Below are 113,925 nucleotides of genomic sequence, written 5' to 3' on the forward strand. Positions count from 1 at the left end.
CGGTCGGCGACGCGGCGGCCGCCCGGCAGGCGCAGGTCCGCGCGGCCGCGGCCGCGTCCGGTCAGGTCATCCGGGCCGCCGCCCGGACCGAGCAGGAGTCCGTGCTGGGCACGCTCGACTCCGCGCTGGATCGCGTCCGCACCGGGTTCGCCAGTGCCCGGGACGGGATCAACGCCCAGCGCCGGACCAAGCTCGCCGAGGTGGGGGACGCCGCCCGCGAGAAGAACATCGCCCTCGACACCGCCGTGGACGGGCACAAGGCCGCCTTGCTGAAGGCGGCAGGCACCCGGGCGCAGGCGGCCCGGAAGTTCGGCGAGGACGAGGCCGCCCGCGCGGTCCGGGAGTGCGGGACGCGCGCGGGCCGGGCTCGGGCCGTCGGCGAGCAGAAAGCCCAGCAGTACCAGGCGGGCGAACGGGGCCCCCGGATCGCGGCCGAAGCCCGCGAAATGGCCGGGGACGCGGCCGGGAAGATCGAGGCGGCCGGGCGGGAGGTCGCCGCCGCGGTCCGCAAGGACGGGAACGACCTCGCGGAGAAGTTCCTCCGCGAGGGCCGGGACAACGCCGAGAAGTTCGAGGAAGCCCGCCGGGCCGGGCACAAGAAGATCGAGGCGGAGCGGCGGACCGCGGCCGACGGCATCGGCAAGTCCGCGGACGACGCCATCGACGGCCTGCGCCGGTCCGCCGACCGGCTGACCGAGACCCTCACCCGGCAACGGGCCGAGCTCGGTCCGGCGCTGCGGCAGCTCGGCGAAGCCGGGGCCGCCGGGATGCGGACGCAGGGCGAGAACGCCGCTGGGCAGATCGGCGCGCAGACCGCCGAGGCGAACGCCACGATCGACACCTTCTCGACGCAGGTGGCGGGCGCGCTCCGCGGGGCGCCGCCGAGCGCGGCCGCGCAGGTCGTCGCCGAGGCCGACACCCAGCTGGCGAGCGGGCTCGGCGAGTTCGACAGCGCGCAGGAAGCTCAGGTTTCGCAGGCGGGGCAGGCGTTCGTCACCGGCGCGGCGGACACCACGAGCCGCATCTCGGCCGGGACCGCGCAGGTCGCCCAGCCGGTCGAGCAGGCGGCGGCCGGCTTCGAAACCCGGGCCGCGGACACGATGAGCCAGACCGACGACACCATTGCCAAGGCCGCCAAGGACGCGACGGACGGGATCGCCGCCGCCGTCACCGACACCGACCGGGAACTGGGCAAGGCCGTCACCGATGCCGACGCGGGCTGGGGCAGGCAGCTCGACGAAGGCCGCGCCCAGGCGGCGAAGAAGGTCGACGACACCGTGGCCGCGCAGGAGAAGGTGGTCACCGGGCTGGGTGCGCAGATCGACAAGCGGGCGCACGAGATCCAGGAGGAGGGCTGGCTCAGCCGGGCGGCCCACTTCCTGGGTGGCGTCCTGGTCGGCTTCCTGCAGGAGCTGTGGGACTTCGTCAAGGTGCTCGCGTGGATCGCGCTGATCGTGGTCGCGGTGATCGTCGTGGCGGCCCTGATCATCCTGGCGATCGGCGGGATCGCGCTGCTGCTCGAAGCGATCGCCGCGGTGGCCGCGTTCCTCGCCGCGGCGGCCGGGGTGATCAAGGTGATCCTCATCGTGCTCGCCGTCGTCGGCGTGATCGTCCTGGTCGCCATGGCCGCCTGGCGGATCTACCAGGCGTGGGTGCGGGACGACCTATCCGACTACGAGCGCGGCAAGCTGGTCGGCCGCTCGGTGTTCGACATCCTGTCGATCCTCATCCCCGGCCGGGTGCTGAAGTTCCTCGGCGAGGCCCGGTGGCTGCGCGCCCTGATCGAGTCGGCCGGCGGCGGCACCCGGTTCGTGATGCTGCTGATCTGGGCGCGCGGCGACCTCGTCGCGGTGCGGGCGATCGTCGCGGAGATCCGCACGATCGAGGAGATCATGCTGGTCGTCCGCCGGACCGCGAACATCACCGAGTTCCTCGAGCTGCGCACGCTGGTCGGCGAGACACCCCGGCTGATCCGCCTGCTGCGCCAGGCGCCGAACGTGGCGGAGCTGCGCGCCGTGGTCGTCGCGCTCGGCCGGGACTCCGCGTTGCTGGACGACCTCCTCGGCACCGCGAGCTGGGCCGAGGTCGCGCAGCTGGTCCGGAACGTCACCGCGGCCGGCGGCGACGCCGCGCTGATCCGCACCATGGTCGGCAAGGCGGGCTCGGTCGCCGAGGTCAACCGGCTCCTCGGCATCGTCACCGCCGCCGGCGGCGACGCGCCGATGCTCGGCAGGCTGCTGGCCGGCACCGCGAACCCGGCCGAGCTGACCGGGCTGCTCACCCGCCTGCGCAACGACGCGCCGCTGCTGGACGAGCTGATCAAGGCGACCGACGACATCGCGCAGCTGGACAAGATGCTCACCGCGCTGGCCAACGACGGCGGCCTGCTCCGCACGCTGCTGACCAACGCCGGCGGGAAGCCGGGTGCGGCGATGCTCGCGGAGCTGATGGACCTCGCGGTCGCCCGGGGAAAGGCCGCTTCGGAGGTCGCGGACCTGGCCGGACAGGCGGCCGGCAACGCGACCGAGTTCCAGCGGCTCGGCAACCTGACCAAGCTCTTCCACGCCCGCACGCCGGCACCGACCACGCCGGGACCGGCGATGGGGCCCTACTCCGGCTCGAACATGACGCACTTCCTCGACGAGCACACCATCGCGCACTACGACTTCGCCAAGACCGGCGCGAACGGCCAGAGCTTCTGGCCCGCCGGGCACACCGCGGCGGACGTCCAGGCCGAACTGCAGAGCGCGGTCAACCTGCTCGACAACCCGGGCGGGGTGATCGATTCGATCTCCCAGGGCCCGACCGGGCTCGGCCGGGCCACCCCGCTGCGGGTGCTGAACGGCGCCCAGCCGAACTCGGCGATCACGGCCGGCACCATCAAGGGGCCCGTGCGGTTCACCCTGCCGAGCGGGATCCGGGTGCAGCTCGGCACCCAGCTGCCGAACACCAATCCCGGCATCGGGCAGTTCTTCCCGCTGCCGGGCAGCCCCGGCGTCGAGCACCTGTCCAAGACGTTGCTCGACGCCATCGCGAAGATCGTGGGATAGGGTCAGCCATGCCTGTGACCGCGCAGTTCGGGGTCCGGACCGCACCGGACGTGTTCGCGACCGAGCCGGCCCCCGGCTCGGATCCACCCGGTGGGCAGGATTACTGGTACGGGCGCGTGCTGCTGGCCGGCCCGGACGCAGCGGGGGTCTTCGTCGAGGACGAACTCCTCCCGCTGGTCGCGAGCCTGTGCTTGCAGGCCCCGGCGCAGCTCGCGGCGGGCGAGCCGTTCGGGGCCTACCTCAACCGCTCTCCCGGCGAGTACTTCCTCGAACCGGCCGGGGCCGGCATCCGCCTGCACGGCAGCGCGGTGCTGAGCGCGAACGGTGCGGCCCCCGCGGAATGGGCCGCCCCGGCGGCCGAGCTGCTCCCCGCGTTGCACGACTGCGGCCGCCGGGCGCTGGCGTTCTTCCGCGCCCGGACCGGCGAGGACCCCGCACGATCCGAAGCACTGAGCGCCCTCGAAGCACTCGAAGCCGAGACGGCGGCGGCCCTGCACCGCTGAGCCTCAAAAGGCGTACCGCCGCACGGTTTCCGGGTGCAGGACGAGCCGGACCTGCTCCGTGTCCCGGATCGCCTTCGCGTCGGCCGCGCGGTCCGGGTCGCCCAGGTCCCAGTACCGCGCCGCCAGGCGCTGCGCCAGCTCCTGTGCGCCGTCGGGTTCCACCGACATGCGGCCCTCGACCGACACCCAGCGCTCGCGCTCCCCCACCGGGGCCGCCACCACGATCGACGCGCGCGGGTCCCGGCGCACGCGCCGCACCTTGGGTGCGTCCGGTTCCGAGAACAGCTGGAGCGTGCCGTCGGCGGCCGCCTCGAACCACACCGGGCGGGGTTGGCCGCCCGCCACGGTGAGGAACCCGTGCAGGGGACGGCTGAGGAACTCGAGGTCGTCGGGAGTCAGAGCGTTCATGCCGTCCAGTCAACCGCGGCGCCTCGGACGATCCCATGGGTGAAACCCCGGAATCCCTGCCCATTCGTCTAACCTCGCCACGGTGGACGACTTCTTCCGCGGTGTGCGGGCGCACGGCTCGCTGTTCGGCAGTTCGGCCGTCGCCCCACCGTTTCCCTGCACTTCGTCGACGGCGCACCGCTGACGCTGTGCACCGTGCTCTCCGGCGGCGGCTGGATCATCCCCGAGCACGGCGCACCCGAACCGCTGAACGCCTACGACACCGTCGTCGTGCGCGGGCCGGGGACCTTCACCTTCGCCGACGAGATCGGCACCCGCGCCGAACCGGTCGCGTGCGGCGAATACTGCGCGGCTCCCGAACTGGGCGGGACGCGGCACCGGCGTGGCTGGCGCGACGACGGCGAGGGCCCGACCACCCTGATCGTCGGTGCCTACCCCGTGCGCGGCGAGATCAGCCGCCCGCTGCTGGAGGCCCTGCCCACCGTGCTGCGCGTCGAGGGCGGCGGCACCGGGGACGCCGTCCTGGACCACCTCGCCGCCGAAGTCGCCGTGGACGCCCCCGGCCAGCAGGTGGTGCTCGACCGGCTGCTGGACTGGATGCTCGTCTGCACCCTGCGCGCCTGGTTCGACCGGCCCGGCGGCGAACCACCGGCGTGGTGGACCGCGCGGCGCGACCCGGTGGCCGGCCCGGCGCTGCGGCTGATGCACGACGAACCGGCGGCGCCCTGGACCGTCGCGGCGCTGGCCGTCCGCGTCGGCGTGTCGCGCTCCACGCTGGCCAAGCGGTTCACCGAGCTGGTCGGCGAACCGCCGCTGACCCACCTCACCCGCCACCGCATGGCGCTCGCCGCGGACCTGCTGGCCGAGCGGCCGAGCGCGACCGTCGCGGAGGTGGCGCGCGCCGTGGGGTACGCCGACCCGTTCGGCTTCAGCGCGGCGTTCAAACGGGTCCGCGGCGCCACCCCGAGCGAGGTCCGGCGCAGACCACCCGAAAGGACGGCCGCCGAGGTGTTGTCAGACCGTCAACAAGAGGGCATCGTGGAGGGATAGCCGATCTCGCCGGGGAGATGGTCACTTTGCCGGGCACCGTGAGCCGAGCCGCCGAAGCACTGCGCGAACGCGTGCCGCCGCTGACCGCACTCCCCCTGCCGCCGAAGGTCGACGAACGCTGGCTGCGGTCGCGCTGGCCCGTCAAGGAACTCGCGACACCGCCCGCGGGCAGCGGGCTGAAGCCGGTGCTCGGCGACGAAGGACCGCCGGTGGTCGGGCACATGCTCGAGATGATGCGGTTCGGCCCCGCCTTCGGCCTGCGCCGCCACGAGCTCTACGGCCCGGTGTCGTGGACCGGCGGGTTCGGCCGCCGCATCGTCGCGCTGTCCGGGCCCGAGGCCACGCAGATCGCCCTCGTCAACAAGGACAAGGCGTTTTCCCAGGAGGGCTGGAAGTTCTTCATCGAGAAGTTCTTCGAGCGCGGCCTGATGCTGATGGACTTCGGCGAGCACCACCTGCACCGCCGGATCATGCAGGAGGCCTTCACGCGCCCGCGGCTGGCCGGCTACGTCGGCGAGATGGGGCCCGCGCTGCGCGAAGGCGTCGCGAGCTGGGGCTCGGCCGAGCGGCCGCGGCTGTACTGGGCGCTCAAGCAGCTGACCCTCGACGTCGCGACGCGCGTGTTCATGGGCATGCGCAGCGGTGCCGACGCGGCCCGGATCAACCGCGCGTTCGTGAGCTCGGTGCGGGCCGGCACCGCCTTCGTGCGCTTCCCGGTGCCGGGCGGGCGCTGGTCGGCCGGGCTGCACGGGCGCCGGGTCCTCGAGCGCTACTTCGGCGAAACCCTGCCCGCCAAACGGCGTTCGGGCGGCGACGACCTGTTCGCCGCGCTCTGCCAGGCCACCACCGAGGACGGCGACCGGTTCTCCGACACCGACATCGTCAACCACATGATCTTCCTGATGATGGCCGCGCACGACACGACGACCATCACCAGCAGCGCGATGGCCTACTACCTGGCGAAGCACCCGGAGTGGCAGGAACGCGCCCGCGCGGAGTCGCTGGCCCTCGGCGACGACATCCCCGGCATCGAGGCCGTCGAGAAGCTCGAAACGCTCGACCTCGTGATGAAGGAGGCGTTGCGGCTCGTTGCGCCGGTGCCCTCGCTGACCCGCCAGACCGTCAAGGACACCGAGGTGCTCGGTCACTACATCCCGGCGGGCACGCTCGTGGGTGTCTCGCCGACCGTCAACCACTTCACGCCCGAGTGCTGGACCAACCCCTTCGCCTTCGACCCGGAGCGCTTCGCCGAACCGCGGCGCGAGGACAAGTCGCACCGGATGGCGTGGATGCCCTTCGGCGGCGGCGCGCACAAGTGCATCGGGTTGCACTTCGGCGGTCTCGAGGTGAAGTTGCTAATGCACGAACTGCTGCGCGCCTACCGCTGGTCGGTTCCGGAGAGTTACACCGCACGCTGGGACTACGTCTCCCTGCCGGTCCCCGCGGACGGTTTGCCGGTGCACCTGACCCCCCGCTGACCCGGTTCTCGTCCACCATCGCCTACACTAGGTAATGAAAAGTTACCGTTTGTGGAGATTCGTTCACTCGTTCAGCCGGTAGACACCCTGTCACGCGCATGATGGCGTGGCATCGATCGTGGGCGAAGGCTGCCTGGTGTGGCTTCATGATCCCCGACACCGTGTCCGACCTGGCCATACCTGTGCGTGAAGAGGTGGAGTGTGCCTGAACCCGGTGCCGCGTCAGGGCTACTGGACGTGGCGCGGCGGTGGGCGGCGACGTTGGCCGACACCAAAGGAGTAACGCTTCCCCCGGAGGAGCTCGAAGCCCTCCTGCTGGAGGTCGCGCACGACGCGGTCGACCAAGCCGGCTCGCAGCACGACGGCGCCCTGCTGCGGTTCACCGCGCTCTACGCCGCGTCGCCGATGGGCATCGCGCTGGCCGACCCGGACGGCGACATCGTGGAGGCCAACCTCGCTCTCGGGCAGCTGCTCGGCTGCTCGCCGGATCGCCTGCGGGGCAGGCACCTCACCGACCTCGGCTCGACCGAGCACGACGTCTCCCGGCTCGCCGAGGGCCTGGAGCAGGTGCGCGCGGGGCGCGACCGCTACCAGGAGCGGATGCTGCTCGACCACACCGAGGACGGGCAGCTCTGGACCGACGTCACCCTCGCCCGGCTGCCCGGCGACCGGCCCGGCTCGATCTACCCGGTGCTGATGGTGTCGGACGCGAACGAGCTGCACCTGCTGCAGGAGCGGCTGCTGCACCAGAACGTGCACGACCCGCTGACCGGGCTGCCCAACGCGTCGTCGTTCACCACCAAGCTGGAGGCCGCGCTCGGCGCCGGCGCGCGCGACGACATCGCGCTCATCTACCTCGACGTCGACGGCTTCAAGGTGATCAACGACGGCCTCGGCGCCGGCGTCGGCGACCAGGTGCTGCGCGGGGTCGCGAACAAGCTGTCGGCGGTGTTCACCGGCCACCACGACGGGTTCGTCGCCCGCCTGTCCGGCGACGGTTTCGCGGTGCTGCTGCGGGGCGAGCTGGCGGCGACCGAGGTCGTCCGGCTGGTCGAGCGCGCCCTGGAGGACCTCAACGAGCCGATCTACCTGGGCGGCCACGGCATCGGCGTGAGCGCGAGCGCGGGCATCGTCGTGCGCGCGGCCGTCGAGGGCGGGGCCGCGGAACTGCTGCGGGCGGCGGAGATCGCGCTGCACCGGGCCAAGGAGGCCGGCAAGGCGCAGTGGATGCTGTTCGACCCGGAGCTCGACGCCCGCGACCGCGGCCGCTACCAGCTGGGCGCGGTGATCGCCGGCGCGCTGGAGAACGGCGAGTTCTCGCTGGTCTACCAGCCCACGGTGAAGCTGTCCCGGCCGGACGAGCTCGCCGCCGTCAACGCCGGGCTGCGGTGGAACCACCCGGAGAAGGGCGAGCTCGACTCCGACGAGTTCTACCCGCTGGCCCAGACCACGGGCATGACGGTGCCGCTCGGCCGCTGGCTGCTGGCGGAGTCCCTGGCCGCGACGGCCCGCTGGCGCGCGCACCTGGGCGACGCGGCCCCGGACGTCTGCGTCCGGCTGCCCACCCGGCTGGCGATCGACCCGGACCTGGTGCTGCTGGTCAAGGAGCAGCTGGACAAGCACGAGCTCCCGGCCCGGGCCCTCCGGCTGTGCACCGACCGCGAGTCGATGCTCGACCCGCGCGGCGAGGTCCTGGATTCGCTCTCGGTGCTGGCCGACCTGGGTGCGCAGCTGGTGCTGACGATCTCCGGCTCGGCGGACCTGGAGCTGATCCCCCAGCACCACCTTCCCGTGCGGCACGTGATCCTGTCCGGCCCGGTGGTCGACGCGCTGGACACCGACGAGCCGGCGGAATCCGACCTGCGGCACCTGACCCAGCTGATCACCCGGGCGCGCGAGCTGCACCTGCGGGTCGGGGCGGAGGGCGTCCGCACCCACGAGCAGGCGGCCCGCCTCCGCCAGCTCGGGGTGATCGCGGCCCGCGGCCCGTTCGTCGCGGATTCGGCGACGGGTGACGAGGTCGACGAGATGATCAACCGCCACCCGAGGAGCTGAGCCCCAGAGCCCGGAGAACCGGCTCCAGCACGCCCATTGGCCGTCACGCGCACCGGGCCCAGCGCGCCCACCACGCCCACGGGCCCCACCGGTACACGACCCAGCGCGCCCCACCACGCCACGGGCCCCACCGGTACACGACCCAGCGCGCCTCACCACGCCACGGGCCCGACCGGCACCCGACCCAGCGCGCCTCACCACGCCCACGGCCCACCGGCACCCGACCCAGCAGCACCCACCCAAGCCCATCCACGCCCACCGACCCCAACCCGGCACCCCGGCACCCGGCCCACAAACCCGGCCACCCGCCCTACACCTCCCCCGCCCCTCGTCCCCGCCGCAGTCAGCACCGGAGAGCCGGGGTCAAGGGGGAGCGAAGCGAATCGCGAAGCGACGCCGAAGGCGCCCTTGAGGCCGGCTCTCCGGTGTTGAACAATCGAAGACGAGGAGCGGGAAACAACACAGCAACCAAGCCACTGGCGAGGCAGCTCCGAAGACCCGGCAGGATGGGTGCTCCCCCGACGAGAAAGGACGTCCATGGACGCCGGAGACCTCGCCCCCGACTTCACGCTGCCCGACGACCGGGGCCAGGAGCGCACGCTCTCGGACTTCCTGGCCACCGGCCCCGTGGTGCTCTTCTTCTACCCGGCCGCCATGACCAGCGGCTGCACCGCCGAGAGCTGCCACTTCCGCGACCTCGCCGCCGAGTTCGCCGCGGTCGGCGCGCACCGCGTCGGGATCAGCCCGGACGCCATCACCAAGCAGCGCGCCTTCGCCGACGCCAACGGCTTCGACTACCCACTCCTGTCCGATGTGGAGGGTGAGGTCGCCAAGCAGTTCGGCGTGTGGCGGAAACTGCTGCCGCTGCACACCAAGCGGGCCACCTTCGTGATCGGCGAAGACCGGAGAATCATCGCGAAGATCAAGAGCGAACTGAACTTCACCGTCCACGCCGACGAGGCGCTCAAGATCCTGCGGGAGCGGAACAAGGTCTCCTGAGCAGGCGCCACACCCGGTTGATCCCCGTGCACGACGGCGCCAGCGGCTTGTCCGCCGGTTCCGTGCGCACCACGGTGAACCCGAGCCGCGCCGGCACCGCTCCACTTCGGACGTTCCGCTCGTCGTGCTTGATTTCGACGTACCCGGCGCCGAGGCGGAACGCCTCCTCGGTCAGCAGCGTCACGGCCCGGGTGACCAGGCCGCGGCCGACGAACTCGCGCGCGAGCCAGTAGCCGATCTCGACGCCGCCCTCGCGCGCCATGACGCCGACGGCCCCGGCGATCGAACCGTCGACGCGGATCGCGAAGTCGTGCGTTTCGCCGCTCGCCCAGTTCTGCCGGGTGGTGCGCAGGAATTCCGCGCCGTCCTCGGCGGTGTAGCCGCCGCTCGCCCAGATCATCCACGCGCCGAGGTGCTCGAGGGACCCGTTGACCGTCGCGACGAGCTCCGGTCCGTCGGCGAACTGCCAGCGGGCCAGGGTGAATCCGTCCTCGCGGTAGGTCTCGGCCGGGGTTTCCATGCCCTGCATGGTGCCCCGGCCGGGACGCCGGGCGCGAACTAATTCACGATGACGCCGTCGGGCACCTCGGTGTCGTTCTTCAGCGCGTCGAACAGCTGCTTCGACTTGGCCTTGTCCCAGTTCTCCGCGGACCCGCTGGTCACCGGCACCGTCGTGGTCACCACGCCACCGGAGGAGATCCCGCGCATGGCGAGCGCCAGGCCGGCGAGGTTGTGCACGTGGTCGCCGGAGTCCATGGTCAGCGCGTCCGGCGCCGACGACAGCAGCGGGAAGAAGTCGAACGGGTTCAGCAGCGTGCCGGGGCTGGCGATCTGGCTGACCAGCGCGCCGATGAACTTGCGCTGGTTGGCGACGCGGTCGAGGTCCGAACGCGGGGTCGCCGAGCTGTGGCGCATCCGGACGAAGCCCAGTGCCTGGCGGCCGTCGAGCGTCTGCGGGCAGCCCGCCTTGATGTCGATGCCGGTCATCGTGTCGTTCATGTCCTGGTCGATGCACATCTCGACGCCGCCGATCGCGTCGACGATCTTGGCGAAGCCGCCGAAGCCGATCTCCGCGTAGTGGTCGATGTGCAGGCCGGTGGCGCCTTCGACGGTCTGCGCCAGCAGCTTCGGGCCGCCGAGCGAGAACGCCGCGTTGATCTTGTTCTTGCCGTGCCCGGGAATCGACACCTGCGAGTCGCGCGGCAGCGACAGCAGGGTCGGCTTGGTGCTGTTGTCCGGCAGGTGCGCCACCATGATCGTGTCGGTGCGCTGCCCGCCGCCCGCCGCGGCGACGTCGCCGGTGGCGAGCCGCTCCTCGTCTTCGGCGGTCAGGCCTTCGCGGCTGTCCGAGCCGACGATCAGCCAGTTGGTGCCGGACGCGGCCACCGGGCGGCCGGAGTAGTCGGCCAGCGCGTCAACGCGCTTGATCGAGAACTCGAGGTACACCCAGATGCCGGCGAGGAACACGACGAACACGAGCACCAGGGCGCCCAGGACCTTGCCGATGCTCCAGCGGCGCCGGCGCGGCGGCCGGGACGGCGGGTAGCCGTCGTCCGCCGGGCGCCGCGGCGGGTCCTGCCGCGGGGGCGGTGGCGGGGCGTACTCGGGCTCGCGGGTGCCCATCGGGCGGGTGCGCTCGTCGTACGGGCTGCGGCCCCGTCCGGGCAGCGGCATCATCTGCGCGCGCTGGTGGTCCCGGGAGCGGCCGGCAGGCGGCCGGGGCGGCGGCATCCGGCGCCCGCCGTCGTCGCCACGGTACGTCATCACCATCACCCAATCCCGATCCGGACAAAATGTCGTCGTCAGTACACCGCACGTCCTCGGAAGGAGGACGCCCGGCACCGGGGTCGGGTTGCGGTTACCGGCCGGTCGCCTCGTAGCCGAACTGGTGGACCTTGAGGTACCCGGACCGGAACCCGGCCTCGGAGTAGGCCAGGTAGAACTCCCACATCCGGCGGAAGACGTCGTCGAACCCGAACCCGGCGATGTCGGCCCAGCGGTGCAGGAACCGTTCGCGCCACCACCGTAGCGTGCGCGCGTAGTCCTGGCCGAACTCGCGCATCCCGGCCAGCTTGAGCCGGGTGTTCGCCTTGACGCCCTCCTCGATCGAGCGCACCGACGGGATCAGGCCGCCCGGGAAGATGTACTTGTGGACCCAGCCGTAGGCCCGCGACGCCGCCATCATCCGGTCGTGGTCCATGGTGATGGCCTGCAGGCCGAACCGCCCGCCCGGGCGCAGCCGCTCGCCGATCACCCGGTAGAACTCCGGCCAGTAGGACGCGCCGACGGCCTCGATCATCTCGACGCTGACCACGGCGTCGTACGTGCCGCTCGACTCGCGGTAGTCGCACAGCTTCACTTCGACGCGGTCGGCGAACCCGGCCGCCGCGATGCGCTCGGTGGCCAGCGCGCGCTGCTCCTCCGAAATGGTCAGTGACGTCACGTGCGCGCCGCGGGCCGCGGCCCGGATGGCGAGTTCACCCCATCCGGTACCGATTTCGAGGACCTGGCTGCCGTCGCGGACGCCGGCGTAGTCGAGCACGCTGTCGATCTTGCGGTGCTGCGCGGCGGTGAGGTCGTCGTCGCCCGGGGTGAACAGCGCCGAGGAGTACGTCATGGACTCGTCGAGGAAGGCGCCGAACAGGTCGTTGGACAGGTCGTAGTGCCGGTGGATGTTGGCCCGCGCGCCCTCGAGGGTGTTCTCCTCGGACGGCGGCTGCGTGCGCTCGGCGAGCCGGCGGAACTTCTGCAGCACCGGCGGGACGAGCGTGGCCATCCGCTCGCCGAACGGCGTCAGCACCTCGGCCAGGTCGGACGCGGTCCAGTCGCCGGCCATGTAGGACTCGCCGAAACCGATCTTGGCGTCGACGCCGAGGCGGTGGAAGAACGCCTCGGGCCGCAGGATCCGCATCTCGGGGGCGCCGGGGCCGCCGGCGCCCAGCACGGTGCCGTCCGGGAAGCTCACCCGGACGTCGAGCGGGCGGACCGCGTGGCGGAACAGCGCGGCGGCGATCCGCGCGCGCAGCGCGGAGTGCGGCGGGGTGGCCAGGCCCGGCCACCGGGTGTCGTCCGGGACGGCCGACGCCCGGTCAGCGCTCGAAGTGGTCACGGGTACTCCCTCCGGCCGGCCAGGTTCGCCGGTGATCGATCCTAGTCGCCGCACCCCCGCGGCGCGTGTCGCCGAATGCCCTGTCCGGGGCACGTTCACACGGGTATCCGCAGCCGGTCGGGCCCGGTGGCGGCCCACGCGCCGCGCAGCGTCCCGCCGTCGTCGCCGTCGAGCAGGTCCAGGGTGAACGCCACGGTCAGCCGGGTCCAGACCCGGGCGCGGCGCAGCATCGCGTGGCCCTCGTTCGCGATCTCGAAGCGGGCGACGCGGGCGGCGACGCCCGCGGCCCGTTCGGCGAAGGCGTGCGACTCGGCCGGGCTCGTCATCCGGTCGCGGGTGCCGTGCACGATGAGGACCGACCGCCCGGCGACGGCCTCGACCGGCTCGCCCCGCGGCGTCCACGGCGCCAGCGCGCAGACCCCGCGCACGGCCGGGTCGTCGGCCACGCGGAGCGCGACCCGTGCCCCCATCGAGTGACCGACCAGCACGACGGGCAGGCCCGGGTGGTCGGCGTGGATGCGATCCAAGGCCCAGCGGGCGTCCTCGATCGGGTCCTCGGCGGGGGCGTTCCAGCCGTACCGGCGGTTGCGCACCAGCCGGACCTCGACGCCGTCCTTGCGTCCGGCCCGGTGCAGGGCTCGGGCGATCGGGACCATCCTCAGGAAGGCCGGCTTCCAGGGCGGCACTGTGCCGGTCCCCCGCTCCGCGCCGCCGTGCAGCACGAGCACGACCGCCCGGGTCTTCCCGCGCGCCCGCCACACGGACACCACCGGATCCACTTCGCCCACCCCGCGTCCTCCTGTTCCCCGCATCCGGGTCAACCTCGGTCCCCCGTCCGGCTATTCCACCGTGCGAAGTGGTCCGCACGGTAGATTCGGCGCCCGATCCCCGACGGAAGGGTGGGTGTGGTGAGCGCCACGGACATCGCAGGCAGCGTCGCCGAGCAGCTGGCGGACGTCGAGCAGGCCAACGCCGAAGCGGTGCGGGCCGCGGCCGACCTGGTGCTGGGGGTGATCCGGGCCGACGCACTGGTCTACACCGCGGGCGCCGGGCACTCGCTGGCCGCGGTCGCCGAGACGTTCTACCGGGCCGGCGGGCTGGCCTGCGTCTACCCGCTTTACCACCCCGACCTGCTCCCGCTGCACGGCGCGGTGCCCAGCACGCAGACCGAGCGGCGCAGCGGCCTGGCCGCGGAGGTCCTTTCCGAGCGCGCGCCGGGGCCGGACGACGTGCTGGTGGTGTTCTCGACCTCCGGCGTCAACCCGTACCCGGTCGAGCTGTGCATCGAGGCGCGCAAGCGGGGGGCGGCGGTCATCGCGGTGACGTCGCGGGCGTGCGTGGCGGCGGCGCCGAAGCGGTCGTCGAGCACGCTGGTCGAGCAGGGGACGGTGGTGCTGGACTCGCTGGTCGTCCCCGGTGACGCGAGCTACCCGCCGGACGCGCCGCGCACCGCGCCGCTGTCCACTGTGGTCAACGCGTTCCTGTGGAACCTGGTGCTGGCCCAGGTCTACGACCGCGGAACGGCCGAGGGGCTCGACGTCCCGCTGTGGCGCAGCTCCAATGTGGAGGGTGGCGACGAGGCGAACGCCGCACTGCTGGCGAAGTACGGCGAAATCGTCCCGCGCCTGCGGTGAGTACGTCGGAAGGCACCGGCCCGGGACGTCTTGACGTCCCGGGCCGGTCGCTTTAGCGTCGACATACCGACTGGTCGGTGCGACCGGTCGCTCCCGGAGGAGGTCCGATGGACAGCGCCACGGCGACCGTGCAGGGCGAGTGCGCTCCCGGCTTCGAGCCGGTGCGCGAGGCCTTCGAGGAGAACTTCCGCTCCCGCGGCGAGCTCGGGGCCGCGTTCACCGCCTTCCGGCACGGCGAAGTCGTGGTGGACCTGTGGGGCGGCTGGACCGGTCCCGACCGCTCGCGGCCCTGGCAACCGGACACCTTGGCCAACGTCTGGTCGACGACCAAGGGCATGACCGCGCTCTGCGCGCACAAGCTGGCCGAGGCGGGCGAGCTCGACGTCGACGCGCCGGTCGCGAAGTACTGGCCCGAGTTCGCGGCGGCCGGGAAGTCGCAGATCCCGGTGCGGTGGCTGCTTTCGCACCGCTCCGGCGTGCCCGGGATCGGCCTGGACCGGCCGGTGGCGGTCGAGGACCTGTACGACTGGGACCTGATGACGTCGCTGTACGCGGCCCAGGAACCGTTGTGCGAGCCCGGGTCCGCGGGTGGCTACCACGCGCTGGCCTACGGCTGGCTCGTCGGCGAGGTCGTGCGGCGGGTCGCCGGGCAGGGCATCCGCGAGTTCTTCGCCGAGCAGGTCGCCGGGCCGCTGGGCGCGGACTTCTCGATCGGCCTCGCGTCTGCGGCCGACCTCGACCGCTGTGCGACGCTGGTCGACCCGGTGCTGACGGAAGAAATGGCGAAGGCGCTGGCCACGGCGTTCGCGGCGGCCGGCCCGGTCGCCCAGGCTGCCCTGATGAACCCGCGCCTGCAGGGGCACGACGCCAACGAACCGGCGTGGCGGCAGGCGGTCATGCCGGCGTTGAACGGCCACGGCACGGCCCGCGCGATCGCGACGATCTACTCCGGGCTGGCGACCGGCACCCTCCTGTCCGCCTCGGCGCTGGCGTTGGCGCGGGAAAGCCAGGGCCAGGAGATCGACGCGGTCCTCGGCCTCCCGAACGAGTGGGGCCTGGGCTTCTACCTCGGCAGCGACGCCCGCGGCTTCGGCCCCAACCCCACCGCCTTCGGCCACGACGGCCTCGGCGGCTCCACCGGCGGAGCCGACCCGGAAAACGGCATCGCCTTCGGCTACACCCTCAACCAGCTCGGCCCGTTGATCCGCGACGACCCCCGCAAAATGGCCCTGGTCCAGGCCCTCTACACGTGCGTCGAGGGGCATCACGCGTGATCAGAGGGGACACACCCGTGATTGGAGGGGACACTCGCGTGATTGGAGGGGCATCACGATGATGCCCCTCCAATCACGGGTGATGCCCCTCCAATCACGCGTGATGCCTCCCGGATCACGGGTGATGCCCGGCTGATCACGCGATGGCGGGTTCCTCGTCGGCGAACTGGGTGGCGTGGAGGGTGGCGTAGCGGCCGCCGGCGGCGAGGAGTTGTTCGTGGGTTCCGCGCTCGACGATTTCGCCGTGCTCCAGGACGAGGATCTGGTCGGCGGCGCGGACCGTCGACAACCGGTGGGCGATGACCAGGGCCGTGCGGCCCGCGAGGGCGTGGGTCAGTGCCTCGCCGACCGCGGCCTCGGACTCCGAGTCCAGGTGCGCGGTCGCCTCGTCGAGGATGACGACCTTGGGCTGCGCCAGCAGGAGACGCGCGATCGTGAGCCGCTGACGCTCGCCGCCGGAAAGGCGGTAGCCGCGCTCACCCACCGTCGTGTCGAGGCCATCGGGCAGCGAATGCACCAGGTCGCCGAGCCGGGCGCGTTCGAGGGCTTCCCAGATCTCGTCGTCGGTGACGCCGGGACGCGCGTACGCCAGGTTGGCGCGGATCGTGTCGTGGAAGAGGTGCCCGTCCTGCGTCACGACGCCGACGGTTTCCCGCAGCGAAGCGAAAGTCAGATCCCGGACGTCCACATCGGACAGCCGCACCGAACCCGAGTCGACGTCGTAGAGCCGCGGCAGCAGCGACGCGATGGTCGACTTCCCCGCCCCCGACGACCCGACCAGCGCGACCATCTGCCCCGGCTCGGCCCGGAACGAGATCCCGTGCAGCACCTCTTCGCCGCCGCGGTGGTCCAACGTCGCGACGTCCTCCAGCGACGCCAGCGAGTACCGATCGGCCGCCGGGTACCCGAAGCGGACGTCGGAGAACTCGACCGAGACGCCACCCGAGGTCACCAGAGAACGCGCATCCGGCTTCTCCTTGATCATCGGCTCGAGGTCCAGCACCTCGAAGACCCGCTCGAACGACACGAGCGCCGTCATGACGTCGACGCGCACGTTGGCCAGCGCGGTCAGCGGCGCGTAGAGCCGGGTCAGCAGCAGGGCCAGCGCGACGACCGTGCCCGGCGCGAGCTTCCCGGTCAGCGCCAGGTAGCCACCGAGGCCGTAGACGAGCGCCTGCGCCAGCGCGGACACCAGGGTCAGGCTGGTCATGAACCAGCGGGTCAGCATCGCGGTCCGGACGCCGATGTCCCGCACGCGCCCGGCCCGCACCCCGAAGTCGTCCGCCTCCTGCACCGGACGGCCGAACAGCTTCACCAGCGTCGCCCCCGGCGCCGAGAAGCGCTCGGTCATCTGCGTGGTCATCCCGGCGTTGAGGTTCGCGGCCTCCCGCTGCAGCCCGGCCATCCGGCGGCCGAGCCGGCGCGCGGGGATCACGAAGATCGGCAGCAGGATCAGCGCGATCAGCGTGACCTGCCAGGACAGCGTGAGCATGACGGCCAGCGACAGCGCCAGCTGGATGACGTTGGTGACCAGCCCGGACAGCGTCGCGGTGAACGTCCGCTGCGCGCCGATCACATCGTTGTTGAGCCGCGACACGAGCGCGCCGGTGCGGGTGCGCGTGAAGAACGCGATCGGCATGCGCTGCACGTGCTCGAAGACCGCGCGCCGCAGGTCGTAGATGATGCCCTCGCCGATGCGCGCGGACTGCCAGCGCTCGATCAGGCCGAACCCGGCGTCGGCGACGGCCAGCGCGGCGATCACCACGGCGAGCCAGACCACCACCTCGACGTCGTGGCCGCCGACGATCGCGTCGACCACCTTGCCCGCCAGCACCGGGGTCGTCACCGCGAGCACAGCCGAGACGACGGTCAGCACGAGGAAGGCCAGCAGCCGCCGCCAGTGCGGCCGGGCGAAGCGGGCGACGCGTTTCAGCGTGCCGCGGGTGAGCGCCTTGGGTGCGTCACCGGCGCGCATCGCCGAGCTCCACAGCCCCCACATGTTGTCCACGGGAAACCCCCAGGATCAGAAACCTCTAGATAAGACGAGGTTTTCGCCGGATATGACCTGGACAACGCCCTCGCTGTCCGTTTGCTTCCCGATGCCGTTCACTCCGCGCGAACGACCTGGTGCAGGGCGGCGCGCAGCCGCTCGGCGTCCTCGGCGGACAGCGGTTCCAGCAGGAGCGCCTCGGCTTTCCGGGTGACTTCCGCCCCGGCCTCGCGGACACGCTCCCCCTCCGGCGTCAGCAGCACCAGGCGCTTGCGCCGGTCCCCCGGCGCGACCTCCCGCCGGACCAGTCCCTTGGCCTCCAGCTCGTCGACGAGCGCGACCATCGTCGTCCGGTCGACGCCGAGCCGGGCCGCGCCGTCCTGCTGCGACCGCGCCGGCCCGTCGCCGAAGAGCGTGAGCAGCGCGAGCTGCCGCCCGGTGACCCCCAGCGGCGCATACAGCGGCTCGGCCAGCTCGGCGAGCCGCAGCTGGGCGTGCTTGAGCAGGTAGCCGAGCCGCTGGGTGACGGCGAGGGGCGCACTGGACATGGAAGAATCCTACACCTACGCTGATCGTCAGTCTTACTGATGATTTGGTAAACTGACAATCAGGAGTTCCCATGACCACCATCGGGCTCAAACCACCCCAGCAGCACCTCGGCATCGCCGCCCTCCGCGAGATCTGGGCGATCGCCGACGACGCCGGCTTCGACGGCTGCTGGGTCTTCGACCACCTCGCCCCGATGGGCCCCGACCGCACCGGCGACGTCTTCGACGGCTGGAGCCTCCTGGCCGCGATGGCCGAAGCGACGAAGCGGGTGCGGATCGGCTGCCTGGTGTCCGGCAACACCAACCGGCACCCGGGCACGTTCGCCAAGATCGCCGCGACCGTCGACCACCTCTCCGGCGGCCGGCTCGACGTCGGCCTCGGCGCGGGCGGCGACACGATGACCGACGCGATGATGGGTACCCCCACGCCGTCGGCGGCGGAACGCGTCGCCAGACTGGCCGAAACCTGCGAAATCCTCCGTCTGCTGTGGACACAGGCGGAAACCACCTATTCCGGCCGTCACTACGACCTCACCCGCGCCGTCAGCGACCCGAAGCCGGTGCAACGCCCGAAACCCCCGCTGTGGCTGGGCAGCAGCGGCGAAAAGCGCGGTCTGCGGGTCGTCGCCGAGCACGCCGACGTCTGGCTGAACGCGGCCCTGCCGGGCACCGGAATCGCCGAGCTGCAACGGCTTTCGCGGTCCTCGACGCGCATTGCGCGGCCGCGGGCCGGGATCCCGCGACCGTCCGCCGGGCCGTGCAGTTCCGGCTGCCGCCCGACGCGGACAGCGCCCTGCGGCTCACGCAGAGCTACGTCGACGCCGGCTTCACCGAGCTGGTCCTGATGCCCGCCGGCCGCGACGACGTCGTCGAGGCGTCCGAAGCCGCCGCGAAGCTGCTCCCCCGCCTGCGCGACGTCGGCTGAACCGGGCGAGGACCCCTCGGTAGCCTGGCGACGTGGAAACGGAGGTGGGCCGAGCGCCCGCATGGCGGCGCGCGGCCCGGCTCTTCACGGCACCGTCGCGCACCACGGAGGCCGCGCCCCTGCGCTGGGACCTGGGGTTCTCCCTGGTCTGCCTGGCGTTCGCGCTGATCACCGCACTGGTGTCGGAGTTCTACGGCTACCGCGTCTGGGGCAACTTCGCGACCGCGGCGTACGGCTTCGGCGTGGTGCACAGCGGATACCTGCTGCTGTCCGCACGAAGCGGACGTACCCCGCGTGGCGTATTCGGTTCACGCTGGTGCGGCATCGCCGCGGTCGCACTGTTGGCGATGATCCTCCCGTTGGCACTTCTGGTGATTCGCCGCCTGACCGGGGTGGACTGGCTGATCACGCCGGTCTCGTGGGCCGCGCAGCCCGAGGTCTGGGTGATCGAGCGGTCCGCGGATCTGCTGCTGCACCACGGGACCCCGTACGTCGACGTCACCGCGCTCGGCCGGCCCCCGGTGGTAAACGATTACACCCCCTACGGGCCGGTGATGGCGGTCTTCGGCCTGCCGCGGGCGCTGTTGGGCGGCACCCCGGTGACCGACGCGCTGACCGACGCCCGCTGGATGTTCGCCCTGGCCGCCTGCGCGTGCGTGCTGGGCACGCTGAAGCTGCTGAAGTGGCCCCGGGTGCCGGTCGGCGCCGCGCAGCTCGCGCTGGCCTGCCCGCTCACCGCGCTCACCTGGGCCGTGGCCGGACCGGACCTGGCCATCGTCGGCCTGTTGGTGCTCAGCTGCGCGCTCGCGGCCACCGGGCGGGTCGCCTGGTCGGGCCTGGTGCTGGCGCTGGTCGTCAGCGCGAAGCTCATCGTCGCGCCCGCGGCCGCGGTCCTCGCCGTGCTCGTGCTGGTGCGCCGCGGGAACGGGGCCGACTGGGCGGCATTGGGGCGGTTCGCGGCGGCGCTGGTGGCGACGACGGCCGCCCTGCACCTGCCGGTGTACCTGGTGGATCCGGCGGCGTTCGTCGAGCACGTCTTCCGGTTCCCGCTCGGCATGGGCGTCGTGCGGTCGCCCGCGGCCAGCCCGCTGCCGGGCCACCTGATCGCCGAGACCGGCCCGATCGGGCAGGTGGCGGCGTTCGTGCTCGTCGGCGCCGCGGCCGTGGCGATGATCGGCTGGCTGGTGCGCCGGCCCCCCGCGAACGGCTCCGCCGCACTGCTGCGCATCGCCGTCGGACTCGGCGCGTTGATCCTGCTCACCCCGGCCACCCGGTACGGCTACCTCGTGTACCCGCTGGTCCTGCTCGGGGCCCACCTGGCGTTCCGCGTGGCCGAAGTTCCCGCTGCGCCCCCCGCGCAGCAGTCCGCGACTACTTCTTCTTGACCCTGGTGGCCCCGCCGCGCCCCCGCAGCTGGACGCCCGACTCCGACAGCACCCGGTGGACGAACCCGTAGGACCGCCCCGTCGACTCCGCGAGCGCCCGGATGCTCGAGCCCTTCTCGTATTTCTTCTTCAGGTCAGCGGCCAGCTTGTCGCGCGTGTTGCCGGTGATCCGCGCGCCTTTCTTGAGATCAGCCACGTCGATCGCCTTCCCGCCGAGAGTGTTCTGGGCCACATATCGGCCCCTGCCGGGGCAATGATCGAACACTGAGCGCCGGAATGCCAGACGACAGCCGGGAAACAGCCGAAATTGCGATCACATTGGGCCATTCCAGTGCTCTACGGCGAGTGATCTTGCACCCGAATGGACGCACCGTCACGCAAGCTGGACAAGTTCGAGGTAGTCCGCCGACCAGTGGTCCTCGGTGCCGTCGGGCAGCAGGATGACCCGCTCGGGCTCCAGCGCCTCGACCGCGCCGGGGTCGTGCGTCACCAGGACGACGGCACCGGAGAAGCTGCGCAAGGCGTCCAGGACCTGCGCGCGGCTGGCCGGGTCGAGGTTGTTGGTGGGCTCGTCGAGCAGCAACACGTTGGCAGCGCTGGAGACCAGGCCCGCCAGCGCCAGCCGGGTCTTCTCGCCGCCGGAAAGCGTTCCGGCGGGCTGGTCGAGTTGTTCGCCGGTGAAGAGGAACGAGCCGAGCAGGTTCCGCAACTCCTGCGCGCCGGTGTCCGGAGCGAGATGTCGGATGTTTTCCCACACCGACGCATCATGATCAAGAGTTTCGTGTTCCTGTGCGTAATAGCCCAAACGCAATCCGTGACCCGGAACGACGGATCCGGTGTCCGGGGTTTCCATTCCGCCGAGCAGCCGGAGCAAAGTTGTCTTTCCCGCACCGTTCAGCCCGAGTACGACAACCTTCGAACCGCGGTCGATGGCGAGATCGACGCCGGTGAAGATTTCCAGTGAGCCGTACGACTTCGAGAGGCCCTCCGCGGTGAGCGGAGTACGGCCACAGGGCGCGGGCTCCGGGAACTTGATCCGGGCGACCTTGTCGGCCTGGCGGGTGTCCTCGAGCGACGACAGCATCTGCTCGGCGCGGCGCGCCATGTTCTTGGCCGCCACGGCTTTCGTGGCCTTCGCGCCGAGCTTCGCGGCCTGCTGCTGCAGCGCCGACGCCTTCTTTTCGGCGTTGGCACGCTCACGGCGGCGGCGCTTCTCGTCGGTCGCGCGGGCGTCGAGGTAGCGCTGCCAGCCCATGTTGTACAGGTCGAGCTCGCCGCGGGTGGCGTCGAGGAACCAGACCTTGTTGACCACGTCGGCCAGCAGCTCGACGTCGTGACTGATCACCACCAGGCCGCCGTCGTGCTGCTTGAGGAACCCGCGCAGCCAGTTGATGGAGTCGGCGTCGAGGTGGTTGGTCGGCTCGTCGAGCAGCAGGATCGTCTCGGACTTGCCACCGGCGCCGGCTTCCGCCGCGGCGAACAGGATCCGCGCCAGCTCGACGCGGCGGCGCTGACCACCGGAAAGCGTCTGCAGCGTCTGCGCCAGGACGCGGTCGGCGAGGCCGAGGTTGGAGCAGATCCGCGCGGCCTCGCTCTCCGCGGCGTACCCGCCGAGGGAAGCGAAGCGCTCTTCGAGCCGGGCGTAGCGGTTGATGGCCTTGTCGCGCGCGGCCTCGTCGACCAGCTCGGCCATCGAGGCCTGCGCCTTCTCCATGTCGCGCATCAGCTTGTCCAGACCACGCGCCGAAAGCACGCGGTCCTTCGCGGTGACCGACAGGTCGCCTTCGCGCGGGTCCTGCGGCAGGTAGCCGAGCTCGCCGGTGCGGCGGACGTCGCCGGCGTGCGGCTCGCCTTCGCCGGCGAGGACCTTCAGCGAGGTGGTCTTGCCCGCGCCGTTGCGGCCGACGAGACCGATGCGGTCGCCGGGCTGGATGCGGAGGGTGACGCCGTTGAGCAGGATGCGCGAACCCGCGCGCAGCTCAAGGCCGGTGGCCGTGATCAAGGGGAACTCCCGTGGAAAGGGGGCGTACGGAGGACAGCATCAAGCAGCCGCGCGGGCTGCGGCGTCACTCCAGCTGGATATCCACGGAGCCCAGTGTACGGGCCGCGGTCCACCGCATTTTCCGGACGTGTGCGGTTTCACCCGTCGCGCAGCGTGACCTGCACGGACAGCGCCCGCACGGCGGCCTCCTCGAGCACGGCCCGGCTCGGCTCGCCGACGTCCAGCACGCGCGGTTCCGCACGGGCGAACAGGGGCGCCAGCCGCCGGTCCTCGCGCAGTTCGCCGAGCGCCCGGCGGTCCCCGCCGAGCACCACGGCATCCACTTCGGACAGCCGGGGCACGAGCACTTCGAAGACGTCCTTCGCCGCGTCCTGGAGCGCGTGCCGGGCCTGTCCCGCGCGACGCCGGGCGAACCGCTGCTGCGACCAGCCCCCCGCAGCGGACCGGCCCTGCACGAGGTGCCGGTCGGTGCGCGAGACCTCGATCCGGCCGTCCCGCGCGATGCCGACGCTGTGCCCGCCGCGCCGGACGAGCAGGAGCGCGATCGTCCGCGGGCGGAGCGCGTGCTCGACCAGATCCTCGACGGACAGCACCAGGAAGGGTCCGAAAGGGACGGTCGCGGTCGCGGTGGCCCCGTCGGCCGCGCTCACCCGGACCTCGTGCGGGGTGGCTTCGGTGCCGGTGATCCCGTCGTGCCGCTCGGCGAACCGGGCGAAGAAGCCGGCCAGGCGCTCGGGCGGCACTTCGACCGTGCGGCCGCCGCCCGCGGCTTCCCTTGGCTTCACGGGGAAAACGGTACGGGGCCGCCGCGATCACCGCGACGGCCCCTGTACGTACCGGATGGTTGATTCTCTTGTGTACTAACCAGTGAGTTACCAGGTCCGCCCGTGTACTAACCAGTGAGTTACCAGCCGGCCTGAACTCACCGGTTAGTACACGGGTTGTGGACTACCTGGTTAGTTACAGCGGGTGAACCGGCCCGTTGTTGGTCACGGACCGCACGTTCGACGGCGCGCCGGCCGCCGGGGGCTGGACGAACCCGTTGATGTGCAAGGCGACCGAGCGGATCGAGCCGGCGTCGCCGCCGGCCGCGTCGACCACCCCGAACGTCCACGTGCCGTCGGCCACCGCGCCGGCGAGGTTGCCGGTCAGGGCCTGCGTCGGCCGGTAGGTGCCGGTGAACGGCGCGTTGGCCGAGGTCACCGTGCTGAACGCGGCCGCCGCGTTGTCGGCGAAGACGACCTTGCACAGGTTCTTGCCCGAACCGCCGTTGCGCTGGAACACCGTGGCCTTCGCCCCCGACGGCGACGTCAGCGTGCCGACCAGGTCACCGACGTAGGAGTGGTTGAGCCCCACCGTCGTCGAGGTCGGGTCGGTGCTGCACGTCGTGCCGTCCACGGAGAACGTCACCTTGGACGCGCGGCCGACCCCGGTGACCGGGATGGTCACCGACGCGCCGACCGGGCTGTTGTCCGGGATCGCCACCGGCTCGCCGGCGTAGGCGAAGTCCTGCGCGACCGGCGACGGGGTGCCGACCGGCAGCGAGAACGACGTCGTCGTCGGCGAGTGCGCCCCGGCGAAGGTGACGCGGGCGTTCAGCACCACCGGCACGCCGAGCTGCTGGCTCGCCGGGACGGTGATGGTGAAGTCGTTGACGCCGGTCTGTCCCGGGCTGATGGTGCCGTAGGACTTCGAGCGCGGCGCCACCGTGACTCCCGGGGTCGGGCTGGTGAGCACGACGCTGGTCGACACCGCGGTGCCGTCACCGTCGTTGGTCACCGGCAGCGTCACCTTGGCGGTGTCGCCCGGGTCGAGCGCCGAGCCGCCGTCGGCCGGGGTGACCGTCGGCTGCTTGGCCACCGCGAGGGGCTGCGGGCTGGCGCCGGTGTAGGCCAGCACCTTGTCCGCGAGGATGACGCCGGCCCCGGTGAAGTTGTCGCGGCCCGGGGTCTCGATGTCGATCGCGGTGTTGATCAGCGCTTCCCGCACCTCCGCGGGCGGCAGACCGGGGTTGCCGGACAGCACGAGCGCGGCGATCGCGGCCGCGTGCGGGGCGGCGGCCGAGGTGCCGAAGAACGGGTTGAACCCGGTCACGCTGGTGGTGACGCCGTCGGCCGCGGTGATCTCCGGCTTGTTCCGGACCTCGCCACCGGTCGAAGACACGTTGCCCGGGGTGATCGGCGTGCCGTTCGCCTCGTAGAACACGCGGCGCGGGCCGTCGGAGCTGAACCGCTCGGCCTTGGTGGCGCCGCTGAACGAGCCCGGGTACGGGCCCGCCGGGTTGGCCGGGTCGCCCGGTTCCAGTGCCCGGCCGAACGCCTTGGCCGCCGGGGCCGCCGCGACGCTGAAGGCGTCCCGCGCGGCCGAGTGGCCGACCGTCACGCCCGGGGTGTTGTAGGCCTTGAGCCCGTCGGCCGAGTCGGAGAACCGGCCCCGCAGGGCGGACAGCGACAGGTAGCGGTTCTGGCCCGAGAACTTCACGATGGCCAGGCGCAACCCGGTCCCGCCGAGGGCCGGTGTCGTGACGCGCTCGTACGGGTCCTGGGTGCCGGTCTGGACGTCCTGGCTGAAGCTGACGACCGCGCCCGCGGAGTTGAGCAGGTAGAGGTCGTAGTCGTTCGCGGACGCGCCGAGCGGGTCCGACCAGTGCAGCGTCACCGGGACGCCGGCCGAGGACGCGTTCGAGATCGGCTCGTAGATCTGGTTGCCCGCCGCGCCGGCGAAGTTGTGCGCGGTGCCGGCGAACTTGCCGACCGACTTGCCGGAGTCGACGAAGTCGCCTTCCCAGTGCGCGGCGGTGCCGCTGGCGACGTTGCCTTCGTTGCCCGCCGACGAGAAGTACAGCGCGCCGTCGGCGGTCACGTCGTTCACGGCCTGGGCGATGATCCAGTCCTGGAACGGCGATTCCTTGAAGTAGATGACGTCGTCGACGATGACGTCGCAGTGCGACTCGAAGCGCAGCTTGCGGATGTTGTCCGCGAAGCTGGCGTCCGAGTTGAAGGCCGACGCGAAGCCGAGCGCGGCGCGGGGCGCGAGGTCGTGGATGATCTCGAGCATCGCGGTGCCCTCGTCGCCGTCGCCCTCCTGGCCGGCGATGACGTCGACGTCCGGCGGGAGTTCGCCCTTGGCCTGCGAAGCGGCCAGGGAGTCGACGCCGTCGGACAGCGCACATGCCTTGACCCCGACGCCGGTGACGCCGAACTGCTGGCGCGCGAGGTCGGCGTTGTGGGCGCGGTCACCTTCGCTGACCAGCGGCGCGGCCGCGGCGGCACTGCGCTGGGTCTTGGCGGCCATGGCCTTCTGCAGCTCGCCGGCGATGCGATCGGCCTTCTGCTGCTTGGTTTCGGCCGGGGCCTGCTCCTTGCCCGTCGTCGCCGGGGTGGCCAGCTCGCGGGCGGTCATCGCCTGGTCGGCCTGTTCGACGCGCTGGACGTCGCCGCGCGCGGCGATCTCGCTCACCTTGCCGACCGGGACCTCGGCGCGGACGCTGCCGTAGCGGTCGGACACCGCGCGGATGCCCGCCCCGGCCTTGGTGAGCCCGGCGAGCAGGTCCGGCGAGACCTTGCTCGCGCGGATGTCGACGACGACGGTGCCGCCGGCGCTCACGCCGGACTGCAGCGCGGTCAGCTGCTTCCCCAGTCCCTTTTCGGCGACCAGCAGCTTGCTGTCTACTTTGGACTCGGTGGCGGTGCGGCCCGCCTTGACCGCCTGCAGGGCGGCGATCTGCTGTTGCGCGGTTTCGCTGAAGCTGTCCGGTGTGGACGCGGTCGCGGCGCCCGCGGCGGGCGGCGACACGAGGCCGAGGGCGGCGAGCAGTGCCGCGGCCCCGGCGGTCAGGACGGTGGTTCTCGATCTGTTGGAACGGGTACGACGCACGGGCGCCCTCCGATTCTCCAGGCGCGTGCCCCGACTCACGCTGACCGATCGCCGGTGATCACCGGCTGGATCCAGCTAAGTACCGCGAGTTCTCCGTAAACATCAGCCGTTCGAGTGACAAAGGACGGATAATTTCCCGAATGGGCCGGATGACGTAGGCCGTTCAGCGCAGTCGCGAACCGGTCACCGGACACACACCGGACAACCGCTCGGCCGCAAGGGGGTCCACGGGCCGGGAGTCCACAATCGCCGCCCCTCAGAGCACGAAGGAATCCGACCACGGCTGCGCGGCCCGCCCGGACAACGCGTCCAGCAGCGTCACCGCCTGCTTGTCCGTGAGCGAGGCCACGAAGTCGACCACCGCGCGGCCGCGCGCGAGCCCGCGCACCGCGTCCGCCCCCGTCACCGGCTCGCCGGTCGCCCCCACCAGCAGCTCCGGCGCCGAGCGCGCCAGCCCCGCGTACTCCGCGCGGGCCAGCTCGACCAGGTCGTGCAGCCGGCGCGGCAGGCGGGACACCTCGTCGCGGTCGAGCAGCCACGCGTCGAGCGCGTCGACCAGGCTCGTCACCACCCCGGCCTGGCCGCGCTGGTGCAGCGCCAGATCCGGGCGCAGCAGCACGAACCGGCGGTGCACGAACTTGAGCACCTGGACCTCATGCCACTGCGCGGGCCGCAGCGAGACGTGCCCGGTGCGGGTGGACGGCGAGGGCAGCAGGAACACGCCGTCGACCAGGCGGGCCGTCCAGTTCGCGGAGAACGCCGCCGTGGCCTGCTCGGCCTCGATCGAGCCGTCGAACTCACCGGCCAGCAGCCCGTCGACCAGCTCCGCGCGCACCCGCGCGACGGCGGCGGCGAACGCGTCGTCGTCGACGATCCACGCGTCCTTGGCGTGCATGCGGCGGCGGAGGCGCTCCAGCGACCGGCCCGGGCGGCGCAGGTCCGCGTGCAGCGTCTCGTCGTCCAGCGACGCCAGTTCGACCGCGTGCTCGAGCCACTCCCCCAGCTCCGCGGCGACCGGCGCGTGCTGCAGGACGCCGATGCGGTGGAAGTCCTGGAGGTCGTGGATGGCGTAGGCGATGTCGTCGGCGGTGTCCATCACGGACGCTTCGACCGTCTGCTGCCAGCCTTCGACGCGGCCGGCGAAGGCCGCGCGGGCCTGCTCGAAGTCGTCGAGTTCGGTGGCGTAGGCGGAGAACTTGGCCGCGCCGGTGCCCGGCAGGTCGCCCGGCTCGCCCGCCCCGCGCGGCGGCACGGCCAGCTCCGACGGGTGCGGCGCGGGGTGGTGCAGCCGCAGCCACGGGTACTTGAGGACGGCCGCGCGCACCGCGGCGGTCAGGTCCAGCCCGATCGCCGACGGCCCGCGGACGTCGGTCGTGGTGATGATCCGGAACGTCTGCGCGTTGCCCTCGAAGCCGTCGGCGAGGCCGAAGCGGTGGCGGGCGATCCGGTCGAGCGTCTGCTCCCCGAGGTGCCCGAACGGCGGGTGCCCGAGGTCGTGGGCGAGCGCGGCGGCCTCGGCGACGTCGGGGTCGCAGCCGCCGAGCTTGTCGGCCAGCCCGGCGTCGGGCCCGCTGGTGATGCGCTCGGCGATCGCGCGGGCGACCTGCGCGACCTTGAGGCTGTGGGTGAGCCGGTTGTGCAGCAGCCCGGCCCCGCCGGCGCTGACCACCTGCGTCACGCCGCCGAGCCGCGCGAAGAAGGGGGAGGCGGCGATCCGGTCGCGGTCGATCCGGAAGGGGCTGGTCGCCAGGTCGGTGAACCCGCCGACGTTCGCCACGGGGTCGCGCCGGGCCGTCCGCGGGTCGGTCTCCTGATCCATGCGCCCGACCCTAGCCGCCAGGTTCACCTGAACGGCGGGCAGGCGCGTGGGTACTCCGCAGGCATGTCCCGACGCATCGTCACGGCACTCGCGGTCCTCGCCTTCGCCCCGGTCGCCTGCGGCGCCCCGCCCGGCAACCCGGGCACGACGACCTCGACTTCGACTTCGGCCTCCACCTCGGCTCCGGCGAAACGGATCAAGGTCCCGGACGTTTCGGGCATGAACCACCAGGACGCCCAGAACGCGATGCAGCAGGCCGGGCTCTACAACCTCCGCGAGGTCGACGGCACCGGCCAGGGCCGCGCGCTGGTGATCGACCGCAACTGGCGCCAGACGGCCCAGGACCCGCCGGCCGGCACGGAAGTCGCCCCGGACGCGGTGATCACCCTGACGGCGGTCAAGTACGACGACCGCTAAGCCTCCGGCGGAGTCGTGTACGCCTTGAGCGTGCGGTCGGCCGCCGCCCGGGCCTTGGCCGGGTCGGCGCCCGCCGCCACGTCGGCCTCGTACCACGCCTCGTTCGAAGCGGTCATGAACCGGATGCCGTCGGGCGACATCATCCAGGCCATCGCCGCCTCGGGGTCGACGGCCGTTCCCGGCGCGCGCAGGTGCAGCACCAGGCCGACCAGCGCCCCGTCCCAGCCGATGCCGACCGCACCCGGGCCGAACTCGTCCCAGCGGTCGTCGACGTGCGCCACGTGCTCCAGTTCGAACCGCGTGCCCGGACCTTCCGGCGTCAGGCGAACCTCGATCCAGCTGACGTTGCCGCCGAACTCCCAGGTGGCGGCGAAGCTCTTCGGCGGGTCGCAGCGCTCGATCGTGCCGCCGGCGTTGCCCTCCAGTTGGTACTTCCCGCCGACCTCGAGCTCCCCGCTGACCGGCAGGAACCAGCGGGGGATGCGCTCGGGGTTCGTGCACGCGTCCCACAGGTCGGCGAGGTCGGTGTCGTAGACCTGGCTGATCGTGAGGACGCGGGCCTCCTTCCCCTCGAGCACCCGGTCGCCGAGCGTCCGGCGGACGGCACTGATCTGGTGGCTGACGTCGATCACGAACCTTCTCCTTGGTTGAGGCGGCGCTCGCGCTTGCCGCGGGCGATTTCGGTGGCCAGCGCGTCCAGCGGCGGCGTCCAGTACCGGCGGAACCGGTCGAGCCAGACGTCGACGTCGCGCAGCGGGGCGTGGCCGACCGCGTACAGCCGTCTGGTCCCGTCTTGGCGGACGACCGCGAAGCCGTTGTCCCGCAACACCTTCAGGTGCTGCGACACCGCCGGCTGCGAGATGCCGAACTCGGCCCGGATCACCTCGGTCACCGCACCGGCGGCCCGTTCGCCGTCGGCCAGCAGCTCGAGGATCCGGCGGCGGACCGGGTCGCCGAGGACGTCGAAGGCGTGCACCCGGCCAAGCTACAAGTATCCACTTATATAAGTCAACCCTGAAACAAATGGGCCGATGTGGGTAACCCCCGGTGAACATCAGCCGACATCGGTTCCGCTCCGCCGCGCGACCCGCGACGATCGAGGCCGTGAAGTCGCCACGCGCGGTCCGCTTCGCCTTCCAGCCGCTGTACAGCCTCCACACGGGAGGTGTCGTGGCGCACGAAGCGCTGGCCAGGCCCGGCCGCGGCACCGTCCCCGAGCTGCTCGCGCAGGCGCGCCGCGACGGCAGGCTCGCCGAGGCCGACGTCGGGCTCGCGGTCGCCGCCGTCCGGCAGGACGCGGAAGACCCGACGTCGCTCCCCCTGCACCTGAACCTCTCCGCCCGCACCCTGGCCGCGCCGCCGTCGATGTACGAGGGCCTCCTCGAGGCGCTCGGTCAGGCCGGCCGCCGCACCCGCGACGTCGTGCTGGAGATCGGCCCGCCGTTCGCGCCGCTGCCGCCCGGCCGCGCGCTCGCCGGCATGCGGGAGCTCACCGAGCTCGGCTTCCGGCTCGCCCTCGACGGCCTCGGCCGCGGAGACCTGCCGCTGGGCCTGCTGGTCGAGGCGCCGATCGACCTGGTCAAGCTCGACCGGACCGTGCTGCGCGGGCTGCCGGACGACCCCGCTTCGGTCGCCGTGGCCGAGGCCTTGCTGCACTACACGAACCGCACCGGCACGCGGCTGGTCGCGACCGGCGTCGAGACCGACGCGCAGCTCGACGCCGTCCGCAACCTGGGCGTGCGGATCGCGCAGGGGCACCTCCTTGCGCCGCCGACGGCCGCCGGCCCGGCGCCGGCGCTGCTCACGCGCGCCCGCCCTTCGACCGGCGCCCCGGCACCCTGCGTCGGCGACTTCCTCCGCCCGGCGACGACCCTGCCGGAATCGGCGACGTGCGACGAAGTCCGCGCGGTGCTGGCGGCGGCCGACGCACCGAGCGGCGTGGTCGGGGTGGACGAGCTGAACCGGCCGCGCTGGTCGGTCGACCGGACCCGGTTCCTGGTCGCGGTCACCGGCCCGTACGGGCACGCGCTGCACGCGAAGCGCCCGGCGGCCCGCCTCGCGGACACCCCGCACACGATCGAGGCCCGCGCCGGCGCGATGGAGTTCCTCGAGCTGGTCACCGACGCGGACTGGGGCCGCACCGGCGACGACGTGGTCGTGGTCGACGAGCTCGGCCGCTGCCTCGGCGTGGTGCTGGTGACCGAGGTGGTCCGAGGCGTCGCGGAGGCGAAGGTCGAGGCGGCCGCGGCGCTGAACCCGCTGACACGGTTGCCGGGCAGCGACACGATCGCCCGCGACGTGGCCCGCCGCATCACCATCGGCGAGCCGTTCGTGGCGGCCTGGCTCGACATCGACGGGTTCAAGGCGGTCAACGACACGGCGGGCTTCGCGGCGGGCGACAACCTGATCCGCGAGATGGGCGCGGCACTGACGGAGCTGGCCGGCGGGTTGCGGCGCATGCGCGTGAGCCACGTGGGCGGCGACGACTTCCTGGTGGTGTGCGATGTCGACGAAATCGCGACGGTGGCGGGAGCGTTGCTGGACCGGTCCTGGTCGGCCGACGGCCTGCCGGTGACCGTCTCGCTGGCGACGCTGGTCTGCGCGAGTGGCGCGATCGGTTCGTACCAGGACGTTTCGCGGTTGCTGGCGCCGTTGAAGAAGCGCGCGAAGGCGGTGCCGGGGTCGAGCTGGGTGCTGAGCCGCCCGGGCGCGGAGCGGGTGGAAGTGCTGCGCGGCATCGGAACCCGCGGGTTGCGGGCCGCGGTCGGCTAACCCGGCGGCCAGTCGAGGGCCAGCTGAGCCGGGATCGTCAGCGCCGCCCAAGTCACGTACTCCTCGTGCGCCCACCCGCACACCGTCGTCAAGTGGTCGTAGGCCTCGTGCGAGGTGATCAACCCGATCGCGTCGGCCAAGCGCCCGGCCGACGCCCCTTCGGATGCCAGTCCCGCCGCCGAAAGCCGCTCCACGATCTCCGCGCGGCGCAGCACCGCGAGCTCGGCCCGGACCGCCGCCACCTCCGCGTCCGCCGCGGCCGCCGTCGTGAACGCGCGCCAGATCGGCAACGAATCGCGTACCCCCGCCGCGACGCGGGCGACCACCGACGGCAGGTCCGCCGGTCCGGCCGGGCCCGCCAAGGCGTCCAGGTCCACCGCGTCCGGGTCGCCCGCGAAGCCGGCCCGGAACGCGGCCAGCAGCAGCTGCGGTTTGCGGCCCGCCTGCGTCACCGTTTCCAGGCTCACCCCCGCCTCCGCGGCGATCTGCCGCATGCTCGTGCCCGCGTAGCCGCGCGCGGCGAACAGCTTCCCCGCCGTCGCCACCACGTGGGCCCGGGTCCGGCGCGCGCGGCCTTCGCGCACCGGTGAGGCATAACGGCGCCGCGCGCCTTCGGGTATCGTCATCAATTGGATAGTACATCGTATCGGTCAATTGAGGGGGAACCATGACCCGGGTACTCGTCTGCGTGCAGCCCGCGCGCGGCCACGTCGGGCCCACCAAGCCGATCGTCGAGGCGCTGGCCGCCGGCGGGCACGAGGTCACCGTCGTCACCGGGGCACGCCACCGGGAGACGTTCGAGAAGCTGGGCGCCACCGTCGACCTCCTGCCGCCGGCGGCCGACTTCGACGAAACCGACCTGGACGGCACGATCCCGGGCCGCGCCGGGAAGCGCGGCCTGGAGCTCGCCCGCTTCGAGCTCGCGAACTTCGTCCGCGCGATGCCGCACCAGCTCGGCGTCATCGACCGGCACGAAGCCGACGTCATCCTGTGCGATCCGCTGATGCCGGCCGGGCTGGCCCTGGTCCGCCGGGAACGGCGGCCGCGCCTGCTGACGCTCGGCTTCCTGCCGTTCATGCCGCCCGTTCCGAGCGGCCCGCCCGGGCACCCGCTGCGCGCCGCGATCCTCAAGGCGCTCACGCCGTGGATGACCGGGCCCGCGCAGAAGCTGGCGAAGGAGCTGCTCGGCGGCGACCCGGGCATGCTCTTCACGGACTGGCCGCTGCACAGCGACGGCGTCCTGCAGATGACCTGCCCGGGCTTCGAGTACCCGCGCGAGGGCGTGCCGCTGCACTTCATCGGCCCGACGACGGTCAGTGCGGTGAGCGAGCACCCGCTGCCGCCGTGGTGGGCCGACCTGGACGGCGACCGGCCGGTCGTGCACGTGACCCAGGGAACGGTCGCGAACGACGACCTCGGCCGGCTCGTCGAACCCGCCATCGACGCCCTGGCCGGCGAGGACGTCCTGGTCGTGGTGACGACGTGCGGCACGCCGCTGCGGCCGGGTCCGCTGCCGGACAACGTCCGGGTGGCCGACCTCCTGCCCTACGACGAGCTGCTCCCCCGCTGCGCCGCCATGGTCACCAACGGCGGGTACGGCGGGGTCAACCACGCCCTCCGCTACGGCGTGCCGCTGGTCGTGGTCGGGGCCAGCGAAGACAAGCGCGACGTCGCGGCCCGGGTCACCTGGTCCGGCGCGGGGATCGGCCGCGCCCGTGCGAAGGCTTCACCGCGGACCCTGCGGCGTGACGTCCGCAAGGTCCTGACCGACCCGCGCTACCGCACCCGCGCGCGCGAGCTGGCCACCGAAATGGCCGCCGCACCCCCGATGGCCGAAGTCGCCAAGCTCATCACGACGGGCTCGTGAGTGAGAAACAGGGTTCTGACCCTGTTTCTCACTCACGAGCCGTGGGCGGAGAGGTAGCTTGCGAAGCGCTCGTCGACCTCTTCGGGTGTCAGGCCGAAGTCCGCCAGGCGGTACCGGTGCACCGGTTTGCGCTCCCCGGTGCGGCTCGCTTCGTGCACCGACGTCATCGCCGCCCGCGCCTCCGGCGTGAACTCCAGTCCGAAGTGGTCGTACACAATGGACACCGTGCCGATCGGGTCCGCGACGAAGTCCTCGTACCGCACGTCGCAGAACTGCGCCGGGTCGTGCCGCGCCCGGGCCCAGCCGAACTCGTCGGCTCCGCGCGCCCACAGCTCGAGCTGCCCGCGCCCGATCACCTCGCCGCGGAACTTCGTGGACCAGCCGTCCGCGGCCTTCTCGGCCAGGCTGCACATCGACGCCATGATCGTGCTCGGCGCCCGGTGCGTCTGGACGACCAGCGCGTCCGGGTAGTTCGCCATCAGCGCGTCCAGCGCGAAGAGGTGGCTGGGGTTCTTGAGCACCCAGCGCTTGCCCGCGTCCGGCAGCCCGATCAGCTGCAGGTTGCGCTTGTGCCGGGCGTAGGCGTCCGTCCAGTCCTGCTTGGCCAGCCAGCGCGAGTACCGCGGCAGGTGCGCGAGGCACTCGAAGGACACCGACCGCATCGACTGGCGCAGCAGCTGCCAGCACTCCTCCACCTGGTCGGCGGACATGTGGTGGACGCCCATGAACTCCGGGTGCTCGACGTGGTGGCGCTCGTACCCGGCCTGGATCCCCTGGAAGATCGGGTTGTCCGCCCACGCGTCCCGCGGTGGCCGCGGCTGCGGGACCTCGGCGAGCCACACTTCCAGCCCCTGGTGTGCCGGGTCCTCGGCGAGCAGCCGGTGCAGGGCCGTCGTGCCGGTGCGGGGCAGCCCCGTGACGAAAATCGGCCGCTCGATGCGGACGTCGGCGTACGCCGGGTTCTGCTTCCACGACGCCTCGCTCAGCAGCCGCGCCACCAAGGCGCCGCGCAGCATCGCCCGGTGCACCTTGTTGCCGTACGGCGTCAGTTCCTCGTCGGCCTCGTACGACTCCAGCAGCACGCGCAGGCCTTCGGCGTACTCGTCCGCGCCGAAGTCGCCGAGCCCGGTGAGCTTCGACGCCGAGGCGTGCAGGTCGTCGAAGGTGCCGACGTCTTCCCGGCCGGGGAGCATGAACCCTCCTAGTGGTGGTACTCGCCGCCGTTGACGTCGAGGCACTGCCCGGTGATCGCCCGTGCCATCGGCGAGGCGAGGAACACCACGGCATCGGCGATCTCGTCGGGCTCCGGCAGTTTGCGCAGGTCTATGGTGGACGCCGTTTCGTTGTAGACGTCCTCCGGTGTGACGCCGCGTTCCTTGGCCAGGTAGGCGAAGTACCACTGGAGGTTCGGCCCCCAGATGTACCCGGGCGCCACGGTGTTGACGCGCACGCCGTCCGGCCCCAGCTCGCTGGCGAGGCTCTGGGACAGCGAAAGCAGCGCCGACTTCGCCATCTTGTAGGCCCCGAAGGTTCGCCGCGAATGCCGCAGCACGGCCGAGTTGATCATCACCAGCGAGCCCTTGCTCTCCTTGAGCGCGGGCAGGAACAACCGGGTCAGCCGGAGCACCGAGATCGCCGCCGTCTCGAACCCCGCGCGGACGGCGTCGAGGTCCACAGTGGCCAGATCGGTCAGCGGCGGGACGGCGAAGGCGTTGTGCACCACCGCGTCCACCCGGCCGAACGCCTCCACCGCCTCACGCACCAGGTTCGCCGCGGAGTCCGCGTCGTCGATGTCGGTGCGGACCGCGACCGCCCGGCGGCCGAGGTCGGTCACCTCCTTCGCGACCTCGCTCAGCCGAGACTCGGTGCGCGCGGCGAGCACGACGTCCGCGCCGGCCTGCGCGCTGCGCACGGCGATCGACCGGCCGAGCCCCGGGCCGATACCCGAGACCACGACCACTTTGCCTTGCAGCAGATCGGACACGCTCACCCCAGCATCCGGGCGGCGACGGCGTCCTGCCGGGCCGCGATCCGCGCCGCCCACTGCTCCGGCGTCACCCGCGCGTCGGCGTGGTGGGGCAGCCGGTCGGGCAGCTCGTCGGTCTTGACCACCTCGACGACCGGGCCGTCGTCCGGGCCGAGGTCGCGGGCGAGCCGCTGCCAGCGGATCTGGACGTACCCGCGGTCGTGCCCGGTCAGCTCCAGCCAGTTCGCCAGCCCGGGGTCGCGCTCGGCGAGCACGAACCGGATCTTGCCGTCCGGGTCGACCCGCGCCTGGTCGGCGGTCAGGCTCGTCTGGTGGTTGATGTAGTCGAGCGAGACGTACCAGAGGCTGCCGAGCTGGATGCCCTGGTACGGCGCGTCCGGGCAGCGCGGCACGGTGACGATCATCGCCTCTTCGGGGCCGAGCTCGTAGTGCCCGGCCGAGGAGAACTGCGTGGTGAGCCCGCCCGGTGTGGAGCGCGGCTCGGTCATCGTGTTCACCGGCAGGTTGTCGTAGAACCACTTCGGGAACGCGAGAAAGGTCTTGAGCCGGCTGAGCAGGATTTTGCCGGTGACGCCGTAGCGCTTGGCCAGCGCGGACCGGTCCGGCACCGGCGGCGCCTGGCCCGCCGTGTCGACGCACCGGATGCGGATCTCGCCCCGTCGTTCGGTGGCCCAGTCGCTGTAGACCTCGCGCACGACGAGCATCGACGAGCCCGCGCCGAGGACGAAGTAGTTCGGCGGCGGGTTGTCGCGGGCCGGGCCGAAGCGCAGCTCGAACCGGCCGTCCGGGCCGATCTTGAGCTGCCGGTCGTCGAACGCGGCGAGGCTGTCGGGCACCTCCACCGGCGAGTAGTCGCCGTTGAGGATCTGGAAGCTCAGGTCGGCGGTCGTCCCGCGGACCCCGGTGACCAGGTACTCGCGGTCGTCGCGGATGTTCGCGTTGAAGTACAGCGTGTCCGGGTTGTCCAGGCCCATCTTCGTGTACGGCCCGGTCGACGCGGTGAAGTACGGGAAGTCGCGCTGGTAGGCCCAGGCCATCTGCAGCGACGCCCGGATGCTGCCGGCGAGGTAGTCGTACCCCTCCAGAAGGCCCTGTTCGGTCTGCGCGGGCGGGGCTTCGGCGATCAGCTTCTCGGCCTCGACGATGGCGTCGGCGAACGGCCGGGTCAACGAGAACTCGTTCTCGATCATGCCGGGACAGCCCAGCGGTTCGCGAGCAGCCGGTAGCCGGGAATGGCGTCCCAGGACATCATCGATTCGTAGGTCCGGACGTACCCGATGTGCGACATCCGCCAGGCGCCGTCGTGGTCGCGGCGGTAGGTGTCCTCGTAGAACGCGGCGCCCTCGATGATCACCTTGTGGTCGGGCACGATGACCTTGTCGGTGAACGACCACCGCCCGGTCGCGGTGTCGCCGTCGACCTCGATCTCCGGCTGAGCTGCGTGGTGCACCGTGATGATGCCGTTGCCGAGGCTCTGGGTGAGGAACTCGACGATGGCGTCGCGGCCCTCGAACTGCTTGCCCCCACTCCCGACCGCGCGGGTCCCGTAGTCGGCCGTGGCGTCGACCGTGAAGGTGTCGGCCACCTGGTCCCACAGCTTCAGGTCCACCCCGCGCAGGTACCGGTACTTCAGCCGCTTGATCTCTTCGAGTACGACCAGGTCCATGCCCCTAGCGTCCCGCACGGCTTGACCAAAGACAAGAACATGTTCTACTTTTTTCCGGTGTCCGTGACCTCGTACGAGCTCTCGCACCTCGCCGCGCTCGAAGCGGAGGCCGTGCACGTCTTCCGCGAAGTCGCGGCGACCTTCGAGCGGCCGGTCCTGCTCTTCTCCGGCGGCAAGGACTCGGTGGTGATGCTGCACGCGGCCGCGAAGGCGTTCTGGCCGGCGCCGCTGCCGTTCCCGGTGCTGCACGTCGACACCGGCCACAACTTCGACGAAGTGATCCGGTTCCGCGACGAGACCGTCGCCGCCCTCGGCCTGCGTCTCGAGGTGGCCAGGGTGCAGGACGACATCGACGCCGGCCGCGTCGTCGAGGAGACCGGGCCGGGCGCCGGCCGCAACCGGCTGCAGACGGTGACGCTGCTGCGGGCCATCCGCGAGGGCGGGTTCGACGCCGTGTTCGGCGGTGCCCGCCGCGACGAGGAGAAGGCCCGCGCGAAGGAGCGCGTGTTCAGCTTCCGCGACGAGCACGGCCAGTGGAACCCGCGGGCGCAGCGCCCGGAGCTGTGGAACCTCTACAACGGGCGGCACCGGCGCGGCGAGCACATCCGCGTCTTCCCGCTGTCGAACTGGACCGAGCTGGACATCTGGCAGTACATCCGCGACGAGCGGATCGCCCTGCCGCCGTTGTACTACGCCCATCGGCGTTCCGTCGTCCAGCGCGACGGCATGCTGCTGGCGGCCACGCGTTTCCTGTCCCTTGTGGACGGCGAGACGCCGTACGAGGCGACCGTGCGCTTCCGCACGGTCGGCGACGCCACCTGCACCGGCTGCGTCGAATCGTCGGCGGCGACACCGTCCGAAGTGGTCGCCGAGGTGGCCGCCACCCGCGTCACCGAACGCGGCGCGACCCGCGCCGACGACCGGATTTCCGAAGCCGGCATGGAAGACCGCAAGCGGGAGGGCTACTTCTGATGCAGCTGCTGCGGATCGCCACCGCCGGGAGCGTGGACGACGGCAAGTCCACGTTGATCGGGCGGCTGCTGTTCGACTCGAAGGCCATCTTCACCGACCAGCTCGCCGCCGTCGAACGCGCCAGCCGGGACCGCGGCGAGGACTACCCGGACCTCGCGCTGCTCACCGACGGCCTGCGCGCCGAACGCGAGCAGGGCATCACCATCGACGTCGCCCACCGCTACTTCGCCACACCCAAACGCAAGTTCATCATCGCGGACACCCCGGGCCACCTGCAGTACACCCGCAACATGGTGACCGGCGCGTCCACCGCCGACCTGGCGCTGATCCTCGTCGACGCGCGCAAGGGCGTGCTGGAGCAGTCGCGGCGGCACGCGTTCCTCGCGTCGCTGCTCGGGATCGGGCACCTCGTGGTGTGCGTGAACAAGATGGACCTCGTCGAGTGGTCGCCGGAGCGGTTCGCCGAGATCCGCGAAGACTTCCGCCGGTTCGCGATGAAACTCGACGTCGCCGATCTGACGTTCGTCCCGGTTTCCGCGCTGCACGGCGACAACGTCGTCCACCGCAGCGCGAGCATGCCGTGGTACGAGGGCACTTCGCTGCTGCACCAGCTGGAAGAAGTGCACGTCGCCTCCGACCGCAACCTCATCGACGCGCGGTTCCCGGTGCAGTACGTGATCCGCCGGTCCGACTTCCGCGGCTACGCGGGCACCATCGCCGGCGGCGTGTTCAAGCCGGGTGACGAGGTCGTGGCGCTGCCGTCGGGGTTCACGTCGAAGGTGCGCGCGGTGTGGGGCCCGGGCGGGCAACCCCTTTCCGAGGCCTTCACGGGCCAGGCGGTGGCCGTGGAGCTGGCCGACGACCTCGACCTCGGCCGCGGGGCCATGCTGTGCCGACCCGGCAACCGCGCGGAATCGGCCCGCGAGGTCGACGCCCTGGTCTGCTGGTTCTCCGAACGCGCCGCGCTGAGGCCGGGCGCGACCTACGCGGTGCGCCACACGACCACCGAGACGCGGGGCACGGTGGAGCGGCTGGAGTACCGGCTCGACGTCACCACCCTGCACCGCGACGAGACAGCGGAAGCGCTGTCCTTGAACGACATCGGCCGCATCCGGCTGCGCACGCGCTCGCCACTGCTGTTCGACCCCTACCGCCGCAACCGGGCCACTGGCGGCTTCCTGCTGGTCGACGAGCACACCGGCGACACGGTCGCGGCGGGCATGATCACCGGCGCGGTCGCCTCCCCCGTCGTCTGGCACACGGCGGCGGTGCGGCGCGAAGACCGCCCCACCCGTGGCGCGACGGTGTGGCTGACCGGGCTTTCGGCGTCGGGCAAGTCGTCGGTGGCGGTCGAGCTGGAACGCCGGCTGGTCGCGGCGGGCCGCCCGGCGTACCTGCTCGACGGCGACAACCTGCGTCACGGCCTCAACGCCGGGCTGGGCTTCAGCCCCGAAGACCGCGCGGAGAACGTCCGGCGCGTGGCGGAGGTGGCGCGCCTGTTCGCGGACGCGGGTGTGGTGGCGATCGCGTCGCTGATCAGCCCGTACGAGTCCGATCGCGCCCGGGCGCGGACGATCCACGACGGACTGCCGTTCGTGGAGGTCTTCGTCGACACGCCGCTGGAGGTGTGCGAGGCGCGTGACCCGAAGGGCATGTACGCGAAGGCGCGCGCCGGGGAGATCAGCGGCTTCACGGGCATCGACGCGCCTTACGAGCGCCCGTCGTCGCCCGATCTGGTGCTGCGCCCCGGCGACGGCGACCCGGCGGCGATGGCGGCGGCGATCCAGGCCCTGCTCGACGACCTCGGCTGAAATCCGGTTGCTTCCGGCACCTAGGCTGGGCGGCATGACGTCGGTCAGGCAGGTCCAGGTCACCTTCGACTGCGCGGATCCCGAGCGGGTCGCCCGGTTCTGGTGCGAGGTGCTGGGGTACGAGCTGCAGGGGGACACCGCCTGCGTCGACCCGGCGGGCGTGGGCCCGCGGCTGTACTTCCAGCGCGTCCCCGAAGGCAAGGTCGTCAAGAACCGGGTGCACCTCGACGTCCGGGTCGGCACCGGGCTCGTCGGCGAAGAGCGGCTGGCCGCTCTCGAGGCCGAGTGCGCGCGGCTGGAGAAGCTCGGCGCGGTCCGCGGGCAGCTGCTGCTCGCCGACGAGGAAAACGAGTCGTGCCAGAACATGCAGGACATCGAGGGCAACGAGTTCTGCCTCGACTGAGGCCTACCCGGCTTCCAGGACGAAGAACAGGAAGCTCGGGAAGGTGTCGAGGATTTCGAAGTCGCCGGGGAACAGCTCCCGGGCCTCCGGGACCGGGTGCGGTTCGCTGATGACGGCGATCCGGAAACCGGCCGCGGTGAAGGCGTCGGTCATCGCGTGCAGCGGCTTGTTCCAGAACGTCATCCGCGCTTTTTCGCCGTGGAGCTCGAACTCGTCGGTCCAGGTGTAGGCCTCGAAGTAGTCCGGCCGCGGGCCTTCGTGGCGGTGGGTCAGGTTGATCATCATCGGGTGGTTGACCGAGGCGATCAGCCGGCCGCCGGGCTTGAGCACGCGCCGGAACTCGGCGAGCACCGGGTCCCAGTCGCGCAGGTAATGCAGTACCAGGGACGCCACGACGTCGTCGAACTCGGCGTCGGGGTACGGCAGCGGGTCGGTCAGGTCGGCGACCCGCAGGTCCGCGTCGGCGCCGAGCCGCGTTCTCGCGTGCGCCACCATGGCGGCGCTCTGGTCGAACCCGCTGACGACGGCGCCCTTGTCCCGCAGCGCCGCGAACAGCGGACCGGACCCGCAGCCGGCGTCGAGGATCCGGCGTCCGGCCGCGTCACCGACGAGCGCGAGGGTCGCGGGCCGCTCGTAGTAGGCGTTCATCAGGCTGGTTTCGTTCTCCGCCGTGTAGGCGCCGGCGAAGTCGTCGTATGCGGCAGTCACGCGGCCCATGGTGCCCGAATCAGCGTGACGGTGCCACGAAGCCCGATTCGTACGCCCGGATCACCGCCTGGGTGCGGTCGCGCGCGCCGAGTTTCGCGAGCACGTTGCCCACGTGGGTCTTCACCGTCTGGACGCCCAGGTACAGCTCGCCCGCGATCTCCACATTGGACAGTCCGCCGGCCATCAGCCGCAGCACCTCGCGCTCGCGTTCGGTCAATCCGGCGTTGGCCAGGCCGTCGCCGGCCGGGGCGGGCGCGTGCTGGGCGGCCAGCCGCCGGATCGCCGTCGGGAACAGCAGCGAATCCCCGGCCACGACGGTCCGGATCGCGGCGACGATCTCCTCCGGCCGGGCCCGCTTGAGCAGGAACCCGCTGGCTCCGGCGAGGAGCGCGTCGTAGACGTACTCGTCGTTCTCGAAGGTGGTCACCACGATGACCTTCGGCGGCTCGTCCACAGTGGACATCAGGTGCGTGGTGGCCCGGATCCCGTCGACGGCGGGCATCCGCACGTCCATGAGCACGACGTCGGGCCGCAGCCGGGCGACCAGCCCGGGCACTTCGGCACCGTCGGCGGCCTCGCCGAGCACGGCGAGCCCGGGTTCACTGTCGACGATCGCCTTCAGCCCGGCCCGGATCAGCGGTTCGTCGTCCACCAGCAGCACGCCGACGCTCATCGCCCGCTCCCCCACGGCACCCGCACCACGACCTCCCACTGCCCGTCCACCGGCCCCGCCGACAGCTCGCCGCCCAGCACCGCCACCCGCTCGGCCATCCCCCGCAGCCCCCGGCCACCGCCGGGCCGGCGCGTTCCGCTCCCCAGCGGGTTGGCGACCCGCGCGCGGAGCTCGTGCGCCGCGACCGCGACGACCACCGTCACCGGGACCCTACCGGCGTGCCGGACCGCGTTGGTCAGGCATTCCTGCAGGATCCGGTACACCTCGCGCGACACCACCGGCGGCACCGCGGCCAGATCACCGCCGAGGTCGGCCGTCACGTCGGTGCCCGCGAGCCGGGTCGTTTCGACGAGTGACGGCAGCGCGGTCAGCGTCGGCTGCGGTGTCCGGCCCGGCGCTTCCTCCCGCAGCAGGCCGAGGACGTGGTCGAGGTCGTCGAGCGCGGTGCGGGCGGACTCCTCGATGGCGCCGAGCGCGCGTTCGGTGAAGTCAGGGTCGGTGCGCAGCGTCCGCCGGGCGGCGCCGGCCTGCAGGGTGACGACGCTGAGCGCGTGCCCGACCGAATCGTGCAGCTCCCTGGCCAGGCGGTTGCGTTCGGCGAGCTGCTCGGTCCGCCGTTCGAGCCGGGCGATCCGGTCGGCGGCGGTCGTGCCGAGCAGCCCGGTCGCGGCCCGGCGCAGCAGCCCGCCCGCCGCGCCGACGGCGTAGACCAGCAGCACCACACCCGCTCCGAAGACCACCGGCAGCCACACCGAGGCCCAGCCCGTCGGCACGGTGACGGCCTCCCCCTCGTCGGTTTGGAAGAGCCGCCCGGTGAAGACGGCACTGATCGACAGCCCGACCGCGACCGGCGCGGCGAGGCTGAAGCAGCTGACGACGAACCCGGCGCCGACGTGCAGCACGAACATCACGGCCGCGCGCCGCCGGCCTGGGCGGGTGTGCGGTTTCGCGGGCGCGTCCGGCACCGGGTCGTCGAGCAGCTCGCGGACGGCGGTCGACTCGAGGACGTGCACGGCGGGCAGGAACGCCGTCCCGCCGAGGACGGCCAGGGTGAGCAGGCCGCCGACGACGGTGGCCTGCTCCAGCGTCGTGACGAACGGCAGCAGCGCCGGCACGGCGACCGCGGCGAACAGCAGGTAGGGCACGCTGATGGCGCCGCCGAGGACGAGGTAGACCCAGCGGCGGTAGGTCGCCTTGCTCGTCAACGGCCGGAGGATGCGCACCGGCCGATCTTCGCAGCCCGATGCCCCGCCGCGCCTCCCTCTCGCGGTGGACCCGCCTCACCCGTCGCTCTCGGCCGGCGTGACCACCGTGCGGCGGAAGTGGTTGAAGATGACCGACGTCCGGACGTCGACGATCTCCCGGCGCTGGGTCAGCCGGTCGAGGACGAACCCGCTCAGCTGGTCGTTGTCGGCGACGGCGATGTGCAGCAGGAAGTCGTCGCTGCCGGACATGACGAAGACGGAGAGCACCTCGGGCAGGCCGGTGACGAAGGCCCGGAACGACTCGATGACGGCCCGGTCGGGCGGCCGCAACCGCACGGCGACCATCGCCTGCACGGGCCGGCCGATCTTCTTCAGGTCGACGTCGACGGTGTGCCCGCGCACGATCCCCCGCCGGGTCAGGTCCCGCACCCGTTCGAGGCAGGTCGACTGCGCGATGTGCAGGCGGCGGGCGAGTTCCTTGTTCGTCTGCTTGGCATCCTCCTGGAGGAGGGTCAGCAGGGCCGTGTCAAGTTCGTCCATCGGGGCCGGACTCCGCTTCGGTGACTCGTATTATTCGTCATTTTTCCGGTTCCGCCGAATCTAGCACGGTGTTGACCGGGGTAGCTCCGGTTGTTCTCTACCTTGATGCGCATGATCACCGATTCACGGCCCGTCCGCCTGCCCGTGGCCTCCGTCCTGGGGGCGGCGCTGATCTGGAGCAGTTCGTTCGCGGTCACCAAGGTGGCGCTCGACCGGATCCCGCCGATGACGCTGGGCGCGCTGCGGTTCCTGCCGGCGGCGGCGATCCTCGGGGTGCTGGTGCACACGGGACCGGACCGCCGTCGCCTGCCTTCGCCGCGGGAGCGGTTGTTCATCGGCTCGGCGGGCCTGCTGGGGATCACGGCGTACTTCGCGCTGGAGAACGTGGGCGTCGACCTGGCGTCGGCTTCGGACGCGACGCTGATCGTGGCTGCGTACCCGGTGTTGACCATGGCTTTGTCCGGCCGCGGTGAGTTTTCCCCGCTGCGGCTGACGGGGATGCTGGTGGCGATCGCGGGAGTCTCGCTGGTGGTCCGGGCGAACGGCGCGCACTCGCTGTGGGGTGACGTCTTCCTGATCGCGGGCGGAGTGGCGTGGGCCGGGTACAACGTCCTGGCGCGGCGGGACGGTTCGGGCGCGTCGCCGATCGTGGCGACCTACTACCAGACTCTCGCCGGCGCGGGCGGGTTCGCGCTGCTGTCGTTGTCCGAAGTGGACCGGTGGAGCGTGCCCGGCGGGGCGGACTGGCTGCGGATCGGCTTTCTGGCGGGAGCCTGTTCGGTGGCGGCCTTCTTGCTGTACAACCACGGACTGCGGCGGCTGGACGCCAGTGCCGCGGTGAACCTGCTGAACATCGTCCCGGTGGCCGGACTGGGCTGGGCCGTCGTGCTGGCCGGGGAACGGCTCACGCTGGTGCAGGTGCTCGGCGGAGCGGTGGTCATCGCCGGGGTGATGCTGGGATTGCACCGGAGAAAGACCGGAGGTGGCCTCCGGCGCGCCACCGGAGGCCACCACGGAACCGCTCAGTGAGCCGTGCGGAGCTCCGCCGTCGCGGCCGCCAGCCCGTTCACCCACAGCGACTGCACCTTCGCCGCCTCGGCCGCGGACGGCTTGGCGTTCTTGCACGCCGTCCCCGGGCCGTGGCCGGACATCAGCTCGGTGCACGGCCCGCTGTAGTGGTCCGGCAGCCCCAGGTTGTGGCCCAGCTCGTGCGCCGCGATGCGGGTCGGGTCGTACCCCTCCGCCACCTGGCTCGTGTCGAGGTAGATCTGCCCGCGCCCGTGGCCGTTCGTGTTCGTGTACGAACCGCCGCTGTGCACCTCGTGGAACACGATCGTGGCGCTCGTGTTCCGCTTGACCAGCTTCACGTCCGTGACGGCGGCGTTCCAGTTGGCCGCGCCCTGGTCGATCTGGGCCAGGTAGTCCGGGGCGCCCGAGGAGCTGTAGTACAGCGTCGTGACCGCAGCCGCCGAGGCGGCCGGGGCGGTGGCCAGGCCCAGGCCCAGCGGGGCCGCGATGGCCAACGCGACCACCCGGCCCATCACGCGTCCGTTCATGTGTCTCCTTCGTCCGGTTCAGAGAGCACTTCACCGTCGTTCGCGCGATCAGGTTAGAAGCCCACCACCGCCGCGGCCACGGCCGAAAGTCGTTCCCCCGCGGGAGGGAGCCGCCTCCCGCCGCCGCGTGAGCCGCCGTCCCGGGCCGCCGTGGTCTGCTCGGCGTCGGCGAAAGGGAACCGATGGACATCTTGCTGGGCCTTATGACCCTCCCCCTGTACGTGCTCCTGCTGTGGCCGCTCGTCGCCGCGGCGCGGCGCGTGCTCGGCGTCCGGATCGGCGCCGTGCGCGCCCTGTGCGCCGCCGCCTTCGGCTGGCTCGTCGCCGGCGGCATCGGGCAGGCGTTCCCCGGTTCGCTGCTGCACCACGGCGGCGCGGCCCTCGGCCTGCTGATCCCGTTGGCGGGCAGCGCTTTCCTCGCCACGCTCATCTTCCTGTTCGTCGCCGAAATGGCGCTGCCCCACGGCTTCGGGCTCGGGCGGCTGCGGGGACGGCTTTCCCGGACCCGCCGGTACGCGCAGATCAGCCGGATCGCGGTCAAGCACGGCCTCGGCCGCTACCTGACCGGCCGCCGCGAACCCGGCCTCGCGCCGGGGCGGCACGCCAAGCTCGCGCGTTCCCTGCGCCGCGCGCTGGAAGAGGGCGGCGTGACGTTCGTGAAGCTCGGCCAGCTCCTGTCCACCCGCGCGGACCTGCTGCCGCCGGTGTTCGCCGACGAACTCGGCCGGCTGCAGGACCAGGTCGCCCCCGCCCGCGCCGACGCGGTGTGGGCCCTGCTCGCCGACGAACTCGGCGGCTCCCCCGACGACGTCTTCGCCGAATTCGACCCCGATCCGCTGGCCGCCGCGTCGGTCGCGCAGGTCTACCGCGCGAAGCTGCGCACCGGCGAAGACGTCGTCGTGAAGGTCCAGCGGCCGGGCGTGCGGGAGCAAGCCGAACGCGACATCGCCATCGTCCGGCGCGTCGCCGCGGCGCTGGAGGACCGCGCGGACTGGGCGCGCTCGCTCGGCGTCGCGGAACTGGCCGACGGGTTCGCCGCCGCCTTGGCCGAGGAACTCGACTTCACCATCGAAGCCCGCAACATCGCCGCCGTCGCCGCCACCGGCTCCCCGGACGTCGGGCTGCCGAGGGTCCACAAGGGACTCTCCACCGGCCGCGTGCTGGTCATGTCCCGCCTGGACGGCAAACCGCTCGCCACGGCGAAGGACACGCTGCCGCCGGCCGAGCGCAAGCGGCTGGCCCGCTCGCTCCTGCGCTGCCTGCTCGACCAGGTGATGATCGGCGGCGTCTTCCACGCCGACCCGCACCCGGGCAACCTCATGCTACTGCGCGACGGCCGGCTGGGCCTGCTCGACTTCGGCTCGGTCGGCCGGCTCGACACCGGCCTGCGGGGCGGCTTGCAGAACCTGCTGCTCGCCCTGGACCGCGGCGACCCGGCGGGCCTGCGCGACGGGCTCCTCGAAGTCGTCGACCGCACCGGCGAGATCGACGAGCAGCGCCTCGAACGCGCCCTCGGCGCCCTGGTCGCCCGGCACTTCGGCCCCGGCCGCACCCCGGACCTCGACCTGTTCACCGGCCTGTTCCGCGTGATCGCGGACTTCCGGCTCAGCGTGCCGCCGCCGGTGGCCGCGGTGTTCCGCGCACTGGCCACGGTCGAGGGCACCCTGGCCGCGCTGGACCCCGGCTTCGACGTCGTCGCCGAGTCCCGCGCGTTCGCCGCCGAGCAGGTCGGCGCCGGGCTGCGGCCGGGCCCGCTCGGCCGCACGGCGCTCGGCGAGCTGACGGCGCTGCTGCCGGTGCTGCGCCGCATCCCCCGCCGCATCGACCGGATCGGCGCGGCACTGGAGGAGGGCAGGCTGTCGGTGAACGTCCGGCTGTTCTCCGACGAGCGCGACCGCGACGTCGTCACCGGCCTGGTCCACGAGGCCCTGCTGGCCTTCGTCGGCGCGGCGACCGGGCTGATGGCGGTGTTCCTGCTGACGGGGTCGGGCGGGCCGCGCATCGCCGCGGACCTGACGCTGCACCAGGTCTTCGGCTACAACCTGCTGGTGATCAGCGCCCTGGTGGGATTGCGGCTGCTGTTCGTCGTCTTCCGGCGATCCGGACGAGCGTCACGATCGGCCCGATGAACCCGGCGACGAAGACGACCGCGCCGCCGAGCAGCCACCCACGTTCCCGCGGTGGCCCTCCTCGCCGTCGAAGGCGCGCACCTGCGGCGTTACCCCGTCCGCGGCGCGTACATGATCACCGCGACCCCCGCCAGGCACAGCAGCGCGCCGAGCACGTCGTACCGATCGGGGCGGTAACCGTCCGCGACCACGCCCCAGGCCAGCGACCCCGCCACGAACACCCCGCCGTACGCGGCGAGGATGCGGCCGAAGTGGGCGTCCGGCTGGAGCGTCGCGACGAAGCCGTACACGCCCAGCGCCACCACGCCGCCACCGATCCACAGCAGACCGCGGTGTTCGCGGATGCCCTGCCAGATCAGCCAGGCGCCGCCGATTTCGCACACCGCCGCGGCCAGGAACAGGAGGATCGACCGCAGGATCACTCCGGGATACTAACGGCCGTGCCGTTCACGCTGAGTCATCCCGCCGCCGTACTCCCGCTGGCGAAGCACCCCCTGGTGCCGTCGGCGCTCGTCGCCGGGTCGGTCGCGCCGGACCTCTTCTGGTTCGTGCCCGCGCCGGAAGGGTTCGGCCTCTCGCGGACCCACGAATTCACGGCCGTCCTCTGGCTCGACCCGCTCCTCGCGCTGGCCCTGCTCGCCGTCTTCCACGTGCTGCTGAAGCGGCCGCTCACGGCCCTGGCCCCGCAGCGCCTGGCCGAACGGCTCCCCCGCCGATCCTTCGGCTGGAAGCGGCCGGGGTGGATCGCGCTGTCGCTCGTGCTCGGCGCCGCCACGCACGTCGGGTGGGACGCCTTCACCCACGAAAGCGGCGGCCCGGCCTTCCTGCGGATCCCGCTCGTCACCGGCGTCGACGTCGGGCGGCTGATCCAGCTGGTCAGCACCCTCGCCGGGGCCGCCGTGCTCGCCTGGTGGCTGTGGCGCTGGTACCGCGGCGCGCCCGTCACGCCGGCGCCGCCGGGCCTGCGCCGCCGGAAGACCGTGGCCGCGTTCCTGGCCCTCGGCGCGGCCGTCGGCGGCGTGGTGCAGGTGCTGCCGTTCCTCGCCGCCCACGACCCGATGACCCCGGCGGGCGTCTTCGGCAACGCGACCTACCTGCTCGTCACCGGCGCCGGCAGCGGGTTCGCGGTCGCCCTCGGCCTCTACGCGCTCGCCTGGCACGCACGGTATAGGGCGTTATACGCGAAACGGGCCACCCCGGAGGGTGACCCGCTCGACGCGAGAGAACTCAGACCGTGAAGCCGAGGGCGCGCAGCTGCTCGCGGCCGTCCTCGGTGATCTTCTCCGGACCCCACGGCGGCATCCAGACCCAGTTGATCCGGAAGTCCTTGACCAGGCCGCCGGAGGTCAGCGCCGCCGACGTCTGGTCTTCGATGACGTCGGTCAGCGGGCAGGCCGCGGACGTCAGCGTCATGTCGATGGTCGCCGTGTTGTCCGGCTCGACGCGGATGTCGTAGACCAAACCCAGGTCGACGACGTTGATGCCGAGTTCCGGGTCGACGACGTCGCGCATGGCTTCCTCGACGTCCTCGAGCTTGGCGAGGTCGAGGTCCTGCGTCGCCGTGGTCTCGGCGTCGAGGTCGGCGGCGGTGCGCCCCTCACGAGTGGCGGTTTCTTCGGTCATGCCTGTTCAGCTCCACTGCTCGTCCGGGCGACGGCGTCCTTGAAAGCCATCCAGCCGAGGAGGGCGCACTTCACGCGGGCCGGGTACTTGGCGACGCCCGCGAAGGCGACCCCGTCCTCCAGCACGTCCTCGTCCGGCTCGACCTTTCCTTTGCCCTGCATCAGTTCCACGAAGGCGTCCATGGTGGTGAACGCCTCCTCAAGCGTGTGGCCGACGACGAGATCCGTCAAGACCGACGTCGAGGCCTGGCTGATCGAGCAGCCCTGGCCGTCGTAGGAAACGTCGGTGACCTTCCCGTCGTCGAGCTTCACCCGCAGCGTCACCTCGTCGCCGCAGGTCGGGTTGACCTGGAACGACTCGGCGTCGAACGGGTCGCGCAGGCCGCGCCCGTGCGGGTGCTTGTAGTGGTCCAGGATGATCTCCTGGTACATGCTCTCCAGGTTCACTGTCCCACCCCGAAGAACTTCTGCGCCTCGCGGACCCCGGCCACCAGGGCGTCCACCTCGGACAGGTCGTTGTAGAGGTAGAACGAGGCGCGCACGGTCGCCTGCGCGTTGCACGCCCGGTGCAGCGGCCACGCGCAGTGGTGGCCGACGCGGACGGCGATGCCGAGGCTGTCGAGCACCTGGCCGGCGTCGTGCGGGTGCACGCCGTCGATCACGAACGACACGGTCGCGCCACGGTCCTCGAGGTCCGTCGGGCCGATGATCCGGACACCCGGGATCGCGCCGATGCCTTCGAGGGCCGCCGCGGCGAGTTCCTTCTCGTGCGCCGCGACGCGGTCCATGCCGATCGCGGTGAGGTAGTCGACGGCCGCGCCGAGGCCGATGGCCTGCGACGTCATCGGCACGCCCGCCTCGAACCGCTGCGGCGGCGGCGCGAAGGTCGAGCCCTCCATCCGGACCATCTCGATCATCGAGCCGCCGGTCAGGAACGGCGGCATCGCTTCGAGCAGCTCGGTGCGCCCGTAGAGGACGCCGATGCCGGACGGGCCGAGCATCTTGTGCCCGGAGAACACCGCGAAGTCGACGCCGAGGGCGTGGAAGTCCACCGGGAAGTGCGGCACCGACTGGCAGGCGTCGAGCACGGTGAGCGCGCCGACGGCCTTGGCCTTCTCGACCAGCAGCGAGACCGGGTTGACCGTGCCGAGCACGTTCGACTGGTGCGCGAACGCGACCACCTTCGTGCGCTCGGTGATCAGCTCGTCCACATCGGACAGGTCGAGGCGGCCGTTTTCGGTGACCTTGAACCACTTCAGCGTCGCCCCGGTGCGCTGGCACAGCTGCTGCCACGGCACGAGGTTCGCGTGGTGCTCCATCTCGGTGACGACGACCTCGTCACCCGGGCCGACCACGAACCGCGCCGCCTCGGGGCCGGCCGTGGCGGCGTTGCTCATCGAGTACGCGACGAGGTTGATGCCTTCGGTGGCGTTCTTGGTGAACACCAGCTCTTCGGGGTCGGCGCCGACGAACTCGGCGATCTTCGCCCGCGCGGACTCGTAGGCGTCGGTCGCCTCTTCGGACAGCTGGTGCGCACCGCGGTGCACGGCGGCGTTCGAAGTGAAGACGTACTCGCGTTCGGCATCGAACACCGCGGTGGGACGTTGCGAAGTCGCCCCTGAATCCAGGTACACCAAGGGTTTCCCGTCGCGAACCGTGCGCGACAGGATGGGGAAGTCGGCCTTCAGGGCCGCCACGTCCAGTGGCAGAGAACCGGCCGAGGTGGTGGTCATCGGGCCGACTCCTCTCTTCTCGGTGTATTTGCGCAGGAACGTCAGACGGACGCGGGCTCGGACTTGCCCACGTACTTGACGTACCCGTTCTCCTCCAGCTCGTCGGCCAGCTCCTTGCCGCCCGACTCGACGATCTTGCCGCCGGCGAAGACGTGCACGAAGTCCGGCGTGATGTGCCGCAGGATCCGGGTGTAGTGCGTGATCAGCATGACGCCGACCTCGCTGTTGGCCTTGTACTCGTTGACGCCCTGCGAAACGATCCGCAGCGCGTCGACGTCGAGGCCGGAGTCGGTCTCGTCGAGGATGGCGAACTTCGGCTTGAGCAGCGCCAGCTGCAGGATCTCGTGGCGCTTCTTCTCGCCGCCGGAGAAACCCTCGTTGACCGAGCGCTCGGCGAACTCCTGCGAGATCTCGAGCTTGCCCATCTCCTCCTTGACCTCCTTGACCCAGTGGCGCAGCTTGGGGGCCTCGCCACGGACCGCGGTGGCCGCGGTGCGGAGGAAGTTGGACATCGACACGCCCGGCACCTCGACCGGGTACTGCATGGCCAGGAACAGGCCGGCCCGCGCGCGCTCGTCGACGCTCATCTCGAGGACGTTCTCGCCGTCGAGCAGCACCTCACCGGAGGTCACCTGGTACTTGGGGTGGCCGGCGATGGCGTAGGACAGGGTGGACTTGCCGGAGCCGTTGGGGCCCATGATCGCGTGCGTCTCACCCGACTTGATCGTCAGGTTGACGCCCTTGAGGATCTCCTTGGCGCCTTCCTCGGTGGTCACCGAGGCGTGCAGGTCCTTGATTTCCAGGGTTGCCATTTCTTCGTTTTCCTAAAGTCTCAGTGGACGGCGTCAGGCGCCAACGGCTTCGAGCTCGGCTTCGATCGCCGCTTCGAGGCGCTCGCGCACCTCGGGGACGTCGATCTTGACCAGGATCTCGTGGAAGAACCCGCGCACGACCAGGCGCCGCGCGGCTTCTTCGGCGATCCCGCGCGACTGCAGGTAGAACAACTGCTCGTCGTCGAACCTTCCCGTCGCGCTCGCGTGGCCGGCGCCTTCGATCTCGCCGGTCTCGATCTCGAGGTTCGGCACCGAGTCCGCGCGCGCCCCCGGGGTGAGCACCAGGTTGCGGTTGAGCTCGTAGGTGTCGGTGGCCTCGGCCGCCGCGCGGATCAGGACGTCGCCGATCCACACCGTGTGCGCGCCTTCGCCCTGCAGGGCGCCCTTGTACATCACGTTCGACTTGCAGTTCGGGACCGCGTGGTCGACGAAGAGCCGGTGTTCCTGGTGCTGGCCGGCGTCGGCGAAGTAGAGGCCGAGCATCTCGACGTCGCCGCCCTTGTCCGCGAACGTCGCCGTCGGCGAGACGCGGACCAGGTCACCGCCCAGGGTGATGACGATGTGCTTGAGCGTCGCGTCGCGGCCGAGCTTGAGGTGCTGCTCGGAGACGTGCACCGCGTCGTCGGCCCAGTCCTGGACGCTGACCACGGTGACCTTGGCGCCGTCGCCGATGACGAACTCGACGTTGTCGGCGTAGGTGCCGGAGCCGACGTGGTCGAGCACGATGACGGCTTCGGCGAACGCCTCGGCGCGGACCTGCAGGTGCCCGTAGGCGACCTGGCCCTCACCGGGGCCGTGGATGCGCAGCACGGACGGCTTCGACGCCTGCGTCTCCTTCGGCACCGTCACGACGGTGGCCTTGGTGAACGCCGAGTAGGCCTGCGCGGCGATCCGGTCGCTCGGGACGCCGGCCTGGCCCAGCCGCGGGTCGTCGCGGCCGACGGTCACGACGCCCAGCTCGGGCGCGGCCTCGACGTCCACGGTGACCTCGCCGGTGGCCTGCGCGCTGCCGTCGTGCAGGCCGCGGAGGCGCTTCATCGGCGTGAAGCGCCAGTTCTCCTCACGGCCGCCCGGGACCTCGAAGGCCTCGACGTCGTAAGAAGTGAACCGCTCCGCGCGGGAGGCCGCCGGGATGACGGCCCCCTCGCGGAGGGCTTCGGAAACGTTGTTCTCGGTAACCGACATGACTAGCCGACGGACCCTTCCATCTGGAGCTCGATCAGGCGGTTCAGCTCGAGCGCGTACTCCATCGGCAGCTCACGGGCGATCGGCTCGACGAAGCCGCGCACGATCATCGCCATCGCCTCGGCCTCGTCGAGGCCGCGCGACATCAGGTAGAACAGCTGGTCCTCGCTGACCTTGGACACCGTGGCCTCGTGGCCCATGGACACCTCGTCGTTGCGGATGTCCACGTACGGGTACGTGTCCGAACGCGAGATGGTGTCCACCAGCAGCGCGTCGCAGACCACGCTGGAGCGCGAGTGGTGCGCCCGCTTCGCGACCTTGACCAGCCCGCGGTAGGACGTCCGGCCGCCGCCGCGCGCCACCGACTTCGACACGATGGTCGAAGAGGTGTACGGCGCGAGGTGCTCCATCTTGGCGCCCGCGTCCTGGTGCTGGCCCTCGCCCGCGAACGCGACCGACAGGACCTCGCCCTTGGCGTGCTCGCCCATGAGGAACACCGACGGGTACTTCATCGTCACCTTGGAACCGATGTTGCCGTCGATCCATTCCATGGTCGCGCCCTCTTCGCACTTGGCGCGCTTGGTGACCAGGTTGTAGACGTTGTTCGACCAGTTCTGGATGGTCGTGTAACGGCAGCGGGCACCCTTCTTGACGATGATCTCCACGACCGCCGAGTGCAGCGAGTCGGACTGGTAGATCGGCGCCGTGCAGCCCTCGACGTAGTGCACGTAGGCGTCTTCGTCGACGATGATCAGGGTGCGCTCGAACTGGCCCATGTTCTCGGTGTTGATCCGGAAGTAGGCCTGCAGCGGGATCTCGACGTGCACGCCCTTCGGCACGTAGATGAACGAGCCGCCGGACCACACCGCCGTGTTCAGCGCGGAGAACTTGTTGTCCCCGGCCGGGATGACCGAGCCGAAGTACTCCTGGAACAGCTCCGGGTGCTCCTTGAGCGCGGAGTCGGTGTCCAGGAACAGGACGCCCTGCTCCTCCAGGTCCTCGCGGATCTGGTGGTAGACGACCTCGGACTCGTACTGCGCGGCGACCCCGGCGACGAGGCGCTGCTTCTCCGCCTCGGGGATGCCCAGCTTGTCGTACGTGTTCTTGATGTCCTCGGGCAGTTCCTCCCAGGAGGTGGCCTGCTTCTCCGTGGACCGCACGAAGTACTTGATATTGTCGAAGTCGATCCCGGAGAGGTCGGCCCCCCAGTTGGGCATGGGCTTCTTCTCGAAGAGCTTGAGCGCCTTCAGTCGCGCTTCGCGCATCCACTCCGGCTCGGACTTCTTCGAGGAGATGTCGGTGACGACGTCCTCGTTCAGGCCGCGACGGGCGCTGGCGCCCGCCTCGTCGGAGTCCGCCCAGCCGAACGCGTACTTGCCAAGGGACTCGATGGTCTCTTCCTGGCTCAGTGGCGCGGTGGTGGGAGTGCGCTGCTCGGCAGCGGCAGTCATGCGGGTTTCCCTCCATTCGGGATCCGTGCTGTGCGTCCCTCGGGGGACGCCGTTCTCACCGGCTCGGGATGGGCCGGCTGACCCGCCGTGACGGGTACGTGGGTGGTGCACGCGGAGTCCCCGCGTGCGATGGTCGCCAGCCGCTGGACGTGGGTGCCCAGCAGCTTCGCGAACGCCTCCGTCTCGGCCTCGCACAGCTGCGGGAACTCCGCGGCGACGTGGGCGACCGGACAGTGGTGCTGACAGAGCTGCGCGCCCACGTTCTGGCCTGCCGTGGGCGCGCCGACCTCGCGGGTCGACGCAGCGTAGCCTTCCCTGCTCAGCGCGGTCGCGAGGGCCTCCGCGCGCGTCGCGGGATCACCCTGACCGGTGATCGCCGCGCGGTGCGGGCCGACCAGCCTCTCGATGCGCTGCTCGGCGAAGGCGCGCACAGCGTCTTCCCCGGCGTGCTCGGCCAGGAAGCGGACCGCGGAGACGGCCAGATCGTCGTAGGCGTGCCCGAAGCGGGCACGGCCGGGCTCGGTCAGCAGGAAGAGCTTCGCCGGGCGGCCCCGGCCCCGGGGCCCGCGGCGCGGCGCGTCCCGCGTCTCGGCTTCGCCATCCGCGAGAAGTGCGTCCAGGTGCCGTCGGACGGCGGTGGGGCTGATCCCGAGCTGCTCGGCGACCACGACGGCGGTCATGGGACCCTGTTCCAGCAGGAGCCGGGCGACCTCGTGGCGGGTCTTGCCCTCGGCGCTGACCTGCGACGGGACGTGCGGGAGCGCGGCGCGGGGCATGTCGCCGCCCGCCTGGTCACCCGCCTCCGTCTTTTTCACAACACAAGTGTGTCTTATTTCCGGGTGATCGGCAAAGGCGGGGTGTCCGGCAGTGACCCGACTCACTCGCCGGGCGACCGATACCCTGCACGCGTGGCAGTGGGTGAACAGGAGCAGCAAGTGGCACGGCTCGAAACCGGGAGTGCCCACCCCGTGACGCTCTCCCCCGTGTACCCCCGCGAGCCGCTCCCCCTGGAGGCCGCCGAGCAGCGCGGGCTGAACGTCGTCCGCCGCTTCGGCACGGTCGGGTCGCTGTTCCTCGCCCTCGGCTCCCTCGGCGCCGGCGCCGCCCCGGTGATCAACCCGGTGCAGGAGATCCCGGTGCTGCGGCTGTTCACCCGGATCCCGACCGTGTCGCTGGCCATCGCCATCTCCGGGATGGGCATCCTGGTGCTGAGCTGGCTGATGCTCGGCCGGTTCGCCCAGCCCAGCCGCGAGCGGCTGGCGTCGCAGGGCCAGCTCGCGCGCACCACCGCGCTGTGGGTGCTGCCGCTGCTGGTCATCCCGCCGCTGTTCTCCCGCGACGTCTACAGCTACCTGGCGCAGAGCGAGATCGTGCACCGCGGGATGGACCCGTACGTCCTCGGCCCGGCGCAGGCCCTCGGCGTCGCCGACCCGTTCACCGCGGGCGTGTCGAACATGTGGCGCGAGACGCCGGCCCCGTACGGGCCACTGGTGCTGCGCCTGGGCGGCTGGCTGGCGCCCCTGGCCGGGAACAGCATCGCGGTCGGCGTGCTGCTGCAGCGGCTGCTCGCGCTCGCCGGGGTCGTCCTCATCGTCTGGGCGCTGCCCCGGCTGGCCCGCCGCTTCGGCGTCCAGCCCGCGACCGCGCTGTGGCTCGGCGCGCTCAACCCGCTGCTGATCTTCCACTTCGTCGCCGGCGCCCACAACGACGCGCTCGCCGTCGGCCTGATGCTCGCCGGTCTCGAGGTCGGCATCCGGCGGCTGCCGATCCGGGTGAAGGGCGACACCCCGCCCCCGCTGGCCCGCGGCGAACTGCTCTACATCGGGCTCGGGGTCGCGATCATCACCCTCGGCGTCGCGGTGAAGCTGCCCGCGGTGTTCGCGCTGCCGTTCTTCGCCGTGATGGTGGCGCGGCGCTGGCACGGCAGGCTCAAGGACCTGTTCGTGGCCGGCGCGCCGATGGCGCTGTGGTTCGGCGTGGTCCTGGTCGTCGTCTGCTTCGGCAGCGGCCTCGGCTTCGGCTGGGTCGGAGCGACGTTCAACACGCCCGGCCTGGTCCGGTCCTGGATCTCCCCCACCGCCGAGCTGGCCAACCTCTCCGGCGTCCTCGGCATCGCGCTCGGGCTCGGCAACCACACCGACGCGCTGGTGCCGATCCTCGGCGTGCTCGGGTACCTCGTGGCGCTGGCGATCACGTTCAAGTTCCTCTGGGACAGCTTCAAGTGGCGCTACCGGCCGATCATCGGCCTCGGCGTCGCCCTCGGCGCGGTCATGATCCTGCAGATCAACCTGCAGCCCTGGTACGTGCTGTGGGCGGTGATCCCGCTGGCCGCCGCGGCCGGGACGTCCCGCTTCCGCGTCGCGGCGACGGTGATCAGCGCGGCCCTGCCGTTCCTGCTCCCGCCGACCGGCAGCACCTTCGACGGCCGCCCGTACGTGCTGCCGTTAGCCTACGTCGCCGCGATCGTCGTTTGCGGCGGCGGGATGCTGATCGTGCGGCGGCTCGCGCCCGTGTTGCTCGCCAGGCCGTCCCCGCCGGTGCCCGAGCCCGTCGACGCCGTATCGTGACCCGATGTGAGTGTCCCTGCCGTCGAGATCACCGGGCTGGTCAAAAGCTACGGCTCCACCCGCGCGGTCGACGGCCTCGACCTGCGGATGGAGCGCGGCAGCCTGCTCGCCCTGCTCGGCCCGAACGGGGCCGGCAAGACCACCACCGTCGAGGTCTGCGAAGGCTTCCTGAAGCCTGACACGGGATCGGTGCGCGTGCTCGGCCTCGACCCGGTCCGCGAGTCGGCCGCGCTGCGCCCCCGCATCGGGATCATGCCCCAGGGTGGCGGCGCGTACCCGGGCGTGCGGGCCGACGAGATGCTGCGGCTGGTGGCGTCCTGCGCGGCGACCCCGCTGGACCCGGCGTGGCTGCTGGAGGTCCTCGGGCTGGCCTCGGTGCGCCGGACGCCGTTCAAGCGCCTCTCCGGCGGGCAGCAGCAGCGGCTTTCGCTGGCGTGCGCCCTGGTCGGGCGGCCGGAGCTGGTGTTCCTCGACGAGCCGACGGCGGGCATGGACCCGCAGGCCCGGCGCCTGGTGTGGGACCTACTGGGCGCGTTGCGCCGCGACGGCGTCTCGGTGCTGCTGACCACGCACCTGATGGAGGAGGCCGAGGCACTGGCCGACACGGTGGTGATCGTGGACCACGGCAAGGTGGTGGTGTCGGGAGCGCCCCAGTCTCTGACGACGGACGAGAGCGGCAACGCCGGGCTGCGCTTCAAGGCCCGCACGCGCCTCGACACGGCGTTGCTGACGGCGGCGCTGCCGGAGGGCTACGCGGTGCGCGAGTCGGCGCCGGGCACGTACACGGTGGTGGGCTCGGTCGACCCGCAGGTGGTGTCGACGGTGACGGCGTGGTGCGCGCAGCAGGGCGTGCTGCCGGAGGAACTGCAGGTCGGCAAGCGGACCCTGGAAGAGGTCTTCCTGGAGCTGACCGGACGGGAGCTGCGGGCGTGACTTTCGCTCCGGGGACTTTCACACCGGCGCCCGGCCGGGGCTCGCTGGGCCGGATGCTGCGCACGCACGCGCGCGTCGAGGTCAGCTTGACGTTGCGCCACGGCGAGCAGGTGCTGCTGACGCTGCTGATCCCGCTGGCGCTGCTGGTCGGGCTGTCCCTGCTGGACATCCTGCCGGCGTCGTCGCTGGGCCCGGTCCCGCGGGTGGACTGGATCACCCCGCGGATCCTGGCGCTGGCGGTGATGTCTTCGGCGTTCACCGGCCAGGCGATCGCGCTGGGCTTCGACCGGCGCTACGGGGTGCTGAAGCGCCTTTCGGCGACGGCGTTGCCGCGCTGGCTCCTGGTGGCCGGCCGCCTGGCGGCGGCGTTGGTGGTCGTGGTGCTGCAGTCGGTGATCATCGGCGTGGTGGCGGCGTTCCTCGGGTGGTCGCCATCGGTTTCCGGGCTTCTGTCGGCGGTTCTGCTGCTGGTGCTGGGGACGTTCGCGTTCGGCGCGTTGGGCGTCCTGCTGGGCGGGACGTTGCGGGCGGAAGCGGTGCTGGCTTTGGCGAACATCGTCTGGTTCGTGCTGCTGCTGGCGGGCGGGATCCTGCTGGCGCCCTCGTCGCTGCCTTCGGGGCTGGCCCGCGTGGTGGAGCTGCTGCCGTCGGGGGCGCTGGCGGAGGGCATGCGGGCGGCTCTGGTCGAGGGGGCTTTCGCGCCCGGACCCATGCTGGTCTTGGCCGTGTGGGCGGTCCTGGCGGGCGGGCTGGCTTCGCGGACGACCAAACTCACCTGACCCTTGTCCCCATGGCGCCGCCGATGTGGACAACTCGGCCGCCGCAGCGGGTTTCGGCCGGTTTTGTCACCTGCCGCGATAGACCGGGCATGGGACGCCCCCCGGCGATGGTGGCCGGGCTGGTGCCGGCGGGCAGGCTGGTGATGCCGTAGCCGGTGTGGGTTTCGTGGATGCCGGTGGCCCGGTCGGTGCGGTATCGGGTGAGCTGGAAGACCTGTGTGCTGGCGGGGAAGCCGAGGTCGTCGGGAGCGGGCAGGGCTTCGATGGTGCGTGCTCGAGGCGGCCGTGGCCCATTCCTCGATCGCGGCGAAAGACTGGCGCCTGCCGCGACCGCCGCGGCGGCCAGCATCAGGACCGATTCCAGCGAATGCCGCACCCCGCACCGGCTGCGGGGATCAGGTACCTGGGCCAGGTACTCACGCAGATCAGCTACCTGATCAAGGCCGGTGGAGGCCAGCCGGGTCAGCACGGCAGGAATGGGACAAGCTGCAACAGCAGGCACGGCTCTCACAGATCATGGGCTTCGACACCCACATGATCACCACCGAGAGCCGTGCCTGCCTGCATCAACACGACTTTGCCGGAACCCTGCCCAGGGAGGGTGGGGCCGGTCTTCGTGACCTAGGTCCCTTGCAGGAGCGCCGCAGATCTGGGCGTCCGGGCCTGCCGAAAGCGCGTTTTCCCCGCGCTCTACCATCGATGCCGTGCCGTTCACCAGCCTCGTCGCCCGTCTGCCGTTTCCCTCCGCCGCCGTGCAGCGGGCCGTCGGGATCGCCGCGGTCCTCGCGCAGGCGCTGATCGGCGTCACCGGCTCCATCGTGCGCGTCACCGGGTCCGGGCTCGGCTGCCCGACCTGGCCCCAGTGCGTGGCCGGCAGCCTCGTCCCGAAGCACGACTCGGGGATCGACGCGCTCAACCAGTGGATCGAGTTCGGCAACCGGCTGCTGACCGGCGTCGTGATCATCGTCGCGGCCATCGCCGTCCTCACGGCGTGGCGCGTGCAGATCGACCACCCGGAGCGCAAGCGCCTGGTCAAGCTGGCCTGGACGATGCCCGGCGGCGTGGTGCTGCAGGCCGTCGTCGGCGGGCTCACCGTGCTCGCGAAGCTGGAGTGGTGGACCGTCGCGATCCACTTCCTCGCGACGACCCCGCTCGTCTGGCTGGCCGTGCTGCTGCTGCGCGCGTTCCGCGAAGGCGACGAAGCCCCGCGGCTGCTGGTCCCGCCGGCCGGCCGCACGATCCTGGTCCTGCTCGCCGTCGTGATGTGGCTCGTGCTCGCGGCGGGCACCACGGTCACCGGCGCCGGCCCGCACAGCGGCGACATCAACACCCACCGCCTCGACGCCCCGGTCGAGGCGCTGGCCCAGGTCCACGGCGGGCTGCTGGTGCTCTACCTGCTGCTGCTCGCGGTGTTCGGCCTCCAGCTGCTGCGCATCGGCGCCCCGAAGAGCCTCTGGCAGCGCTACACGGCGGTCTGGGTGGTCGCGGTCGCGCAGGGCGGTCTCGGTTCGCTGCAGTACGCGCTGGGCGTGCCGGAGGCGATGGTGTCGTTCCACGTCCTGGGCGCGATGGCGGTCATCATCGCGACGGCGACGCTGTGGACCGGCAGCCGCGACCGCGGCCCGGTGACCTCGCTGACAGCGGCGCCCCGGGAGCTCACGGCCGCCTGACGGCAACGCGGGCTTCACTCCGCGTCGGCGTGCGCGACCCGGCCGTGTATTACTGTTCGCGCCATGACGTCGCGCACCGCGCCCAAGCCGCTGATCTCCCACCGCCGCGGCACCGGCGAGATGATCGTGCTCAAGACCTTCCTGCTGGTGCCGTTCGCGGCCCTGCTCATCGCGGTCCCGCTCGTGTGGGGCTGGGGCATGAGCTGGATCGACCTGATCCTCGCGGCGGCGTTCTACGTGTTCGCGACGCTCGGGGTCACCGTCGGCTTCCACCGCTACTTCACCCACGGCGCGTTCAAGGCGTCACGGCCGCTGCGGGTGGTGCTGGCCATCGCGGGCAGCATGGCGGTGCAGGGCTCGGTGATCTTCTGGGTGGCCAGCCACCGCCGCCACCACGCGTTCGCCGACCGCGAGGGCGACCCGCACTCGCCGTGGCTGTTCGGCACCTCGCCGTCGGCGCTGCTGAAGGGCTTCTGGCACGCGCACATGGGCTGGATGTTCGGCCGCGAGGTGACCAACGCCGACCGCTTCGCCCCGGACCTGGTGGCGGACGCGGACGTCCGCTGGGTGAACCGCTACTTCTGGCTGTGGATCACGCTGAGCCTCGCCCTCCCGGCCATCCTGGGCGGCTTGATCTCGTGGTCCTGGTGGGGCGTGGTGACGGGCTTCTTCTGGGCGGGCCTGGTGCGGATCGCGTTCCTCCACCACGTGACGTGGTCGGTGAACTCGGTCTGCCACCTGATCGGCGAACGGCCGTTCGCCAGCCGCGACAAGGCGGCGAACTTCTGGCCGCTGGCGCTGCTGTCGATGGGCGAGTCGTGGCACAACTCGCACCACGCTGATCCGACTTGTGCCCGGCACGGGGTGCTGCGCGGCCAGGTGGATGTTTCGGCGCGGGTGATCTGGGCGTTCGAGCGGCTCGGCTGGGCGACCGACGTGCGGTGGCCGCGCGCTGAACGGCTGGCCGCCAAGCGGGCCTGAGTTCAGCACATCCTCTCACCCAAGGTAGCATGATCTTGCAGAGAGTGATCTGCGCGTCGAACAAAAATACATAGAGGAGAGCACGTGGTGCACCACGATCACGTTGGCGGAGGCGGCGGCGAAGGCGGCGGCAACACCGGCAACTGAGGACTCTCCAGGGAAGGATGAGCCACGTTGGCGCAATGTGGCTTCATTCTTTTCACCCCCGAGGCCAGCTGAAGGCGATCCCGTACTCTTCCCGCGGGTGGCAGCACCCCTCGAACGTGTGCTGCACGAAGCCATCTCCGACCTCGAGCAGACGTGGACTGCCCGACGGAGGCCGGTGCAGGCGTTCCACCTCGAGCTGTTCCGCGTACCACCAGCAAGCTTCGGGCAGGCACTCCTCCTGGAAGTTGACCCGGATGGTCAGTCCGCCTCGCGCCACCCCGTGGTGATCGACCTGAACGCTGATCCACCTCCGCTCTTCGTCCAGACGCCCGTCAGTCGCCTCGGAGACGAAACTCTAGGCCTCGTTCACCCGCAGCTTCCGCCGGAAGCGCAGCTTGGCCGAGCCGGGATCACCGGATGTGGCGACCAGCCGGCAGTTCCACAGCGCCTTCACCGGAATGTCGGCGACGTTCCCCGTCCACCCGGTCAACGCGTGGACGACGTACCCGTCGACACCGTCCCGGCGCGCGACGACGTCCCGTTCCGTGATGCGGCGTAGCGCCGTCCGGCGGTGCATGACGACCGTGACGATCATCCGCTCGACGAACACCGGCTGCGCGCCTTCGGAAGGCGTACGGCACCCGTCCGGGAATTCGCCGCCGGGTGTTGTTTCCGCGGCGGCAGACCGCCCGATCCCCACGTAGGGCCGCCAATCTTCGCCCGCGAGGTGCCCCAGCTTCCCCGCCACAGCGGCAGCGAGCATTTCGAGCGCACCGGCCCAGGCTTTGTTCATCGGCGTGTTGGACAGCGGCTTCCGTTCTCCGAAAAGACCACGAACTTCGGCCAATTGGCCGAATCGATCGCCGAGATTCGCCGCCCACGTCGTACTGCCGTCCGGAATCGGCGGGAGCCGGAACGCGGCCAGCAGGACGAAATGCTCCCGCGGTTCCACCACCGACCCCAGCTTGGCGATTTCGTCGACGATCAGTCCCCAGATCGCCCAGGCACGCAGCTCCGGCGTCGCCCTCGGCACCGAGGCGGTCGGGTCGACCAGGCAGCCGAGCGAAGACCCGGAACCGCTCGACGAAGGTTCGGCCGCGCGGCGAAGGGCGCCGATCAGGTCTCCGTCCCGGCGCCTGGCCAGTGACCCCAACGCGGCCTTCGCGGGCGACTCCTCGAGAACCCCCGGCAAAGATCGACACTCCGGGGAAAAGTCCGACACGAAGAAACACCTCCGCACCACCAAAGATCATTTCCGGTCCCGGTCTTCACGAGCCACGCTTGGACGACGCCGTACTAGCACACCATAGAGAGGGGTAGTACGGTGGGCAAAGAAAAGGACAATTCCCGGGCGCTCGGAAAATTGATCAAAGCCGGCCTAGCCGGGATCGGCGGGCTCTACCTCGTCACCGGCTCCCTCGCCGTGACCGCCATCGGAGCGGTCGTCGCGGTCGTTCTGGCGGCCGTGCAGGCGGAGCGGTGACTACGCCAGCTGCTGCCGCACCGCCGAGGCGAACCGCATCGCCGCGCCCGGGTCCGTCTGCCGGAAGCCCAGCGACGGCTCCGCCAGCTCCAGCTCCAGCAGCAACGGCTTCCCGTCCGCCCCGCGCACCAGGTCCACCCGCGCATACAGCAGCTCGGCCCGCAGGATCCCCAGCAACGCCGAAGCCGCGTCCAGGACGTCCTCCGCCAGCGCCACGGCGTCCGCGGGTGGCGAAGCCGGGGCCAGCTCCTCGGCCAGGTACAGCCCGGAGGAATCCAGAGTGGACCCCAGCATCGCGCCCTTCGTGAAGGCGTGGGAATAGACGCCGCCCAGGTACACCAGAGCCAGCTCGCCGTCGGTGTCCACACTGGACTGGTACGGCTGGATCAGCGCGGTGTGGCCCTCGGCGTGCAGCGACGCCACGTGCGCGGATGCGTCGGCACCCGAAGCGAACCGGGCCGCGCCGCGCGAGCCTGCTCCCACCGAGGGCTTCACGACGAAGTCCGAAGACGGGAACGACGGAGATGACCCCGGCGCCACCAGCGAAGTCGGCACCACCGCCAACCCCGCGTCCAGCAGCTCCACCAGGTACGACTTGTCCGTGTTCCACCGCACCACGGCCGCGGAATTGACCAGCGACGGCACCGACTCGCACCAGGCGAGGAACTCCGGACGCCGAGCCGCGTAATCCCAGGTCGCGCGCAGGATCACCGCGTCCGCCGAGGAGAAGTCGAACGAAGAATCCCACGGCGCCCACTCCACCGAAAAGCCCAGCGAAGTCAACGCGGGCACGACGGCGTCGTCGTCGCCGTCACCCGTGGGGAGCTCTGCGCAGCTGACCAGGACCGCGGTGCGGCTCACCGGCCCGCCATCTTGCGGCGGTGCTCCGGGCCGATCTTCGTCTGGTTCACCGTCTCGGCGTCCCACGTCGCCGGGGCCAGGTCCTCGACCGCCTCGACCAGTGCCTCGCCGGTCGCCACCGAGGGCACCACCACGTCGCCGAGCGCGCCGTCGGCGCCGACCAGGACCACGCGGGCGCCGGCCCGGCCGATGTTCTCCACCACCGCGCGGGACGGCTTGCCGTGCGCCTTCACGAACTTGCGCGCCGCGGTCAGCTGCGCGCCGGACGGCGGGACGACGGTCTCTTCGTTTTCAGCCACGGACAGCACGATAACCAAGAACCGGCCGGAACGCGGAACAGCGTGGCCTCGGCCATAGTTGCACCCGGGAGAACCCGACCCGAGGAGGACCCATGCCCACCGCAGTGCAGGTGACGAAGACCGGCGGCCCGGAAGTGCTCGAACCGGCCGAAGTGGACGTCTGTGCCCCGCAGGACGGCGAACTGCTGGTCGACGTCGCCGCGGCCGGGGTCAACTACATCGACACCTACCAGCGCCAGGGCATCTACCCGATGGAGCTGCCGGTCGTGCTCGGCCTCGAAGGCGCCGGCACGGTCGTGGAGGCCGCCGACGGCACCGGGTTCGCGCCCGGCGACCGGGTGGCCTGGCAGGGGTCGATCGGCAGCTACGCGGCGCGCAAGCTCGTCCCGGCGTCGGTTGCGGTCAGGGTCCCCGAGGGCGTCTCCCTCGAGACGGCCGCCGCGACCATGCTGCAGGGCATCACCGCGCACTACCTGGTCGCCTCGACCTTCGAGGTGAAGCCGGGCCACGACGTGCTGGTGCACGCGGCCGCGGGCGGCGTGGGCCTGCTCCTCGTGCAGCTGGCGAAGGCGCGCGGCGCCCGCGTCATCGGCACGGTGTCGACCGAGGAGAAGGAGAAGCTCGCCCGCGAAGCCGGCGCGGACGAGGTCATCCGCTACGACCGCGAGGACTTCGCCAAGCTCACCCGCGAGCTGACGAACGGCGAGGGCGTCGACGTCGTCTACGACGGCGTCGGCAAGGACACCGTCGACGGCAGCCTGGCCAGCCTGAAGGTCCGCGGCCTGCTCGCGCTCTTCGGCGCCTCCAGCGGCCCGGTCCCGCCCCTGGACCCGCAGCGCCTCAACTCCGGCGGCTCGCTGTACCTGACCCGCCCGACGTCGGTGCACTACACGCGCACGCGGGAGGAGATCGACTGGCGCTCGAAGGAGCTGTTCGACGCCATCCTCGCGGGCGAGCTGAACGTCCGCATCGGCGGCAAGTACCCCCTGGCCGACGCCCGCAAGGCCCACGAGGACCTGCAGGGCCGCCGCACCACCGGCAAGCTCCTGCTCATCCCCTGACCCAAGCGCCCCAAGGCGGCCTTGGTTGCGTCTCACGCACCGAAGGCCGCATTGGGGCGCTGGAGACTCAGGCGACGGAGACGGCGTCGGTGACGAACACCAGCGTCTCGTTCGGCTTGATGCCGTTGCCGCCCTCGCGGTAGGCGAGGTCCGGCGGGATGATCAGCAGCCGGCGGCCGCCCTGCTTGATGCCCACCAGGCCCTGGTCCCAGCCCGGGATGACCTTGCCCGCGCCGAGGACGAGGTCGAACGGCTTCTGGCCGAACGAGCTGTCGAGCACCTGCTTGTCCGACCAGGTCACCAGGTGGTAGTTCATCTGGAGCTTCTGACCGGCCTGCGCGCCGTCGCCGGTGCCCTCGGACAGGTCCTTGGTGATCAGCTTCTTCGGCGGGTCGCAGTCGTCCGGGATGGTGATTTCGGGCTTTTCGCCGAACTTGCCCGTCGTCTTGATGTCGTCCGCCGTGCACTCGCGGCCCTTGCTCTGGGTCGACGGCGCGGCGCTCGACGCGGGGACGGACGGGCCCGCCGGCGGGGCGGCCGTCTCGGTTTTGGGGTCCTGGCCGCACGCGGCCAGCGACAGCGCCGCCACGGCGACGACCACGAACTTCCCGATCTTCTGCATGCGAGGCACCCTAGCCAAGCACGGAGAGTGCCGGCACGTCGTCACCGGTGGCGACCACGCCGAGCCGCCGGGTAGCGCGTGTGAGGGCCACGTACAGGTCGTTGAGGCCCCGCGGCGATCCCGCGACGACCTCGTCCGGCGCGACGAGGACCACCGAGTCGAACTCCAGGCCCTTCGAGCGCTCGACCGTCAGGACGCTCAGCCGTTCGTCGAACGGGCGCAGCAGCGCCGAGACCGCGTCGAAGCGGCCCGCGGGCACCAGGACCGCCACCGTGCCACCGTCCACTTCGGACAGCTCGCGCGCCACCAGCTCCGGCAGCTCCGCCGCCAGGTCCCCGGGACGCACCGACCACGGCGGTACCCCGGTCTCCCGCACCGAGGATGGCGCCGAGAGCGAGGGCGAAACCTCCGCGAGCACCCGCGCCGCGACGGCCATGATCTCGGCGGGCGTGCGGTAGTTCACGGTCAGCTGCTCCAGCCGCCAGCGGTCCTCGACGTACGGCGAGAGCACCTCGCCCCACGACCGCGCGCCACCCGCCGCGCCGGTCTGGGCCACGTCCCCGACCAGGGTCATCGACCGGTTCGGCGTGCGCCGCATGAGCAGCCGCCAGTCCATCGCCGACAGCTCCTGGGCCTCGTCGACGATCACGTGCCCGAACGTCCAGGTCCGGTCCTGCGCGGCCCGCTGGGCGGCGGTCAGCTCGCTGCGCGCCTGCTGGCGTTCGGCGAACAACTCGGCGTCGAGGACGTCGGAGACGCGCAGCAGTTCCTCGTCGATGATCTCTTCGTCCTGCTCGAGGATGTCGAGCACGCCCTCGGCGTACGCGCGGTCCTCGCGCTCACGGCGTTTGCGCTCGACGCGCGCCTCGGTGTCGTCGACGCCGATCAGCTCGGCGAGCTCGTCGAGCAGCGGCACGTCCGCGGGGGTCCAGCGAGCGTCGCGGCCGCTTTCCAGCAGGGCGCGATCCTCGGGCGAGAGCAGCTTGCCGGCGGCGGCGTCGAGGCGTTCGCGGTCGGCGAACAGGTCGTCGAGCACGCCTTCCGGGGTCAGCACCGGCCACAGTGCGTCCAGAGCGGCGGCGACGTTCTCGTCCGCGGCCAGCTCGGCGCGGATGTCGGCCAGGTCCTGGCCGTCGAGCAGGTCCTCCCCCAGCTTGCGGGCGGCCTGGCGGGTCAGCGCGTCGAGGACGTCGGAGACGAACAGGCGCCGCGCCGGGTTGTGCGGCCGCCGCGAACGACGGGCCCGGGTGCGGGCGTCGGTGCACGTCTTGCGGTCCAGGCGCAGCACGTCGTGCTCGTACTCGATCTCCATGACCGGCTCGGGCACGCGCTGGCGGTCGCGCACGGCGTTGGCCAGCACCTCGGCCAGCACCAGCCGCCCCTTGACCTCGGTTGCCTCGCGCGACTCGACGCCGTCGGCGGTCAGGCCGGGGTAGAGCTGGCCGATGGTCGCGAGCAGCACACCGGTCTCGCCGAGCGAGGGCAGCACCTGGCCGATGTAGCGCAGGAACGTGCTGTTCGGGCCGACGACGAGCACGCCGCGGGTGGTGAGCTGCTGGCGGTGCGTGTAGAGCAGGTAGGCGGCGCGGTGCAGCGCGACGGCGGTCTTGCCGGTGCCGGGACCGCCCTGCACGACCATGACGCCGCCGAGCGGGGCGCGGATGATGCGGTCCTGCTCGGCCTGGATGGTGGCGACGATGTCGCTCATCTCGCCGGTGCGCCGCTGTTCGAGAGCGGCCAGCAGCGCGGCTTCACCGGCCAGGCCGAGGTCCTGGCCCTGGTCGGCGGCGGTGAGGTCGAGGATCTCGTCGTCGAACCCGGTGACCTTGCGGCTCAGGGACCGCAGGTGCCGGCGCCGGCGCACCCCTTCGGGAGAAGCCGCGGTGGCCAGGTAGAACGGCCGCGCGACGGGCGCTCGCCAGTCGACCAGCAGCGGCTTGTAGTCGTCGTCTTCGTCGAACAGCCCGAGCCGGCCGATGTAGGTGGTTTCCTCGGCGCTTTCGGGGACGAAGTCGAGCCGCCCGAAGGCGAGGCCCTGCTCGACGGAGCCGAGCTGGGCGAGCCGGTCGGTGTAGAGCGTGGTGGCGACGTCCCGCTCGGTGCGGGCCTGCGGGGTGCCCCCGGTCTGCCGCAGCGTCTCGTCGAGGCGGCGCTGGGCTTCGAGGCGCTCGGCGTCGAGCTTCGCGTAGAGGGTGGTGACGTACGCCTGCTCGCGGGCGAGCTCGGCGGAGAAGTCGTCCGAAGACAAAGATCCTGCTTTCGCCTCAAGGAAAAGAGCCAACGAAGTGTAACGGCGGCCGCCGCGCGATCATTCCGTCCGCAGGTCGCAGTAGGGAAAGACCTCGGCACCCGGAGCGCCACCGGGCAGCACCTTCTCCCCCGCCGCGCAGGACACGTTCGCGGGTGGCAGCTGTTCGCCGCCGGTGATTCGCCCGTCCGGGGCACGGAACAACACCGCGGCGCCCCGGCTGGTCAGCGCCCGGCAGTTCCCGGAGCGGTAGCGAACGCCGCCGGGCACGACCTCGGCGGTCACCGGTGTGAAGCCGCCCAGGGCTTCCGGCGCGATCCAGACGACCGGACCGACCGCGGGGCCGTCGAGGACGACCCCGATCCGCTGCCCCGGCAGCAGCACCGGCACCTCGACGGTCCGGGCCCCGGACGTGACGACGATCCGGTAAGCGGCGAGGGTGCTGGTGTTCTCCAGCACAGCTGCACCGGGCCCCTGTTCGGCGACGCGGACGGCACCGCCGTCGGGGGCCGGCCCGGGGAGCGCGGTGATCCGTTTCGGGATGGTGCAGCCGCCGGTGAGCAGGGTCTCGTCCAGTGCGGGCAGCTTCCCGCGGCCGAGGAGGACCAGCAGGCCCAGGACGACGACCGCGGCGACCGCGGTCCCGATCCGTCTCAGAGCCGGATTCAGAACGGCAGGCCGAGCGTGGGCAGGCCGATCGCCGAGTCCACCGCCAAGGCCACGAACACGATCATCAGGTACGTGTTCGACCGGTGGAACAGCGCCATCGGCTTCGTTTCTTCACCCCGCCGCACCGCCGCCTGCAGGCTGTGGGCGTAGAAGAGGAACCAACCGCCCGCCAGGATGGCGAACGTGCCGTACAGCCAGGACGTCACCGGGAGCAGCAGGAGCGTCCACGCCACCATCACCCACGAGTAGATGACGATCTGGCGGGCCACGTGCTGGGCGGTGGCGACCACCGGCAGCATCGGGACGCCCGCGCGCTCGTAGTCGTCGCGGTACTTCATGCCCAGCGCCCAGGTGTGCGGGGGCGTCCAGAAGAAGATCACGCCGAACATCACGAACGCCGGCCACTGGACCGTGCCGGTGACGGCCGCCCAGCCGATGACCACCGGCATGCAGCCCGCCGCGCCGCCCCAGACCACGTTCTGTGACGTGCGCCGCTTGAGGCCGAGCGTGTAGACGAAGATGTAGAACAAGATCGTCGCGATCGCCAGGATGGCCGACAGCAGGTTCACCGTGAGGTAGAGCACGGCGGCCGAGGCGACACCCATCACCAAGCCGAAGATCAGCGCGCCGCGGCGGGGCACCGAGTCCTTGACCAGCGGACGGCGTTTCGTGCGGTTCATCACCTTGTCGATGTCCGCGTCGATCACGCAGTTGAGCGCGTTCGCGCTGCCCGCGGCCATCGTCCCGCCGACCAGCGTGGCCAGCACCAGCCACGGCGACGGGATCTGACGGCCGGCGAGGAACATCGCCGGGATGGTGGTCACCAGCAGGAGCTCGATCACCCGGGGCTTGGCCAGCGCGGCGTAGGCGCCGACGACCCGGCGGAGGCTGCGCCGCTCACCGTGCGGTCGTTCACCGGTCGGGTGCACGGCGCTGGTGTCTTCACTGCGTCCGTGCGCAGCGTTCACCGGCGACATTTCACTCCCTGCGTCAGGTTCGGGCGGGACCAGTCCGGGTAGCCGAAGAACCAGCCTTACTGAACCCTCGAACGATGTTAGACGTGGTGAATCCCGTGGGTGATCGCGGGTCCTCGACCGGCCCAAGCACTAGGCTGGCCGCGACGGGCCGCGATTGCCCCTGCGCATGGCCGCGAGCAGGAATATCGTCCCTTCGGGATCGATTGAGATAAGTAGCCGCGCGTACGGGTAACCGGAACGAGGAAGACCAGCCGCAACCATCATGACCGGGAGTTGGAGTTCAGTGTCCGAAACCGCCACTACCAGCGAGAACAACCCACTCCTCCGGCGCAACACGCCCGCCGACTGGACCGACACCGACACCCGCGCCGTGGACACCGTCCGGGTGCTGGCCGCCGACGCCGTGGAGAACTGTGGCAGCGGCCACCCCGGCACCGCGATGAGCCTGGCGCCGCTGGCCTACACGCTGTTCCAGCGCACCATGCGCCACGACCCGAACGACCAGCACTGGCCGGGCCGCGACCGGTTCATCCTGTCGGCCGGCCACTCGAGCCTCACCCTGTACATCCAGCTCTTCCTCGCCGGCTACGGCCTCGAGCTCGAGGACCTCAAGCAGCTGCGCAAGTGGGGCTCGAAGACCCCGGGTCACCCGGAGTACCGCCACACCGACGGCGTCGAGACCACCACCGGCCCGCTCGGCCAGGGCCTGGCCAACGCCGTGGGCATGGCGATGGCGGCCCGCCGCGAGCGTGGCCTGCTGGACCCGGACGCCGCCCCCGGCGAGAGCATCTTCGACCACCACATCTACGTGATCGCCTCCGACGGCGACATCGAAGAGGGCGTCACCTCCGAGGCCTCGTCCATCGCGGGCCGCCAGGAGCTGGGCAACCTGATCGTCTTCTACGACGACAACAAGATCTCGATCGAGGACGACACCAACATCGCGCTGTCCGAGGACACCGTGAAGCGCTACGAGGCCTACGGGTGGCACACCCAGGTCGTCGAGGGCGGCGAGGACGTCGTCGCGATCGAGGAGGCCATCAAGGCCGCCAAGGCCGAGACGCAGCGGCCGTCGTTCATCGCGCTGCGGACCGTGATCGGCTACCCGGCCCCGAAGAAGATGGGCACCGGCAAGGCGCACGGCGCCGCGCTGGGCGGCGAAGAGGTCGCCGCGGTGAAGAAGATCCTCGGCTTCGACCCGGAGCAGTCGTTCCAGGTCGAGGACGACGTGCTCAAGCACACCCGCCAGGCGGCCGAGCGCGGCCGGGCCGCGCACGCCGAGTGGCAGGAGAAGTACGAGGCATGGGGCCAGGCGAACCCGGAGCGCAAGAAGATCGGCGACCGGATGGCCACCCGCACGCTGCCCGAGGGCTTCGCCGACAACCTGCCGAAGTGGGAGCCGGACGCCAAGGGCATCGCCACCCGCAAGGCCTCCGGTGAGGTGCTCAACGCCCTCGCCGAGCCGCTGCCGGAGCTGTGGGGCGGCTCGGCCGACCTGGCCGAGAGCAACAACACGACGATGAAGGGCGCCGACTCGTTCGGTCCCGAGAAGGCCGCCACCGACATGTGGCAGGCCAACCCGTACGGCCGGACGCTGCACTTCGGCGTCCGCGAGCACGCCATGGGCTCGATCCTCAACGGGATCGCGCTGCACGGCGGCACCCGTCCGTACGGCGCGACGTTCCTCATCTTCTCCGACTACATGCGCCCGCCGGTCCGGCTGGCCGCGCTGATGAAGGCGCCGGTCACCTACGTGTGGACGCACGACTCGATCGGCCTCGGCGAGGACGGCCCGACCCACCAGCCGATCGAGCAGCTCTCCGCGCTGCGCGCGATCCCGGGCCTCAACGTCGTCCGCCCGGCGGACGCCAACGAGACCGCGTACGCCTGGAAGGCCGTGCTGGAGGACACCGACCACCCGTCCGGTCTGGCGCTGACCCGCCAGAACGTGCCGGTGCTCGAGGGCACCAGCGCCGAGGGCGTGAAGAAGGGCGGCTACGTCCTGGCCGACAGCGACGGCACCCCGGACGTGGTCCTCATCGCCACCGGTTCCGAGGTCCAGCTCGCCGTCGAGGCCAAGAAGACCCTGGACGCCGACGGCGTCAAGGCGCGGGTCGTGTCCATGCCGTGCGTCGAGTGGTTCGACGCGCAGGACGCGGCCTACCGCGAATCCGTCATCCCGGCCGGTGTGAAGGCCCGCGTGTCCGTCGAGGCGGGCATCGCCCAGTCGTGGCACCGCTTCACCGGTGACGCCGGGGTGAACGTTTCGATCGAGCACTTCGGTGCCTCCGCCGATGCGGCCACACTGTTCCGTGAGTTCGGGTTCACCGCGGAAGCCGTCGTCGAAGCCGCCCGCCGCTCGATCCAGAACACCAAGAATTCCTGAAGGGGATGACAGTAATGAGCAACGACAAGCTCGCGGCTCTGTCCGAGGCCGGCGTATCGATCTGGCTCGACGACCTTTCGCGTGAACGCCTGAACACCGGCAACCTCGCCGACCTGATCCGCGACAAGCACGTCGTGGGCGTGACGACCAACCCGACGATCTTCGCCAACGCGATGTCGAAGGGCGACGCCTACGACGAGCGCACCCGTGAACTCGCCGCCCAGGGCGCCGACGTCGAGGCGACCATCCGCGACCTGACCACGACCGACGTGCGCAACGCCGCGGACCTGTTCCGCGACATCTACACCGCGACGAACGGCGTCGACGGCCGCGTCTCCATCGAGGTCGACCCGCGCCTGGCCAAGGACACCGAGAAGACGGTGGCCGAGGCGAAGGACCTGTGGAAGACCGTCGACCGGCCGAACGTGCTGATCAAGATCCCGGCCACCGAAGAGGGCCTGCCGGCCATCACGAAGACCCTGGCCGAAGGCATCAGCGTCAACGTCACGCTGATCTTCTCCGTCGAGCGCTACAAGAAGGTCATCGAGGCCTACTTCGCCGGCCTGGAGCAGGCGAAGGCCAACGGCCACGACCTGCGCGGCATCCACTCGGTGGCGTCGTTCTTCGTCTCCCGCGTGGACACCGAGGTCGACAAGCGCCTGGAAGCGATCGGCACCGACGAGGCCCTGGCGCTGCGCGGCAAGGCCGCGGTCGCCAACGCCCGCCTCGCCTACGCCGCCTACGAAGAGCTCTTCGCCACGGACCGCTGGAAGGCCCTCGCGGCCGACGGCGCCAACGCGCAGCGCCCGCTGTGGGCCTCGACCGGTGTGAAGAACCCGGACTACTCCCCCACGCTTTACGTCGACGACCTGGTGGTGGCGAACACCGTCAACACCATGCCGGAGAAGACCCTCGACGCCGTCGCCGAGCACGCCAACCTCCAGGGCGACCGGGTCAGCGGCCACGGCAAGGACGCGCAGAAGGTCTTCGACCAGCTGGAAGCGGTCGGCATCGACATCACCGACGTGTTCCTCACGCTGGAGAACGAGGGCGTCGAGAAGTTCGAGAAGTCGTGGACCGAGCTCCTGGACACCGTGAACGGGCAGCTCGAGCAGGCGAAGGGCTGACGCACGACATGACGACAGGCGAAAAGACCGGCGTCGAGATCGTGGACGCCGCACTGGCGGAGCGTGCCGCGCCGCTGGCCGAACAGCTGGTCGCCGACCAGGCTGCTTCGAAGCTGGCGGCGCAGGACGCGACGCTCTGGGGGCCGGACGCCGAATCCGAGGCGTCGATCCGGCTGTCGTGGACGACGCTGCACAAGTCGTCGCGGCCGCTGATCGGCGAAATCGAGGCGCTGCGGACCGAGCTGCGGAGTGAGGGCGTCGACCGGGTCGTGCTGGCCGGCATGGGCGGCTCGTCGCTGGCGCCGGAGGTGATCACCGCGACCGACGGCGTCGCGCTGACCGTCCTCGACACCACCGACCCGGGCCAGGTCGCCGACGCGCTCGCCGGCGACCTCGAGCGCACGGTCATCGTGGTGTCGTCGAAGTCGGGCGGCACCGTCGAGACCGACAGCCACCGGCGGATCTTCGCGAAAGCGTTCGCCGACGCCGGCATCGACGCGGCCCGGCGGATCGTGGTCGTCACCGACCCGGGCTCGCCGTTCCAGCAACTGTCCGAAAAGGAGGGTTACCGCAAGACCTTCCTGGCCGACCCGCACGTGGGCGGCCGCTACTCGGCGCTGACCGCGTTCGGGCTCGTCCCGGCCGGCCTGGCCGGGGCGGACGTGGCCCGGCTGCTCGACCAGGCCGCTTCGGTGGCCGAGGAGCTCGCCGCGGACTCGGCGGACAACCCGGCGGTCAAGCTGGCCGCCGCGTGGGCCGCCGCGCACGAGGCCGGCGCCGAGAAGGTCGTCCTCGCGGACACCGGTTCCGGCATCAAGGGCTTCCCGGACTGGGCCGAGCAGCTGATCGCGGAATCCACCGGCAAGCAGGGCACCGGCCTGCTGCCGGTCGCGGTCGAGGGCCCGGAGGCGGCCGGCTTCGCCGACGCCGGCGACGATGCCACGGCCACCGCGGTCGGCAGCCCGCAGGGTGCGGCCAAGATCGCCGTCACCGGCTCGCTGGGCGCGCAGTTCCTGCTCTGGGAGTTCGCCACCGCGCTGGCCGGGCGGCTGATCGGGATCAACCCGTTCGACCAGCCCGACGTCGAGGCGGCCAAGAAGGCGGCCCGCGCGCTGCTGGACGACCCGGAGAAGCTGAAGGGCGGCGAGGCGCCGTCCAACGTGGACGGTCCGGTCGAGATCTTCGGCAGTGACGGGGTTGCCACCGAGGGCAGCCTGACCGACGTGCTGCGCGCGTTCTTCGCTTCGGCGCCGGACGCGGGCTACATCGCCGTGCAGGCCTACCTCGACCGGCTCGACGACGCGTCGACGTCCCTGCTGCGCGGCGAAATCGCCAAGCGCACCGGGAAGCAGACGACGTTCGGCTGGGGCCCGCGGTTCCTGCACTCCACCGGCCAGTACCACAAGGGCGGGCACCAGAACGGCGTCTTCCTGCAGCTCACCGGGGCGGTCGAGCAGGACCTCGACGTGCCGGACCGGCCGTACACGCTGGGGCAGCTGCAGCACGCCCAGGCCCTCGGCGACGGGCAGGTGCTCGCCGAGCACGGCCGCCCGGTGCTGCGCCTGCACCTGACCGACCGGGCCGCGGGCCTCGCGGCCGTCGTCCGCGCGGTACAGGAGGGTGGCGCATGACCTGGCACAACCCGCTGCGCGATCCGCGGGACAAGCGGCTCCCGCGGATCGCCGGGCCGTCCAGCCTGGTGATCTTCGGCGTCACCGGCGACCTGGCCCGCAAGAAGCTGATGCCCGCCATCTACGACCTGGCCAACCGCGGGCTGCTGCCCGCGGGCTTCTCGCTCGTCGGGTTCGCCCGCCGCGACTGGGAGCACCAGGACTTCGGCGAGCTCGTGCACGACTCGGTCAAGGAGCACGCGCGGACGCCGTTCAAGGAGTCGGTGTGGAACCGGCTCGCCGAAGGCATCCGGTTCGTCCAGGGCACCTTCGACGACGACGAGGCGTTCGACCGGCTCGCGAAGACGGTCCGCGACCTCGACGAGGAACGCGGCACCGGCGGCAACACCGCGTTCTACCTGTCGATCCCGCCCGGTGCGTTCCCGGTGGTGACCAAGCAGCTGGCCCGTTCCGGCCTGGCGAACGCCGACGAGAAGACCTGGCGGCGCGTGGTCATCGAGAAGCCCTTCGGGCACGACCTGAAGAGCGCCGAAGAGCTCAACGCGATCGTCAACGACGTCTTCCCCGAGGAGTCGGTGTTCCGCATCGACCACTACCTCGGCAAGGAGACGGTGCAGAACATCCTGGCGCTGCGCTTCGCCAACCAGCTGTTCGAGCCGATCTGGAACGCCAACTACGTCGACCACGTGCAGATCACCATGGCCGAGGACATCGGCCTCGGCGGCCGCGCGGGGTACTACGACGGCATCGGCGCCGCCCGGGACGTCATCCAGAACCACCTGCTGCAGCTGCTGGCCTTCACCGCGATGGAGGAGCCGCTGTCGTTCGAGCCGCGGGCCCTGCGCGCGGAGAAGATCAAGGTCCTCTCCGGCGTGACGCCGGTCGGGCCGCTGAGCAAGACCACCGCCCGCGGGCAGTACGCCGGTGGCTGGCAGGGCGGCACGAAGGTGCCCGGCCTGCTGCAGGAAGAGGGCTTCGCCAAGGACTCGAAGACCGAGACCTACGCAGCGGTGACGCTGGAGGTGCAGAACCGCCGCTGGGCCGGGGTGCCGTTCTACCTGCGCACCGGCAAGCGGCTCGGCCGGCGCGTCACCGAGATCGCCGTCGTGTTCAAGCGGGCGCCGCACCTGCCGTTCGACTCGACGTCGACCGAGGAGCTGGGGCAGAACGCGCTGGTCATCCGGGTTCAGCCGGACGAGGGCATCACGCTGCGGTTCGGCTCGAAGGTGCCGGGGACCACGATGGAGGTCCGCGACGTCACCATGGACTTCGGGTACGGCCACGCGTTCACCGAGTCCTCCCCCGAGGCCTACGAACGCCTGATCCTGGACGTCCTGCTCGGCGAGCCGTCGCTGTTCCCGGTGAACGAAGAGGTCGAGCTCTCCTGGAAGATCCTCGACCCGATCCTCGACCACTGGGCGAAGGAAGGCGCGCCGGAGCAGTACGCGCCCGGCACGTGGGGACCGGCGTCCGCCGACGAAATGCTGGAGCGCACCGGCCGGAAATGGAGGCGCCCGTGATCATCGACCTGCCGTCCACCACGACTTCGGCACTCAACAAGAAGCTGGTGGAGATCCGCGAACAGGGCGGGCAGGTCGCGCTGGGGCGCGTCCTGACGCTGGTGATCGTGGCCGACGACGACGCCAAGCTCGAAGAGGCCATCGAGGCGGCCAACGGCGCGAGCCGCGAGCACCCGTCGCGGGTGATCGTGGTGGCCAAGGGCGCCCGCACGGCGGCCCCGCGCATCGACGGCCAGATCCGGGTCGGCGGCGACGCCGGCGCGAGCGAGGTCATCGTGCTGCGCCTGTACGGCCCGCTGGCCGCGCAGGGGCAGAGCGCGGTCGTGCCGCTGCTGCTGCCGGACGCGCCGATCGTGTGCTGGTGGCCCGGGGCCGGCCCGAAGGACCCGGACAAGGACCCGCTCGGCGAGCTGGCCCAGCGCCGGATCACCGACTCGGCCGCGGAGAAGAACCCGGTCAAGGCGCTGACCACGCGGGCGAAGGCGTACACCGAGGGCGACACCGACCTGGCCTGGACCCGCCTGACGCACTGGCGCGCCCAGCTCGTCTCGGCGCTGGACCTGCCGCCGTACGAGAAGGTCACCGCCGCGACGGTGACCGGCGAGGCCGATTCGCCGTCGACCGAGCTGCTGGCCGCCTGGCTGGCCGAGTACCTGAAGGTGCCGGTCAAGCGGGTCAAGAGCTCGGGCGCGGCGGGGATCATCTCGGTGACGCTCGACCGGAAGTCGGGCCCGGTGGAGCTGCACCGCCCGGACGGCCGCGTGGGCACGCTGACCCAGCCGGGCCAGCCGACCCGCCGGATCGCCCTGCAGCGGCGCAGCACCCAGGACTGCCTGGTCGAGGAGCTCCGCCGGCTCGACCCGGACGAGGTCTACGAAGCGGCCCTGCAGGGGCTGCACAAGATCACGTCGGGCACGAACGGCAAGACCGGAGCACCGCCCAAGGCCGACGTGACGTCGCCGGCCGCGGCGGCCGGTTCGGCTGCTTCGGGCGCGGCCAAATGAGCAAGACGGAAGTGGTCGTCTACGCGAACCAGGACCTCCTGGCGGCCGCGGCGGCGGCCCGGCTCGTGACGCGGCTGGTGGACGTCCAGGCGGCCAAGGGGTCGGCATCCCTGGTGCTGACCGGCGGCGGCACGGGCATCGCGGTGCTGTCGGAGCTGCGGGCATCGTCGGCGCGCGACGCGATCGACTGGTCGCGGCTGGACATCTACTGGGGTGACGAGCGGTTCGTCCGGGCGGATTCGGACGAGCGGAACGAGAAGCAGGCCCGCGAGGCACTGCTCGACCACGTACCGCTGGATCCGAAGCGCGTCCACGCGATGGCGCCGTCGGACGGCGAGTTCGGTTCCGACGTGGACGCCGCGGCGGCGGCCTACGCCTCGGTGCTGGCGTCGCAGGCGGGGCCGGAGGACCACGGCGACGTGCCGTCGTTCGACATCATGCTGCTGGGCCTCGGGGGCGAAGGGCACACCGCGTCGGTGTTCCCGGAGTCCCCGGCGGTGTACGAGACCGAGCGGTCGGTGGTGGCGGTGCGCAACTGCCCGAAGCCACCGCCGACCCGGATCTCGTTGACGCTGCCGGCTCTTCGCAGGGCGCGGGACGTGTGGCTGATGACGGCGGGCGAGGCCAAGGCGGACGCGGTGGCGCTGGCGCTGGCGGGCGCGGGGGAAGTCCAGTTGCCGGTGGCCGGCGCCCGCGGGCACCGGCGCACGCTGTGGCTGCTGGACCGAGCGGCGGCGGGGAAGCTGACGAAGGTGTACCAGCCACCGACGGCTTGAGTGTTGCTCGGGGAAGGCCCTCTGCTTCGGCAGGGGGCCTTCACTCGTTGAGGTGGGTGGATTGCTCGAAGCGAGCGAACATCCCGGCTCTCCGACCGCCACCCGGCGCGAAGCAGGCATCCACCCTCGCCGCGCCCCGGCCACCGCCCGGCGCGCAGCGAGCATCCCTACTCGCCGCGCTCCCACCGCCCGCCACCCCGACGCAAGGCGAGCACCCCCATCCGCCGCGCTCCCACCAACCACCCGGCCCGAAGCGCGAGCATCCTCACTCGCCGCGCTCCCGCCAGCCACCCCCGGCGCGAGGCGAACATCCCCGCTCGCCGTGCTTGCACCGCCCGCCACCCGGCGCAAAGCGGGCGGACCTGGCCGCGCGCCCCTTATTCCGTGCGCCAGCCGCGCTGCAGGCAGGCGAAGATCTCCTCCGCCGCCCGGCGGGGATGCTCGTGCGCCTGGATCAGCTCGCGGGACGCCAGCGCGAACCGCGCGAGGGCCGCGCACGTCACGTCGTCCTCCGGGGCGCCCATTTCCTCCGCGATCGCGCGGGCGAGCGCCGTCTCGTGGCGCATCCACATCCGCCTGGCGTAGTCGCGCAGCGCCGGCTCGTTCTCGATCAGCCGCAGGAACTCGCCGCTCGGCGCGCTTTCGGCGAGGCGCAGGATGTGCTTGCGCAGCGCGTCCACGACCGAATGCCCCGGCGGCCGCCCGTGCACCGCGAGGACCAGCGCCGCCTCGATGTCCTCGTCCTGGTCGAACACCAGGGCTTCCTTGCTCGGGAAGTACTTGAACAGCGTCGTCACCGAGACGTCCGCGGCGTCCGCGACCTCCTTCACCCCGACCTTGTCGTACCCGCGGGCGAGGAACAGTTCCAGCGCGGCGTCGGCCAGGGCCTTCCGGGTCTGCGCCTTCTTGCGCTCCCGGCGTCCGATCACTTCCGTCATGTCACGAAGTCTAACCCACTCAAAAAGTTGAGTCGTTGCACTTTTTGAGTGGTTGTGCTTTCTTAGTGACATGACCTTCTCTCGCATTGCCATCGCCGGCGCCGGCCTCGGCGGGCTCGCCTGCGCCCGCGTCCTGCAGCTCCACGGCCTCGACGTCACCGTCTTCGAGCAGGAACCCGCGGCCGATGCGCGGCCACAGGGCGGGACGCTCGACATGCACGCCGACACCGGCCAGGTCGCCCTTCGCACGGCCGGCCTTCTCGACCGTTTCCGCACCTTGGCCCGGCCGGAGGGCCAGCAGATGCGCGGCGTCGACCCGCACACCGGCGAGGTGGTCCTCGACGAGGCCCCCGACGGCGACTCCCGGCCCGAGATCGACCGCGGCCAGCTCCGCGGCCTCCTCCTCGACTCCCTCGCCCCCGGCACCGTCCGGTGGGGACAGCCGATCGCGGAAGCCGCCCCCGGCGCCCGGGTGACGTTCGCCGACGGCGGCAGCGCGGAGTTCGACCTGGTCGTCGGCGCGGACGGCGCGTGGTCCCGCGTCCGCCGCGCCCTGACCGGCGTCTTGCCCGAGTACAGCGGCGTCACGTTCGTCGAGTTCGGCCTCGACGACGCCGACCGCCGCCACCCGGACCTGGCCGCGCGCACCGGCCAGGGCACGCTGATGACGAAGGCCGGCGGCAAGGCCCTCATCGCCCAGCGCACCAGCACCGGCCACATCCGCTGCTACGCCACCTTCTACGCCCCCGAAAACTGGGCCGCCGAGCTCGACTTCGCCGACGCGGCGGCGGTCCGGGCACACCTGCTCGAGCGCTATGCGGGCTGGCACCCGGACCTGCTCGCGTACCTGCGCGAGCACGACGGCGGGTTCGCGCACCGGCCACTGCACGTCCTGCCGGTCCCCCACGCTTGGACGACCACCCCCGGCCTCACCCTGCTCGGCGACGCCGGGCACCTGATGCCGCCGCTCGGCGTCGGCGCGAACCTCGCCCTGCTGGACGGCACCGAACTGGCGACCGCGCTGGCCGCCGCACCCACCGTCGAGGAGGCGGTCCGGGCGTACGAGGCCGGCATGCTGCCGCGGTCGATCGAGCTGGCGAAGGCCTGCGCGTCCGGCCTGCACGACCTGCTGAGCGACGACCTCCGGTCCATGGCGGCCTGAGAACCGTGCCCCAAAGGCGACCACACGTGGGTAACATGATTCCCACGATGTGGTCGTCTTGGTACACGCCGGGAAACAGCACTCACACAATGGGTAGCGCCCTTCGTCGAACATCCCCCGGACGGCCCAGCCGATTACGGAATCCGGACGCCGGAGCACCGACTGCGGGTGAAACTAACCGTCTCCGTAGGCCACCTCGTTAGCATCCGCACATTTGTCGGCCGCCGCGCGTCCCGATCGGGCCCTGAGCGCCTCTCACCAACAAGTCCACAAGACGAATGGGGTCGCCAGCGATGAGTACAGAGGGACTCTCGATTCCAGGCATCTCGATCGCCGGCTCGGGGCCATCGGCCGCCGAGCGGGTCCGCAAGCGCGGGGTGAGCCTGTTCGGCTCGGTGCCCCGCCCCGCTGTGGTCACGTTCGCCATCGAGGCGGCCGCGGTCATCCTGGCCGTGCTCGACGTCTGGCTGGTCATTCCCGAGAAGGCCCAGCCGTACTCCATCTGGCTCTCCGGCGCGGCCTGTCTCGCGGTCGTGTTCCGGCGGAAGTTCCCGTTCCTCGCCGTGCTCGTCGCGGTCCCCGGCTTCCTGGCCGGCTGGGCCCAGCTCGCGTCGATGATCACCCTCGGCATGCTCGCCACCCGCCGTCAGCTGCACTGGCAGACCTGGGTCGGCGCGGCGCTGGTGTGGACGTGCCGGTTCGTGCAGTGGCCGCTGGAGGACTTCGCCGAGCTGAGCTGGCGCGAGCACATCCTCGACGGCATCTACGGCGTCCTGGTCGCCGGCATGCCGATCGCGATCGGCCTGCTCATCGGCGCGCGGACCGAGGTTTCGAACAAGCTCGCCGAGCTGGCCACGAGCCGCGACCGCGAGCGCCGCTTCCACGCCGACGCCGTCCGCGCCGAGGAACGCGCCCGGCTGGCCCGCGAAATGCACGACGTCGTCTCCCACCAGATCACGCTGATCGCCATGCAGGCCGGCGCGCTGCAGGCCCAGACGACCGACGACCGCGCGCAGGAGACTGCGCAGGTCATCCGCACGCTGTCCAAGCGGACCCTGGAGGAGCTGCGCTCGCTGCTGAGCGTGCTGCGCGCGGGCCCGGACGACGACGGCCCGCGCCCGGGCATCAACGACCTCGACCGGCTGATCCGCACGTCGGAGGTGCCGGTGCACCTGTCGGTGGAGCACCTGCCGGAGGCCCTGCCCAACCAGGTGTCGGCGGCGGCGTACCGGACGGTGCAGGAGTGCTTGACCAACGTCCACAAACACGCCCCGGGTGCGACGGCGACCATCCGCATCCAGGGTGAGCACGGCGCGCTCAAGATCGAGGTCCGCAACGAGCGGGCGAACCGCCCGGCGGAGAGGTTGCCCTCGGGCGGCCACGGCTTGACGGGCCTGGCCGAGCGGGCCCGCCTGCTGGGCGGAAGCTTCGAAACCTCGGGAACCGAGGACGGCGGCTTCCGGGTGCGGGCGCGGTATCCGCTGGACCGCTGACCTCCGGCCCCCGGTATCCAGCTTACCGGCGCCCACCGACACTTCCGGATCGCCGGATGCCGCGAGCGGAGGATTTCGGACGAAACCGACCGGAATCTTCCGCTCGCGGCTTCTCCAGACCGGAAATTGTCGGTGGGCGCCGATAGCGTGGAAATCGGGGGCTGCTCAGCACCGGACGGCGGTGCCCGCAGAGGCATCTCGCGTGACTGGCGGGGCATCTCACGTGACTGGTTAGGCATTTCGCGTGACTGGCGGGGCATCTCGCGTGATTGCAGAGGCATCTCGCGTGATCAGAGGGGCATCGCGGTGATGCCCGGCCAGTCACGCGTGATGCCTCGCTGAGCACGCGTGATGCCCCGCTGGACACGCGTGATGCCCCGGGGCGCACGGGTCAGGCCTGGTTGAGCGCGCGAAAAGCCACCTCGAGGGGGTCCGCATCCCTCGGGGTGGCTTCCAGCAGGAACCGCTAGAGGATTTCCCGGCGCTTGCGCAGGCGGTCGAGCGCCTCCGCCAGGATGGCCTCGCCGTCGGCGTCGCTGCGCCGCTCCTTCACGTAGGCCAGGTGAGTCTTGTACGGCTCGGTCCGCGGCGCGGCCGGGGGGTTCTTCTCGTCCTGCCCGCCCGGGAGCCCGCAGCGGGGGCAGTCCCACTCGTCGGGAATTTCCGCGTCGAGCGCGAACGACGGCCGTGCCTCGTGCCCGTTGGCACACCAGTAGGAGATGCGGCGGCGCGGCGCCGACTCTCCCCGTTCCGATTCGCCCGTAGGACCGGCACCCACCCGGGTGCCCCGAATCGCGTTACCGCCAACCATGAATCCTCACACCTAGGAATCGGCGGCGCGCCCCCCAATAGGCACGCCGAATCGCTGCGCCCCGCCGTCTCGACCCGGTCGCGGCCGACGACGGAACGCCGGACGCCTCACACCTTGAGCAGCAGACCCAGGCCCACGATGCTGATCAGCCAGACCGCGCCCAGCAGCAGGGTGATCCGGTCGAGGTTCTTCTCGGCCACGCTCGACCCGGCCAGGCTCGACTGCATCCCACCGCCGAACAGCGACGACAGGCCACCGCCCCGGCCACGGTGCAGCAGCACGGCGACCACCAGCAGGACGCTGGAGACGATCAACAGGATTTGCAGGAACAGCTTCATGTCATCCTCTGGGCTCTAGGAGAATGCAGGGGTACGGCATGGTCGTTTCCGACCACCACCGTACCCCTGGACTCGTCCACTGCTGTGTGACGGACCGGATACACAGGCTACCCGGTCGTGGCCTCGATCAGGGCAGCGGCCCGCCCGCGGCGAGTGCGCAGAGTTTCGTGAACTCCTCGCCGTCGAGGCTCGCTCCGCCGACCAGGGCACCGTCGATGTTCTCGCAGGCCACCAGCTCGCCGATGTTGCCCGATTTGACCGATCCCCCGTAGAGCACCCGGACGGACGAAGCGACCTCGTCGCCGTACTTCTCCTGGAGGGTCGCGCGGATGGCCTTGCAGACCTCTTCGGCGTCCGCGGACGACGCGACCTTGCCGGTGCCGATCGCCCAGACCGGCTCGTACGCGATCACCACGTCCTTGACCTGCTCGGCCTTGAGGCCCTTCAGGCCCTCGATCAGCTGCGTCGTGGTGTGGTGGATGTGCTCGCCGACCTCGCGGACCTCGAGCTTCTCCCCGATGCAGAGGATCGGCGTGATGCCGTGCTTGAGCGCGGCCTTGACCTTCTTGTTGACCAGTTCGTCGGACTCGGCGTGGTATTCGCGCCGCTCCGAGTGCCCGACCGTGACGAACTTGCAGCCCAGCTTGGCCAGCATCGGACCCGAGATGTCGCCGGTGTAGGCCCCGGAGTCCTGCGGCGCGAGGTCCTGCGCGCCATAGGTGAGCGACAGCTTGTCGCCGTCGACCAGGGTCTGCACGCTGCGGATGTCGGTGAACGGCGGCAGCACCGCCACGTCGACCTTCGCGTAGTACTTCTCCGGCAGCGCGAACGCGATCTTCTGGACGAGCGCGATCGCCTCGAGGTGGTTCTGGTTCATCTTCCAGTTGCCGGCGATGAACGGCTTGCGTGCCACTAGTTCTTCTCCTCCAAAGCGGTCACGCCCGGCAGTTCCTTGCCCTCGAGGTACTCCAGGGAGGCACCGCCGCCGGTGGAGATGTGCGAGAAGCCGTCTTCGGGCAGGCCCAGCTGCCGCACCGCGGCCGCCGAGTCGCCGCCGCCGACCACGGTGAACGCGTCGCTCTTCACGAGCGCCTCGGCCACGGCACGCGTGCCGCCCGAGAACGCCTCGAACTCGAACACGCCCATCGGGCCGTTCCAGAAGACCGTCTGCGCGTCGGCCAGCTTGCTCGCGAACAGCTCACGGCTGCGCGGGCCGATGTCGAGACCCTGGCGGTCGGCCGGGATCGCGGTCGCGTCGACGACCTCGTTCTCCGCGTCGGCGGCGAACTCGGTCGCGGCCAGCACGTCGACCGGCAGCACCAGTTCGACGCCGCGCTTCTCGGCCTCGGCGAGGAAGCCCTTGACCTGGTCGAGCTGGTCGGCCTGCAGCAGCGACTGGCCGACCTCGTGGCCCTGGGCCTTGAGGAAGGTGTACGCCATGCCGCCGCCGATGAGCAGCCGGTCGACCTTCGTCAGCAGGTTCGCGATGACGCCGAGCTTGTCGGACACCTTCGCGCCGCCGAGCACGACCACGTACGGCCGCCGGACGTCGTCGGTCAGCTTCTTCAGCACGTCCAGCTCGGCCAGCACCAGGCCGCCCGCGTACGCCGGCAGCACCGACGCGACCTCGTAGACCGAAGCCTGCTTGCGGTGGACGACGCCGAAGCCGTCGGAGACGAACGCGCCGCCCGGGACGAGCGCGCCCAGCTCGGCGGCCAGCTCGGAGCGGTCCACGGCGTCCTTGCTGGTCTCGCGCGCGTCGAAGCGCACGTTCTCCAGCAGCACGACGCTGCCGTCGGCCAGGCCGCCGGTCAGCGCCTTCGCGGACTCGCCGACCAGGTCACCGGCCAGCGCGACCTCGGCGCCGAGCAGCTCGGACAGCCGCTTGGCGACCGGCGCGAGCGTGAACTTCGGGTCCGGCGTGCCCTTCGGACGGCCGAGGTGCGCGGTGACGACGACCTTCGCGCCCGCGTCAGCGAGCTTCTTGATCGTCGGCAGCGCGGCGCGAACCCGGCCGTCGTCGGTGATGCGCTCCCCGTCGAGCGGGACGTTCAGGTCGGACCGCACGAGCACGTACCGGCCCTGAACGCCCTCGCCCAGCAGGTCGTCGAGGTTCTTGACGCTCATCGGGTTCAGGACAGCTTCGAACCGACGAGCTTGACCAGGTCGGCGAGGCGGTTGGAGTAGCCCCACTCGTTGTCGTACCAGCCGACGACCTTGACCTGGTTGCCGATGACCTTGGTCAGCGGCGCGTCGTAGATGCAGGACGCCGGGTCGGTGACGATGTCCGCCGAGACGATCGGGTCCTCCGAGTAGCGCAGGATGCCCGCGAGCGGGCCCTCGGCGGCGGCCTTGTAGGCGGCGTTGATCTCCTCGACCGTGGCGGCCTTGGACAGCGTGACGGTGAGGTCGGTGGCCGAGCCGGTCGGGACCGGGACGCGCAGCGCGTAGCCGTCCAGCTTGCCCTGCAGCTCCGGCAGGACCAGGCCGATGGCCTTGGCGGCACCGGTGGAGGTCGGGACGACGCTCAGGGCGGCGGCGCGAGCGCGGCGCAGGTCCTTGTGCGGGGCGTCCTGCAGGTTCTGGTCCTGGGTGTACGCGTGGACCGTGGTCATCAGGCCCTGCTCGATGCCGAAGGCGTCGTTGAGGACCTTGGCCAGCGGGCCGAGGCAGTTGGTGGTGCAGGACGCGTTCGAGATGATGACCTGCGAGCCGTCGTACTTGTCGTCGTTGACGCCGAGCACGATGGTCAGGTCTTCGCCCTTGGCCGGCGCGGAGATGATGACCTTCTTGGCCCCGCCGGCGATGTGCGCCTTGGCGGCGTCGGCGTTGGTGAAGAAGCCGGTCGACTCGAGGACGACGTCGACGTTCAGCTCGCCCCACGGCAGGTTGGCCGGGTCGCGCTCGGCGAGGGCCTTGATGGTCTTGCCGTCGACGACGATGCCCTCGTCGCTGACGCTGACCTCACCCGGGAACCGGCCCAGGATGGAGTCGTACTTCAGCAGGTGGGCCATCGTGGCGACGTCGCCGAGGTCGTTGAACGCGACGACCTCGATGTCCTGGCCGCTGGCCTGCACGGCGCGGAAGAAGTTGCGGCCGATGCGGCCGAAGCCGTTGACACCTACGCGAACGGTCACTGCTGCCACTCCTCTGAGGATCGGCCGGGACCCCCGGCCGTGACTTGCGGGCTCGCGGCCACCCTAGCGTGCGGGCATGCGCGTCCCTGACTGCCCTGACGAGACTTCCACCACTTGGCGAACGGGTCAAGAATCGATTAAGAAGCGAAGCCGCTCCGGAGCGTTTCCAGCGGGTGGACCACGGCGGACCGGGCGGGGTCGCAGGCGCGGGCGGCGGGACCGGTTCCGGCTGATCAACCCGGGTGAGCCGCTCTCACCGGGCCGACCCGCCGAGAGCGGCGGATCGACCCTTGAACGATTCAGCCCTCCGCATCGCCCCGGCGGGTGCCGGAGTGGTGCACGGGACCGCGAGTGAAGTCGATGACTCGACCGATCCAGCGACACCTCCGCCCGCTTCATCCGGCCAGCTCCCGCTCCAGCGGCGTCCGGAACCGCGGGATCACCCGGACCTCGCCGAACCACTTCGCGCACTTCTCCGCCTCTGCCGACACCGCCGCCTGTACCTCCGAGCCCACGTCCTCCAGCAGCCGGAACACCACCTCCCCCGAGGCGCGCTGGGCCCAGCCGCCGACCACCCTTCCGGAGGCCCAGACCGTCGGGCCGATGTTGCCGCTGCGGTCGAACAACGCCGCCCGGTGGGGGCCGAGGAACCAGTCCCGGTCCTGCCAGCCCATCGGGGTCGGGTCCAGCGCGGGCAGGAACGCCACCCACGGCGGCGGCGACGGCACCGGATCGAGGTCGTCCGGCAGCACCACCCCCGGCACGCCATCGAGGTCGACCTCCACCGGCTCCAGGGCGGCGAGGGCCTTCTTCGCCTGGCCCGCCGTCCAGCCCGTCCACCACCGCAGGTCCGCCACCGGCGCCGGGCCGTACGCGCGCAGCCACCGGCGGGCCAGCTCCACGCGGGCCTCCTCGGGGCTCCACTCCCGCAGCCCGCCGGGAACCCACTCGTCGAGGGGGTGCCACACGTACTGGCTCGACAGCCAGCTGCCGCGGGGACGGCCACGCGCGATCCGGCCGCCCGCCGCCAGCAGGAACAGCACCCGGCTGGTCACGTTGCCGATCGCCTCGTACGGCTTGCCCGCCGCCATCAGCAGTTGCTGGCGCAGGCGGGGCTCGTCCTCGCTCAGCTGCTGGGCCGTCGCCGAACCGCGGGCGCGCAGGGCCGCCTCGACCGACGCCTCGACGTCCTTCAGCCACGCGGCCGGCTCGGGCACGTTCTCCGGGTGACCCTGCTGCCCGAGGTGCTGTTCGAGCAGTTTCCGCTGCTTCACGAGGATGTCCGCCGAGCAGCCCGCCTGCACCAGCGCCGCCGTGTCCAGGTCCGTGACGAACACCGTGCGGCGCATGCCCAGCAGCCGCAGCAAGGTCCGGTCTTCGTAGAGCGCTTGCTCCACCGAGGAAACCGCCGGGGCGGCGAGCCGGGCGGACGCGGACAGGTGGACGGTCGCCGGGTCGGTGGCGTGCAGCGCCACGACCCCGGCGACGGCTTCGGCCACCGTCGCCGCGGGCGCAGCCAGGTGGTGGCGGACGGCGAGGCGCGCCCGGCGCTGGTCGGTGCTGATCTCGAGACGGCTGATCTTCGAAGACACCCGTTTTTCCTACCACCCGGCACCGACAAAAACGCCTGGTCATCCGGCGCGACCAGGCGATAGCCTCGGAAAATGGTCTCCGGCACGCACTTGGCGGCCTTCGCCGCGCTGACGTTCCTCATGGTCGTGGTCCCCGGGCCGAGCGTCCTGTTCACGATCAGCCGCGCGCTCACCGTGGGGCGGCGCGACGCGCTGCTCACCGTCGTGGGCAACTCCGCGGGCGTGTACACGCAGGTCGTCGCGGTCGCCTTCGGCCTCGGCGCCCTGGTGACGACGTCCGCGGCGGTGTTCACCGCGATCAAGGTCGCCGGCGCGCTCTACCTGGTGTACCTGGGGATCCAGGCCGTGCGCCACCGCCGGAAGCTGACCGACGCGATGGCCGCGAAGGTGCGCGCCACGCCCGGGCGCGTGCTGACCGTGCTGCGCGACGGCTTCGTCGTCGGCTTCGCGAACCCGAAGTCGATCGTGTTCCTGGCCGCGCTGCTGCCGCAGTTCGTCGACCCCGCCGCCGGCTCGGTGCCCGCCCAGATGCTCGTCCTCGGGCTGTGCCTGCCCGCGATCGCGCTGGCCACCGACAGCGCGTGGGCGCTGGTCGCCGGCACGGCCCGCGCGTGGTTCGCCCGCTCGCCGAAGCGCCTGGAACTCGTCGGCGGCACCGGCGGTCTCGTGATGATCGGCCTGGGCACCGGCCTCGCGTTCACGGGCCGGGGTGACTGAGCACCAGGTCGAGCAGTCCCGGGAAGGCGGCGTCGAATTCGGGACGCCGCAGCCGGTTGAGCCGCCGCGGGCCTTCGTCGCGCTGTTCGATCAGGCCCGCCGCGCGCAGCACGGCGAAGTGGTGGCTGCGGGTCGCCTTGGCCACCGGCAGGTCGAACGTGCCGCACGCCTTCGTCCACTCCGGCACGGCCGCCAGTTCGCGCAGGATGCTGCGGCGCACCGGATCGGCGACCGCGGCCAGGGCGTCCTGCAGCGAAACCTGTGCCGGAGACGCGTGCGAGAGCCCGCGTGCCCGCGCGCTGTTCGGCCCAGTGTTCGATGATTGTCGTACACTCATCTGGTCGACCTCCGTCGAACACTCTAGGAGCAACCGTGCCGCGACACCTCGACACGACGTTCGGACTGGACGCACGCAACCGGCTCGACGAAGCCGCCGAGCCCGGCCGCGAGGGGGCGCTGGCCGCCCTCGAATCGTTCTACTACGCCTTCAACCAGCGCGATCTCGACGCGTTCCGCCGGGTCTGGACGGCCGATCCGCTGGCCCAGCTGAACAACCCGCTCGGCGGCATCCTCCGCGGCGGCGAAGCGATCACCGAGCTGTACGACCGCGTCTTCCACGGCCCGGCCCGCGTCACGGTCACCTTCGGCGACATCGTCGAGTACTCCGGCGAGGGCCACGCGGTGTTCGCCGGCCGCGAGACCGGCGAATACCGTGTGACCGAAACCGTGCCGCTGAGCATCCGCACGACGCGCTTCTTCGCCTACGAGAACGGCCGCTGGGTGCAGGTCCACCACCACGGCAGCATCGACGACGCCGGCGCGCTCGCCGCCTACCAGCAGGCGATCCGCGGTTAGGCCAGCGCCTTCACCAGGTCCGGCCACCACTCGCGCGGCAGGCCGTCGAGCGGGACGACGACCTGGTCGGCGCCCGCGGCCCGGTACTCCCGCAGCCGCGCAACGACCGCGTCGAAGCCGCCCCACACGGTGAGGCCGTCGACGAGCCGGTCCGACAGGTCCGCGATGTCCGCGTCGGTGAAGCCCATCCGCCGGAAGTTGGCCGCGTAGCCGGGCATTCCGGCCAGGAAGCCCAGCGACCCGCCGCGCACTGCCTCGCGCACGCGAGCCACGTCGGTCTCCGCGACCACGTTGAGCAGCACCGCCAGCTGCCGGTCCGGGCCGAGGATCTCGCGCGCCGAGGCGACGTAGTCCGTCGTCACCAGGTACGGGTACGCGCCCGACGCGCGATCGCGCGCCAGCTCGAGCATCCGCGGGCCGAGCGCCGACAGGATCCGCGCGGACCGCGGGACGACGTCCTCGATCTCGTCGAGGTAGTCGCCGAGCGTGGCCAGCGGCCGCGGGCCGTGCGCCCCGCCCAGGCCGACCACGAACCGGCCGGTCGGCAGGTCCGCGTACGCCTCGGTCACGGCCGACGACGGCACCCGGTCCACCGAGAGGATCCCGCTCGCCACCTGGATCCGCGCGGTCCCGCGGACGACCTCGGTGATCCGCGGCAGGTTGTTGCCCTGCCCGCCGGCCAGCCACAGCGTGTCGTAGCCCAGCTCTTCGAGTTCGACCGCCACGGCCGTGTCGGTGTCCAGCGCGGTGTGGGTGGCCCCCAGCGGCCCCAGTTTCGTCATGCGCCCGGCAACCACGGAACCCGGGAAGATGTTCCCGTCACGCCGGTTGTTCGTCCTCGGCGGAATCGGCGTCTTCGGCGGCCCGGGTGAACATCCGGGTCGCCGACAGCCGCGCGACGCCGTCGGGCTCGCCCAGCTCCTCCAGGGAGTTGCGGATCGTCGAGTCCACCGACAGGTACTTCCGGCCCGCCCGCAGGTCGGCGTCGTTGCGCAGCCGCACGATGAGCGGGAACTCCGACAGCGCGCCCGCGTCGAACAGGCCCGTCGTGTAGATCAGCTGCACGCCCAGCGCCTCGGCCACGGCCCGCTGCAGCTCCAGAAGGTACCCCGCCGACGCGCGGCCGATCGGGTTGTCCAGGAACAGCACGCCCGAGTGCCGGTTGCGGGCCTTGCCGCGGTTGTTGGCCCGCAGCGCGGCGAGGGTGCAGTACAGGATGATCGCCGCGGTCAGCTGCTGGCCGCCGGAGAACACGTCGCGGATCTCCGAGACGCGCTGGCGTTCGGTGCGCAGCACCGAGTCCGGCTTGAGCATGTCGACGCGGAACCCCTTGGGCGCCGCGGCACGAACTCCGCGCAGCACGAGGGAAAGCCCGTCGCGCTTGACGTCCCGGCCGTCCGCCGTCTTGCCCACGGCGGCCTCGTCGACGACTTCGCCGAGCTTCTCGGTGAGCGCGTTGTCCTCCAGCTCGGTGAAGCGGATGCGGAGGAACTCCTGCCCGGACCAGTCGCCGAGCCCATCCGGCAGCCGCGAGACGCGCTGGGCCGAACGCAACGTCCGGAGTGCGCCGTCGACCATGCCCTGCAGGCGGGTGATGATGCCGCCGCGGTGCCGGTCGATCTGCGCGAGGTCGTCGGTCAGGGACCGCAGCCGCGGCCGCAGCGCTTCGGCCCACTCGGCGGCGTGCGCCGGGAGCTGGTCGCGCTTGACCGAGATGACCTGCTGCCGCACCGGCGTGCTCAGCTTCTCGAACCGCTTCTCCGTCGCGTACTGCGCCAGCTGGTCCGCGGCCGCGCGCACCCGCCGGTCGCCGGCGTCCGCCGCTTCCTGCGCTTGCCCCAGAGTGGCGTTCAGCCGCGCGTGCTGGGCGCGTGCGGTGTCGACGTCGCCGTCGTAGGCCGCCGCGTCCGGGTCGGTGACCAGGTGCGCCATCGACTCGGCGAGCAGGGAGAAGCCCGAGGCGGAACTGCGAGCGGACTCGAGCGTGGCCTCCGCCGCCGCCCGGCGTTCCTGCAGCTCCTCCCACTTCCGCGCCGCCGCCGACGCCTCCAGCCCGGCCGCGTCGATCAGCTCCAGGCCGTGCTCGATGTCCCGCGGCTTCTCGCCGTTGACGCCGTTCTGCAGCGGCAAGGCGTCCAGCTCGGCGCGCCGCGTCGAGACGAGCCCGATCGCTTCGGTGCGCTCCTCCTCCAGGCCGTCGACGACCCGGCGGGCGCGGGCCAGCGCGGCCGCCCGCGCCGACGCGTCGGAGCCGTCGGGCGTCTCCAGCAGCTCGGCCGCGCGGGCCCGGACGGCTTCGTCGAGGGACTCGACGGCCGAGCCGGCCGCCGCTTCGGCGGATTCGGCCTGCTCCAGCTCGCTCCGCAGGTCGCTGCCGACCTCGACCTTCGCGTACGACTCGGACGCCGACAGGTAGGTCCGGCGCAGGGCGTCGACCGGTTCGCTGGGCGCCGGGCCTTCGGCGGCGTCGGCCGCACCCGGCACCTCGGCCAGCTCGGCGCGCGCGGTGGTCGCGGTCCGGCGGTGGCCGTCGGCGGTGCGCTGCTCCTCCCCCGCCTGCTCGCGCAGCCGGGCGGCCTTGCCCGCCGCGTCGGACGCCTGGAGGTCGGCGCGCTCGGCGATCTCGGTCGCGCGCTCGGCTTCTTCGGTCCACTCGGCGATCCGCGCGCTGCGCACACCCAGCTCGCCGAGCCGCCGGGCCTTCTCCTCGGCCTCGGCGGCGGCCGCCCGCAGCTCGGGGACGCGCTCGCGCAGCGACGCGGCTTTTTCGCTCAGCCGCGCGAATTCCGCCTCGGCCTGCGCCAGCGCGGTCCGGGCGGTCTCCCGCGCGGTCCGGGCGGCCTGAGCCTGCTCGGCCAGGGTGGCGACGGCACCGGCCGGGTAGTCCTCGCGCCAGGTCGTCAGCTTCCACATCAAGGCGCCGTCCGCGGACAGCTTGGCGGACAACGCTTCGAGCCGCCGCTGCCGCTCGGTGTGCCGCCGGGCGACGGCTTCCCGTTCGGCGTCGGCGGCTTCTTCGTCGTACATCGCGGGGTTCGGCGGCACGAGGAACTCGACGCCGGGCGCGGACGGCACTTCGGCCTGCAGCGCCTCGGTCGTGCCGACGGCGATGATCGCGCTCGGCAGCAGCCGCCGCTTCGTCAGCACTTCGCGGGCGCGGTCGGCGTGCGCGGCGTCGTTCAACAGCACACCGGACACCAGCTGCGGCAGGGTTTCCAGCACCTCGGCGCGCCGCGAAGCGTCCAGTTTGGACAGGTAGCGCCAGCCGGACCACGCGGTGATCCCGGCCTCCTCCAGGGCGTCCAGGGCGGCCTGGACGTCTTCGGGCGGCGGCAGCAGCCCGCCGGAGCCGAGCGCGGCCAGGGCCCGCTCGTCGGCGGACTCCTCCATCCGCAGCGTGGTCTGCTCCTTTTCGACGGCCGCGCTCGCCTCGCGCAGTCGTTCCAGCAGCACCGGAAGGTCGCTCTCCAGGTTGACGTCGTCCGCGCCGAGCAGCTCGACCAGGCGGCTTTCGGCGGCGAGCGCGTCGGTCCGGCGGTGGGCGCGGTCGAGGTCCTCGGTGGCGCGTTCCAGGCGGTCCTGGGTGGTGCCCGCGAGCTGGTGCGCCTCGTTCACGGCCCGCTGCGCCGCCTGCAGATCCGCGCCGACGCGGTCGAGTTCCTGTTCGCGGCGGGTCAGTTCCGCAGCGGCCTGCTCGGCCGCGGCGCGCGCGGCCCGCGACGCTTCGGCGACGTCGGCGCCCGAGGGCAGCAACCCGGCGCGGACGGCGGCCTGGACCTCTTCGCGCAGTTCGGTGATCCGCGTGGTCAGCCCGCGGGCTTCGGCCCGGCGCGCGGCCGCGAGGTTCGCGGCTTCGTCGCGCTCGGTCTGCGCCTTCTCGGCTTCGGCACGCAACGCACCCGCGTGCGCCTCGGCCTTGTCGGCCTGCCGCTGGGCGTCCTGCGCCAACGCGTGCAACCCGCGTGCGAGCGCCGAAGCAGCGTCGTTGCGCGCCTTCAGGGCGGGACGGGCCTTCTCCTCGCGGCTGCCGACGAGCTCGCGCAGGTCCTTCGCCTTGCGCGCCGCGTTCAACGAGTTGAGGACGGTCGCCGTCTCCCGCCAGGCCTCCGCTTCGGTCTTCGCCTGAGCGAGCTCGGCGTCGACGCGCTTGCGGGCCTCCTGGGCCTCGTCCAGCCGCAGCACCGCGACCAGGCGGCGCAGCTCCGTGACGGCCGCGGCGAGCCGCCGGTGATCGCCCTCGGCGAGCTTCTCCGCGGACTTGACCTCGGTGACGTGGTCCTCGAGCCCGGACAGCCGCGCGTTCTCGAGTTCGTTGCGCGCGACGACCCGGGCGGCCAGCGAAGCCATGTCTGCCTTCGCGGACTCGGCGATCTTCCGCGACTCCGCGGCGACACCTTCTTCGGCGGCCAGCGGGCCCAGCAGATCGAGCGCACCCGCCACGAAGTCGCGCTCGGACAGCAGATCCCCGCGCTGGGCCAGGTTGTGGGCGTAGGTCGCGACGACCTCGGCGAGGTCCTTCGGCTCCTCTTCCGAAATGACCGCGCGCAGCAGGAACTCGACGAACGCATCGTCGGTGCCGAAGGCGAACGCGTCCGCCGCCTCGCCTTCGCCGGCGTTCATCGCGCGCTGGTAGCGGAACAGCTCGGTGTCGAGGCCGAGGCCGTCGAGGCGGCCGGTCCACTCGTGGTGACGGCGGGTCCAGGACAGCTCCAGCTCGGGTTCGGCGAGCTGGGCCGCGGTGAGCTTGTCGTGGAAGCCGGACATGGTGAGCAGCCGGCCGTCCTGGGTCATCGGCAGGGAATCGAGCCCCAGCGCGGCGGTCGGCCGGAAGCAGTACCAGGAGTCGACCAGGTTCTCGGAGTCGGCGGACACGACGTGCCCCCGCCACTCCGACACCTTGCCGGTGATGATCCGGTGGCCGCTTTCGACGTGCAGCCACTCCAGCACGACGTGCGAAACGTCCTTGGCGGCGACGAACTTCTCGAGGACCTTCGTGCTCGTCGTGCCCACCACCTGGCGGCGGCCGGGCAGCATCACCGAGAAGATCAGCTTGATGAGCACGGACTTGCCGCCGCCGTTCTCCAGGAACAGCACGCTCGCCGGCGACGGGCGGCGCAGCTCGGCCGGACCGGTCGCGTGGATGCCCGCGCTGAACAGGGCGTCCTGCTGGGGCGCGGTGATCTTGGCGCCGACGCCGCTGAAGTCGAGCACGACGTCCTGGTAGCGGGCACCCGCCGGGCCCACCGAATGCAGGCGGACCCGCGAAAGCTCGTACATCGGTTCCCCTCTTAGAGCGTGTCCGAGGCGGCCGCGCGCAGCGTGCCCCCGGCGGCCGCGACGGCCACGACGTCGAGCGCGAGCAGGTCGTCGAAGGCGGCGTCGGCGGCGAGTTCGCGGACCTGGATCTGGTAGCGCGGCGTGGTCCGGTAGGTGCCGCCCTGCTCATCGCTCACCGGGACCAGGAAGCCCTGGTCGGCGAGGAACCGCAGGGCGCGGCTGACCATGCCGCGGGTCGTGTCGGCGGCCAGCCGCCCGTCCTTGGTGGCGGCCGCCGCGGGACGGCGGGTGTAGGCGCGCCAGGCCTGTTCGAGCTCGGGCGCGTCGGCCAGGGGGTCGTTGTTGGCTTCGGCCTGCGCGGCGCGTTCGTCCAGCATGCGCGCGGCTTCGCGGACCATCGCGTCGACCTGCTCGACGCTGACGCGGCCGATGTAGGTGTCGTTGGCCAGGTCGTCGGGACGCGGATAGCCGAGCGCGGCGGTGGCGAGGTGGATCAGGCCGTGCAGGACCTTCTCGGTCTCGCGGCGTTCGCGGATCTTGGCCTGGCGGGCGTAGGAGTCCATCTTGATCTCGAACACGGACTCGTCGGTGGCCGCCAGCACCGCGCCGGCCTGCTGGTTGACCTCGAGGACCATCAGGCCGAGGCCGGCGGCGACGGCGTGCGTGAGGGCCTTGAACGCGTTGTCCTCGCCGTAGCGGCGCACGAGGTCGCCGTACACGACGTCCCGCGCCGGCAGCTGCTTCGGCCGCATGCCGAAGGCGACCAGCCGGGCCGCGGCCTCGGCGTCCACGCTGCTGTGGGACAGCGCCATCAGGCGACCTCCTCGTTTTCTTCTTCGTCGGCGCGTTCGACGGCGGCCGTGGACAGCAGCAGGTCGGCGCCGCCGAACTCCGGGTCGTCCAGGAGCGTGCCGTCGTCGACGGCCAGCAGGACCTGCCGGTCGCCCTGGCGGCGGGCCGCGCCGACCCCGGGACTGTAGGCGTGCACCGCGCGCAGCGCGACCAGGGTGGCGAGCCCGGGCTGGCGGCTGCCGCGGGCTTCTTCGAGCAGTCCCGACAGCCTCCGCGGCACGTCGGGCAGGTCGAGGAGTTCGTCGGCCGCGCGCCAGACGTCGTCGCCGAACTTGTCGGTGACCTCGGCGGGCATCAGCTCGGGTTCCGGGATCTCGCCGACCAGCTGGTCGCGTTCGGGGGCCGGGCGCAGCAGCAGCGAGACGAGGGAGGACAGCGACGGCACGACCGGCGCGGTGATGCCGGCGGCGGCGTGGAAGAAGTGTTCGGCGGGGGCGACGGCGTCGGCCAGCGGCAGGCCCAGCGTCGGCACGAGGAGCTGGCCGAACAGGTCCAGGGTCGCGCGCTGGGGCGGGCCGGAGAACTGCTGGCGGTCCTGCTCGGCGCGGAACACCGCGCCCGCGTCGGCCAGCCGGGACTGCAGGCGCGTGTGGCGGCGGATGCAGTCGCCGACGATGTCGACGAGCTCGGCGGCGCGGCGCTTCTTGTCGAGGTCCTCGGTCTCGTCGCGGGCGGTGGTGATGTTCTTGAGGATGGCGTTCTCGGCGCGGAAGCGGGCCTCGATGTGGCTGAGGGCGCTGTCCAGGAGTTCCGGGACCTCGCGCTCCCAGTCGACCGAGCGGACGTCGCGGCGGGTCGCGTCGAGCTTCGCGCGCAGGGTCTCGCCGTACTGGACGGTCCGGTAGCGGGCCTGCTCGGCGGCGAGCTTGGCGTCGGCGAGGCGGCCGCGGTTGATCAGGTTCTCGAGCTTGACCTCGGCCGCGATCTGCGCGGATTCGACGTCGGTGTCGAGGGCGCCGACCAGGACGTTGATGGCCTCGTCGGTGGCGCGCAGGTAGACCTCGCCGTCGCGGGCGGCCAGCTCGACCAGCAGCTTGAAGTCGAACTGGCGCCGCTGGTAGCCGCCGGGCCCGATCGAGCCGTAGACGCGCCGGAAGCCGCGGTCGGTGGTGCCGACGTTGATCAGGTTGTCCAGGACCCACTTGGCCACCCGGACGTGCTCTTCGGGCATCCGCGACGGCGCCTGCTGGGCGATGAACGGCAGCAGCCGGTCGATGACCTCGTCGTGGCCGGCGCCGGTGTCGAAGTCCATGGCGATGGTGACCTGGTCGATCGTGTGCAGCGCGATCTCGGCCATCTGGTAGATCGTGGCGTCGGCCCAGTCGAGCTTCGCCTTCCGCGCGTCCAGGTCGTGCAGCGGCGCGGTGCAGGCCAGCGCCTTGAGGCGGCGGGTCAGCCCCTCGTCGGCCAGGCCCGGGATCCCGGTCTCGTCGTCTCGCACAGCAGGCCAGGCTAGTCGGCCACCCTCTGCGCACGCGCGGGTGACGGGCTAACGTCCCCTACATGCGTGAGATGAGCCGTGACGAATGGTGGCAGTTCGCTTCCGAAGGCACGCGGACGGGCATGTTGGGCCTGGTCAGAGCCAACGGCGCACCGATCGTCACCCCGATCTGGTTCCTGCTGAACGAGGGCCCGGACGGCGACGAGCTGATCTTCACCACCGGCACCGAGACCCTCAAGGGCAAGGCCATCGCCCGCGACGGCCGCATCTCGCTCGCCGTCGACGACCAGAAGCCGCCGTACTCCTACGTCCAGTTCACCGCCGAGGCCCGGCTGACCCACGACCACGACGAACTGCTCGACTGGGCGACCAGGCTGGGCGGCCGGTACATGGGCGCCGCCCAGGCCGAGGAGTACGGCAAGCGCAACGCCGTCCCCGAGGAATCCCTCGTCCGGGCGAAGATCAGCAAGGTGATCGCCCGGGCCGACATCGCCGACTGACCCCGATTCGCTGGTAATCTGCCCCCCGGGGGTGGGGGTATGCCTTCAGGGGACAGACGCGACGCCGTCAAGGCGATCGTCAGCGCGGGCCAGCGGGAGCTGGTCGCCGAACTGGAACGCCTCGACGGCGGCGGCCGCTTCGGCCGGTCCGGCCGCACGCGGCGGCTGGAGAACGGTGACGTCTTCGAGCGCGCCGTCGTCAGCGCGGCCTTTTCCGACGAGTTCTTCGTGGCCGGCTTGTCGGTCGTGCTCCACCCGCGCAACCCGTACGTGCCGGCCTTCCAGGCGCACTTCCGCTACCGCGAAACCGCGGACGCGTGGTGGTTCGGCGGCAGCATCGACCTCCTGCCCTGCTACGGCTTCGCCTCGGACGCGACCCACTTCCACCGGGTGCTGAAGAGCTACTGCGACACGCTCGACCCGGCGTTCCACGCCCAGGCGAAACGCGCGTGCGACGACCGGTTCCGGCTACCCCACCGCGACGAGGCCCGCGGCATCGGCGGCATCCTCTTCGACCACTTGTGCCTGCCGGGCCCGGACGGCTGGCGGCGGTCGGCGGCGTTCACCGCGGCGGGCATCGCCGCGATCGCGCCCGCGTACTTCCCGCTCGTGCGGCGGCGGAAGGACCTGCCGCACGGCGAACGCGAGCGGCAGTGGCAGCTCTACCGCCGCGGCCGGTACGTCGAGTTCACGCTCGTCCACGACGCGGCGACCGCGGTGCAGGCCGACGCCGAAGCGATCCTGACGGCGCTGCCGCCGCTGGCGCGGTGGGAGGCGGAGTTCACGCCCGAGCCGGGGAGCGCGGAGGCGGATCTGGCGTCGTTCCTGGTGCCGCGCGACTGGGCGGCCGAGACTCCGGTGACCGCGGGCTGACGCGCCCCGCTGAGCGGGAAACCGTTGGCACGCCGGGTGAGCCGTCGTGTCGAGTATTGACAGGGCCCGCTCGGAGGGTGTGTGATCTGTCCCATAGATAGGAAACTTTCCTAACTATTGCTACCGGTGGTCCGCCGACCCTTCCGCCCCGGTCACCCCCTGTCCCCCGACAACGCAGGAGGCACCCAGTGGCACCCCGTCCACCGTGGCGTGCGGTACTGGCCGGTACCGCGGTCGCGGCGCTCGGCCTCACCGCTCTCAGCCCGGTAAACGCTTTCGCGGCCGACACCGAATACGAGTCCGAGAACGCCACCATCTCGCAGGGCGCGGTCGAGTCGAACCACGCCGGCTACAGCGGCACCGGCTTCGTCAACTTCGACAACGTCGTCGGCAGCTACGTCGAATACTCCGTGAACGCCGCCCAGGCGGGCACGCACACCCTGACCTTCCGCTACGCCAACGGAACCACCGGCAACCGGCCGGTGAAGCTGTCCGTCGACGGCGGCGACAAGGGCACCGTCGACTTCCCCGCCACCGGCGCGTGGACGACCTGGAAGACCGTGACCGCGACCGTCCAGCTCACCGCCGGCGTCAACAAGGTCCGCACCACCGCGACCACCGCCAACGGCGGCCCGAACGCCGACAAGCTCACCGACACCTTCACCGCGCCGGTGGACCCGGAACCGCCGTCGGCGCCGTCGAACCTCAAGGCGAGCAACATCCTGCCCACCGCGGCCACCTTCACCTGGACCGCCGCGACGGACAACGTCGGCGTCGTCCGCTACGAGATCAACCGCGGCGGCAACATCCTCAAGACCGTCGACGGGAACACCACGAGCGCGACCGTCGACAACCTGACCCCGAACACGGCCTACGACATCTCGGTCGGCGCGTACGACGCCGCGGGCAACCCGTCGCAGCAGAGCAACGTGGTCTCCTTCACCACGCCGCCCAGCAACGACACCACCCCGCCCAGCGTGCCGGGCAACCTGCGCTCCACGAGTGTCACCGCGAACAGCGTCTCCCTCGCGTGGAACGCCGCCACGGACAACGGCGGCACCATCGCGGGCTACGACGTCTACCAGGGCGCCACGAAGGTGGCGACCACGACGTCACTGAGCACGACGGTCACCGACCTGAGCCCGAACACCTCCTACACGTTCACCGTCAAGGCCCGTGACCCCGACGGCAACACCTCGGCGGCCAGCAACGCCGTCACGGCGAAGACCAGTGCCCCGGGCGGCGCCGGGGGCATTCCCGAGTACGACCGGGACATCGCGAAGGTCGACCTCGGCTGGTCGGTGGACTTCCTCCCGAACGGCAACGCCCTGGTGACCGAGCGGGACCGCTTCGAGATCCTGCTCGTGACGCCGTCCGGCCAGAAGACCACGCTGGGCAAGGTGCCGGGCGCGGTCGGCACCAACGGCGAAGGCGGCCTGCTCGGCCTGGCGATCTCGCCGAACTGGCCGAGTGACCACGCGATCTACCTGTACCACACCGCTTCCGGGGACAACCGGATCGTGAAGATGACCTACGACGGCAGCAAGCTGTCGTCGACGTCGACGCCGGTGCTGACCGGGATCGCGAAGAACCGCTACCACAACGGCGGCCGGATCAAGTTCGGTCCCGACGGCAAGCTGTACGCCACCGTCGGCGACGCCAAGAACAGCGACAACGCGCAGAACAAGAGCTCGCTCAACGGGAAGATCCTGCGACTCAACCCGGACGGTTCGGCGCCGGGCGACAACCCGTTCTACGCCACCGGCGGCAACGCGCGGTACGTCTGGAGCTACGGCCACCGCAACCCGCAGGGCCTGGCCTGGGACTCCCGCGGCCAGCTGTGGGCGGCGGAGTTCGGCGAGAGCAGCCAGGACGAGCTCAACCTGATCCAGAAGGGCGGCAACTTCGGCTGGCCCAGCTGCGAAGGCACGCAGGGCAGCTGCAGCGGCTACATCGCGCCGAAGAAGACGTGGTCCACTTCGCAGGCCGGGCCGAGTGGCGTGGAGATCGTCAACGACTGGATCTACATCGCCGGCGTCACCGGGCAGCAGCTGTTCGCCACGCAGATCAACGCGGCGGGCACGGGTGTCGGCACGGTGTCGACGCTGTTCTCCGGCCGCTGGGGCCGGCTGCGCTCGGTCACCAAGACCCCGGACGGCGGCCTCTGGCTGACCTCGACGAACAACGACAAGAACGGCGGCACGCCGTCGGTGCTGGACAACGTCATCGTGCGGCTGAAGTTCCCTGGCGGCAGCGGGTTCAAGCTGACCAGCCCGGCCTTCGCCGACAACGCCACCATCCCGGACAAGTACACCTGCGCCGGGGACGGCACGGCGGGCCAGGACCCGTCGCCGCCGCTGGCGTGGGGCGCCGCCGACGGCGCGAAGGGCTACGCCGTCGTGTTCGCCGACGTCGCCAACAACGGCAACAAGCTGCACTGGGCGATCTGGGACGTCCCGGCGGCCACCCGCTCGCTGCCGGAGGGGCTCGGGGCGGGGTACACCGTGCCGAACCAGGGTGGCGCCAAGCAGAAGGCGATGGGCAGCGGAGCGAACGCGCAGAAGTTCTTCGGCCCCTGCCCGGGCGGCTCGAGCCACCCGTACACGTTCACCCTCTACACCCTGAACACCGCCACGGTCCCCGGCCTGACGTCGTCCTCGACGATGGCCCAGATCGAGACGGCGATCAAGGGCGCGTCGACGGCGAACGTCGTGCTGCGCGGCAAGTCCGGCGCGGCCGCCTGAAAGCCGCGGCAGGGGTGACCGGAGCGGCGCCGGTCACCCCTGCCGCCCTCAGCCCGGCTCCGAGATCCGGCGCAGGTGGGCGTCGACGTCGAAGCCGTGTTCCTCCAGCCGGCGGCGGGCCAGCAGGAGCTCGTCGGGGGTGAACAGCTCGGCGTACTCCTCGCGGAGCATGACCGCCTCGGAGCTGCGGCCGAGCTGGTTCTTCTCCCAGAGCACGGTGAACCCGCCCGCGGTGCCGGCCCCGCGCAGCAGCAGCCGGGCCGCTTCGACGCCGCCGTGCTCGCGCACCATGCGTTCGAACTGGGCGGGGCGGTAGCCGTAATCCTTGGCCAGGACCCGGCAGCCGTCGAGCAGGTCCTCGGTGAACCGCGCGGCGAGCCGGGGATCGGCCGGGACGGATGCGGCTGGTTCGGGCATGGGGCAACCTCTCGACGCGACGGCTTCCCAGATTAATCGCGAACCGGCGCGGTTTCGCTACGCCATTCGAGCCACGAATTCGCCGGGTGCACTCTACGTGGCGAAAGAAGTGGACAAACAGCGCAAATCTCGACGGTCGGTGATCTCTGCCATGCTGACCGCCATGCGAACCGTGGTCCACGGCGACGTTCACGTCCACTATGGACAGATCTACGTCCACGACGAGGAGCGAGAGCCGTTCGAAGGTGACCTGCACGCGTGTTTCGCCGGGCAGCGCAACGGGCTCTGCGGCGCCGCGGTGCCCGGCACCCTCTTCCTCATCACCGGACTGCACACCGGCGAGGTCGGCTTCACCGCCGAGGTGCACTCGTCCGAGCCACCGGACGGCGGCGGCGAGGACGTCGTCGAGGCATCGTTTCGGGCTCTCGGCCGGACGGTGCTGGTCACGTGGGGTGGCGGGGCCTGGTGGGACCTCGAGCTGACACCGGGCGACTACCGCGTCCGCTACAGCGGCACGGCGATGGACGCGGGCCGCGAGCGCGACACCCGGCTCGGCGGCGAGCCCCGGCTGGACAGTTACCTGCTGCAGTTCTGGCCCGCACCGGCGGCGCCGGACGTCGTCGTCCGCGAAACGAGCGCGATCGCGGCTTATTGGCACGGTTTCGCGCGGAACCTGCCTCCGCCGCCGACGGAAGCGGAGCGCGCCGCGCAGCGGGAGGCGGACCGGCGGGCCGAGGAGGAGGCGCGGGCGAAGGCGGAGCACGAGCAGCTGCTGCGGGAGTGGGAGGGGGTGCTGCCGCCCGCGCCGGTGCTCGACCTGCCGCCGGGTCCGCTGCGGGCGTTCGCCAAGCGCGACCGCGAACTGGTGGGCGCGGCGCTGGCGGCCGGCCCGGAGGTCCGGCGTGCGCTCGCCCGCCGGGTGGCGCGCCTGGCGTTCGAGCGGGCCGGGCTGGACGGCGTCGGCTGGATCGCCGAAGGCTTGCGCGCGCTGGACGAAGGGAGCGCGCTGCCGCCCCCGTTCGACGACTGGACCGCGGCGTGGGACCGGCTGTTGTCGGACCCGGAGGTCCCGCACACGCTGGTGCGCACACCGGACGGACGCCACGACAACGCGTTGCAGCAGGCCATGGCGTTCCCGGCGATCTTCGCCGCGGCGCACGAGGACCTGTCGAGGGCCCTGGGCGAGGCGTTGTCGGCGGCGGAGTACACCTACGGCGCCGACCGGGAGCGGTTCTCGGCGGAGGTGCGGGCAGCGCTGGCCGAGCTGGCTGGAAGCGGCTGACCCGGCGGGTTTCGGCGACGACCGGCCGCAGCCTGTGCGCCTTGGCCGGAAGCGGCGTCACCAGCCGAACAGGCCGCCCATGATCCGGGCGCAGCGGGCCGTCATCGCGTCCGCGTCTTCGTCCGGGCGGTCGATCCACCAGCTGATCAGCGAGTCCACCACCCCGGTCCACACCTGCGCGACCGCCTCGATGTCCGCCGGGTCGGCCAGGCCGCGGGAGGTCAGCAGCTGCGTCGCGCCGAGCACGGCGAAGGCGTCGAGCCGGCGGCGGTAGTCCGCGGCCGCCGCGGCGATGTCGCCCGTCGACGGCACCGTCGGGTCGCGCAGGAGGCGCCACGCGTACCGGTCGTGGTCGAACGTCGTGAAGATCGCCGAAAGGACCTTCAGCGGCATCTGGTCGGGCTCGCCGCCGGCCGCCATGGTCGTGGCCACGCCGTCGGTGAGGCGGCCGCCCGCGCGGTGCAGGCACGCGAGGTACAACCCGTCCTTCGAGCCGAAGTACTGGTACAGCAACGGCTTCGTGACCCCGACCCGGCGCGCGATCTCCACCATCGACGCGCCCGCGTACCCCGCCCGGCCGAACTCCTCGGTGCCGGCCACCACGAGCTGGGCCTCGCGCTCTTCGCGGGGCATCCCCTTGGTCCCCACCGCCCTTGACTCCGTCACACGCGAGAGCCTACCGTGCGTAAAGTGACCCGAGGGTAAGTTACCGAATGGTCAGATCCAAGGAGGCGACGTGGCCGAGTTCCTGGCGCACCTGCGCGACCCCGTGTTGTTCGCGATACCGGTGTTCCTGCTGTTCGTGACGATCGAAATCGTCGCGGTGCACGTCCTCGGCCACGACGACAACGTCGTCGGCTACAGCGTCGCCGACACCCGCACGAGCATGCTGATGGGCACGGTCGCCGTCGGCGTCAACGCGCTGTTCCGGCTGGTGATGCTGGTCGTGTTCGCGGCGCTGTTCGAGCTGGCACCGGTCAGGTTCGACCCACGCGACTGGTGGACGTGGGTGCTCATGCTGCTCGGCCAGGAGCTCGTGTTCTACGCCTACCACCGCGCGAGCCACCGCGTGCGGCTGCTCTGGGCCGGCCACCAGGTGCACCACTCCAGCGAGCACTACAACTTCTCGACGGCGCTGCGCCAGAAGTGGACCCCGTACTTCCAGCTGCCGTTCTGGTCGGTGCTGGCGCTGTGCGGCATCCCGCCCTGGATGATCCTGACCGGGCTGTCGATCGACCTCGTCTACCAGTTCTTCGTGCACACCGAGAAGGTCGGCAAGCTCCCCCGCTGGTTCGAGTACGTCTTCAACACCCCGTCCCACCACCGCGTCCACCACGGCAGCGACGAGGAGTACCTGGACGCCAACTACGGCGGAATCCTGATCATCTGGGATCGGCTGTTCGGCAGCTTCGTGCCCGAAGGCAAGCGTCCGACGTACGGGCTGACGACGAACATCGGGACGTACAACCTGCTGCGCGTCGGCTTCCACGAGTACGGCTCGATCCTGCGGGACCTGCGTGGAGCCGGGACGTGGCGCGAGCGCGCGGGATACGTGTTCGGGCCACCCGGCTGGCAGCCCGGACTACGCGATGTCCCGCAGGGCCAAGCTGTTCAGGGGCGGTCGCTGCGGTGACGTGAGATCGGTCAGCACGATCTCACGCTCGACACCCGGCGACGTCCCGCGCCGGAACTGGGCGAGCAGTGTGGCCGGCGGGGCCGCGGTGACCAGGCGGCCGTGGCGTTCCAGGCGGTCGAAGAGCGTCTGCATGATCTGGCCGGACATCCGGCCCAGCGCCTGGGTGCTCTGGTGGCGGTGGGCGCGGTGGCCGAGGTCGACCTGGGCGAGTGCGTCGAGGCCGCGCAGTTCCAGCAAATCGATGAGGTGCCCGATTTCGACGCCGTAGTTCGCGACGAACGGGATGCTCTCCAGCACTTCGCGGCGGCCCGCGTACTCCCCTGCCAGGGGCTGGACGAACCCGGCCAGCTCCGGCCAGAACATGTTGAGCAGCGGCCGGGCGACGAGCTCGGTGACGCGGCCGCCGCCGTCGGCCTCGGTGCCCAGCGGGCGGTGGTAGAAGCCCTTGACGTAGGCGACCGTCGGGTCGGTGAGCAGCGGGCCGAGCAGCCCGGTGACGTAGTCCGTGGTGAAGTCGTAGAGGTCGCCGTCGACGAAGACGACGAGGTCGCCGCTCGTGGCCGCCACGCCCTTCCAGAGCGCCTCGCCCTTGCCGGCCAGGCCTGCGAGGCCGGGGAAGACGGCGTCCTGCGCGACGACGTCCGCCCCCGCGGCCGCGGCGACTTCGGCGGTGGCGTCGGTGGAGTGGCTGTCGACGACGAGGATTTCGTCGACGAGCACGCCCTGCAGCTCGTCCCGGATCGCCGTGACGATCGCGCCGACGGTGGCTTCCTCGTTCCGGGCCGGGATGACGACGGACACCGTGGTCCCGCGTTTGGCCGCGACGAGCTCGCGGGTGGTCCAGTCCCCGGCCTTGCTGCTGCGCCGGGTGAGCCAGGTGCCGATCTCCGGCGAAACCTGCAGCATGCGTTTCCCCTTCCCTCGTTCCCCTCCGAGGTTCGACGTCCCGCGTTTCGGCGTTCGCTCCGTGGTGCTACCGCGGTGTTACGAGATGGCGGCCCGCGTTAAACCGGCTGACGGCCGCAGGCAACGCGCCTAGGATCACGACGAATCGAGGGGGAAGCACGAGTGCGCGAAGCGATCCGGCCGTTCCGCTGGGACCTGGTGCGGCCCGACCACCTCGGTTCCCTGCTCGACGGCCTTCCCGAGCCGGACCTGTGGTTCCTCGACGACCTGATCGACTGCGCCGCGAAAGTGCTGGCGCGGTCCGAGGACGGCGAGCTGTACTTCATCGGCCGGTCCGCGGACTCCGTCTTCGACCTGCTCGGCGGCGCCCTGCCCGACCCGGGCCGGCTGCACCTGCTGCCGCTGTCCACCGGATCCATCGACGGCTGGTTCGGCCGGCTCCACCCGGCCGAAGTGGCGCAGCTGCGGACGAACCTGGCCGCGCACGGGCTGAGCCCCGCGGCGCTCGCCCGCGGCTCCCGGCCGATCGTCTTCACCGACGTCGTGTCGACGGGCCGGACGCTCGAGCAGCTGTTGGACATCCTGCGCGACTGGGCCGCCGACGAGCGGGCGGACTGGCCGGCGGCGCTCCGCCGGGTCCGGATCGTCGGCCTGACGCGGCGCAAGCACACCAGTCCGAACACCCACCGGTGGCAGCAGCACGCGGACTGGGCTCGAGACGTGCCGATCCGGAACGTCTCCGTCGAGTCCGCGCTGTTCAGCTACCTCGCCGACCGGCAGCACAAGCTGGCGCCGTCGTTCAGCCGCTTCCTTTGGGCCGACGACGGAGTACGCGACCCCGGCCGGGACGACAGCACCCGCCGCGCGCTGGCCGAGGCGGTCGCCATCGCCGAAGCCGGGTGCACCCCGGTCGTCCGCGAACGGCTCGCCCGGACCATGACCCGCGAACCCGCGATCGCCGAACCGTGGCTGCGGGACCTCGTCGGGCGTCTCACCCCCAAAGGGAGCACATGACAGCCGCGCACGACGATCAGGACCGGCGGTTCCGCCTGGACGTGCTGGCCACCACCGTCCAGGCGGAGCTGATGGCGGCCGGCTTGCCGGTCCTGTCCGGCAACGACCCGATCGGCTCGGTCGGCGCCGTCGTGCACGCCGATGTGCCGGAGCTGCGCGGTGTGACGGTCGACTGGCAGGAGCACACCCTCTTCTGGGACGCGAGCCAGGAAGCCATGGCCGAGGACCCCCTCCAGGAAGGTGCCGAGTGCGCGGCGTTCGGCAAACTCGCGGTCGCGATCGGCGAGGCGATGGCCGAGGCGATGCGGAAGATCCTCACCGCGGCCGGGCTCGAAGTCGTCGACGGCACCGACGATTATTCGCCTCATCAGCTGCTGGTCACCCGCCGACTGGCCCCTTCGCCCTGGCAGGCGCGTCGCGACGCCAAGTTCCAGCGGCAGCAGGAGTCGATGCGCGCGGTCTGGCGGGCGAAGCACGAGGCCGAATGCCCGAACCACGGGCCCGACAGCGACCGCTGAGTCCTCAGGCGTCTTCCTCTTCGAGCATCTCCGGGGTGACCGCGGACTCGGTGTCCGGGATGTTCAGGTCCTTGGCCCGCTTGTCCGCCATCGCCAGCAGCCGCCGGATCCGGCCCGCCACCGCGTCCTTCGTCATCTGCGGGTCCGACAGCTGGCCCAGCTCCTCCAGGGACGCCTGCCGGTTGGACAGCCGCAGCCGGCCCGCCGCCAGGAGGTGGTCCGGGGCCGTGTCGCCGAGGATCTCCAGCGCGCGCTCCACCCGGGCCGCCGCCGCCACCGCCGCACGGGCCGAGCGCCGCAGGTTCGCGTCGTCGAAGTTGGCCAGGCGGTTCGCCGTGGCGCGGACCTCGCGGCGCATCCGCCGCTCTTCCCACTGCAGGACGCTCGCGTGCGCGCCCAGGCGGGTCAGCAGCGCGCCGATCGCGTCGCCGTCGCGGACCACCACGCGGTCGGCGCCCCGGACTTCGCGGGACTTCGCCTGGATGCCCATCCGGCGCGCCGCGCCCACCAGGGCCAGCGCCGCCTCCGGGCCCGGGCACGTCACCTCGAGCGACGACGAGCGGCCCGGCTCGGTCAGCGACCCGTGGGCGAGGAACGCGCCCCGCCACGCCGCTTCCGCGTCGGCCACGCCGCCGGACACCACGGCCGCGGGCAGCCCGCGCACCGGGCGGCCGCGCTGGTCGATCAGCCCGGTCTGGCGGGCCAGGCCCTCGCCGTCCTTCACCACGCGCACGACGTAGCGGGTGCCCTTGCGCAGGCCGCCGCTGGCGGTGATGACGTGGACGTCCGAATGGTGGCCGTACAGCTCGTGGATCTCCTTGCGCAGCCGACGCGCGACCGAGCCCGTGTCCAGCTCCGCCTCCACGACCACCCGGCCGGCCACGATGTGCAGCCCGCCGGCGAAGCGAAGCAGCGACGCGACCTCCGCCCGGCGCGGCCCGATCTTCGTGATCTCCAGCCGGCTCAGCTCGTCCTTCACCGCGGCGGTCATCGCCATTACTGCCCCTCCCTGCCTTTCGCTCCTCCCCCGTGCTCCCCGCCGAGACCGAGAGCCTCCCGCATGCACAACGCGAGCGCATCAGGATCATGCCGTCCCGGCACTTCGGGGTCGGCCACCGCCCCCAGGTGTGCCCGGCCGCCCAGCCGTTCCGCCGCGCGGCGGAGATTCGCCGGGTCGGGCACGGAATCGCGGTCCGCGATCACCGCGTCGACCCGCAGATCGGGCGCGTGCTCGAAGAGTACGTCGAGGTGGCGCTCCGGGGAGAATCCCGCGGTTTCCCCCGGCTGGGGGACAAGGTTGAGCACGAGCACCTTCGTCGCGGCCGTGTGCACGAGCGCGTCGCGCAGCCCCGGCACGAGCAGGTGCGGCAGCACGCTGGTGAACCACGAGCCCGGCCCGAGGAACACGACGTCGGCGGCGAGCACGGCGTCGACGGCCTCCGCGCACGCCTGCGGCGGCCGCCCGGCCACCCCCGGCGAGCGCAGGTTGACCCGCCGGACCTGGCCCGGGGTCGAGGCCACCGCGACCTGACCGCGGATCGTGCGCAGCGCCGTCGGGTCTTCGCTGTCGAGCCCGCTGACCTCGCCTTCGATCTCCAGCGGCTCCGGCGACATCGGCAGCACCCGGCCCGAGACGCCCATCAGCCGGCAGGCCTCGTCGAGCGCGGCGACCGGGTCGCCGAGGACCTCGAACAGCCCGGCCAGCAGCAGGTTTCCCACCGCGTGCCCGGCCAGTGCGCCGTCGCCGCCGAAGCGGTGCTGGAAGACCTCGGCCCACAACGTGCCGCCGTCCTCCGCCGCGAAGGCCGCGAAGGCCTGCCGGAGGTCGCCCGGCGGCAGCAGCCCGAGTTCACGCCGCAGCCGGCCGGACGACCCGCCGTCGTCGGCCACGGTGACGACCGCGGTGACGTCGGGGGTCACCCGCCGCACCGCGGACAACGTGGCGTGCAGCCCGTGGCCGCCCCCGAGGGCGACCGCGCGCACGTTATTCACGACCAAGGTCGCGGTGCACCACCTTCACGGCCATCCCGTCCTCTTTGGACAGACGTTCGGCGAGCTCCACCGACAGCGCCACGCTGCGGTGCTTGCCGCCGGTGCAGCCGACGGCCAGCGTCAGGTACCGCTTGCCCTCACGCTTGTAGCCGGCGCCGATCAGCCGCAGCAGCTGGTGGTAGCGGTCGAGGAACTCCTCGGCGCCTTCCTGCGAGAGGACGTAGTTGCGGACCTCGCCGTCGAGGCCGGTGTGCTCGCGCAGCTCCGGGATCCAGAACGGGTTGGGCAGGAACCGGACGTCCATCACCAGGTCGGCGTCCATCGGCAGGCCGTACTTGTAGCCGAAGGACAGCACGGTGACCCGGGTCTGGGTGCTCGCCTCGGACCCGAACGCGTCCTCGATCTTGGCGCGCAGGTCGTGCACCGACAGCGACGACGTGTCGAGCACCAGGTCGGCTTCTTCGCGCAGCGGCTCCAGCAGCGTCCGCTCGGCGGTGATGCCGTCGGCGAGCCGGCCGTCGCCCTGCATCGGGTGGCCCCGGCGGACGGCCTCGAAGCGCCGCACCAGCACCGCGTCAGTCGCCTCCAGGAACAGCACCCGCGGCTTGTAGCCCCGGGCGTCGAGGTCCTTGATCACCGAGGCGAGGTCGTCGGTGAACGCGCGCGAGCGCACGTCCATCACCACCGCCACCTTGGTGATCGCGCCGCGCGCCTGGGCGCCCAGCTCGACCATGGTGGCGATCAGCTCCGGGGGCAGGTTGTCGACGACGAACCAGCCCAGGTCCTCCAGGCACTTGGCCGCGGTGCTGCGGCCCGCCCCCGACAACCCGGACACGACCGCGACCTCCATGCCGGAGCCGCGGATCTCCTCTTGCGCACTCACTGTGTTTTCCTACTCCCCTGCTCCTGTGCCGTTGCTCGCGCCGGACTCCCCGGCCAGCGCGGCGACCACGGCCTCCGCGGTGCGCCTGCCGAAGCCGGGCACCGCCTCGATCTCTTCGACCCTGGCCTGCTTGAGCTTCTTCACCGAGCCGAAGTGCTTGATCAGCGCGGTGCGGCGAGCCTGCCCCAGCCCGGGCACACTGTCCAATTCGGACGTCACCAGCCGCTTGGACCGCTTCTCGCGGTGGTAGGCGATGGCGAAGCGGTGGGCTTCGTCACGCAGCCGCTGCAGCAGGTACAGCCCCTCCGACGTCCGGGGCAGGATCACCGGATCGGGGTCGGCGGGCAGCCAGACCTCTTCGAGCCGCTTGGCCAGCCCGACCACGGAGATGTCGGTGATGCCGAGCTCGGCCAGCACGTCCGCGGCCGCGGTGGCCTGCGGGCCGGCGCCGTCGACGACCAGGAGGTTCGGCGGGTAGGCGAACTTCTTCGGCCGCCCGGTCTCCGGGTCGAGGCCGGGAGTGCTCGACTCCTCCGCGCTTTCCTTCAGGTAGCGGTAGAACCGCCTGCGCACGACTTCGGCGATCGAGGCGACGTCACCCTCCGTGGCCGCCTCCCGCAGCGCGAAGCGCCGGTACTCGGACTTGCGCGCGAGCCCGTCCTCGAAGACGACGAGGGACGCCACGACGTCGCTGCCCTGGATGTGGCTGATGTCGATGCACTCGATGCGCAGCGGCGCGGTGTCGAGGCCGAGGAACTCCTGCAGCTCGGTGAGCGCCGCCGAGCGGGCGGTGAGGTCGCCGGCGCGGCGCAGCTTGTGCTGGGTGAACGCCTCCCCCGCGTTGCGCTGCACGGTCTCGGCCAGTGCCTTTTTGTCGCCGCGCTGCGGCACCCGCAGCTGGACGCGCGAGCCGCGCAGCCCGGTGAGCCACTCCGCGACCGCGTCGGCGTCCGCCGGCAGCTCCGGGACCAGGACCTCGCGCGGGACGACCGGGCCGGCGTCGACGTCGTCGCGGGCGTCGAGCTCGGCCTCGTCGCCGTAGAACTGGGTGAGGAAGTGGTCGACCAGCGCCGGGACGTCCATCTCCTCGGCCTTGTCGATGACCCAGCCGCGCTGGCCGCGGACCCGGCCGCCGCGCACGTGGAAGACCTGGACCGCGGCCTCCAGCTCGTCGTGCGCGAAGGCCACGACGTCGGCGTCCGTGCCGTCGCCGAGCACCACGGCCTGCTTCTCCATGGCGCGGCGCAGCGCGCCGAGGTCGTCGCGCAGCCGGGCCGCGCGCTCGAACTCGAGCTCTTCGGACGCGGCGGCCATCTCCGCTTCGAGGCGCTTGATCATGACGTCGGTCTTGCCGGCCAGGAAGTCGCAGAAGTCCTCGACGATGTCGCGGTGCTCGTCGGCCGAGACGCGGCCCACGCACGGCGCCGAGCACTTGTCGATGTAGCCGAGCAGGCAGGGACGGCCGATCTGGCCGTGGCGGCGGAACACCCCGGCCGAGCAGGTGCGCGCCGGGAAAACGCGCAGCAGCAGGTCGAGCGTCTCGCGGATGGCCCACGCGTGCGCGTACGGGCCGAAGTACCGGACGCCCTTCTTGCGCGCGCCGCGGTAGACGTGCAGCCGCGGGAACTCCTCGTTCAGCGTCACCGCGAGCACCGGGTAGCTCTTGTCGTCGCGGTAGCGGACGTTGAACCGCGGGTCGAACTCCTTGATCCAGTTGTACTCGAGCTGGAGCGCCTCGACCTCGGTGGTGACGACGGTCCATTCGACGCTCCCGGCCGTCGTGACCATCTGGCGGGTGCGCGGGTGCAGGCCGGAGAGGTCGGCGAAGTAGGAGTTCAGCCTGCTGCGGAGGCTTTTGGCCTTGCCGACGTAGATGACCCGCTTGGTCGCGTCGCGGAACTTGTACACGCCAGGGGCATCCGGGATGCTCCCCGGCGAGGGACGGTAGGTGGTCGGGTCAGCCACCCCCCCAGCGTATTTGGCACCACCGACAGTTCTCGCACACCCCCGTCCGGGCCCGCCGGAAGTAGGGTGTTCGTCCGCTTCCGACCTTCGTCGGTGTCCGCACCTGTGACGCGGTGGTTACTTTCCGACGGCGATCCGGTCCCCCACCGAAAGGATCACCGCCGTGACCTCTCTCCGCCTCCTCGGCGCCGCTTCCGCGGCCGCCGTCGCGCTCACCCTCGCGGGCGGCGCGGTCGCCTCCGCGGGCGTCCAGCCGAACATCGTCGGCGGCACCACCGCGCCGACGGTCTCCTGGGGTGCCCAGGTGTACGTCAACACGCCCGGCCGCGACTACCAGGGCTTCAACTGCTCGGGCACGGTCATCGCCGCCCGCTGGGTGCTGACCGCGGTGCACTGCCTCGACTCCGACGGCTCGGGGATGTTCGTCCGGGTCGGCAGCAACACGCTGCTCTCGGGCACGAAGATCGCCGTCGACAACGAGTACGAGTCCCCGAACGGCGACATCGCACTGCTTCACCTGGCCTCGGCGACGAGCGCCGCGCCGATCTCGCTGGGCAGCTCGGACCCGGCCACCGGCAGCACCAACCAGATCTACGGCTGGGGCCGCACCACCCCGACCGGCCCGCCGGCGACGTCGCTGAAGACGGCGAACGTCCAGGTGACCGGCCGCTCCACGGACGCCTACGGCGGCCGGGCGATCCAGAGCGTGGGCATCAACGGCTCGGCGTGGAAGGGCGACTCGGGCGGGCCCGAGGTCGCGAACGGCGTGCAGGTCGGCGTCGCGTCGACGGTCCAGAACCAGAGCGGGTCGAACACGCGCGGGACGAACAACTACGCGAGCGTGGCGGCAAGCCGGTCCTGGATCCGGACGACCGCGGGCGTGTGAGTCACCGGGGCGGCGCTCCGGCGCCGCCCCGGTTCTGTCGGTCCTGTGTGGGATGCTCGCGGACATGCGGATCGCCACCTGGAACGTGAACTCCATCGTCCCCCGCCTGCCCCGCCTGCTGGGCTTCCTGGAGGAGACGGCGCCGGACGTGCTGTGCCTGCAGGAGCTGAAGACCACGACGGAGAAGTTCCCGCTGGCCGAGGTCGAGGCGCTGGGGTACGAGGTGGCGGCGTACGGGCTGGGCCGCTGGAACGGCGTCGGGATCGTGTCGCGGGTGGGGCTGGCCGACGTGGTGCGCGGCCTGCCGGGCGAGCCGCAGTTCGACGGCGCCGCGGAGGCCCGCGCGGTGGGCGCCACCTGCGGGGGCGTGCGGGTGTGGTCGGTGTACGTGCCCAACGGCCGGGAGCCGGACAACCCGCACTACGCGTACAAGCTGGAGTGGCTGGACGCCTTGCGGTCCTTGGTGGCTTCGGAGGTTTCCGGCGGCCCGTTCGCGGTTCTGGGCGACTTCAACGTGGCCCCGACGGACGCGGACGTCTGGGACATCGCGTTGTTCGCGGAGTCGACGCACGTGACGAAGCCGGAGCGCGACGCCCTGGCCCGGCTGCGGGACCTCGGCCTGTCGGACGTCTTCCCCCGGCCGCTGAAGTACGACCACCCGTTCACGTACTGGGACTACCGGGCGGGGAACTTCCCGAACAACAAGGGCATGCGGATCGACCTGGTGTACGGCAACGAGGCTTTCACGTCCGCGGTCACGGATTCCTATGTGGACCGCAACATGCGGAAGGGCAAGGGGCCGTCGGACCACGCGCCCATCGTGGTCGACCTGGACCTCTGACGCCCTAGCCGCCGGTGGCGGCGCGGTGCAGTTTCCGCAGCGCCCGCACCGCCTCCACCGCCCGGTCGCGGTCCACCGCCTGCACGGCCATCACCGCGTGGTACTCGTCGTCCGGCAGCTCCAGCCGCGCCCACGACGCGCCGTCCGGGAAACTCACCGACAGCACCTCGCTCCACGCGAACCGCCGGGTGATCAGCACGTTCCGGACCTCGATGCCCTCGGCGTCGGCCCGCACCCTGGCGATCGCGAACAGCATCACCCCGCACGCCAGCAGGATCCCGATGCCCACCATCGCCGCCTGATCGGAGCGCTGGAAACGCACGCCCGTGTCGCCGTTGCGCAGCAGGACCGCCACCACGACGAACACCGCGAGCAGCGCCACCGCCAGCACGCTGCACATGATCATCGCGCGGCGGGGGCGGATCACCAGCGAAGTCGCGACGCTCATTGGAAACCCCGCTCGGTCCACGGCTGGCGCAGGCTCCGCAGCACGTGCGCGGAGTCCAGGGCGGCCACCGTCGCCTCGTAGCCCTTGTCCTCCTTCGCCCCCGGGCGGCCCGAGCGGTCGACGGCCTGCTCGTGCGTGTCGCAGGTCAGGACGCCGTTGCCGACCGGGGTGCTCTCGTCGAGCGCGACCCGGGTCAGGCCCGCCGTCACCGCGTCGCACACGTACTCGAAGTGCGGGGTGCCGCCGCGGATGACCACGCCGAGCGCGACCACGGCGTCGTGGTTGCGGGCCAGCGCCTGCGCCACCACCGGGAGCTCGACCGCGCCCGCCACGTGGACGACCGTCGGCTCCTCCTCCAGCTCCGCTTCCTTCGCCGCGACCAGCGCCCGCTCCAGCAGGACGTCGGTGATGTCCGCGTTCCAGCGGGTGGCGACGATGCCGAGCTTCAGCGACTTGCAGTCGGAGAGGTCCAGCTTGACATCGGGTCGGCCGTCGCCGCTCACAGTGCTCCTCCGTCGGGGTGCTCGGCGCGCGCGCCGACCTGGTCGTAGTGCTCCAGCTGGGCCAGGTCGTGACCCATCCGGTCGCGCTTGGTCCGCAGGTAGCGCAGGTTCTCCGGGTTCGGCGAGATCGGCAGCGGCACCCGCCCGGTGACGCGCAGGCCGTAGCCCTCCAGGCCGATCCGCTTGGCCGGGTTGTTCGACAGCAGCCGCATGGTGCGGACGCCGAGGTCGCAGAGGATCTGCGCGCCCGTGCCGTAGTCGCGGGCGTCGGCCGGGACGCCGAGCGCGAGGTTCGCGTCCACCGTGTCCGCGCCGTCGTCCTGCAGCTGGTAGGCCTGCAGCTTGTGCAGCAGGCCGATGCCGCGGCCCTCGTGGCCGCGGATGTAGAGCACGACGCCGCGGCCTTCGGTGGCCACCGCTTCCAGGGCCGCCTCCAGCTGGGGACCGCAGTCGCAGCGCAGCGAGCCGAAGACGTCGCCGGTGAGGCACTCGGAGTGGACGCGGACCAGGATGTCCTGGCCGTCGCCG

106 protein-coding genes and 1 pseudogene (1 of these 107 only partly in view) are annotated in these 113,925 nt (G+C 71.6%); 45 read left to right on the plus strand and 62 right to left on the minus strand.

Annotation, left to right across the window (positions count from 1 at the left end; genetic code table 11):
* Positions 1-3,050 (plus strand): hypothetical protein (locus tag IE317_RS27070; RefSeq protein ID WP_191314168.1); only part of this gene is annotated, 3,050 nt, incomplete at its 5' end.
* An 8-nt stretch (positions 3,051-3,058) separates the two neighbouring features.
* Complete coding sequence (locus tag IE317_RS27075; protein ID WP_191314169.1) at positions 3,059-3,553, plus strand: hypothetical protein; 495 nt, start codon at positions 3,059-3,061, stop codon at positions 3,551-3,553.
* A 3-nt stretch (positions 3,554-3,556) separates the two neighbouring features.
* Here the strand turns inward: IE317_RS27075 and IE317_RS27080 are convergent, their stop codons facing one another.
* Positions 3,557-3,961, minus strand: coding sequence for a pyridoxamine 5'-phosphate oxidase family protein (locus IE317_RS27080; RefSeq protein ID WP_191314170.1), 405 nt, complete (start codon positions 3,959-3,961; stop codon positions 3,557-3,559).
* Positions 3,962-4,043: 82 nt separating this feature from the next.
* Here IE317_RS27080 and IE317_RS27085 point away from each other — a divergent pair.
* The 4 genes and pseudogenes from IE317_RS27085 (at position 4,044) to IE317_RS27100 (ending at position 9,543) form a co-directional block, all read left to right on the plus strand.
* Positions 4,044-5,011 (plus strand): annotated as a pseudogene (locus IE317_RS27085) (cupin domain-containing protein).
* A 17-nt stretch (positions 5,012-5,028) separates the two neighbouring features.
* Positions 5,029-6,489 carry a cytochrome P450 gene (locus IE317_RS27090; RefSeq protein WP_191314171.1) on the plus strand — a complete coding sequence of 487 codons (1,461 nt, stop codon included), beginning with the start codon at positions 5,029-5,031 and terminating at the stop codon, positions 6,487-6,489.
* A 237-nt stretch (positions 6,490-6,726) separates the two neighbouring features.
* Positions 6,727-8,544 (plus strand): putative bifunctional diguanylate cyclase/phosphodiesterase, encoded by a 1,818-nt coding sequence (locus IE317_RS27095; protein WP_191314258.1) that lies wholly within the window; start codon positions 6,727-6,729, stop codon positions 8,542-8,544.
* A gap of 537 nt (positions 8,545-9,081) precedes the next feature.
* Positions 9,082-9,543, plus strand: a complete 462-nt coding sequence (locus IE317_RS27100; protein WP_191314172.1) for a peroxiredoxin — start codon at positions 9,082-9,084, stop codon at positions 9,541-9,543.
* Here the strand turns inward: IE317_RS27100 and IE317_RS27105 are convergent.
* The 4 genes from IE317_RS27105 to IE317_RS27120 form a co-directional block, all read right to left on the minus strand.
* Complete coding sequence (locus IE317_RS27105) at positions 9,509-10,063, minus strand: GNAT family N-acetyltransferase (RefSeq protein WP_191314173.1); 555 nt, start codon at positions 10,061-10,063, stop codon at positions 9,509-9,511. The genes IE317_RS27100 and IE317_RS27105 overlap by 35 nt on opposite strands.
* 38 nt (positions 10,064-10,101) lie before the next feature.
* Positions 10,102-11,313, minus strand: coding sequence for an LCP family protein (locus IE317_RS27110; protein ID WP_191314174.1), 1,212 nt, complete (start codon positions 11,311-11,313; stop codon positions 10,102-10,104).
* A gap of 88 nt (positions 11,314-11,401) precedes the next feature.
* Positions 11,402-12,652: an SAM-dependent methyltransferase gene (locus IE317_RS27115; protein ID WP_191314175.1), complete on the minus strand. Its 1,251-nt coding sequence runs from the start codon at positions 12,650-12,652 to the stop codon at positions 11,402-11,404.
* A 95-nt stretch (positions 12,653-12,747) separates the two neighbouring features.
* Positions 12,748-13,440, minus strand: coding sequence for an alpha/beta hydrolase (locus tag IE317_RS27120; protein WP_191314176.1), 693 nt, complete (start codon positions 13,438-13,440; stop codon positions 12,748-12,750).
* A 117-nt stretch (positions 13,441-13,557) separates the two neighbouring features.
* On the opposite strand from IE317_RS27120, the gene IE317_RS27125 reads away from it, so the two are divergent.
* Both IE317_RS27125 and IE317_RS27130 read left to right on the plus strand, forming a co-directional pair.
* Positions 13,558-14,286, plus strand: coding sequence for an SIS domain-containing protein (locus IE317_RS27125; RefSeq protein ID WP_191314177.1), 729 nt, complete (start codon positions 13,558-13,560; stop codon positions 14,284-14,286).
* Positions 14,287-14,393: 107 nt separating this feature from the next.
* Positions 14,394-15,560: a serine hydrolase domain-containing protein gene (locus IE317_RS27130; protein ID WP_191314178.1), complete on the plus strand. Its 1,167-nt coding sequence runs from the start codon at positions 14,394-14,396 to the stop codon at positions 15,558-15,560.
* Positions 15,561-15,696: 136 nt separating this feature from the next.
* Here IE317_RS27130 and IE317_RS27135 read toward each other — a convergent pair whose 3' ends face one another.
* Together IE317_RS27135 and IE317_RS27140 are read right to left on the minus strand one after the other, a co-directional pair.
* Entirely contained in the window at positions 15,697-17,568 is a 1,872-nt protein-coding gene (locus IE317_RS27135) for an ABC transporter ATP-binding protein (RefSeq protein ID WP_191314179.1), read from the minus strand.
* A gap of 98 nt (positions 17,569-17,666) precedes the next feature.
* Positions 17,667-18,098 (minus strand): MarR family winged helix-turn-helix transcriptional regulator, encoded by a 432-nt coding sequence (locus tag IE317_RS27140; RefSeq protein WP_191314180.1) that lies wholly within the window; start codon positions 18,096-18,098, stop codon positions 17,667-17,669.
* 71 nt (positions 18,099-18,169) lie between these two features.
* On the opposite strand from IE317_RS27140, the gene IE317_RS27145 reads away from it, so the two are divergent.
* Positions 18,170-18,943 (plus strand): LLM class flavin-dependent oxidoreductase, encoded by a 774-nt coding sequence (locus IE317_RS27145; protein WP_229902937.1) that lies wholly within the window; start codon positions 18,170-18,172, stop codon positions 18,941-18,943.
* Positions 18,944-19,055: 112 nt separating this feature from the next.
* Positions 19,056-20,408, plus strand: a complete 1,353-nt coding sequence (locus tag IE317_RS27150; protein WP_191314181.1) for a glycosyltransferase 87 family protein — start codon at positions 19,056-19,058, stop codon at positions 20,406-20,408.
* Here the strand turns inward: IE317_RS27150 and IE317_RS27155 are convergent.
* The 5 genes from IE317_RS27155 to IE317_RS27175 form a co-directional block, all read right to left on the minus strand.
* Positions 20,395-20,604 (minus strand): helix-turn-helix domain-containing protein, encoded by a 210-nt coding sequence (locus IE317_RS27155; RefSeq protein ID WP_003071237.1) that lies wholly within the window; start codon positions 20,602-20,604, stop codon positions 20,395-20,397. The genes IE317_RS27150 and IE317_RS27155 overlap by 14 nt on opposite strands.
* 177 nt (positions 20,605-20,781) lie before the next feature.
* A complete protein-coding gene (locus IE317_RS27160) occupies positions 20,782-22,410 on the minus strand; it encodes an ABC-F family ATP-binding cassette domain-containing protein (protein WP_191314182.1) in 1,629 nt (542 codons plus the stop codon).
* Between the two features lie 137 nt (positions 22,411-22,547).
* Entirely contained in the window at positions 22,548-23,195 is a 648-nt protein-coding gene (locus IE317_RS27165; protein ID WP_191314183.1) for an acVLRF1 family peptidyl-tRNA hydrolase, read from the minus strand.
* Positions 23,196-23,370: 175 nt separating this feature from the next.
* Positions 23,371-26,286, minus strand: coding sequence for a S8 family serine peptidase (locus IE317_RS27170; protein ID WP_191314184.1), 2,916 nt, complete (start codon positions 26,284-26,286; stop codon positions 23,371-23,373).
* Between the two features lie 256 nt (positions 26,287-26,542).
* The gene (locus tag IE317_RS27175; protein ID WP_191314185.1) at positions 26,543-28,105 is read right to left on the minus strand and encodes a deoxyguanosinetriphosphate triphosphohydrolase family protein; all 1,563 of its coding nucleotides are present in this window, start codon (positions 28,103-28,105) and stop codon (positions 26,543-26,545) included.
* A gap of 63 nt (positions 28,106-28,168) precedes the next feature.
* Between IE317_RS27175 and IE317_RS27180 the strand changes: the two genes are divergently transcribed.
* Complete coding sequence (locus IE317_RS27180) at positions 28,169-28,522, plus strand: PASTA domain-containing protein (protein WP_229902938.1); 354 nt, start codon at positions 28,169-28,171, stop codon at positions 28,520-28,522.
* On the opposite strand, the gene IE317_RS27185 is transcribed toward IE317_RS27180, so the two are convergent.
* Both IE317_RS27185 and IE317_RS27190 read right to left on the minus strand, forming a co-directional pair.
* Positions 28,519-29,154 carry an SRPBCC family protein gene (locus IE317_RS27185; protein WP_191314186.1) on the minus strand — a complete coding sequence of 212 codons (636 nt, stop codon included), beginning with the start codon at positions 29,152-29,154 and terminating at the stop codon, positions 28,519-28,521. The two genes, IE317_RS27180 and IE317_RS27185, sit on opposite strands and share 4 nt — an antisense overlap.
* A complete protein-coding gene (locus IE317_RS27190; RefSeq protein ID WP_191314187.1) occupies positions 29,151-29,498 on the minus strand; it encodes an ArsR/SmtB family transcription factor in 348 nt (115 codons plus the stop codon). Before IE317_RS27190 ends, IE317_RS27185 begins: the two co-directional genes overlap by 4 nt.
* 128 nt (positions 29,499-29,626) lie before the next feature.
* On the opposite strand from IE317_RS27190, the gene IE317_RS27195 reads away from it, so the two are divergent.
* Positions 29,627-31,294 carry a GGDEF domain-containing protein gene (locus IE317_RS27195; protein ID WP_191314188.1) on the plus strand — a complete coding sequence of 556 codons (1,668 nt, stop codon included), beginning with the start codon at positions 29,627-29,629 and terminating at the stop codon, positions 31,292-31,294.
* Here IE317_RS27195 and IE317_RS27200 read toward each other — a convergent pair.
* Positions 31,291-31,920: a TetR/AcrR family transcriptional regulator gene (locus tag IE317_RS27200; RefSeq protein ID WP_191314189.1), complete on the minus strand. Its 630-nt coding sequence runs from the start codon at positions 31,918-31,920 to the stop codon at positions 31,291-31,293. The genes IE317_RS27195 and IE317_RS27200 overlap by 4 nt on opposite strands.
* 41 nt (positions 31,921-31,961) lie before the next feature.
* Between IE317_RS27200 and IE317_RS27205 the strand changes: the two genes are divergently transcribed.
* Positions 31,962-33,161, plus strand: a complete 1,200-nt coding sequence (locus IE317_RS27205; RefSeq protein ID WP_191314190.1) for a glycosyltransferase — start codon at positions 31,962-31,964, stop codon at positions 33,159-33,161.
* A gap of 32 nt (positions 33,162-33,193) precedes the next feature.
* On the opposite strand, the gene IE317_RS27210 is transcribed toward IE317_RS27205, so the two are convergent.
* The 4 genes from IE317_RS27210 to IE317_RS27225 are packed head-to-tail and all read right to left on the minus strand — an operon-like array spanning position 33,194 to position 36,814.
* Positions 33,194-34,354 carry a sulfotransferase family protein gene (locus IE317_RS27210; RefSeq protein ID WP_191314191.1) on the minus strand — a complete coding sequence of 387 codons (1,161 nt, stop codon included), beginning with the start codon at positions 34,352-34,354 and terminating at the stop codon, positions 33,194-33,196.
* Positions 34,355-34,362: 8 nt separating this feature from the next.
* Complete coding sequence (locus tag IE317_RS27215; RefSeq protein ID WP_191314192.1) at positions 34,363-35,151, minus strand: SDR family oxidoreductase; 789 nt, start codon at positions 35,149-35,151, stop codon at positions 34,363-34,365.
* On the minus strand, positions 35,148-36,338 hold the full coding sequence (locus IE317_RS27220; RefSeq protein ID WP_191314193.1) for a hypothetical protein: 1,191 nt from the start codon (positions 36,336-36,338) through the stop codon (positions 35,148-35,150). Before IE317_RS27220 ends, IE317_RS27215 begins: the two co-directional genes overlap by 4 nt.
* Complete coding sequence (locus IE317_RS27225; protein ID WP_191314194.1) at positions 36,335-36,814, minus strand: nuclear transport factor 2 family protein; 480 nt, start codon at positions 36,812-36,814, stop codon at positions 36,335-36,337. Before IE317_RS27225 ends, IE317_RS27220 begins: the two co-directional genes overlap by 4 nt.
* Positions 36,815-36,853: 39 nt before the next feature.
* On the opposite strand from IE317_RS27225, the gene cysD reads away from it, so the two are divergent.
* From cysD to IE317_RS27240, 3 genes are read left to right on the plus strand one after another with little or no spacing between them, the layout of a single operon-like run.
* Positions 36,854-37,786: a sulfate adenylyltransferase subunit CysD gene (gene cysD, locus IE317_RS27230; protein ID WP_191314195.1), complete on the plus strand. Its 933-nt coding sequence runs from the start codon at positions 36,854-36,856 to the stop codon at positions 37,784-37,786.
* A complete protein-coding gene (cysC, locus tag IE317_RS27235; protein ID WP_191314196.1) occupies positions 37,786-39,597 on the plus strand; it encodes an adenylyl-sulfate kinase in 1,812 nt (603 codons plus the stop codon). Before cysD ends, cysC begins: the two co-directional genes overlap by 1 nt.
* Positions 39,598-39,631: 34 nt before the next feature.
* Positions 39,632-40,000 (plus strand): VOC family protein, encoded by a 369-nt coding sequence (locus IE317_RS27240; RefSeq protein ID WP_191314197.1) that lies wholly within the window; start codon positions 39,632-39,634, stop codon positions 39,998-40,000.
* Positions 40,001-40,003: 3 nt separating this feature from the next.
* On the opposite strand, the gene IE317_RS27245 is transcribed toward IE317_RS27240, so the two are convergent.
* From IE317_RS27245 to IE317_RS27260, 4 genes are read right to left on the minus strand one after another with little or no spacing between them, the layout of a single operon-like run.
* On the minus strand, positions 40,004-40,708 hold the full coding sequence (locus IE317_RS27245) for a class I SAM-dependent methyltransferase (protein WP_191314198.1): 705 nt from the start codon (positions 40,706-40,708) through the stop codon (positions 40,004-40,006).
* Positions 40,709-40,727: 19 nt separating this feature from the next.
* Complete coding sequence (locus tag IE317_RS27250; RefSeq protein WP_191314199.1) at positions 40,728-41,381, minus strand: response regulator; 654 nt, start codon at positions 41,379-41,381, stop codon at positions 40,728-40,730.
* Positions 41,378-42,604 carry a sensor histidine kinase gene (locus IE317_RS27255; protein WP_191314200.1) on the minus strand — a complete coding sequence of 409 codons (1,227 nt, stop codon included), beginning with the start codon at positions 42,602-42,604 and terminating at the stop codon, positions 41,378-41,380. The genes IE317_RS27250 and IE317_RS27255 overlap by 4 nt, the downstream gene beginning before the upstream one ends.
* A gap of 57 nt (positions 42,605-42,661) precedes the next feature.
* The gene (locus IE317_RS27260) at positions 42,662-43,126 is read right to left on the minus strand and encodes an Lrp/AsnC family transcriptional regulator (protein WP_086842407.1); all 465 of its coding nucleotides are present in this window, start codon (positions 43,124-43,126) and stop codon (positions 42,662-42,664) included.
* A gap of 111 nt (positions 43,127-43,237) precedes the next feature.
* Here IE317_RS27260 and IE317_RS27265 point away from each other — a divergent pair, with 111 nt between their 5' ends.
* Positions 43,238-44,155, plus strand: a complete 918-nt coding sequence (locus IE317_RS27265) for a DMT family transporter (protein WP_191314201.1) — start codon at positions 43,238-43,240, stop codon at positions 44,153-44,155.
* On the opposite strand, the gene IE317_RS27270 is transcribed toward IE317_RS27265, so the two are convergent.
* The gene (locus IE317_RS27270; protein WP_191314202.1) at positions 44,149-44,682 is read right to left on the minus strand and encodes a snapalysin family zinc-dependent metalloprotease; all 534 of its coding nucleotides are present in this window, start codon (positions 44,680-44,682) and stop codon (positions 44,149-44,151) included. The genes IE317_RS27265 and IE317_RS27270 overlap by 7 nt on opposite strands.
* A 182-nt stretch (positions 44,683-44,864) precedes the next feature.
* Between IE317_RS27270 and IE317_RS27275 the strand changes: the two genes are divergently transcribed.
* Complete coding sequence (locus IE317_RS27275) at positions 44,865-46,811, plus strand: ABC1 kinase family protein (RefSeq protein WP_191314203.1); 1,947 nt, start codon at positions 44,865-44,867, stop codon at positions 46,809-46,811.
* Positions 46,812-46,900: 89 nt separating this feature from the next.
* Here the strand turns inward: IE317_RS27275 and IE317_RS27280 are convergent, their stop codons facing one another.
* Positions 46,901-47,233: a YnfA family protein gene (locus tag IE317_RS27280; RefSeq protein WP_191314204.1), complete on the minus strand. Its 333-nt coding sequence runs from the start codon at positions 47,231-47,233 to the stop codon at positions 46,901-46,903.
* Positions 47,234-47,251: 18 nt separating this feature from the next.
* Between IE317_RS27280 and IE317_RS27285 the strand changes: the two genes are divergently transcribed.
* Positions 47,252-48,049 (plus strand): DUF4184 family protein, encoded by a 798-nt coding sequence (locus IE317_RS27285; protein ID WP_191314205.1) that lies wholly within the window; start codon positions 47,252-47,254, stop codon positions 48,047-48,049.
* On the opposite strand, the gene IE317_RS27290 is transcribed toward IE317_RS27285, so the two are convergent.
* Genes IE317_RS27290 through IE317_RS27320 form a run of 7 tightly spaced genes read right to left on the minus strand, consistent with a single transcriptional unit; the run spans position 48,039 to position 54,411 of the window.
* The gene (locus IE317_RS27290) at positions 48,039-48,434 is read right to left on the minus strand and encodes a metal-sulfur cluster assembly factor (RefSeq protein ID WP_191314206.1); all 396 of its coding nucleotides are present in this window, start codon (positions 48,432-48,434) and stop codon (positions 48,039-48,041) included. The genes IE317_RS27285 and IE317_RS27290 overlap by 11 nt on opposite strands.
* On the minus strand, positions 48,431-48,880 hold the full coding sequence (sufU, locus tag IE317_RS27295) for a Fe-S cluster assembly sulfur transfer protein SufU (protein ID WP_191314207.1): 450 nt from the start codon (positions 48,878-48,880) through the stop codon (positions 48,431-48,433). The genes IE317_RS27290 and sufU overlap by 4 nt, the downstream gene beginning before the upstream one ends.
* Entirely contained in the window at positions 48,877-50,166 is a 1,290-nt protein-coding gene (locus IE317_RS27300; RefSeq protein ID WP_191314208.1) for a cysteine desulfurase, read from the minus strand. Before IE317_RS27300 ends, sufU begins: the two co-directional genes overlap by 4 nt.
* Before the next feature lie 41 nt (positions 50,167-50,207).
* Positions 50,208-50,978, minus strand: a complete 771-nt coding sequence (gene sufC, locus IE317_RS27305) for a Fe-S cluster assembly ATPase SufC (protein ID WP_191314209.1) — start codon at positions 50,976-50,978, stop codon at positions 50,208-50,210.
* Between the two features lie 33 nt (positions 50,979-51,011).
* On the minus strand, positions 51,012-52,184 hold the full coding sequence (sufD, locus tag IE317_RS27310) for a Fe-S cluster assembly protein SufD (RefSeq protein WP_191314210.1): 1,173 nt from the start codon (positions 52,182-52,184) through the stop codon (positions 51,012-51,014).
* 2 nt (positions 52,185-52,186) lie between these two features.
* Entirely contained in the window at positions 52,187-53,635 is a 1,449-nt protein-coding gene (sufB, locus tag IE317_RS27315; protein ID WP_191314211.1) for a Fe-S cluster assembly protein SufB, read from the minus strand.
* Positions 53,632-54,411, minus strand: a complete 780-nt coding sequence (locus IE317_RS27320; protein WP_191314260.1) for a helix-turn-helix transcriptional regulator — start codon at positions 54,409-54,411, stop codon at positions 53,632-53,634. The genes sufB and IE317_RS27320 overlap by 4 nt, the downstream gene beginning before the upstream one ends.
* A gap of 159 nt (positions 54,412-54,570) precedes the next feature.
* Between IE317_RS27320 and mptB the strand changes: the two genes are divergently transcribed.
* From mptB to IE317_RS27335, 3 genes are read left to right on the plus strand one after another with little or no spacing between them, the layout of a single operon-like run.
* The gene (gene mptB / locus IE317_RS27325) at positions 54,571-56,202 is read left to right on the plus strand and encodes a polyprenol phosphomannose-dependent alpha 1,6 mannosyltransferase MptB (RefSeq protein WP_191314212.1); all 1,632 of its coding nucleotides are present in this window, start codon (positions 54,571-54,573) and stop codon (positions 56,200-56,202) included.
* 6 nt (positions 56,203-56,208) lie between these two features.
* Entirely contained in the window at positions 56,209-57,135 is a 927-nt protein-coding gene (locus tag IE317_RS27330; RefSeq protein WP_191314213.1) for an ABC transporter ATP-binding protein, read from the plus strand.
* Between the two features lie 53 nt (positions 57,136-57,188).
* Positions 57,189-57,914, plus strand: a complete 726-nt coding sequence (locus IE317_RS27335; protein WP_229902945.1) for an ABC transporter permease — start codon at positions 57,189-57,191, stop codon at positions 57,912-57,914.
* Here the strand turns inward: IE317_RS27335 and IE317_RS27340 are convergent.
* Positions 57,907-58,383, minus strand: coding sequence for a transposase family protein (locus IE317_RS27340; RefSeq protein ID WP_191314215.1), 477 nt, complete (start codon positions 58,381-58,383; stop codon positions 57,907-57,909). The two genes, IE317_RS27335 and IE317_RS27340, sit on opposite strands and share 8 nt — an antisense overlap.
* A gap of 235 nt (positions 58,384-58,618) precedes the next feature.
* Here IE317_RS27340 and IE317_RS27345 point away from each other — a divergent pair, with 235 nt between their 5' ends.
* Entirely contained in the window at positions 58,619-59,584 is a 966-nt protein-coding gene (locus IE317_RS27345; RefSeq protein WP_191314216.1) for a COX15/CtaA family protein, read from the plus strand.
* Between the two features lie 63 nt (positions 59,585-59,647).
* Entirely contained in the window at positions 59,648-60,565 is a 918-nt protein-coding gene (locus IE317_RS27350) for an acyl-CoA desaturase (protein ID WP_191314217.1), read from the plus strand.
* A gap of 502 nt (positions 60,566-61,067) precedes the next feature.
* On the opposite strand, the gene IE317_RS27355 is transcribed toward IE317_RS27350, so the two are convergent.
* The gene (locus IE317_RS27355) at positions 61,068-61,934 is read right to left on the minus strand and encodes a hypothetical protein (RefSeq protein WP_229902939.1); all 867 of its coding nucleotides are present in this window, start codon (positions 61,932-61,934) and stop codon (positions 61,068-61,070) included.
* 102 nt (positions 61,935-62,036) lie between these two features.
* On the opposite strand from IE317_RS27355, the gene IE317_RS27360 reads away from it, so the two are divergent.
* Positions 62,037-62,195, plus strand: coding sequence for a hypothetical protein (locus IE317_RS27360; RefSeq protein WP_191314218.1), 159 nt, complete (start codon positions 62,037-62,039; stop codon positions 62,193-62,195).
* Here the strand turns inward: IE317_RS27360 and IE317_RS27365 are convergent, their stop codons facing one another.
* The gene (locus tag IE317_RS27365) at positions 62,196-63,056 is read right to left on the minus strand and encodes an ATP-grasp domain-containing protein (RefSeq protein WP_191314219.1); all 861 of its coding nucleotides are present in this window, start codon (positions 63,054-63,056) and stop codon (positions 62,196-62,198) included.
* Positions 63,053-63,355, minus strand: coding sequence for a hypothetical protein (locus tag IE317_RS27370; RefSeq protein WP_373309121.1), 303 nt, complete (start codon positions 63,353-63,355; stop codon positions 63,053-63,055). Before IE317_RS27370 ends, IE317_RS27365 begins: the two co-directional genes overlap by 4 nt.
* Before the next feature lie 92 nt (positions 63,356-63,447).
* Here IE317_RS27370 and IE317_RS27375 point away from each other — a divergent pair, with 92 nt between their 5' ends.
* On the plus strand, positions 63,448-64,416 hold the full coding sequence (locus tag IE317_RS27375) for a quinone oxidoreductase family protein (protein WP_191314220.1): 969 nt from the start codon (positions 63,448-63,450) through the stop codon (positions 64,414-64,416).
* 67 nt (positions 64,417-64,483) lie between these two features.
* On the opposite strand, the gene IE317_RS27380 is transcribed toward IE317_RS27375, so the two are convergent.
* The 4 genes from IE317_RS27380 to IE317_RS27395 all read right to left on the minus strand — a co-directional run bounded on the left by IE317_RS27380 (position 64,484) and on the right by IE317_RS27395 (position 68,932).
* On the minus strand, positions 64,484-65,038 hold the full coding sequence (locus IE317_RS27380; RefSeq protein ID WP_191314221.1) for an FKBP-type peptidyl-prolyl cis-trans isomerase: 555 nt from the start codon (positions 65,036-65,038) through the stop codon (positions 64,484-64,486).
* Between the two features lie 10 nt (positions 65,039-65,048).
* Positions 65,049-67,286 (minus strand): HelD family protein, encoded by a 2,238-nt coding sequence (locus tag IE317_RS27385; RefSeq protein WP_191314222.1) that lies wholly within the window; start codon positions 67,284-67,286, stop codon positions 65,049-65,051.
* Positions 67,287-67,346: 60 nt separating this feature from the next.
* Positions 67,347-67,745 (minus strand): hypothetical protein, encoded by a 399-nt coding sequence (locus IE317_RS27390; RefSeq protein WP_191314223.1) that lies wholly within the window; start codon positions 67,743-67,745, stop codon positions 67,347-67,349.
* A 206-nt stretch (positions 67,746-67,951) separates the two neighbouring features.
* Positions 67,952-68,932 carry a heme o synthase gene (locus IE317_RS27395; protein WP_191314224.1) on the minus strand — a complete coding sequence of 327 codons (981 nt, stop codon included), beginning with the start codon at positions 68,930-68,932 and terminating at the stop codon, positions 67,952-67,954.
* A gap of 283 nt (positions 68,933-69,215) precedes the next feature.
* Here IE317_RS27395 and tkt point away from each other — a divergent pair, with 283 nt between their 5' ends.
* The 6 genes from tkt to pgl are packed head-to-tail and all read left to right on the plus strand — an operon-like array spanning position 69,216 to position 77,376.
* Positions 69,216-71,318: a transketolase gene (gene tkt / locus IE317_RS27400; protein WP_191314225.1), complete on the plus strand. Its 2,103-nt coding sequence runs from the start codon at positions 69,216-69,218 to the stop codon at positions 71,316-71,318.
* A 14-nt stretch (positions 71,319-71,332) separates the two neighbouring features.
* Entirely contained in the window at positions 71,333-72,445 is a 1,113-nt protein-coding gene (gene tal, locus IE317_RS27405) for a transaldolase (protein ID WP_191314226.1), read from the plus strand.
* A gap of 8 nt (positions 72,446-72,453) precedes the next feature.
* The gene (locus IE317_RS27410) at positions 72,454-74,076 is read left to right on the plus strand and encodes a glucose-6-phosphate isomerase (protein WP_191314227.1); all 1,623 of its coding nucleotides are present in this window, start codon (positions 72,454-72,456) and stop codon (positions 74,074-74,076) included.
* On the plus strand, positions 74,073-75,596 hold the full coding sequence (gene zwf, locus IE317_RS27415) for a glucose-6-phosphate dehydrogenase (protein ID WP_191314228.1): 1,524 nt from the start codon (positions 74,073-74,075) through the stop codon (positions 75,594-75,596). The genes IE317_RS27410 and zwf overlap by 4 nt, the downstream gene beginning before the upstream one ends.
* Positions 75,593-76,600: a glucose-6-phosphate dehydrogenase assembly protein OpcA gene (gene opcA / locus IE317_RS27420; RefSeq protein ID WP_191314229.1), complete on the plus strand. Its 1,008-nt coding sequence runs from the start codon at positions 75,593-75,595 to the stop codon at positions 76,598-76,600. The genes zwf and opcA overlap by 4 nt, the downstream gene beginning before the upstream one ends.
* Complete coding sequence (pgl, locus tag IE317_RS27425) at positions 76,597-77,376, plus strand: 6-phosphogluconolactonase (RefSeq protein ID WP_191314230.1); 780 nt, start codon at positions 76,597-76,599, stop codon at positions 77,374-77,376. Before opcA ends, pgl begins: the two co-directional genes overlap by 4 nt.
* A 377-nt stretch (positions 77,377-77,753) precedes the next feature.
* Here the strand turns inward: pgl and IE317_RS27430 are convergent, their stop codons facing one another.
* Entirely contained in the window at positions 77,754-78,314 is a 561-nt protein-coding gene (locus IE317_RS27430) for a TetR/AcrR family transcriptional regulator (protein ID WP_191314231.1), read from the minus strand.
* A gap of 70 nt (positions 78,315-78,384) precedes the next feature.
* On the opposite strand from IE317_RS27430, the gene IE317_RS27435 reads away from it, so the two are divergent.
* Together IE317_RS27435 and IE317_RS27440 are read left to right on the plus strand one after the other, a co-directional pair.
* Entirely contained in the window at positions 78,385-79,476 is a 1,092-nt protein-coding gene (locus IE317_RS27435) for an FAD-dependent oxidoreductase (RefSeq protein ID WP_191314232.1), read from the plus strand.
* A 293-nt stretch (positions 79,477-79,769) separates the two neighbouring features.
* Positions 79,770-80,969 (plus strand): sensor histidine kinase, encoded by a 1,200-nt coding sequence (locus tag IE317_RS27440; protein ID WP_191314233.1) that lies wholly within the window; start codon positions 79,770-79,772, stop codon positions 80,967-80,969.
* A 466-nt stretch (positions 80,970-81,435) separates the two neighbouring features.
* On the opposite strand, the gene IE317_RS27445 is transcribed toward IE317_RS27440, so the two are convergent.
* The 6 genes from IE317_RS27445 to IE317_RS27470 all read right to left on the minus strand — a co-directional run bounded on the left by IE317_RS27445 (position 81,436) and on the right by IE317_RS27470 (position 86,847).
* Positions 81,436-81,780, minus strand: a complete 345-nt coding sequence (locus IE317_RS27445; RefSeq protein WP_043788280.1) for an RNA polymerase-binding protein RbpA — start codon at positions 81,778-81,780, stop codon at positions 81,436-81,438.
* A 107-nt stretch (positions 81,781-81,887) separates the two neighbouring features.
* The gene (gene secG, locus IE317_RS27450) at positions 81,888-82,118 is read right to left on the minus strand and encodes a preprotein translocase subunit SecG (RefSeq protein WP_003071471.1); all 231 of its coding nucleotides are present in this window, start codon (positions 82,116-82,118) and stop codon (positions 81,888-81,890) included.
* A 127-nt stretch (positions 82,119-82,245) separates the two neighbouring features.
* Positions 82,246-83,031 (minus strand): triose-phosphate isomerase, encoded by a 786-nt coding sequence (gene tpiA / locus IE317_RS27455; protein WP_191314234.1) that lies wholly within the window; start codon positions 83,029-83,031, stop codon positions 82,246-82,248.
* Entirely contained in the window at positions 83,031-84,245 is a 1,215-nt protein-coding gene (locus IE317_RS27460; RefSeq protein WP_191314235.1) for a phosphoglycerate kinase, read from the minus strand. The genes tpiA and IE317_RS27460 overlap by 1 nt, the downstream gene beginning before the upstream one ends.
* Before the next feature lie 5 nt (positions 84,246-84,250).
* Entirely contained in the window at positions 84,251-85,255 is a 1,005-nt protein-coding gene (gene gap, locus IE317_RS27465) for a type I glyceraldehyde-3-phosphate dehydrogenase (RefSeq protein WP_043788284.1), read from the minus strand.
* A 395-nt stretch (positions 85,256-85,650) separates the two neighbouring features.
* Complete coding sequence (locus tag IE317_RS27470) at positions 85,651-86,847, minus strand: winged helix DNA-binding domain-containing protein (RefSeq protein WP_229902940.1); 1,197 nt, start codon at positions 86,845-86,847, stop codon at positions 85,651-85,653.
* A 72-nt stretch (positions 86,848-86,919) separates the two neighbouring features.
* Between IE317_RS27470 and IE317_RS27475 the strand changes: the two genes are divergently transcribed.
* The gene (locus IE317_RS27475; RefSeq protein WP_191314236.1) at positions 86,920-87,564 is read left to right on the plus strand and encodes a LysE family translocator; all 645 of its coding nucleotides are present in this window, start codon (positions 86,920-86,922) and stop codon (positions 87,562-87,564) included.
* Here the strand turns inward: IE317_RS27475 and IE317_RS27480 are convergent.
* Positions 87,545-87,901 (minus strand): ArsR/SmtB family transcription factor, encoded by a 357-nt coding sequence (locus IE317_RS27480; RefSeq protein ID WP_191314237.1) that lies wholly within the window; start codon positions 87,899-87,901, stop codon positions 87,545-87,547. The genes IE317_RS27475 and IE317_RS27480 overlap by 20 nt on opposite strands.
* 35 nt (positions 87,902-87,936) lie before the next feature.
* On the opposite strand from IE317_RS27480, the gene IE317_RS27485 reads away from it, so the two are divergent.
* Positions 87,937-88,419: a YybH family protein gene (locus IE317_RS27485; protein ID WP_191314238.1), complete on the plus strand. Its 483-nt coding sequence runs from the start codon at positions 87,937-87,939 to the stop codon at positions 88,417-88,419.
* Here the strand turns inward: IE317_RS27485 and IE317_RS27490 are convergent.
* Genes IE317_RS27490 through IE317_RS27505 form a run of 4 tightly spaced genes read right to left on the minus strand, consistent with a single transcriptional unit; the run spans position 88,416 to position 95,989 of the window.
* Positions 88,416-89,201 carry a TIGR03620 family F420-dependent LLM class oxidoreductase gene (locus IE317_RS27490; protein ID WP_191314239.1) on the minus strand — a complete coding sequence of 262 codons (786 nt, stop codon included), beginning with the start codon at positions 89,199-89,201 and terminating at the stop codon, positions 88,416-88,418. The genes IE317_RS27485 and IE317_RS27490 overlap by 4 nt on opposite strands.
* 37 nt (positions 89,202-89,238) lie before the next feature.
* Entirely contained in the window at positions 89,239-93,696 is a 4,458-nt protein-coding gene (locus tag IE317_RS27495; protein WP_191314240.1) for a hypothetical protein, read from the minus strand.
* An 11-nt stretch (positions 93,697-93,707) separates the two neighbouring features.
* The gene (locus IE317_RS27500; protein ID WP_191314241.1) at positions 93,708-94,508 is read right to left on the minus strand and encodes a hypothetical protein; all 801 of its coding nucleotides are present in this window, start codon (positions 94,506-94,508) and stop codon (positions 93,708-93,710) included.
* Entirely contained in the window at positions 94,508-95,989 is a 1,482-nt protein-coding gene (locus IE317_RS27505) for a hypothetical protein (protein ID WP_191314242.1), read from the minus strand. Before IE317_RS27505 ends, IE317_RS27500 begins: the two co-directional genes overlap by 1 nt.
* A 62-nt stretch (positions 95,990-96,051) precedes the next feature.
* Here IE317_RS27505 and IE317_RS27510 point away from each other — a divergent pair, with 62 nt between their 5' ends.
* From IE317_RS27510 to IE317_RS27520, 3 genes are all read left to right on the plus strand, one after another.
* On the plus strand, positions 96,052-96,489 hold the full coding sequence (locus tag IE317_RS27510) for a PPOX class F420-dependent oxidoreductase (protein ID WP_191314243.1): 438 nt from the start codon (positions 96,052-96,054) through the stop codon (positions 96,487-96,489).
* A 39-nt stretch (positions 96,490-96,528) separates the two neighbouring features.
* Positions 96,529-97,362, plus strand: coding sequence for a coproporphyrinogen III oxidase (locus tag IE317_RS27515; protein WP_191314244.1), 834 nt, complete (start codon positions 96,529-96,531; stop codon positions 97,360-97,362).
* A 188-nt stretch (positions 97,363-97,550) separates the two neighbouring features.
* Positions 97,551-100,106 (plus strand): PQQ-dependent sugar dehydrogenase, encoded by a 2,556-nt coding sequence (locus IE317_RS27520; RefSeq protein ID WP_191314245.1) that lies wholly within the window; start codon positions 97,551-97,553, stop codon positions 100,104-100,106.
* Positions 100,107-100,154: 48 nt separating this feature from the next.
* Here the strand turns inward: IE317_RS27520 and IE317_RS27525 are convergent, their stop codons facing one another.
* Positions 100,155-100,523: a hypothetical protein gene (locus IE317_RS27525; protein WP_191314246.1), complete on the minus strand. Its 369-nt coding sequence runs from the start codon at positions 100,521-100,523 to the stop codon at positions 100,155-100,157.
* A 163-nt stretch (positions 100,524-100,686) separates the two neighbouring features.
* Between IE317_RS27525 and IE317_RS27530 the strand changes: the two genes are divergently transcribed.
* Positions 100,687-101,805 (plus strand): hypothetical protein, encoded by a 1,119-nt coding sequence (locus tag IE317_RS27530; protein ID WP_229902941.1) that lies wholly within the window; start codon positions 100,687-100,689, stop codon positions 101,803-101,805.
* 57 nt (positions 101,806-101,862) lie between these two features.
* Here IE317_RS27530 and IE317_RS27535 read toward each other — a convergent pair whose 3' ends face one another.
* Entirely contained in the window at positions 101,863-102,471 is a 609-nt protein-coding gene (locus IE317_RS27535) for a TetR/AcrR family transcriptional regulator (protein ID WP_229902942.1), read from the minus strand.
* Positions 102,472-102,541: 70 nt separating this feature from the next.
* On the opposite strand from IE317_RS27535, the gene IE317_RS27540 reads away from it, so the two are divergent.
* Positions 102,542-103,438 carry a sterol desaturase family protein gene (locus tag IE317_RS27540; RefSeq protein ID WP_191314248.1) on the plus strand — a complete coding sequence of 299 codons (897 nt, stop codon included), beginning with the start codon at positions 102,542-102,544 and terminating at the stop codon, positions 103,436-103,438.
* Here IE317_RS27540 and IE317_RS27545 read toward each other — a convergent pair.
* The gene (locus IE317_RS27545; protein WP_191314249.1) at positions 103,388-104,347 is read right to left on the minus strand and encodes a glucosyl-3-phosphoglycerate synthase; all 960 of its coding nucleotides are present in this window, start codon (positions 104,345-104,347) and stop codon (positions 103,388-103,390) included. The two genes, IE317_RS27540 and IE317_RS27545, sit on opposite strands and share 51 nt — an antisense overlap.
* A gap of 162 nt (positions 104,348-104,509) precedes the next feature.
* Between IE317_RS27545 and IE317_RS27550 the strand changes: the two genes are divergently transcribed.
* Complete coding sequence (locus IE317_RS27550) at positions 104,510-105,361, plus strand: hypothetical protein (protein ID WP_191314250.1); 852 nt, start codon at positions 104,510-104,512, stop codon at positions 105,359-105,361.
* Positions 105,358-105,879 (plus strand): hypothetical protein, encoded by a 522-nt coding sequence (locus IE317_RS27555; RefSeq protein WP_229902943.1) that lies wholly within the window; start codon positions 105,358-105,360, stop codon positions 105,877-105,879. Before IE317_RS27550 ends, IE317_RS27555 begins: the two co-directional genes overlap by 4 nt.
* A 4-nt stretch (positions 105,880-105,883) precedes the next feature.
* Here IE317_RS27555 and whiA read toward each other — a convergent pair whose 3' ends face one another.
* Genes whiA through uvrC form a run of 4 tightly spaced genes read right to left on the minus strand, consistent with a single transcriptional unit; the run spans position 105,884 to position 110,719 of the window.
* Entirely contained in the window at positions 105,884-106,876 is a 993-nt protein-coding gene (gene whiA, locus IE317_RS27560; protein ID WP_043788299.1) for a DNA-binding protein WhiA, read from the minus strand.
* On the minus strand, positions 106,876-107,862 hold the full coding sequence (locus tag IE317_RS27565) for a gluconeogenesis factor YvcK family protein (protein ID WP_191314265.1): 987 nt from the start codon (positions 107,860-107,862) through the stop codon (positions 106,876-106,878). Before IE317_RS27565 ends, whiA begins: the two co-directional genes overlap by 1 nt.
* 1 nt (position 107,863) lies before the next feature.
* Positions 107,864-108,721 (minus strand): RNase adapter RapZ, encoded by an 858-nt coding sequence (gene rapZ, locus IE317_RS27570; protein ID WP_014466867.1) that lies wholly within the window; start codon positions 108,719-108,721, stop codon positions 107,864-107,866.
* Positions 108,722-108,763: 42 nt separating this feature from the next.
* A complete protein-coding gene (gene uvrC / locus IE317_RS27575) occupies positions 108,764-110,719 on the minus strand; it encodes an excinuclease ABC subunit UvrC (RefSeq protein WP_191314251.1) in 1,956 nt (651 codons plus the stop codon).
* Positions 110,720-110,882: 163 nt separating this feature from the next.
* Between uvrC and IE317_RS27580 the strand changes: the two genes are divergently transcribed.
* Both IE317_RS27580 and IE317_RS27585 read left to right on the plus strand, forming a co-directional pair.
* Positions 110,883-111,605: a S1 family peptidase gene (locus IE317_RS27580; protein ID WP_191314252.1), complete on the plus strand. Its 723-nt coding sequence runs from the start codon at positions 110,883-110,885 to the stop codon at positions 111,603-111,605.
* A gap of 64 nt (positions 111,606-111,669) precedes the next feature.
* Positions 111,670-112,446, plus strand: a complete 777-nt coding sequence (locus IE317_RS27585; protein WP_191314253.1) for an exodeoxyribonuclease III — start codon at positions 111,670-111,672, stop codon at positions 112,444-112,446.
* Between the two features lie 4 nt (positions 112,447-112,450).
* Here the strand turns inward: IE317_RS27585 and IE317_RS27590 are convergent, their stop codons facing one another.
* The 3 genes in view from IE317_RS27590 to IE317_RS27600 are tightly spaced (each overlapping or abutting the next) and all read right to left on the minus strand, a layout consistent with a single transcriptional unit that may run on beyond the window.
* Positions 112,451-112,894 carry a PH domain-containing protein gene (locus tag IE317_RS27590; RefSeq protein WP_191314254.1) on the minus strand — a complete coding sequence of 148 codons (444 nt, stop codon included), beginning with the start codon at positions 112,892-112,894 and terminating at the stop codon, positions 112,451-112,453.
* The gene (ribH, locus tag IE317_RS27595) at positions 112,891-113,397 is read right to left on the minus strand and encodes a 6,7-dimethyl-8-ribityllumazine synthase (protein ID WP_191314255.1); all 507 of its coding nucleotides are present in this window, start codon (positions 113,395-113,397) and stop codon (positions 112,891-112,893) included. The genes IE317_RS27590 and ribH overlap by 4 nt, the downstream gene beginning before the upstream one ends.
* Positions 113,394-113,925 carry the 3' portion of a bifunctional 3,4-dihydroxy-2-butanone-4-phosphate synthase/GTP cyclohydrolase II gene (locus IE317_RS27600; protein WP_229902944.1) on the minus strand. Its footprint extends 791 nt past the window's final position, so the window shows 532 of its 1,323 coding nt (coding positions 792-1,323); the start codon falls outside the window, past its right edge; its stop codon occupies positions 113,394-113,396. The genes ribH and IE317_RS27600 overlap by 4 nt, the downstream gene beginning before the upstream one ends.

It is taken from the genome of Amycolatopsis bullii (assembly GCF_014654205.1).
Taxonomy (GTDB): domain Bacteria; phylum Actinomycetota; class Actinomycetes; order Mycobacteriales; family Pseudonocardiaceae; genus Amycolatopsis; species Amycolatopsis plumensis.

Excerpts from the sequence above, each read along its gene's own strand:
- IE317_RS27075 (WP_191314169.1), top strand. The coding sequence starts at position 3,059 with ATGCCTGTGACCGCGCAGTTCGGGGTCCGGACCGCACCGGACGTGTTC.
- IE317_RS27080 (WP_191314170.1), bottom strand. The coding sequence starts at position 3,961 with ATGAACGCTCTGACTCCCGACGACCTCGAGTTCCTCAGCCGTCCCCTG.
- IE317_RS27090 (WP_191314171.1), top strand. The coding sequence starts at position 5,029 with ATGGTCACTTTGCCGGGCACCGTGAGCCGAGCCGCCGAAGCACTGCGC.
- IE317_RS27100 (WP_191314172.1), top strand. The coding sequence starts at position 9,082 with ATGGACGCCGGAGACCTCGCCCCCGACTTCACGCTGCCCGACGACCGG.
- IE317_RS27105 (WP_191314173.1), bottom strand. The coding sequence starts at position 10,063 with ATGGAAACCCCGGCCGAGACCTACCGCGAGGACGGATTCACCCTGGCC.
- IE317_RS27110 (WP_191314174.1), bottom strand. The coding sequence starts at position 11,313 with ATGGTGATGACGTACCGTGGCGACGACGGCGGGCGCCGGATGCCGCCG.
- IE317_RS27130 (WP_191314178.1), top strand. The coding sequence starts at position 14,394 with ATGGACAGCGCCACGGCGACCGTGCAGGGCGAGTGCGCTCCCGGCTTC.
- IE317_RS27140 (WP_191314180.1), bottom strand. The coding sequence starts at position 18,098 with ATGTCCAGTGCGCCCCTCGCCGTCACCCAGCGGCTCGGCTACCTGCTC.
- IE317_RS27145 (WP_229902937.1), top strand. The coding sequence starts at position 18,170 with ATGACCACCATCGGGCTCAAACCACCCCAGCAGCACCTCGGCATCGCC.
- IE317_RS27175 (WP_191314185.1), bottom strand. The coding sequence starts at position 28,105 with ATGGATCAGGAGACCGACCCGCGGACGGCCCGGCGCGACCCCGTGGCG.
- IE317_RS27180 (WP_229902938.1), top strand. The coding sequence starts at position 28,169 with ATGTCCCGACGCATCGTCACGGCACTCGCGGTCCTCGCCTTCGCCCCG.
- IE317_RS27200 (WP_191314189.1), bottom strand. The coding sequence starts at position 31,920 with ATGACGATACCCGAAGGCGCGCGGCGCCGTTATGCCTCACCGGTGCGC.
- IE317_RS27205 (WP_191314190.1), top strand. The coding sequence starts at position 31,962 with ATGACCCGGGTACTCGTCTGCGTGCAGCCCGCGCGCGGCCACGTCGGG.
- IE317_RS27210 (WP_191314191.1), bottom strand. The coding sequence starts at position 34,354 with ATGCTCCCCGGCCGGGAAGACGTCGGCACCTTCGACGACCTGCACGCC.
- IE317_RS27220 (WP_191314193.1), bottom strand. The coding sequence starts at position 36,338 with ATGATCGAGAACGAGTTCTCGTTGACCCGGCCGTTCGCCGACGCCATC.
- IE317_RS27225 (WP_191314194.1), bottom strand. The coding sequence starts at position 36,814 with ATGGACCTGGTCGTACTCGAAGAGATCAAGCGGCTGAAGTACCGGTAC.
- cysD (WP_191314195.1), top strand. The coding sequence starts at position 36,854 with ATGTTCTACTTTTTTCCGGTGTCCGTGACCTCGTACGAGCTCTCGCAC.
- cysC (WP_191314196.1), top strand. The coding sequence starts at position 37,786 with ATGCAGCTGCTGCGGATCGCCACCGCCGGGAGCGTGGACGACGGCAAG.
- IE317_RS27240 (WP_191314197.1), top strand. The coding sequence starts at position 39,632 with ATGACGTCGGTCAGGCAGGTCCAGGTCACCTTCGACTGCGCGGATCCC.
- IE317_RS27250 (WP_191314199.1), bottom strand. The coding sequence starts at position 41,381 with ATGAGCGTCGGCGTGCTGCTGGTGGACGACGAACCGCTGATCCGGGCC.
- IE317_RS27260 (WP_086842407.1), bottom strand. The coding sequence starts at position 43,126 with ATGGACGAACTTGACACGGCCCTGCTGACCCTCCTCCAGGAGGATGCC.
- IE317_RS27265 (WP_191314201.1), top strand. The coding sequence starts at position 43,238 with ATGATCACCGATTCACGGCCCGTCCGCCTGCCCGTGGCCTCCGTCCTG.
- IE317_RS27270 (WP_191314202.1), bottom strand. The coding sequence starts at position 44,682 with ATGAACGGACGCGTGATGGGCCGGGTGGTCGCGTTGGCCATCGCGGCC.
- IE317_RS27275 (WP_191314203.1), top strand. The coding sequence starts at position 44,865 with ATGGACATCTTGCTGGGCCTTATGACCCTCCCCCTGTACGTGCTCCTG.
- IE317_RS27290 (WP_191314206.1), bottom strand. The coding sequence starts at position 48,434 with ATGACCGAAGAAACCGCCACTCGTGAGGGGCGCACCGCCGCCGACCTC.
- IE317_RS27300 (WP_191314208.1), bottom strand. The coding sequence starts at position 50,166 with ATGACCACCACCTCGGCCGGTTCTCTGCCACTGGACGTGGCGGCCCTG.
- sufC (WP_191314209.1), bottom strand. The coding sequence starts at position 50,978 with ATGGCAACCCTGGAAATCAAGGACCTGCACGCCTCGGTGACCACCGAG.
- sufD (WP_191314210.1), bottom strand. The coding sequence starts at position 52,184 with ATGTCGGTTACCGAGAACAACGTTTCCGAAGCCCTCCGCGAGGGGGCC.
- sufB (WP_191314211.1), bottom strand. The coding sequence starts at position 53,635 with ATGACTGCCGCTGCCGAGCAGCGCACTCCCACCACCGCGCCACTGAGC.
- IE317_RS27320 (WP_191314260.1), bottom strand. The coding sequence starts at position 54,411 with ATGCCCCGCGCCGCGCTCCCGCACGTCCCGTCGCAGGTCAGCGCCGAG.
- IE317_RS27335 (WP_229902945.1), top strand. The coding sequence starts at position 57,189 with ATGCTGCGCACGCACGCGCGCGTCGAGGTCAGCTTGACGTTGCGCCAC.
- IE317_RS27350 (WP_191314217.1), top strand. The coding sequence starts at position 59,648 with ATGACGTCGCGCACCGCGCCCAAGCCGCTGATCTCCCACCGCCGCGGC.
- IE317_RS27375 (WP_191314220.1), top strand. The coding sequence starts at position 63,448 with ATGCCCACCGCAGTGCAGGTGACGAAGACCGGCGGCCCGGAAGTGCTC.
- IE317_RS27380 (WP_191314221.1), bottom strand. The coding sequence starts at position 65,038 with ATGCAGAAGATCGGGAAGTTCGTGGTCGTCGCCGTGGCGGCGCTGTCG.
- IE317_RS27395 (WP_191314224.1), bottom strand. The coding sequence starts at position 68,932 with ATGTCGCCGGTGAACGCTGCGCACGGACGCAGTGAAGACACCAGCGCC.
- tal (WP_191314226.1), top strand. The coding sequence starts at position 71,333 with ATGAGCAACGACAAGCTCGCGGCTCTGTCCGAGGCCGGCGTATCGATC.
- IE317_RS27410 (WP_191314227.1), top strand. The coding sequence starts at position 72,454 with ATGACGACAGGCGAAAAGACCGGCGTCGAGATCGTGGACGCCGCACTG.
- zwf (WP_191314228.1), top strand. The coding sequence starts at position 74,073 with ATGACCTGGCACAACCCGCTGCGCGATCCGCGGGACAAGCGGCTCCCG.
- pgl (WP_191314230.1), top strand. The coding sequence starts at position 76,597 with ATGAGCAAGACGGAAGTGGTCGTCTACGCGAACCAGGACCTCCTGGCG.
- IE317_RS27430 (WP_191314231.1), bottom strand. The coding sequence starts at position 78,314 with ATGACGGAAGTGATCGGACGCCGGGAGCGCAAGAAGGCGCAGACCCGG.
- IE317_RS27435 (WP_191314232.1), top strand. The coding sequence starts at position 78,385 with ATGACCTTCTCTCGCATTGCCATCGCCGGCGCCGGCCTCGGCGGGCTC.
- IE317_RS27440 (WP_191314233.1), top strand. The coding sequence starts at position 79,770 with ATGAGTACAGAGGGACTCTCGATTCCAGGCATCTCGATCGCCGGCTCG.
- IE317_RS27445 (WP_043788280.1), bottom strand. The coding sequence starts at position 81,780 with ATGGTTGGCGGTAACGCGATTCGGGGCACCCGGGTGGGTGCCGGTCCT.
- secG (WP_003071471.1), bottom strand. The coding sequence starts at position 82,118 with ATGAAGCTGTTCCTGCAAATCCTGTTGATCGTCTCCAGCGTCCTGCTG.
- IE317_RS27460 (WP_191314235.1), bottom strand. The coding sequence starts at position 84,245 with ATGAGCGTCAAGAACCTCGACGACCTGCTGGGCGAGGGCGTTCAGGGC.
- IE317_RS27475 (WP_191314236.1), top strand. The coding sequence starts at position 86,920 with ATGGTCTCCGGCACGCACTTGGCGGCCTTCGCCGCGCTGACGTTCCTC.
- IE317_RS27480 (WP_191314237.1), bottom strand. The coding sequence starts at position 87,901 with ATGAGTGTACGACAATCATCGAACACTGGGCCGAACAGCGCGCGGGCA.
- IE317_RS27490 (WP_191314239.1), bottom strand. The coding sequence starts at position 89,201 with ATGACGAAACTGGGGCCGCTGGGGGCCACCCACACCGCGCTGGACACC.
- IE317_RS27495 (WP_191314240.1), bottom strand. The coding sequence starts at position 93,696 with ATGTACGAGCTTTCGCGGGTCCGCCTGCATTCGGTGGGCCCGGCGGGT.
- IE317_RS27500 (WP_191314241.1), bottom strand. The coding sequence starts at position 94,508 with ATGGCGCTGTCCCACAGCAGCGTGGACGCCGAGGCCGCGGCCCGGCTG.
- IE317_RS27510 (WP_191314243.1), top strand. The coding sequence starts at position 96,052 with ATGCGTGAGATGAGCCGTGACGAATGGTGGCAGTTCGCTTCCGAAGGC.
- IE317_RS27515 (WP_191314244.1), top strand. The coding sequence starts at position 96,529 with ATGCCTTCAGGGGACAGACGCGACGCCGTCAAGGCGATCGTCAGCGCG.
- IE317_RS27525 (WP_191314246.1), bottom strand. The coding sequence starts at position 100,523 with ATGCCCGAACCAGCCGCATCCGTCCCGGCCGATCCCCGGCTCGCCGCG.
- IE317_RS27530 (WP_229902941.1), top strand. The coding sequence starts at position 100,687 with ATGCGAACCGTGGTCCACGGCGACGTTCACGTCCACTATGGACAGATC.
- IE317_RS27545 (WP_191314249.1), bottom strand. The coding sequence starts at position 104,347 with ATGCTGCAGGTTTCGCCGGAGATCGGCACCTGGCTCACCCGGCGCAGC.
- IE317_RS27555 (WP_229902943.1), top strand. The coding sequence starts at position 105,358 with ATGACAGCCGCGCACGACGATCAGGACCGGCGGTTCCGCCTGGACGTG.
- whiA (WP_043788299.1), bottom strand. The coding sequence starts at position 106,876 with ATGGCGATGACCGCCGCGGTGAAGGACGAGCTGAGCCGGCTGGAGATC.
- rapZ (WP_014466867.1), bottom strand. The coding sequence starts at position 108,721 with ATGGAGGTCGCGGTCGTGTCCGGGTTGTCGGGGGCGGGCCGCAGCACC.
- IE317_RS27585 (WP_191314253.1), top strand. The coding sequence starts at position 111,670 with ATGCGGATCGCCACCTGGAACGTGAACTCCATCGTCCCCCGCCTGCCC.
- IE317_RS27590 (WP_191314254.1), bottom strand. The coding sequence starts at position 112,894 with ATGAGCGTCGCGACTTCGCTGGTGATCCGCCCCCGCCGCGCGATGATC.